A 115,343-nucleotide genomic window follows, 5' to 3' on the forward strand; every position below is an offset into this window, starting at 1 on the left:
CCACGCCGAAAGAAGTGCGCTTTATCATGATTGACCCGAAAATGCTGGAACTGTCGGTTTACGAAGGCATTCCGCACCTGTTGACCGACGTGGTCACCGACATGAAAGACGCCGCCAATGCGCTGCGCTGGTGCGTGGGCGAAATGGAACGCCGCTATAAGCTGATGTCAGCTCTGGGCGTGCGTAACCTGGCCGGCTACAACGAACGCGTCGATCAGGCCGAAGCGATGGGGCGTCCGATCCCGGATCCGTTCTGGAAACCGACCGACAGCATGGACATCACGCCGCCGGTGCTGGAGAAAGAGCCGTACATCGTGGTGATGGTCGACGAATTCGCCGATCTGATCATGACGGTCGGCAAGAAGGTCGAAGAGCTGATCGCCCGTCTGGCGCAAAAAGCGCGTGCGGCGGGCATCCACCTGGTGCTGGCGACCCAGCGTCCGTCGGTGGATGTGATCACCGGCCTGATCAAGGCCAACATCCCGACGCGTATCGCCTTTACCGTGTCGAGCAAGATCGACTCCCGCACCATCCTCGATCAGGGGGGCGCCGAGTCCTTGCTGGGCATGGGTGATATGCTTTATCTGGCGCCGAACTCCTCGATCCCGGTGCGCGTACATGGTGCATTCGTGCGCGATCAGGAAGTGCACGCGGTGGTCAAGGATTGGAAAGCGCGCGAGCGGCCCCAATATAAAGAGGGCATTCTCAGCGGCGGTGAAGACGGCGAGGGCGGTGCCGGCGGCGGTATGGACGGTGACGAAGAGCTGGATCCGCTGTTTGATCAGGCGGTGGATTTCGTGGTGGATAAACGCCGCGCCTCCATCTCCGGCGTACAGCGCCAGTTCCGCATCGGCTATAACCGCGCCGCGCGCATCATCGAACAGATGGAAGCGCAGGGCATCGTCAGCGAGCAGGGGCACAACGGCAACCGCGAGGTGCTGGCGCCGCCGCGGCACGATTGATGGTCGTTTAGCCATTGCAACTCAATAAGAAAGGGCCGCTTAAGCGGCCCTTGTGCAAAGAAGCGTAAACCCGTTTCTTCTCGGAACATTGGCCTACCGGCCGTTCACCGGCTTCGGGTAAAGTAACGGGGTAAAGGGTTGATTTGACCCGCACGGCGCCGCCTTGCGGTTAACGCATTTCATAAGGTATCTGGAATAATGAAAAAACTGTTAGTTGCCTGCTGTCTGCTTTCGGGATTCGCTTCTACCTCCGTGCTGGCCGACGCCGCACAGGATCTGCAAAGTCGCCTGGCGAAGGTGAACAGTTTCCACGCCAGCTTCTCGCAAACCGTGACCAGCGCCGACGGCGCCGCGGTGCAACAGGGTGAAGGCGAGCTATGGGTGAAGCGGCCGAACCTGTTCAACTGGCACATGACGTCACCCGATGAGAGCGTGCTGGTCTCCGATGGCCAAACCCTGTGGTTCTATAACCCGTTCGTTGAGCAGGTGACGGCGACCTGGCTGAAGAACGCCACCGGCAATACGCCGTTTATGCTGATCACCCGCAACAATGCCAGCGACTGGAAGCAGTACAATGTGAAGCAAAAGGGCGATGATTTCGAGCTGACGCCGAAATCCGCCAGCGGCAACCTGAAGCAGTTCGCCATCAGCGTGACCAACAGCGGCACCATCCGCAGCTTCGCCGCGGTGGAGCAGGACGGCCAGCGCAGCGCTTATACGCTGAAAAGCCAGCAGAACGTCACCGCCGATCCGGCCAAATTCAAATTTACCCCGCCGAAGGGGGTGACGCTGGACGACCAGCGCCAGTGAGGTGCAAGTGAGTAATAATCTGTCGCTCGATTTTTCCCAGAACGAGTTCCAGCCGTTGGCCGCGCGTATGCGGCCGACCACGCTGGCGCAGTATATCGGCCAGCAGCACCTGCTGGCCGCCGGCAAGCCGCTGCCGCGCGCCATCGAGGCCGGGCAGCTGCACTCGATGATTTTATGGGGGCCGCCGGGCACAGGGAAGACGACGCTGGCAGAGCTGATCGGCCGTTACGGTCAGGCGGACGTCGAACGGATCTCCGCCGTGACCTCCGGGATCAAGGAGATCCGCGAGGCGATCGAGCGGGCGCGGCAAAACCGCGACGCCGGCCGTCGCACTATTCTGTTCGTCGATGAAGTGCACCGCTTCAACAAAAGTCAGCAGGACGCCTTCCTGCCGCACATTGAAGACGGCACTATCACCTTTATCGGCGCCACTACCGAAAACCCTTCGTTCGAACTGAACTCGGCGCTGCTGTCGCGCGCCCGCGTCTATTTGTTGAAGGCGCTGACCGCCGAAGACATCGGCCAGGTGCTGGATCAGGCGATGAACGACAAGGCGCGCGGTTTTGGCGGCCAGAACGTCGAGCTGCCGGCGGAAACGCGCCGCCTGCTGTCGGAGCTGGTGGGGGGCGATGCGCGCCGGGCGCTGAACAGCCTGGAAATGATGGCGGACATGGCGGAACTCGACCCCAAAGGCGTACGGGTGCTGACGCCGGAGCTGCTGAAGGAGGTGTCGGGCGAGCGCAGCGCGCGCTTCGACAACAAGGGCGACCGTTATTACGACCTGATTTCCGCGCTGCATAAATCGGTGCGTGGTTCGGCGCCGGACGCCGCGCTGTACTGGTATGCGCGCATCATTACCGCCGGCGGCGATCCGCTCTATGTGGCGCGCCGTCTGTTGGCGATTGCCTCTGAAGACGTGGGCAACGCCGATCCGCGCGGCATGCAGGTGGCGATCGCCGCCTGGGATTGTTTCACCCGCGTGGGGCCGGCGGAGGGCGAGCGCGCCATTGCGCAGGCGATTGTTTACCTGGCCTGCGCGCCGAAAAGCAACGCGGTTTACACCGCGTTCAAGGCCGCCATGCGCGACGCCAAAGAGCAGGCCGATTATGACGTGCCGGAGCATTTGCGCAACGCGCCGACCAAGCTGATGAAGGAAATGGGGCTGGGGGCGGAATACCGTTACGCTCACGACGAACCCAACGCCTACGCCGCCGGCGAGAACTACTTCCCGCCCGAAATGGCCAACACGCGCTACTATCAACCGACCTCGCGCGGGCTGGAAGGGAAAATCGGCGAAAAGTTGGCATGGCTGGCTGAGCAGGATCAAAATAGCCCGACAAAACGCTACCGCTAGCGTGGCCGTTGCGGTAAGGTTAGCGGGTATCACTCTTCTTTTATGCGGCTATAAATCAGCCGCATAGAACAACAACACTTCTTTCAATAACAACAAGCACAGGATTAGCATGCTCGATCCCAATCTGCTGCGTAATGAGCTAGACGCAGTCGCCGTCAAACTGGCTCGCCGAGGCTTTAAACTCGATCTGGATCTGCTGCGTTCGCAGGAAGAACGCCGCAAAGTTCTGCAGGTAGAAACTGAAACGCTGCAAGCGGAACGCAACTCCCGATCGAAATCCATCGGCGCGGCCAAAGCGCGTGGGGAAGACATCGAGCCGCTGCGTCGCGAAGTGAACGAGCTGGGTGACAAGCTGGATGCCGCCAAGGCGGAACTGGATGCGCTGCAGAGCGAGATCCGCGATTATGCCCTGACGCTGCCTAACCTGCCGGACGACGCCGTGCCGGACGGTAAAGACGACAGCGAAAACCTGGAAGTCACCCGCTGGGGTGAACCGCGCCAATACGACTTCGCGGTGCGCGATCATGTCGATCTGGGCGAAATGGCCGGCGGGCTGGATTTTGCCGCCGCGGTTAAGCTGACCGGTTCGCGCTTCGTGGTGATGAAAGGGCAAATCGCCCGCATGCACCGCGCGCTGTCCCAGTTCATGCTGGATCTGCACACCGAACAGCACGGCTACCTGGAGGCCTACGTGCCTTACCTGGTCAACCACGCCACGCTGTACGGCACCGGCCAACTGCCGAAGTTCGGCGAAGACCTGTTCCATACCCGCCCGCTGGAAGAAGAAGCCGACAGCAGCAACTACGCGCTGATCCCAACGGCGGAAGTGCCGCTGACCAACCTGGTGCGCGACGAGATCGTGGAAGAGGAAACTCTGCCGCTGAAGATGACTGCACACACGCCATGCTTCCGTGCGGAAGCCGGTTCTTACGGCCGTGACACCCGCGGTTTGATCCGTATGCACCAGTTCGACAAGGTCGAAATGGTGCAGATAGTCCGTCCGGAAGATTCGATGGATGCCCTGGAAGAGCTGACCGGACATGCGGAGAAAGTGCTGCAGCTGCTGAACCTGCCTTACCGCAAGGTGCTGCTGTGCACCGGCGACATGGGCTTCGGCGCCTGCAAGACCTACGATCTGGAAGTGTGGCTGCCGGCGCAGAACACCTACCGCGAGATCTCGTCCTGCTCCAACATGTGGGACTTCCAGGCGCGCCGCATGCAGGCTCGCTGCCGCAGCAAGGCCGACAAGAAGCCGCGTCTGGTCCACACGCTGAACGGCTCCGGCCTGGCGGTCGGCCGTACACTGGTAGCGGTGCTGGAAAACTACCAGCAGGCCGACGGTCGCATTCAGGTGCCTGAAGTGCTGCGTCCTTATATGGGCGGCCTGGAATACATCGGTTAAACGGCAAAGCATTTGAAAAAAGCGCCTGCGGGCGCTTTTTTTTATGTTGGAAATTCAGTCTGTCGCCAGCGCGTAGGCCTGTTTAATGTAGTCCGCCAGGTGCTTGCTTTTCACTTCGGCGGGCGTGTGGAGCTTGATGTGCCGCCGATATTGGCCGTTGCCTTCAAGTTGCTGATAGCGATCTTCCAGTCGGTGCCCTTGGCCGAATTCCACCGTGACGTGATTGCGGTAGGCGAAAACGCCGCAGAAAAATTGAGTATGCGAGAACATGATGCCGCCGTATTTGACCGATTCGGTGATGCCACTGCCGCTCGCCGTGGCGACCCGACGCACCTGTTGTACGATCTCCAGCAGCTCACCGTGCGTGCTGCCGATGTCTGCCAGCAAGGTCTCGACCGCCGCATTATTTGCCTGAATCATCTCGCTTCTCCGTCGTTAAATCCGCTCTGCGCTGAGCATAGCGCTTTTTCAGCCGCTTAGCCGGAAACAAATCGTGCGCTGGAATGATAAGAGGCGATTGACTTTTTTATCGCCAGTGGCATGATGCGCGCACTCTCATTGCGCGTTCGGTCACAATTTCACTATGTCCGCTTACTCCCGCCCGGTGCTCTTATTGCTCTGCGGCCTCTTGCTGCTCACGGTATCCATTGCCGTTTTGAATACGTTAGTGCCGCTTTGGTTAACCCATGCTCAGCTGTCGACCTGGCAAGTGGGTATGGTCAGCTCCTCTTATTTCAGCGGCAACCTGTTGGGCACGTTGGTAGCGGGCAAACTGATCCAGCGCGTTGGCTTCACCCGCAGCTATCATCTCTCTTGTTTGCTGTTCGCCGCCGCGACCGCCGGCATGGTGCTGTCGATCGATTTCTGGAGCTGGCTGGGCTGGCGCTTCTTCGCCGGCGTCGGGTGTGCCTGGATCTGGGTGATCGTGGAGAGCGCGCTTTTGCGCAGCGGCAATTTGAGCAACCGTGGCCAGCTGCTGGCGGCCTATATGATTGTCTATTACCTCGGTACGGTGACCGGCCAGTTACTGTTGAGCATGACCTCGACCGAATTGCTGCACGTGGTGCCGTGGGTGACCGCGATCGTGATCAGCGCCATGCTGCCGATGCTGTTTGCGCGGGTCAACCGCCATGAAGACGAGCCGCAGCAGGCGGCGGTATGGACAATGTTGAGACGCCGCAGCGCGCGCCTGGGCATCAACGGCTGCATCATCTCCGGCATCGTGCTCGGCTCGCTGTATGGCCTGATGCCGCTGTATCTCTCTCATCAGGGCATGAGCGACGCTAACGTCGGCTACTGGATGGCGCTGTTGGTCAGCTCCGGCATCGTCGGCCAATGGCCTGTCGGGCGCCTGGCCGATCGTTACGGGCGCCTGCTGGTGCTGCGCATTCAGGTGTTTGTGGTGATCCTCGCCAGCGTGGCGATGCTCGGCAACTACGCCATGGCGCCTTCACTGTTCATCCTCGGCTGCGCCGGCTTTACCCTGTATCCGGTGGCGATGTCCTGGGCCTGTGAGAAGGCAATGCCGCACGAACTGGTGGCGATGAACCAGGCGCTGCTGATGAGTTATACCATCGGCAGCTTGCTGGGCCCATCGATGACGGCGCTGCTGATGCAGAACTATTCCGACCGCGTGCTGTTCGTGATGATAGCCGCCGTGGCGTTGGTTTACCTGCTGATGCTGCTGAAAAAGCAGAAGCCGGATCGCCATCACACGCCGTTCGCCGCCGCCTGAGCATAAAAAAAAACCGGCCATGAGCCGGTTTTTTCTTTGGCGCTGCGTCAGTCAGTAAATCACTTTGTGGCCGTAGCTTTCCAGGATGCCTTTGACGCGATCCATGGTCTCGGCCTTCGGCGGATGTACGCCGTCCAGTTTGTACTCTTCCCCCATCGCTATCCATTTGTGCTTGCCCAGCTCGTGGTAAGGCAGCAGCTCGATTTTCTCGATGTTGGTCATGTCTTTGGTGAACTCGCCCAGCAGGTGCGCCGATTTATCGTCGTCTGACCAGCCCGGCACCACCACGTAACGGATCCAGGTGCGCTGGTTGCGTTTCGCCAGATAGCGGGCGAATTCCAGCGTGCGGTGGTTGGAGACGCCGACCAGATTCTGGTGGATCTCGTCGTTCATCTGTTTCAGATCCAGCATCACCAGATCGGTGGTGTCCAGCAATTCGTCGATCACCGGATCGTAGCGGCGCACGAAGCCATTGGTGTCCAGGCAGGTGTTGATGCCTTCGGCATGACAGGCGCGGAACCAGTCGCGCACGAATTCAGCCTGCAGGATCGCCTCGCCGCCGGACGCGGTCACGCCACCGCCGGAAGCGTTCATGAAGTGGCGGTAGGCCACCGCGTCTTTCATCAGCTCTTCGACGGTCACTTCTTTGCCGCCGTGGGTGTCCCAGGTGTCACGGTTATGGCAATAGAGGCAGCGCATCAGGCAGCCCTGGAAGAAGACGATAAAGCGGATCCCGGGCCCATCGACGGTGCCGCAGGATTCGAAGGAGTGGATGCGACCAGTTACTGACATTGCGGGGTTTTCTCCAATATGGACTGTCAAACGCAGTCTAAAAATAGGCGCGTGGCCGCCGGCCAGGTATCTGCGATGCAGCGGCGGGGATCCGCCACCGGGGGTAATGATGCCTGTCGGCCGGTCAGTTGCCGGATAACTGTTTTGCCGGCTATCCATTTCAGTATAGATGTCCGGCAAAACAGACTCGTACAGAGTCAGGGGAGAGCGGTGGGAGAAAAGGGCCGGCAGAACCGGCCCTGACGTTGGCACAGGGCGGTTTCCCGCCCGGTCGGCGTTATTACATCGTTTGAGTGAAGGTACGAGTAATGACGTCCTGCTGTTGCTCTTTGGTCAGCGAGTTGAAGCGCACGGCGTAACCGGAGACGCGGATGGTCAGCTGAGGGTATTTCTCAGGATTTTCCATCGCGTCCAGCAGCATTTCGCGGTTCATTACGTTGACGTTCAGATGCTGGCCGCCCTCGATGGAGGCTTCATGGTGGAAGTAACCATCCATCAGGCCCGCCAGGTTGGCTTTACGCACGTCGTCGTCTTTACCCAGCGCGTTAGGCACGATGGAGAAGGTGTAGGAGATCCCGTCTTTCGCGTAGGCAAACGGCAGTTTGGCTACCGAGGTCAGGGAGGCGACTGCACCTTTCTGGTCACGGCCGTGCATCGGGTTGGCACCTGGGCCGAACGGTGCGCCTGCGCGGCGGCCATCCGGGGTGTTACCGGTTTTCTTACCGTACACCACGTTGGAGGTGATGGTCAGTACGGACTGAGTCGGTACCGCGTTGCGGTAGGTGCGCAGTTTCTGAATTTTCTTCATGAAACGTTCCACCAGGTCGCAGGCGATGTCATCGACGCGGGCGTCGTTGTTACCGAACTGTGGATACTCGCCTTCCACTTTAAAGTCGATAGCCAGGCCGTCTTCGTCGCGAATGGTGGTGACTTTCGCGTACTTGATGGCGGACAGGGAGTCGGCCGCAACGGACAGACCGGCGATGCCGCAAGCCATGGTGCGATAAACGTCACGGTCATGCAGCGCCATCAGCGCAGCTTCGTAGCTGTACTTGTCGTGCATGTAGTGAATGATGTTCAGCGCGGTCACGTACTGCTTGGCCAGCCAATCCATAAAGTGGTCCATGCGGGCCATGACTTTGTCATAGTCCAGCACTTCGTCCATCATCGGCGCTTCTTTCGGGCCGACCTGCATTTTCAGTTTCTCGTCAACGCCGCCGTTGATGGCGTACAGCATGGTTTTCGCCAGGTTGGCGCGGGCGCCGAAGAACTGCATTTGCTTACCGACGATCATCGGGCTGACGCAACAGGCGATGGCGTAGTCATCGTTGTTGAAGTCAGGACGCATCAGGTCGTCGTTTTCGTACTGTACGGAAGAGGTGTCGATGGACACTTTCGCCGCGAATTTCTTGAAGTTCAGCGGCAGCTTCTCAGACCACAGGATGGTCATGTTCGGCTCCGGAGACGGCCCCATGGTGTACAGGGTGTTCAGGAAGCGGAAGCTGTTTTTGGTGACCAGGGTACGGCCGTCGACGCCCATACCGGCCAGGGATTCAGTCGCCCAGATTGGGTCGCCGGAGAACAGTTCATCGTACTCAGGGGTACGCAGGAAGCGCACCATACGCAGTTTCATCACCAGGTGGTCAATCAGTTCCTGCGCTTGCTCTTCGGTCAGTTTGCCCGCCTTGATGTCGCGTTCGATGAACACGTCGAGGAAGGTGGACACGCGGCCGAAGGACATGGCGGCGCCGTTCTGGGATTTCACCGCGGCCAGGTAGCCGAAGTAGGTCCACTGCACCGCTTCTTGGGCGCTGGTGGCCGGGCCGGAGATGTCGTAACCGTATTTGGCGGCCATCTCTTTGATCTGAGCCAGAGCGCGATGCTGTTCAGCGATCTCTTCGCGCAGCTGGATGGTCATTTCCAGGTCTTCGCCGTTTTCCAGTTTTTCCTGCAGCGATTTGAACTGGTTCAGCTTGTCGGCCATCAGGAAGTCGATGCCGTACAGCGCCACGCGGCGGTAGTCGCCGATGATGCGGCCACGGCCGTAAGCGTCTGGCAGACCGGTCAGCACGCCGGATTTACGGCAGTTCAGGATGTCTTTGGTGTAAACGTCGAATACGCCCTGGTTGTGGGTTTTACGGTATTCGGTGAACACTTTTTTCAGCTGCGGATCCAGTTCGCGGCCGTACACTTTGCACGAACCTTCGACCATTTTGATGCCGCCGAACGGGATCAGCGCGCGTTTCAGAGGGGCGTCGGTCTGCAGACCCACGATGGTTTCCAGCTCTTTGGCGATGTAACCCGCGTCGTGAGAAACGATGGTTGAAGCAACGTTGGTGTCGAAATCAACCGGCGCATGAGTGCGGTTTTCCAGTTTGATCCCTTCCATAACCTTGTCCCACAAGGTGGTGGTGGCTTGAGTTGCGCCAGCCAGGAAGGATTCGTCACCTTCATAAGGCGTGTAGTTTTTCTGGATGAAGTCACGAACGTTGACTTCATTCTGCCAGTCACCCTTGCTGAAACCTTCCCAAGCGTTGGCTAATTTCTCGTTAAGTTCGGTCATTGTACACCTACCTTTGATTGTGGATTTCTAACTCTGCGCGCGGTAACTCACAGCTTAGTGCTGTTCGCGGCCCCCGCGCAGATAAATTACCCAGTAAGTCAACCCAACCAGCAGACCGCCGCCGATGATGTTACCAATGGTGACCGGAATCAGGTTGTCGATGATGAAGTTGCTTACTGTCAGATGAGCGAATTGCTCAGGTACCGCCCCTACGGCTTGCCAGAACTCCGGCGTGGCGAAGTGTTTGACCACGATGCCCATAGGGATCATAAACATGTTGGCGATGCTGTGTTCGAAGCCGCTGGCGACAAACATACCGACCGGCAGCACCATGGCGAGCATCTTGTCGGTCAGGGTACGGCCGGAGTAGCTCATCCAGACCGCCAGGCAGACCATCAGGTTAGCCAGAATGCCGAGGCAGACGGCTTCGATAAAGGTGTGATGCAGCTTGTGGTCCGCGGTTTGCAGAACATTCAGGCCCCACTGGCCGTTGGCGACCATATACTCGCCGGAGAACCAGATCAGCGCCACGAAGAACAGCGCGCCGACCAGGTTGCCGAGATAAACGTTCAGCCAGTTGGCGCCCAGTTGGCCCCAGCTGATGCGGCCGCTGGCCTTGGCGATGACGATAAGCACGGTAGAGGTGAACAGGTCGGCGCCCGACACCACCACCAGCATTAACCCGAGAGAGAAACAGATGCCGCCGACCAGTTTCGCCAGCCCGAAAGGCACGCCGGCGGTGCCGGTGGTCGCCGTAATGTAGAAAACGAAGGCGATGGAAATGAAGACACCGGCGGTGATCGCCAAATAAAACGTTTTCAGCGGATGTTTGGTGGCTTTATACACGCCGGCATCTTCAGCGATTTTCGCCGTTGCCGCAGGTAAAATCAGATCGAATGGGCTGTCAGTTTTCAAACTAACTCTCGCTCTTAAGGGTTAAAACAACGCAATGAGATACTAGCAAAGCAGTATAGGGGAAAATTTGATTTGGATCATAAGGCGGGGAAGTAGAGCACCAAAATGGCATGTTTTTAGTGTGGTTTTTATGTCTAATTAATTGAATTTAAACAAAAAACAATTTTTTAATGTTTGCAATTTTTTTTGAATTCACCCGGTGTGCCGAGGGTGTCAAAGTTAAATTTTTAGGCGTTTTGTCGCCGTTCGTCGCTGAAAGTTTAATTATCGGTTAATTATTATTTCACCGTCCGGCAACAATCGCCGGTTTATTTATTCTTATGCTCGTTTAACCGCCTATTTTCCTGCGGGAAAATAAAACAGAATGCGTTGAAATAAACCGCAAAATGAAAACGCCGCAGCGGAGTGCGGCGTTTGACCGGGAGGGTACCCCAAAAGTGGCGGTACCCCCAATGGCGATTAGGCCTTGGCCCAGTGACGGCGCTTGGCCGCCTGCAGCTTCTCGTAGGCCGCCAGCAGCGCCTGATGGGCCGGCAACGCCTTCAGATCGGCATCGACGGCGAACAGCCCGTTGAAGCGCTCTTCACCGCTGATGGCGGCCGAGGCCGCGTCCACCGCTTCCTGGCCGTACATTTTCACGAACGCGGTATAGTATTGCGCCGCTTCGCGCTCAGGCTCCTGCGCCAGCAGCAACAGCGTTTGCAGGCAACGGTAGTAGTTGCTGCGCGCCGGGCTCAGCACCGAGGCGTTGAAGTCCTGCGTCCATTCGGTCCAAATCAGCGCCTGATCCAGATCGCCGCCCGCCAGCGCCAGCATCGACTTCAGCTCGCCCACGCGCAGGGTATACCAGGCGTTGTCTTTGCCGCTGGCAATGCCCAGCAGTTCGCGTACGCGGGTGAAATCGTCCAGCCCTTCGTCGTCCAACTGCTCGATCAGCGCCAGGTATTCTTCCGGCTCCCACTCGCTGCCCGGCAACGCCAGCAGCGTATCGCGCAGGTGCGCGCCCATGCTGTTGTTGGCCAGCAGCAGGTCTTCCGCCGGGTAGATATCGGACATGCCCGGCACGATGATGCGGCAAGCGTAGACGCCCAGGTGTTCGTAGTCGGCGATGTACACTTCCGCGTCTTCTTTGTCGAAGATGCTCATCAGGGTGGCGAACTCTTCCTGCGTGCTGCCGCTGAAGTTCCAGTCAACGAACGGATAGTCCGCGTCCTGCTTGAACAGATCCCAAGAGATCAGACCGCTGGAGTCGATGAAGTGCGTTTCCAGGTTGGTGTGTTCCGCCACTTCTTCGTCATCGAAGGTCGGCGCGGTGAACACGTCGAGATCTTTCAGGCTGCGGCCCTGCAGCAGTTCGGTCACCGTGCGCTCCAGCGCCACGCCGAAGTCCGGGTGCGCGCCGAACGAGGCGAAGCAGGTGCCGTTGGTCGGGTTGAACAGCACCACGCAGATCACCGGGTAGTTGCCGCCCAGCGAGGCGTCGTAGGAGAGGATTGGGAAACCTTCCTCCTCCAGCTTGGCGATGGCTTCCACCACGCCCGGGTAGCGGTTCAGCACCTCGTCCGGGATCGCCGGCAGGCTGATGGATTCGGCGATAATGCGGTTTTTCACATAGCGCTCGAACACTTCCGACAGGCCCTGCACGCGCGCTTCGTTGGCGGTGTTGCCGGCGGACATGCCGTTGGAAACATACAGGTTGCCGATGATGTTCATCGGAATGTATACCGTTTGCTGATCGGACTGACGGGTGAACGGCAGCGCGCAGATGCCGCGATCGGCATTGCCGGACTGCAGATCGACAAGATCGCTGGCGCTCAGCTCTTGTTGCGGATCGTAGAAGGCGTGCAGACGCTCGTCGAGGATGCCGGCCGGCAGCGCATCGTCCGCTGGGATCGGGAACCATTTCTCATTCGGGTAGTGTACGAAGTCGCCTTCGGCGATCTGCTTGCCCAGATAGAAATCGGCGAAGAAGTAGTTGGTGGACAGGCGCTCGAAATATTCACCCAGCGCAGAGGCCAACGCGGCTTTTTTGCTGGCGCCTTTGCCGTTGGTGAAGCACAGCGGACAATCGCGATCGCGAATGTGCACCGACCATACGTGCGGCACCGGGTTCAGCCAGGAGGCTTCTTCGATGTTGAAACCGAGATCGCTCAGTTTCTGCTGGAAACGGGCGATGGAATCTTCCAGGGCGGCGTCTTTACCGGGGATAAAAGTTTGCGTCATTGTCTTCACTTTTTGCGCGTACTAAAAACGCGCAATGATACGGGGTTTTACGCTGGAGCTCCACGTATTCCTAAAGCGGCGGCAAAGTCACAGTTTTTTTAAGGATAAAGGCCATAATTCAGCGAGTTATCTGTCACGGAGAAATCTAATGAAATCAGTGAAACTCAGCGTGTTAACCCTTTTGTTGACCGGCGTCAGCGCCTCGGCGCTGGCGCTGCCCAACATCACCCTGCTGGCGACCGGCGGCACCATCGCCGGCGGCGGCGATTCGGCGACGAAATCCAACTATACCGCGGGCAAACTGGGCGTCGAGGCGCTGGTCGATGCGGTGCCGGCGCTGAAGAACATCGCCAACGTGCAGGGGGAGCAGGTGGTTAACATCGGCTCGCAGGACATGAACGATCAGGTCTGGCTGACGTTGGCGAAGAAAATTGACGCCGACTGCGGCAAAACCGACGGCTTCGTCATCACCCACGGCACCGATACTCTGGAAGAGACGGCCTATTTCCTCGATCTGACGGTGAAGTGCGACAAGCCGGTAGTGCTGGTCGGGGCGATGCGGCCGGCGACGGCGATGAGCGCCGACGGCCCGTTCAATCTGTATAACGCGGTGGTGACGGCGGCGGATCCGCAATCGGCCAACCGCGGGGTGCTGGTGGCGATGAACGACAGCGTGCTGGACGCACGGGATGTCACCAAAACCAGCACCACCGCCGTGCAAACCTTCCAGTCGCCGAACTTCGGCCCGCTCGGGTATATCCACAACGGCAAGATCGATTATCAGCGTTCGCCACAGCGCAAGCACACCCGGGAGACGCCGTTCGACGTCAGCAAGCTGAACGAACTGCCGAAGGTCGGCATCATTTACAACTACGCCAACGCCTCCGATGCGCCGGTCAAGGCGTTGATCGCCGAAGGGTACCAGGGCATCGTCAGCGCCGGGGTCGGCAACGGCAACCTGTATAAAACCGTGTTCGACACCCTGGCGACGGCGGCGCACAGCGGCGTGGCGGTAGTGCGTTCTTCGCGCGTGCCGACCGGCGCCACCACGGAGGATGCGGAAGTGGACGACGCCAAGTACGGCTTCGTGGCCGCCGGCACGCTGAATCCGCAAAAGGCCCGCATTCTGCTGCAGCTGGCGTTGACGCAAACCAAAGATGCGAAGCAGATCCAGCAAATGTTCAATCAGTACTGATCGTTTTCTCTCCTGCGGGGGCCGTCCGGGCTCCCGCAGCCATCTCGGCTGAATACAGCATAAAACACCGCGTTAACCCGCTGAATTTCCCCATGTCGCAGGGTTTTATCGTCCAAAAAAACGCGCCGACCGCAGAGCCTGTCATCACCCGGTGCGCCTGTTTGCCGCCGGCGGGCGAATAAGCGTTGCAGCCATGGGGCGTGAGTGATAAAACCGAAGGGTTGGTTAACGCGAGCGTTAACTTCGGGCGTCTTTTCGACAGGTCGCTTTTCTGCGGCGAACAGTGAATGTGGTGAGGGGAAATGACTCAGGTTTATAATTTTAGCTCTGGCCCGGCGATGCTGCCGGTGGAAGTGTTGCGTCGTGCGGAACAGGAACTGTGCAACTGGCACGGCCTGGGAACGTCAGTGATGGAGATCAGTCACCGCAGCAAAGAATTCATCGCCGTTGCCGAGCAGGCGGAACAGGATCTGCGCGATCTGCTGAAAGTCCCCTCCAACTATAAAGTGCTGTTTTGCCACGGCGGCGCCCGCGCGCAATTCGCCGCGCTGCCGCTGAACCTGCTGGGCGACAAGGCCACCGCCGACTACATCGACGGCGGCTATTGGGCGCATAGCGCCATCAAGGAAGCGGAAAAGTATTGCACCCCGAACGTCATCGACGTGAAAACCCGCATCGACGGCCTGAGCGGCATCAAGCCGATGAAAGAGTGGCAGCTGAGCAACGACGCGGCTTACGTGCATTATTGCCCAAATGAAACCATCGACGGCGTAGCCATCGATGAAACGCCGGACTTCGGCGACAAAGTGGTGATCGGCGATTACTCCTCGACCATTCTGTCCCGCCCGCTCGACGTCAGCCGCTTCGGCGTGATTTACGCCGGCGCGCAGAAAAATATCGGCCCGGCCGGCCTGACGCTGGTGATCGTGCGCGACGATCTGCTGGGCAAGGCGCGCAAAGAAGTGCCGTCTATCCTCGATTACACTGTGCTGGCCGAGAACGATTCGATGTTCAACACCCCGCCGACCTTCGCCTGGTACCTGTCCGGGCTGGTATTCAAATGGCTGAAAGAGCAGGGCGGCCTGATGGAGATGCAAAAACGCAATCAGGCCAAGGCCGAGCTGCTGTACGCGACCATCGATAAATCCGACTTCTACCGCAGCCAGGTGGCGATCGCCAACCGCTCGTGGATGAACGTGCCGTTCCAGCTGGCCGATGCGGCGCTGGATAAGGTGTTCCTCAGCGAAGCCGAGGCCATCGGCCTGCAGGCGCTGAAAGGCCACCGGGTAGTTGGCGGTATGCGCGCTTCTATTTACAATGCGATGCCGCTGGCCGGCGTACAGGCGCTGACCGACTTTATGACCGATTTCGAGCGTCGTCACGGTTGATCCCGTCAGCTCGCCGGGCGCGGGCTGACCAAGCTGTTGTCCTTTTGCATTAAAGCGGCTCCGGCATTATTCCGGAGCCGTTTCGTTTATCAGAATTGGAGAGTTTTGTTCACATGGTGGATTCCCTGACTTTACAACCGGTCGCCCTGGTCAATGGCACCGTCAACTTACCCGGCTCGAAGAGCGTTTCTAACCGCGCTCTGCTGCTGGCGGCGCTGGCGGAGGGAACGACCCGGCTGACCAACCTGCTGGACAGCGACGATGTGCGTCATATGCTGAATGCGCTGCAGGCGTTGGGCGTGAACTACCAGCTTTCCGCCGACCGCACCGTGTGTGAAGTGACCGGCGTGGCCGGGCCGCTGGTGGCCGACCAGCCGCTGGAACTGTTCCTCGGCAATGCCGGCACCGCGATGCGACCACTGGCGGCGGCGCTGTGCCTTGGTGAAGGTGATGTGGTGCTGACCGGGGAACCCCGTATGAAAGAACGTCCGATCGGCCATCTGGTGGACGCGTTGCGCCAGGGCGGGGCGCAGATTGATTACCTCGAGCAGACCGATTACCCGCCGATTCGCCTGCGTGGCGGCTTCCAGGGCGGCGACGTCACCGTTGACGGCAGCGTCTCCAGCCAGTTCCTGACCGCGTTGCTGATGACCGCGCCGCTGGCGCCGCAGGATACGCAAATCCACATCAAAGGCGAGCTGGTTTCCAAGCCGTACATCGACATCACGCTGCACCTGATGCGCACCTTCGGCGTATCGGCGAGCCACGACAATTACCGGGTGTTCCATATTCAGGGGCGCCAGACGTATATCGCGCCGGGCGACTATCTGGTTGAAGGCGACGCTTCTTCCGCGTCCTACTTCCTGGCGGCGGCGGCGATCAAAGGTGGCACCGTGCGCGTGACCGGCATCGGCCGCAAAAGCGTGCAGGGCGACACCAAGTTTGCCGATGTGCTGGAGAAGATGGGGGCGCGCATCACCTGGGGCGACGATTTTATCGAGTGCAGCCGCGGTGAACTGCGCGGCATCGATATGGACATGAACCACATTCCGGATGCGGCGATGACCATCGCCACCGCGGCGCTGTTCGCCGAGGGGCCGACCACCATCCGCAATATCTACAACTGGCGGGTAAAGGAAACTGACCGTCTGGCGGCGATGGCCACCGAGCTGCGTAAAGTGGGGGCGGAAGTGGACGAAGGCGAAGACTACATTCACGTCGTGCCGCCGGCCAAGCTGCAGTTCGCCGAGATCGGCACCTACAACGATCACCGCATGGCGATGTGCTTCTCGTTGGTGGCGCTGTCGGATACCCCGGTCACGATCCTCGATCCGAAGTGCACCGCGAAAACCTTCCCGGACTATTTCGAACAGCTGGCGCGCATCAGCCAGCCGGCGTAACCGTCAGATCATTTCTTTTAAGGCCCCTTTGCGGGCCTTTATCGTTTTTAACCCCCGGCGACCGGCGTTTCTTCTATACTTTTTCGCGGTTGTGCGCTTATTTTCAACAACCGGACAGTTCCAGGGTAACAGATCGCCGTAGGGCAGCGTATAATACGCCACCGTATTTGCCCCTGATTGGGCAGGTGACAGAGCGCCCGGGCTTCGAGTCGAAGCGCGCCGTGTCTCTGTGAGGTTTTCTACCTGAAGGAGAGAGAAATGACGGCTACAGCCCCGGTGATAACCGTTGATGGACCAAGTGGCGCAGGCAAAGGCACGCTGTGTAAAGCGTTGGCCGAGTCCCTTGGTTGGCGTTTGCTGGATTCCGGCGCGATCTATCGCGTGCTGGCGCTGGCGGCGTTGCATCATCAGGTGGATATCACTTCTGAGGAAGCGCTGGTTCCGCTGGCCGCACATCTCGATGTTCGCTTCGTTGCCCAGGACGGCAAGCTGCAAGTGATTTTGGAAGGTGAGGACGTCAGCAATGAGATCCGCACCGAAACCGTCGGCAACACCGCGTCGCAAGCGGCGGCGTTTCCGCGCGTGCGCGAGGCGCTGCTGCGCCGCCAGCGCGCGTTTCGCGAGGCCCCCGGCCTGATTGCCGATGGCCGCGACATGGGCACGGTGGTGTTCCCGGACGCGCCGGTCAAGATTTTCCTCGACGCCAGCTCGGAGGAGCGCGCGCACCGCCGCATGCTGCAGTTGCAGGAAAAGGGCTTTAATGTTAACTTTGAACGTCTTTTAGCCGAGATAAAGGAACGGGACGACCGTGACCGTAATCGGCCTATCGCGCCTCTGGTGCCCGCTTCTGACGCCCTCGTGCTGGATTCTACCAGCATGTCGATTGAAGAAGTGATCCGGCAGGCGTTGACGTATGCACAGAAAGTGTTGGCGTTGCCGCAGCAATAAGCGCGGCGGCGCTATTGGCTTTTTGTCATATTTGTCATAGCGGTATCGCAATATATCGGGTAAAATTTTACCCCTGTAACCTTAAACCCTGTCGGCATGGAGCCAATGGCGGGGTATGTGAAACAACCCCATTCGGCGGGACGCTAAATGGACGTTAAACTAAAGAACCCTGAAGATTAACAACATGACTGAATCTTTCGCTCAACTCTTTGAAGAATCCTTAAAAGAAATCGAAACCCGCCCGGGTTCCATCGTTCGTGGCGTCGTTGTTGCTATCGACAAAGATATCGTACTGGTTGACGCCGGTCTGAAATCTGAGTCTGCCATCCCGGCTGAGCAATTCAAAAACGCCCAGGGCGAGCTGGAAATCCAGGTTGGTGACGAAGTTGACGTTGCTCTGGATGCTGTTGAAGACGGCTTCGGTGAAACCCTGCTGTCCCGTGAGAAAGCTAAGCGTCACGAAGCTTGGATCACGCTGGAAAAAGCCTACGAAGAAGCTGAGACTGTAACCGGTGTTATCAACGGCAAAGTGAAGGGTGGCTTCACCGTCGAGCTGAACGGCATCCGCGCGTTCCTGCCAGGTTCCCTGGTTGACGTGCGTCCGGTACGTGACACTCTGCACCTGGAAGGCAAAGAGCTTGAGTTCAAAGTCATCAAGCTGGATCAGAAGCGCAACAACGTTGTCGTTTCTCGCCGTGCGGTTATCGAATCCGAGAACAGCGCTGAGCGCGATCAACTGCTGGAAAACCTGCAGGAAGGCATGGAAGTTAAAGGTATCGTTAAGAACCTCACTGACTACGGTGCATTCGTTGATCTGGGCGGCGTAGACGGCCTGCTGCACATCACTGACATGGCTTGGAAGCGCGTTAAGCATCCAAGCGAAATCGTCAACGTTGGCGATGAAATCACTGTTAAAGTGCTGAAGTTCGACCGCGAGCGTACTCGTGTATCCCTGGGCCTGAAACAGCTGGGCGAAGATCCATGGGTTGCTATCGCGAAACGTTACCCAGAAGGCACCAAGCTGACTGGCCGTGTAACCAACCTGACTGATTACGGCTGCTTCGTGGAAATCGAAGAAGGCGTTGAAGGTCTGGTACACGTTTCTGAAATGGATTGGACCAACAAAAACATCCATCCGTCCAAAGTTGTTAACGTGGGCGACGTAGTGGAAGTGATGGTTCTGGACATCGATGAAGAACGTCGTCGTATCTCCCTGGGCCTGAAGCAGTGCAAATCCAACCCATGGCAGCAGTTCGCAGAGACCCACAACAAGGGCGACCGCGTTGAAGGTAAAATCAAGTCTATCACTGACTTCGGTATCTTCATCGGCCTGGACGGCGGCATCGACGGCCTGGTTCACCTGTCTGACATCTCCTGGAACGTTGCAGGCGAAGAAGCAGTACGTGAATACAAGAAAGGCGACGAAATCGCTGCGGTTGTTCTGCAAGTTGACGCAGAGCGCGAGCGTATCTCCCTGGGCGTGAAGCAACTGGCTGAAGACCCGTTCAATAACTACCTGTCTATGAACAAGAAAGGTGCTATTGTTACTGGTAAAGTCACTGCAGTTGACGCCAAAGGTGCTACAGTTGAATTGGCAGGCGGCGTAGAAGGTTACCTGCGTGCATCTGAAGCCTCTCGCGACCGCATTGAAGATGCAACTCTGGTTCTGAACGTAGGTGACGAAGTTGAAGCTAAATTCACCGGCGTTGACCGTAAGAACCGCGTTGTAAGCCTGTCCGTACGTGCTAAGGACGAAGCTGACGAGAAAGACGCCATCGCAACTGTTAACAACAAACAGGAAGAAGGCAACTTCTCTAACGCAATGGCTGAAGCTTTCAAAGCGGCTAAAGGCGAGTAATGACGGGGGGCGGTCTCTGACCGCCCCGATACGGTAGTTTAGCTGCAAAGCTTGGAGGTACTATGACCAAGTCTGAACTTATTGAAAGACTTGCTGGCCAGCAATCTCATATTCCGGCGAAGGCCGTTGAGGATGCAGTGAAAGAGATGCTTGAGCACATGGCCGCTACGCTGGCCGAGGGCGAACGCATTGAGATCCGCGGATTCGGCAGTTTTTCTCTTCACTACCGTGCCCCGCGTGTAGGTCGCAACCCGAAAACCGGTGACAAAGTTGAGCTGGACGGCAAGTACGTTCCTCACTTCAAACCAGGCAAAGAGTTGCGTGACCGCGCCAATATCTATGGCTAGTCGCTGACTGCTCATAGCGTTGTTGCTTGAAAAGAATATAAAACGGTGCCTGTAAGGCGCCGTTTTTTTTGCCTGCAATTCGCCGCGATATGCTAGCGAGTTGCGTACTGCGCCGCATTTACGATGTGGCTCCTGCATAGATCTCTCTTATCCTGCCATGTTCAGCGCATCTTCGTTAAAGCCCGCTGGCGGCGACGTGTCGCCTGAATGATCCTGCTTGCTTGCCGTGACGCGTCTTTGCTCATGGCGGAGCCGATGGGAGAAAAGCGATCAAAATTTCGCTGGATCTGGCGATATTCGCCGTTATCTGCGGCATCCTGCCGCTATTGGTTTTACCGCAGTTGCCTGAGCAATGGCAGCTGTGGCCGCTTTTGCTTGTTGTCTGTTTACTGCTGCGTACGCGCAGGCCATTCTGCCGTTATTTGGCCTGCCTGGGGTTGGGGTTCGCGTGGGCGGTTTTCAATGCCGGAAGCCTGATAGGGCAAATGGAGCGTTTGAGCCGCGGGCCGGAAGTGACGGCGGTGGTGCAGGTAAGCAGCATCGCGTTGAATCCGGCCGCCAGCAAGCAGACGCTAATGCGTATCGAGCGGATCGATGGCCATTGGCTGGCGCCTGCATTGATGTTTACCACACTATGGGCCCCGGAACAGCAGCGGCTGTGCGCCGGGCAGCGTTGGCAATTGAAACTGCGCTTGCGGCCGGTGCACGGCAAGCCCAATGAAGGGGGCTTCGACAGCCAACGTTGGGCGATCGCACAGCGCCAGCCGTTGACGGGCCTGGTCAGGCAGGCCCGTTTGCTGGATGGCGATTGTAGCCTGCGTCAGCGCATAATCAGCCATGCGGAAACCAACATCGGTGAGCTGCGTTACAAGGCGGTATTGTTGGCGCTGGCGTTTGGGGAGCGAACCGCGCTGGAACAGCCTTTACGCACGCTGATGCTGAAAACCGGCATTGCGCATTTAATGGCCATTTCAGGGCTTCATGTGGCGATGGTCGCCATTTTGTTCTGGGCTGCGCTGCGGGCGCTGCAGTTTTTTCTGCCCTCCCATCTGATTGGCTATCGTTTTCCCCTGGTCGCGGGCTGGGTGGCGACGCTGATCTATGTCTGGTTGGTGGGCGCCCAGCCGCCGGCGGTGCGTACCGTGTTGGCCATGACATTGTGGATGTTGCTGCGCCTGCGTGGCGTTCATTGTTCTTCCTGGCAGGTGTGGCTATGGTGTATCGGGCTGATTTTGCTGTGCGATCCGCTGGCGGTATTGTCAGACAGTTTCTGGCTATCGGTGCTGGCGGTAGGTTGCCTGATTTTTTGGTTTGAATGGGCACCGCTCGGTGAGCGATTCCGGTCGGCCTGGTATTGGGCGCCGGTGCGCTGGCTGCATATTCAGCTCGGCATGACGCTGCTGCTGGTGCCGATGCAGGCCGCGCTGTTTCTGGGCCTGACGCTGACCTCGCTACCCGCCAATCTGTGGGCGGTACCTATTGTCTCATTGGTGGCGGTGCCGCTGATTTTGCTGGCGGTGATATTTGGCTTCTTTCCCTCGTTAAGCTACGGGCTATGGTGGCTGGCGGACTTCACGCTGTACTGGGTGTTTGTGCCGCTGCATTACCTCCAACGCGGTTGGGTGGATCTGGGGGCTGCCTCGCTGCTGGCCAGCGCGGCGGGGTGGCTCATCGTCGTCTGTTGGCGCTTTCATTGGTGGCGGCGTTATGCACCGGGGCTGGCGACGATAGCGATATGCTGTGTGCTGTGGCGGGAAAAAGAGCCGGGATACCGCTGGCGAGTCGATATGCTCGATGTCGGGCACGGCTTGGCGGTGGTCATTGAGCGAAACGGCAAGGGAATACTGTACGATACCGGCGATCGTTGGCCGGGCGGCAGCGCCGCCGAACGGCATATTTTGCCAATGTTGAACTGGCGGGGGATTGAATTGGAACAGATTATTATCAGCCATGATCATCTCGATCATACCGGTGGCCTGCCGACGGTGCGACGGGCGTTTCCAGGGGCTACGATACGTAGCCCGATGCGCGGGGAGGGGCACTTGCCCTGCGTCGCCGGTGAGCGCTGGCGCTGGCAGGGGTTGCAATTCGAAGTGCTGTGGCCGCCGAAAACGAGTAAAAAGCCGGGCAATGACGACTCTTGCGTGATCCGTATCGACGACGGGAAACACAGCCTGCTGCTGACCGGCGACGCGGAAAAAAAGGCGGAGGCGCAGCTGCTCCGATTGCGGCGCGATCGCTTGGCGGCGACGGTGTTGCAGGTGGGGCATCATGGCAGCCGAACCTCTTCCACGCCGCCGTTTCTGCGCGCGGTTAATCCTCAGGCGGCATTGGCGTCAGCATCTCGTTACAACAAATGGCGTTTGCCGGCGCGTAAAGTGGTCGCCAGATACCGGGCAAATGGCATTATATGGCGCGATACGACGCGCTCCGGCCAGTTATCGGTACTTTTTTTCGACAACGATTGGCAAATTAAGGGCTTTCGCGAACAATTAATGCCCCGTTGGTACCATCAGCGGTTTGGCGTAGAGGGTGATAATGAGTAAAATAGGCCGCTATTTCTTCCGATGCTGGTATTTGCATGATGAATGATAAAGATCTCTCGACCTGGCAGACATTCCGTCGACTCTGGCCGATGATCACTCCTTTTAAGACCGGGCTGATTGTAGCCGCCATTGCGTTGATTATGAACGCAGCGGGGGACACGCTGATGCTGTCTCTGCTTAAACCGCTATTGGACGATGGGTTTGGAAAAACCGACAGCAGCGTGCTGGTGTGGATGCCGTTGGCCGTCATCGCGCTGATGTTGATGCGCGGCGTAACCAGCTTTGTTTCAAGCTACTGCATTTCCTGGGTTTCCGGCATGGTGGTGATGCAGATGCGCCGCCGCCTGTTTGGCCACATGATGAGAATGCCGGTGGCCTTCTTCGATCAACAGTCCACCGGGACCCTGTTGTCGCGCATTACCTATGATTCCGAACAGGTGGCTTCCTCCTCTTCCAGCGCGCTGGTGACCGTGGTGCGCGAAGGGGCTTCGATCATTGGCCTGTTCATCATGATGTTCTATTACAGCTGGCAGTTGTCGGTGATCCTGATCGTGCTGGCGCCGATCGTCTCCATTGCCATTCGCCTGGTGTCCAAGCGTTTCCGCAACATCAGCAAGAACATGCAGAACACGATGGGGCAGGTGACCACCAGCGCCGAACAGATGCTGAAAGGCCATAAAGAAGTGCTGATCTTCGGCGGCCAGCAGGTGGAAACCGAGCGCTTTAATTCGGTCAGCAACCGCATGCGTCAGCAAGGCATGAAGCTGGTTTCCGCGTCTTCGATTTCCGATCCGATCATTCAGCTGATCGCTTCGCTGGCGCTGGCGTTCGTGCTGTTTGCCGCCAGCTTCCCAAGCGTGATGGAAACCCTGACCGCCGGTACCATTACCGTGGTGTTCTCGTCGATGATTGCGCTGATGCGTCCGCTGAAGTCGCTGACCAACGTCAATGCCCAGTTCCAACGCGGGATGGCGGCGTGCCAGACGCTGTTCTCCATTTTGGATATGGAACAGGAAAAAGATACCGGCACCCGCGAAGTGAAGCGCGCGAAAGGCGATATCGAATTCCGCAATGTCACCTTCTACTACCCGTCCAAGGAAACGCCGGCGCTGCGTGATATCAACCTGAACATCGCCGAAGGCAAGACCGTAGCGCTGGTGGGCCGTTCCGGTTCGGGGAAATCGACCATCGCCAACCTGTTGACGCGTTTCTATGATATCCAGGAAGGCGAAATTCTGATGGATGGCCACGATCTGCGCGAATACACCCTGGCCTCACTGCGTAATCAGGTGGCCCTGGTTTCGCAAAACGTGCACCTGTTCAACGACACCATCGCCAACAATATTGCCTATGCGCGTGAGAGCGAATACAGCCGCGAGCAGATCGAAAAAGCGGCCGAAATGGCGTACGCGATGGACTTCATCAACAAGATGGAAAACGGCCTGGATACGGTGATCGGTGAAAACGGCGTCATGCTGTCCGGCGGCCAACGCCAGCGCATCGCCATCGCGCGCGCGCTGCTGCGTGACTGCCCGATCCTGATCCTGGATGAGGCGACCTCTGCGCTGGATACCGAGTCCGAGCGGGCCATTCAGGCCGCGCTGGACGAACTGCAGAAAGACCGAACTTCACTGGTGATCGCGCACCGTCTGTCGACCATTGAAAAGGCGGACGAGATCCTGGTGGTGGAAGACGGCCGCATCGTCGAACGCGGTGAGCACGCCGAGTTGCTTGAGCGGCAGGGCGCCTATGCGCAGCTGCACCGCATGCAGTTTGGTCAATAATGATTGAGCGCATCTGGTCCGGCGGTTCGCTGCTTTATCTGGCGCTATTGCCGCTCTCGTGGCTGTATGGCCTGTTCAGTTGGCTGATCCGCCTCAGTTACCGCTGCGGCCTGCGTAAAAGTTGGCGTTCGCCGGTGCCGGTCGTGGTGGTGGGTAATCTCACCGCCGGCGGCAACGGCAAAACGCCGATGGTGATCTGGCTGGTGGAGCACCTGCAGCAACGGGGCTACCGTGTTGGGGTGGTGTCGCGCGGCTACGGCGGCAAGTCGGCGGTCTATCCTCTGGTGCTGGGTCAGAATACGTCGACCCGCGAGGCGGGTGATGAGCCGGTGCTGATTTATCAGCGTACCGGGGCACCCGTGGCGATCGCACCCAAGCGCGCCGAGGCGGTGCAGGCTCTGCTGCAACAACAGCCGCTGGATGTGATCATCACCGACGACGGCTTGCAGCACTACGCTTTACAGCGTGACTTCGAGCTGGTGGTCATCGACGGTGTGCGTCGGTTCGGTAACGGCTGGTGGTTGCCGGCCGGGCCGATGCGCGAGCGCGCTGCGCGGCTTGGCAGCGTCGATGCGCGTGTCGCCAATGGCGGCGTGGCGCAGGCCGGGGAAATTGCCATGCGTCTGCAGGCGCGTGATGCGGTGAACCTGCTGAGCGGTGAACGTCGCCCGGTGGCCGAGCTGCCGCGCGTGGTGGCGATGGCGGGTATCGGCCATCCGCCGCGTTTCTTCGCGACGTTGGAAAAGTTGAACGTCGAAGTCGTGCAGGAAGTGGCGTTTGCCGATCATCAGGAATATCAGCAGGCGCAGCTGGCGGCGTTGGTTAATGCAGATCAAACGCTGTTGATGACGGAGAAGGACGCGGTGAAGTGTCGCGCCTTTGCCCAGCCCAATTGGTGGTATCTACCGGTTGATGCGGTGCTACCGTCCGCTCAGGCTGAGCAACTGCTGCAGGATATCGAGTCCCTGCTGTCTAAGTAATCTCAGGATGCCAGCGTGACAAGCCCCAAGGCTTGCGCGCAGGCTTCCAGCGAGCGCTGCTGGGTTTGCTGATACAGCGCCAGCTCGTCGATCACCTCACTGCCCAACGCTTGTTCAAACGCTGCCCGGCTTGACGCCGCATTGTACTGTGTATGGCGGCTGTCCCCCAGATTCGATTGGAAAATCCCCGCCGCGCTGACCGGCAGAAAATCTTCATATACCAGTGGCTGGAAGCGAACGTGTTCTTTCTCGATCAGTTGCTCCAGGGTGCTGTGCTTATCCAGTGATTCTTTGGCCGCCAGGCCGCATTCGGTCGGGAAATAGCGGAACCAGGCCAGCTGTTGCTCGCGCAGCGTGGCGTAATCATCCGGAAACGCCCGGAAGTTTTCTTCCAGCAGCTGATAATAGCGTTCGGCATTTTTCTCGCTCGGCGGCGCCTGCAGCGCATCGTTGGTGGCCTTCAGCAGGCGGTCGTAGAGTTCTCTTCCTTTAGTCGTCAGCGCCACACCGCGCTGTTCAATCTCGCCGAAGCGCGCGGTATGATGACCGGCGACGACGCGGCCGTCATGCTCGACGAAATCGACGCGTTCTTCCAACGCCTTGAAGCTGGTCTGGCGCAGCAGGATCGCGCGACGGCGACGCGGCGGGCCCTCGATGACCGCCTTGGGCGTAATGCCGCGGGCGGGCATCGCCTGCTGAACGCGATCGATATCCAGCGTGCGCGGTGTCAGATGATTGATATGCGGCCCTTTAAACGCCACCACGTCGGCGATCAGGCGATGCTGATCGTGCAACTGCCGGTATTCTTCGGCGCTGACCGTCGCCTGGTTGTGCCAGCGGAAGGTTTCCAGCGCTTGTTCGACAAATTCTTGCGCCTGCACCTCATTCAGCCCGCCTTGCGCTTCCTGCAGCGCGATCAGTTCCAACGCGCGATCGGTAAAGATGCGGCGGCGCGCCAGCAAGCGCTCAGCCAGCTCACGCAGCGCGGGATCTTCTATCAGCTCCAGGCGCAGCAGGGAGGTAAACACGCGGAACGGACTGATTTGCAGGGCGTCTTCGTGTACGGCGCGAAAGGCGGTCGAGTGCACGGGAACGCCCGCCACCGACAGATCATAGTAACCGACCGGCGCCATGCCCATCACCCGGAACAGACGGCGCAGGGTGGCCAGTTCGTCCGCCGTGCCGACCCGGATCGCGCCGTGGCGCTCCATCGCAAGGCGTTCGATCTCGCCGGTGATTTGCAGTTGATGAGCCAGTGCGGCATCTTCGCGCAGAACCTGTCGGTTGGTTTCCGCCACCAGTTCCAGCAGATCGCCGTACAGCGGTACCTCCTTTTGGTACATGTCCGACATCGCGTGAGAGAATCTGGCGCGGATTTCATTAGGTGAAACGAACTGCTGGGCGGTCATGCGCATAGCTCCTTGATTCAGCATAATCTGAAAAATAGTGTTTTTAGCGGCAAAAGTGCTGGCGAAAAAGCCGTATGCCTTGTTTTCCCCTCAAGTTTAGCCATCTGATTTGGGATTTGTTATAGACGTGGCAAGCATATTAGAGTTTTATGCGTTAGCTCTCATTTGCAGCGCACGGACGGACAAATGATGCCCCGGTGAGGAGGGGAATGCGATGGTTCGGCCGCGGCGAGCGTTAAATTAAGTCATGCATATTCAGAGGGATAAAAATAAATTCGGCGTATTTATGAATTTAATGCAATAAACCCCTTGTGCATTCACCATTTTTATGAGTAAATGCAAGTCGGCCTGTAATCCAGACCTATTTATGTTCGAGTTTAGAGTTAAGCAGTTCCTCCAAAAACGTTATCATCCGATTCCGCTTCAAAGACGAACCTTCTAAGTACCTCCCATAAGTAATGTTTCTGAAATGGCCGCAATTGCCTCTTATGGCAGATTTTGTAAATATATTTAAAGGTAAAAGTAATGTCTAAGAAGACGGGTCAAGTTAAGTGGTTCAACGAAAGCAAAGGTTTTGGTTTCATTGAGCAGCACGATGGCGGCAAAGATGTATTCGTACACTTCTCCGCAATCATGACCGACGGTTTCAAGACCCTGGCTGAAGGCCAGCGCGTCGAGTACACCATCCAGGACAGCCCGCGCGGGCCGGCTGCCGCCAACGTAGTTGCTCTGTAAGAAGACAGGGAACGCGTATAAAGAGATCTTAATACAACCATGGTGACGCTCAGCGCTGAGTCATGCGGAAGATATTAAGTTCAACAAGCCCGCCTTAGTGCGGGTTTTTTAATTTTTTGCTCACGAGAGGTTTGTTACGAAAAACTTTAGGATGGGCTGGTAGCGTCCAGACAATATAAAAAATGACGTTGTCAAGGATGCTCAAGTAAAAGGATATAAGTTATGTTTAAAAATACTGTGTTAAAAATGGGCCGTGTGAAATGGTTTAATCAGGCCGAAGGCTATGGTTTTATTTCACCGGTAGATGGCAGCGACGAAATCTATGTCAATCGCAACGCTATCGCCAACACCAAAAATAAGTCGTTGAACGAAGGTCAGAACGTTGAGTTCTCGATCTATCGCAGCTCGCATGGGCTGTCCGCGGCAGACGTTATCGCGTTCTGATCGCATCCTCCTTCCTCGCCAGTGCCGGTGTCGCCACCCGTAAGCACTGGCGAAGATAAATCCCGCGATATCCACTATTATCAGGCCATTGCCTACTCGCCACGGATATCAGGATGACCACCCCGACCCTTTCCCTTACCGCCGCTCGCGCGCTGCACCTTGCCGCCCAGGGGCTGCTTTCTCCGCTTAAACGCCAGGCTCGGCCCGATGATGTCGTGAGTGCGATCCAGCGCATGGGGCTGTTACAAATCGATACCATTAGCGTCGTTGCTCGCAGCCCGTATCTGGTGCTGTTCAGCCGTTTGGGAGCCTATCAGCCGGAGTGGCTTGAACAGGCGCTCGCCGGCCGCAAGCTGTTCGAGTATTGGGCGCACGAGGCCTGTTTCCTGCCGATCGAAGATTTTGGTCTGCTGCGCCACCGCATGCTGGCGCCGCATGATATGGGCTGGAAATACTCCGCCGACTGGGTGCAGCAGCACCAGGCCGCGATGGACAGCTTGCTGCGGCACATCGAACAACAGGGGCCGGTGCGCTCCGCGGATTTCAGCGCCGAGAAGAAGGGCAACAGCGGGTGGTGGGACTGGAAACCAGAGAAACGGCATCTGGAGATCCTGTTTACCGCCGGCAAGCTGATGGTGGCCGAACGTCGCAACTTCCACCGGGTTTACGATCTGACCGAAAGGCTGCTGCCGGCCTGGGACGATGCGCGGCATGCGCTGCCCGTGGAGCAGGCGCGCCGGCAGATGCTGTGCCGCACCTGCCGCTATCTGGGCATTTTCCGCGCCGAGTGGTTGGCGGACTACTATCGGCTGAAGCGCGTGGCGCCAAAAGCCTTGCTGGCAGCGCTGCAGGAACAGGGCGAGATTACGCCGGTGTGGGTCGAGGGGCTGGAAGGGCCGTTTTATGTGCATGAATCACTGGCGGAACTGCTGCCGCTGGCGGAGCAGGGCAAACTCAAATCGACGGTCACCAGCCTGTTGTCGCCTTTTGATCCGGTGGTGTGGGATCGTCGTCGGGCGCTGGAGCTGTTCAACTTTGACTATCGGCTGGAGTGTTACACGCCGAAAGAAAAACGCCGCTACGGTTACTTCACGTTGCCAGTGCTGCATCGAGGCGACCTGGTGGGGCGGATTGATGCCAAGGCTCACCGACGCCAGGGCATCTTCGAGATCATCAGTTTCCATGCGGAGCCGCAGGTGCGCTTCGGCAAACAGCGAACGCAGGATATCCGGCAAGCCATCGCGCGCACGGCTCATTGGCACGGCGCGCAACGCGTTGCGCTGGGCGACATTCCGGCGGCGTTGGCCGCTGAATGGGGAGCCGGCTGGGAAGTGGGATAACGAGCGACGCCGTCGGTGGGGTAAAACGAAGTTAAGCGCCGCTCGTTACAAAGGGGGCTCAGTGGCTGAAGTTAGCGAACAGAGCGATGATTTTATGCAGACGTTTGATCACGTATTACGGTCTTTTTTGTGATTTTAATCACAAAATTCTACGCCGTGTGGCGCCGCAGTTCAAGCCATTGCGCGGGCGCCATGAGGAAATATCGGCGGCTTGGCGCCGCCGATGATTAACCTGAGGCCGGGCGTTATGCTATCCTCACAGCCTTCCCAGATGACCTATCCCCTTGCGGAGGATGCATGGACCACCGTTTACTCGAAATCGTTGCCTGCCCGGTATGCAACGGCAAACTCTATTTCAATAAAGAAAACCAGGAGCTGGTGTGCAAAGCGGACGGGTTGGCTTACCCGCTGCGCGACGGCATTCCGGTGCTGTTGGAAAATGAAGCGCGTGCGCTGTCGCTGGACGAGAAGCACGCATGAGTTTTATCGCTATTATTCCCGCCCGCTACGCCTCAACCCGTTTGCCGGGCAAACCGCTGGCCGATATTCACGGCAAGCCGATGGTGGTGCACGTGATGGAACGCGCCCGTGAGTCCGGCGCCAGCCGCGTCATCGTGGCGACCGATCACCCTGAAGTTGCCAAAGCGGTAGAAGCCGCCGGCGGCGAAGTGTGCATGACCAGCCCGGATCACCATTCCGGCACTGAGCGTTTGGCGGAAGTGATCGCGCACTACGGCTTTGCCGACGACCAGATCATCGTTAACGTGCAGGGCGATGAGCCGCTGATCCCACCCGTTATCGTGCGGCAGGTGGCGGAAAACCTGGCGGGCAGCCAGGCCGGCATGGCGACGTTGGCGGTGCCGATCGACAGCGCCGAAGAGGCATTCAACCCCAATGCGGTGAAGGTCGTGATGGACGCGCAGGGTTACGCGCTCTACTTCTCGCGCGCCACCATTCCCTGGGATCGCGAGCGTTTCGCCGCGTCGAAGGAGAGCATCGGCGACAGCCTGCTGCGCCACATCGGCATCTATGCGTACCGCGCCGGTTTCGTGCGTCGCTACGTCAGCTGGGCGCCGAGCCAGCTGGAGCAGATCGAGCTGTTGGAACAGCTGCGCGTGCTGTGGTACGGTGAAAAAATCCACGTGGCGGTCGCGAAAGCGGTCCCGAGCGTGGGGGTCGATACGCCGGAAGATCTCCAGCGCGTGCGCGACAGCATTCAACCCTGAGCCTGATTTCGTCGGCGCGGCGCGCAACGCGCCGACGATGCAATACCTCCCATTATTGATCCCCGTTTTGTTGATCTGCGTTGAAGAATTTTTCCGCTCACCGTTCGATGATGTTACGCATACCCCCCTTATTAGCCTGAGGTGAATGCCTTATGGAGCAGTTACGCGCCGAACTGAGCATCGTGCTGGGTGAGTCCGTCAGCCGGCTGGAGCGGGTGAGCGAACAGCCTTATGCGCACATGTATTCACTGTACGATCGCCAGGGCAACGCCATCCCGCTGATGGCGAAAAGCTTTATCTGCCAGGGCATCGCCCAGCAGGAGGCGTACAAGCTGTCGATGCTGGCGCGCGACGGGGATATCCGCCTGCCCACGGTGTACGGCGTGGTATGCACCCACCAGGCGCCGTATACGGAAATCCTGCTGATCGAGCGTCTGCGCGGCGTGTCGGCCGAAGCGCCAACGCGTTCGCCGGATCGCTGGAACATGTTAATGGAGCAGATCGTTGACGGGATGTTGGCCTGGCACCGCATCGACAGCCATGGCAGCGTCGGCACCGTTGACAGTACGCAGGAGAATGACTGGTTTTGCTGGTATCAACAGCGGGTCGAAGTGCTGTGGGCGACGGTGGTCAATCTCACTACCCCGCAGCTGACCATGGCAGATCGGCGTTTGCTGTACCGCACGCGCGAAGCGCTGACCCATTTCTTCGTCGGTTTCGACGATCCCTGTGTCCTGGTGCACGGTAACCTGTCGCTGCGCAGCATGTTGAAAGATCCCAAAAGCGATCAGCTGTTGGCGATGCTTAATCCCGGTGTGGTGCTGTGGGCGCCGCGCGAATACGATCTTTTCCGCCTCTGCGAAGCGGGCATGCCCAGCCAACTGTTGTTCAGCTATCTGCAGCGGGCGCCGGTCGCCGACGCTTTCCTGGCGCGGCGCTGGCTGTACGTGGTGTGGGAAGCGGTAGGGCGTTTGATCCATACCGGCAAGCTGGAGCGGCAGCCGTTCGACTATGCGTCGCAACAGCTGCTGCCCTGGCTGGCCGGTTGAACGGGGCCTTACTCGGCGCCGGCGCTATCCACGCCTTTCAGCCGTTGCCACAGGCTGCCCAGCGTTTCATACCAGGCGCGCTCGGTATGGCCGAGGAACATGGACGACGGCGTGGCGCGATCCCAGATATTCAGCGGCGAGTCGATCGCCAATTGGTTGGCCGGGGCCGGGATCGGGTGCAGGCCCTTAGCCTCGAAGAAACGCATGGCGCGCGGCAGATGGTTGGCGGAAGTCACCAGAAGGAAGGGGTGTTCGCCGACCAACTTGGCTACCTGAGCGGCTTCTTCCTCGGTATCGCGCGGTTCCCCCAGGATCACTATGTCGCTGCGCGGCACGCCCAGGCTTTCCGCTACCAGCGCTGCCGTGGCGGCGTTGCTCTGCATGCGTCCGCCGGGCGCGCCGGTAAACACCATCCTGGCGCCAGGGTGCGCCAGATAGAGCCGCACGCCCTCCGTCACGCGCGGCAGACTGTTGCCGAGCAGGTTCGAGCTGGGTGCCCAGTCGGGATTGTAGGTATAGCCTCCGCCCAACACCACGATGTAGCTGACCGCATCGTTGCCGCGATATGTCTGGTATTCGGCTTCGATCGGCCGCAGCAGGCGGTCGGCCACCGGTTGCAGGCTGAAAAGCAGTAAAAACAGCCAGCTCAGCGTGAAAATCGTCTTACCGCTTTTTTGCCAGCGGGTGAACCACAGCAGCAGCAGCGCCAGCCCCATCAGCAGCATCAACAGCGGCAGCGGCATCAGCAGAGCGCCAAAGAACTTTTTCAGGTTGAACAGCATCGAAAATCAGATCCTTTTGAGTGAAAAAACGGCATCCAGGCATAAACAGGCCGCAAGAAGATACATTCTAAGCCAGTCTGTGCCAAAATAGCAGGTTTGAATGGGCGTGCGCTTTGCCGCCGACAAGACTGAGATCAGCGGAGCCGTTGTCCATGCAGGATCGTAATTTTGACGATATTGCTGAAAAATTTGCGCGTAATATTTACGGCACCACGAAAGGAAAAATCCGCCAGGCGGTGGTTTGGCAGGATCTGACCGGGCTGCTGGCCCAGTTGCCGCAGCGGCCGCTGCGCATCCTTGATGCCGGGGGCGGTGAAGGCCATATGGCTTGCCAACTGGCAGAATTAGGACATCAGGTGTTGTTGTGCGATCTTTCTGGTGAGATGATCCAGCGCGCCGCGCAGCTGGCGGAGCAGAAAGGTGTGAGCCAGAACATGCAATTCGTACAAAGTTCTGCGCAGGATATCGCTCAACATTTGGAACAGCCGGTTGATCTGATATTGTTTCATGCAGTGCTTGAATGGATCGCTGAACCCGTGGCGGCGCTGCAGGCGTTGTGCGATTGTCTGACGCCGGGCGGCGCGCTGTCGCTGATGTTCTTCAACGCCAACGGTCTCTTGATGCGTAACGTGGTGTTGGGTAACTTCCAATTGGTGGATCCCGAGGTCAGACGGCGCCGCAAGCGTTCGCTGTCGCCGCAATATCCGCACGATCCGCTATTGGTCTACGGCTGGCTGGAACAGCTGGGCATGCGCATCAGCGGCAAAACCGGCGTGCGGGTGTTCCACGACTATCTGCAGAGCAGACAGCTGCAAACCCAAAAATTTGAAGAGTTACTGGCGCTTGAACAGCACTATTGCCGGCAGGAGCCGTACGTGAGTTTGGGGCGCTATATTCACGTCATGGCGCATAAACCAAACCTGAAGGACGAACTATGAGTGAATTTTCCCAGACAGTACCCGAACTGGTCGCCTGGGCACGGAAAAATGATTTCTCTATTTCGCTCCCTACGGAGCGTCTCGCATTTCTGCTCGCTATCGCCACCCTGAATGGCGAACGGCTGGACGGCGAGATGAGCGAAGGTGAGCTGGTTGATGCATTTCGCCATGTCAGCAAGGGTTTTGAACAGACGCATGAAACGGTGGCGATGCGCGCCAACAATGCGATCAACGACATGGTGCGCCAGCGCCTGTTGAACCGCTTTACCAGCGAACTGGCGGACGGTAACGCGATTTACCGCCTGACGCCGCTGGGTATCGGCATTACCGATTACTATATTCGCCAACGCGAATTCTCCACGCTGCGTCTGTCGATGCAGCTGTCGATCGTGGCGCAGGAACTGAAGCGCGCCGCCGATGCCGCCGACGAGGGCGGCGACGATTTCCATTGGCACCGCAACGTGTTCGCGCCGTTGAAATATTCGGTGGCGGAAATCTTCGACAGCATCGACATGACGCAACGCGTGATGGACGAGCAGCAGCAGAGCGTGAAAAACGACATCGCGGCGCTGCTGAGCAAAGACTGGCGGGCGGCGATCTCCAGCTGCGAAATGCTGCTGTCGGAAACCTCAGGCACCCTGCGCGAACTGCAGGATACGCTGGATGCGGCGGGCGACAAGCTGCAGGCCAATCTGCTGCGCATCCAGGACGCAACCCTCGGCAACGTGGAGCTCGGCTTCGTCGACAAGCTGGTGTTCGATCTGCAGAGCAAGCTGGATCGCATCATCAGCTGGGGCCAGCAGGCGATCGACCTGTGGATCGGCTACGATCGCCACGTACACAAATTTATCCGTACCGCTATCGATATGGATAAAAACCGCGTGTTCGCCCAACGCTTGCGCCAGTCGGTGCAAACCTATTTCGACCACCCGTGGGCGCTGACCCATGCCAATGCCGATCGTTTGCTGGACATGCGCGACGAAGAACTGGCGTTGCGCAGCGAGGAAGTGACCGGGGAACTGCCGCCGGATCTGGAGTTCGAAGAGTTCAGCGAGATTCGCGAACAGCTGGCGGCGATGATCGAAGAGGCGTTGAAGGTGTACCAGGAACAGCAGATGCCGCTCAACCTTGCAGCGGTGATGCGCGATTACCTGGCGCAATATCCGCGTGCGCGTCATTTCGACGTGGCACGTTTAGTGGTCGACCAGGCAGTGCGCCTCGGTGTGGCTGAAGCAGATTTCTCAGGGTTGCCGGCGGAATGGCAGGCAATCAATGATTACGGAGCCAAGGTCCAGGCCCATGTCATCGACAAATATTGAACAAGTAATGCCAGTCAAGCTGGCCAAAGCGTTGTCCAACTCGCTGTTCCCGGCGCTGGACAGCCAACTGCGCGCGGGTCGTCACATCGGTATCGATGAGCTGGACAACCACGCCTTTTTAATGGATTTCCAGGATGAGCTGGAAGAGTTTTACAACCGTTACAGCGTCGAGCTGATTCGGGCGCCGGAAGGTTTCTTCTATTTGCGCCCGCGCTCCACCACGCTGATCCCGCGTTCGGTGCTGTCCGAGCTGGATATGATGGTCGGCAAGATCTTGTGTTACCTGTATCTCAGCCCCGAGCGCCTGGCGCACGAAGGCATTTTCAGCCATCAGGAGCTGTACGATGAACTGCTGAGCCTGGCGGATGAGAACAAGCTGCTCAAGTTCGTCAACCAGCGCTCTACCGGTTCGGATCTCGATCGGCAGAAGCTGCACGAGAAGGTGCGCACCTCGCTCAACCGCCTGCGCCGCCTCGGCATGGTCTATTTCATGGGCAATGACAGCAGCAAGTTCCGCATTACCGAGGCGGTGTTCCGCTTCGGCGCCGACGTGCGCAGCGGCGACGATCCGCGTGAAGCGCAGCTGCGCATGATTCGCGACGGCGAGGCGATGCCGGTTGAAACCAGCCTGTCGCTTAACGATGAGAATGACGCTGAGGATCAGCAGGTTGATAACGCTCCTGACGGTGCAGAGGATGAACAGGAATGATTGAACGCGGTAAATTTCGCTCGCTGACGCTGGTTAACTGGAACGGCTTCTTTGCCCGCACCTTTGATCTCGATGAGCTGGTGACCACGCTGTCCGGCGGGAACGGGGCGGGGAAATCCACCACCATGGCGGCCTTCGTCACCGCACTGATCCCCGATCTGACGCTGCTGCACTTCCGTAACACCACCGAAGCGGGTGCCACCAGCGGTTCGCGCGACAAGGGCCTGCACGGCAAGCTGCGCGCCGGCGTATGTTACTCCACCCTCGACGTCGTCAACTCGCGCCACCAGCGCGTGGTGGTTGGCGTGCGTCTGCAGCAGGTGGCGGGACGCGATCGCAAGGTCGATATCAAACCTTTCACCATCCAGGGCCTGCCGACCGCGGTACAGCCGACTGAATTGCTGACCCAGACCGTGGGTGAGCGCCAGGCGCGCGTGCTGTCGCTGCAAGAGTTGAAAGAGCGCGTGGAAGAGATGGAAGGCGTGCAGTTCAAGCAGTTCAACTCGATCACCGATTACCACTCGCTGATGTTCGATCTGGGCGTGATCCCGAAACGCCTGCGTTCGTCCGCCGATCGCAGCAAATTCTATCGTCTGATTGAAGCGTCGCTGTACGGCGGCATCTCCAGCGCCATCACCCGCTCGCTGCGCGACTACCTGTTGCCGGAAAACAGCGGCGTGCGCAAGGCGTTCCAGGACATGGAAGCGGCGCTGCGCGAAAACCGCATGACGCTGGAAGCGATCCGCGTTACCCAGTCGGATCGCGACCTGTTCAAGCATTTGATCTCCGAGGCCACCTCCTATGTGGCGGCGGACTATATGCGCCACGCCAACGAACGCCGCATCCACCTGGACGGGGCGCTGGCGCTGCGCAGCGATCTGTTGGGCAGCCGCAAGCAGCTGGCCGCCGAACAGTATCGCCATGTGGAAATGGCGCGTGAGCTGAGCGAGCAGAGCGGCGCCGAATCCGATCTGGAAACCGATTACCAGGCCGCCAGCGACCACCTGAACCTGGTGCAGACGGCGATGCGTCAGCAGGAGAAGATCGAACGCTATGAAGCCGATCTGGAAGAGCTGACCTACCGCCTGGAAGAGCAGAACGAAGTGGTGGCCGAGGCGAGCGAGCAGCAGGCCGAGAACGAAGCGCGCGCCGAAGCGGCCGAGCTGGAAGTGGACGAGCTGAAGAGCCAGCTGGCCGACTACCAGCAGGCGCTTGACGTGCAGCAGACCCGCGCCATTCAGTACCAACAGGCGCTGCAGGCGTTGGAGCGCGCGCGCGCGCTGTGCCAACTGCCGGACCTGACCGCCGACAACGCCGAACAGTGGCTGGACACCTTCCAGGCTCGCGAGCAGGAGGCGACCGAAGCGCTGCTGATGCTGGAGCAGAAGCTGAGCGTGGCCGACGCCGCGCACGGCCAGTTCGAGCAGGCCTATCAGCTGGTGGGTAAAATCGCCGGCCAGGTCAGCCGCAGCGAAGCCTGGCAGTGCGCGCGCGAATTGCTGCGCGACTGGCCTTCGCAGCAACACCTCGCCGAGCGCGTTCAGCCGCTGCGACTGCGCCTGAGCGAACTGGAACAGCGCCTGCGCTCGCAGCAGGACGCCGAGCGGCTGCTGCAAGAATTTTGCAAACGCCATGGTCAGGAGTACCAGCCGGACGATCTCGACATGCTGCAGCAGGAGCTGGAAGAGCGCCTGGAAGCGCTGTCGCAGAACGTCAGCGAAGCCGGTGAACGCCGCATGGAGATGCGCCAGGAGCTGGAGCAGATCCAGCAGCGCATCCGTGAACTGACGGCGCGTGCGCCGGTGTGGCTGGCGGCGCAGGACGCCCTGAGCCAGCTCAGCGATCAGAGCGGAGAGCCGCTGGAAAACAGCCAGCAGGTGACCGAATACATGCAGCAGCTGCTAGAGCGCGAGCGTGAAACCACCGTCGAGCGCGACGAGGTGGCGGCCCGCAAGCGCGAAGTGGAAGCGCAGATCGAACGTCTCAGCCAGCCGGGCGGCGCGGAAGATCAACGTCTGGTCACCTTGGCCGAACGTTTCGGCGGCGTGTTGCTGTCGGAAATTTACGATGATGTCACCATCGACGACGCGCCTTACTTCTCGGCGCTGTACGGCCCTTCGCGCCATGCCATCGTGGTGCCGGATCTGTCGCTGGTGCGCGAGATGCTGGAAGGGCTGGAAGATTGCCCGGAAGATCTTTACCTGATCGAAGGGGATCCGCAGTCGTTCGATGACAGCGTATTCGCCGTCGAAGAGCAGGACAAAGCGGTGGTGGTGAAGATCGCCGATCGCCAGTGGCGTTATTCCCGCTACCCGGAAGTGCCGTTGTTCGGCCGCGCGGCGCGCGAAAACCGTCTGGAAGTGCTGCATGCCGAGCGTGAAACGCTGGCGGAGCGCTATGCCACGCTGTCGTTCGACGTGCAGAAAACCCAGCGTTCGCATCAGGCCTTCAGCCGTTTTATCGGCACCCATCTGGCGGTGGCGTTCGACGCTGACCCGGAAGCGGAGATCCGCAATCTGAACGCCCGTCGCGGCGAGATCGAACGTGCGCTGAACAATCACGAAGCGCAGAATCAGCAGCAGCGCCAGCAGTACGATCAGGCCAAAGAGGGCATTTCCGCGCTCAACCGCCTGATGCCGCTGGTGTCGTTGCTGAACGATGAAACGCTGCAGGATCGCGTCGACGAGATCCGTGAAGAGCTGGAAGAAGCGCAGGACGCCGCGCGCCACATTCAACAGCACGGGGTGTCGCTGACCAAGCTGGAGCCGCTGCTGTCGGTGCTGCAGAGCGATCCGCAGCAGCATGAACAGCTGCAGCAGGACTACGCGCAGGCGCAAAGCGTGCAGCGTCAGGCCAAACAGCAGGCGTTCGCGTTGACAGAGGTGGTGCAGCGTCGCGCGCACTTCAGCTATACCGACTCCGCCGGCATGCAGAATGCCAACAACGATCTCAACGACAAGCTGCGCCAGCGTCTGGAACAGGCGGAAGCCGAACGCGCCCGCGCCCGTGAGCAGCTGCGTCAATATCAAACCCAGTTCACCCAATACAGCCAGGTGCTGGCCTCGCTGAAAAGCTCGTATGACGCCAAGCGCGACATGCTGAAAGAGCTGAGCCAGGAGCTGGTGGATATCGGCGTGCAGGCCGACGCCAACGCGGAAGCGCGCGCGCGTCAGCGCCGCGACGAGCTGCATGCGGCGCTGAGCAACAACCGCGCTCGCCGTAATCAGTTGGAGAAACAGCTGACCTTCTGCGAAGCCGAAATGGATGGCCTGCAGAAGAAACTGCGCAAGCTGGAACGCGACTACCATCAGCTGCGCGAGCAGGTGGTGACCGCCAAGGCGGGCTGGTGCGCGGTGATGCGTCTGGTGAAAGACAACGGCGTGGAACGCCGCCTGCACCGCCGCGAGCTGGCGTATATGGATGGCGACGAGCTGCGCTCGATGTCGGATAAGGCGCTCGGCGCGCTGCGTCTGGCGGTGGCGGACAACGAACACCTGCGCGACGTGCTGCGTCTGTCGGAAGATCCGAAGCGGCCGGAGCGTAAGATTCAGTTCTATATCGCGGTGTACCAACACCTGCGTGAGCGTATCCGCCAGGACATCATCCGTACCGACGATCCGGTCGAGGCCATCGAGCAGATGGAGATTGAGCTGGGCCGTCTGACCGAAGAACTGACCGCGCGCGAGCAGAAGCTGGCGATCAGTTCGAAAAGCGTGGCCAACATCATTCGCAAAACCATTCAGCGCGAGCAGAACCGCATTCGCATGCTGAACCAGGGGTTGCAGGCCGTTGCTTTCGGCCAGGTGAAAAGCGTCCGTCTGAACGTCAACGTGCGCGAAGCGCACGCCACCCTGCTGGACGTGCTCTCCGAGCAGCAGGAACAGCATCAGGATCTGTTCAACAGCAACCGCCTGACCTTCTCTGAAGCGTTGGCCAAGCTGTATCAGCGTCTGAATCCGCAGATCGATATGGGGCAGCGCACGCCGCAGACCATCGGTGAGGAGTTGCTGGACTACCGCAACTACCTGGAGATGGAAGTGGAAGTGTACCGTGGCTCCGACGGCTGGCTGCGTGCGGAAAGCGGCGCCTTGTCTACCGGTGAAGCCATCGGTACCGGGATGTCAATTCTGGTGATGGTGGTGCAGAGCTGGGAAGAAGAATCCCGCCGCCTGCGCGGTAAAGACATCTCGCCATGTCGCTTGCTGTTCCTCGATGAAGCGGCGCGTCTGGATGCCAAATCGATCGCCACGCTGTTCGAGTTATGTGACCGTCTGGAGATGCAGCTGATTATCGCGGCGCCGGAAAACATCAGTCCTGAGAAGGGCACCACCTATAAACTGGTGCGTAAGGTGTTCCAGAACCACGAGCATGTGCACGTGGTGGGGCTGCGCGGTTTCGCCAGCGAGCCGCCGGCGCTGGGTACTGCGCCGGTCGAAACGCCGTAACGCAGAAAAACGCCCTAAAAATCTGAAAATAGCCGCCGCAGGGTGGCTATTTTTTTGTGCGCGTGGATGATAGTCCTGCTTTTTTATCCGTTGAAAAGCGGTTAGTTTAATCAGATAAACAGTAATTCGACGTCCGCAGGGCGAAACGGCCTTTCTGTTTGTATACTGAAGCTATATGCAGTTTTTTGACGTTTTTTTGTGAGCATACAGGGGGCAAGGGATGTTGCTTAAAAAGGGAAACTCTCTACGACGTTTGGCGCTGAGTGGCGCTATCGCCTGTAGTCTTGTGTCGTCGTTTTCCGCATTGGCCACCGTAACGGCGTTACCGGTGGCATCAGCAGGCATGTCCGTTGCGCAGAGCCGTTCTGAACTGCTGGCCGCGTTGCCGCGCGGCATGGATCTGCACTACCTTTCCACGCTGGCGCCGCTGTATGCGGCGAATCATATGCAGCCGATGTGGCAGGATCGCGAGGCCGTTCAGCAGTTTCAACAGCAGCTGGCCGAGCTGGCGATGTCCGGCGTGCAGCCGCAGTTCACCCAATGGGTGAAGATGTTGACCAATCCGGCGCTCAATGACGTAGGCCGCGATGTGGTGCTGTCCGATGCGATGCTGGGCTATTTGCAGTTCGTGTCCGCTATCGGCGCCAACGGCACCAGTTGGCTGTACAGCAATATTCCCTACAAGCTTGGCTTGCCGCCCACTGCGGTGATCAACCAATGGCAGCTGGCGGTGCGTCAGGCGCGCACGCTGAGCTATGTGAATTCGCTCGCGCCGCAGCACCCGCAATACGCCAAGATGCATCAGGCGCTGCGCGATATGTTGGCGGATAACCGCCCCTGGCCACAGGTGGGCAGCGGCCCGAGCCTGCGCCCAGGACAAATGAGCAACGATATTCCTGCGCTGCGTGAAATCCTGACGCGCACCGGCATGCTGGCCGCTTCGGCGCCGGAGGCCGAGCCGGAGCCGGCGGTCGTCTCGGCGAAGAGCAATGAGCCTGATGACGGCGGGCTGACGGTAGACGAAGAGAAGGGGCGTGTGACGGTCAGTCCGTCGGCGGCGCCGGTGACGGAGTTGACCGCTGAACAGACGCCGCCGCAGGTCGGCAGCGTGGTGAGCGACAACCTCTATACCAACGAGCTGGTGGAGGGCGTCAAACGTTTCCAGAAATGGCAGGGGCTGACGGCGGACGGCGTGATCGGCGTGCGCACTCGCGAGTGGCTCAACGTGTCACCGAAAACCCGCGCCGCGCTGCTGGCGTTGAATATCCAACGTCTGCGAATTTTACCGGGGCATGTCGGCACCGGCATTATGGTGAATATTCCCAACTACTCGCTGACCTACTACCAGAACGGCAACGAAGTGCTGTCCTCCCGCGTTATCGTCGGGCGGCCGAGCCGCAAGACACCGCTGATGAGCAGCGCGTTGAACAACGTGGTGGTCAACCCGCCTTGGAACGTACCGACTACGCTGGTGCGTGAGGATATCGTGCCGAAGGCGATGCGCGACGGTAACTATTTCCAGAAACACGGCTATACCGTGCTGTCGGGCTGGAGCAACGATGCGGAGGTGATCAACCCGGCGATGATCGACTGGAGCATGGTCTCTGCGCGCAACTTCCCGTATCGCGTGCGCCAGGCGCCGGGTGCCACCAACTCGCTGGGGCGTTTCAAGTTCAATATGCCGAGTTCGGACGCGATCTACCTGCACGATACCCCGAACCACAGCCTGTTCCAGAAAGACATTCGCGCGCTCAGCTCCGGCTGCGTGCGGGTGAACAAGGCTTCCGATTTGGCGAATATGCTGCTGCAGGATGCCGGCTGGAACAATAGCCGCGTTTCCTCCACGCTGAAAGAAGGGAATACCACTTATGTGAATATTCGCCAGCGTATTCCCGTAAAACTGTATTATCTGACCGCCTGGGTTTCGGATGACGGCCAACCGCAATTCCGTACAGATATTTACAATTATGATAATACGGTGAGATCGGGCGCACAAATTTTGGCTCAGGCCAAAAAATTAATGCAGTAAATGCAGTAATTATAAATAAATAACGGTCAGAATGTTTGGCTATACCGCAGGCCCTCTTACCTGGGGGCCTGTAAACCTAGGCGTATCGCGGGTTGACTCAGCATACGCAGGCGGTTATGGTTCGGACAGTGCGCTGCTTTGTGCATTTATTTTGACATTCTTGCCGGGTTTAACAGAGTCATGGACAAAATTGATCATCATCGCCGTAAATGGCTGGCGCTAGGCGGCGCAGCTATGGGCATAGCGCTGCTTCCAGGGCAGGCGTTTGCCAGTCTTTCCACCGCTCGACCGCGTATTTTAGTGTTGAATAACCTGAATACCGGTGAATCTATTAAAGCCGAGTTCTTTGACGGCAAAGGCTACAATAAAGAAGAGTTGGTTCGGCTAAATCATCTGTTCCGCGATTATCGCGCCAACAAGGTTAAATCTATCGATCCCAGTTTGTTTGATCACCTCTATCGCCTGCAGGGGCTGCTGGGTACCAGCAAGCCGGTGCAGCTGATCTCCGGTTACCGTTCCGTAGATACCAACAACGAATTGCGCGCGCACAGCCGTGGTGTGGCCAAGCACAGCTACCATACCAAGGGCCAGGCGATGGATTTCCATATTGAAGGTATCCAGTTGAGTAATATCCGTAAAGCGGCGTTAAAAATGCGCGCTGGTGGTGTAGGATATTACCCACGTAGCAACTTCGTGCACATCGATACCGGCCCGGTTCGAAGCTGGTAATCGCGGTGCCCTCAGTGAATAACGCCGCTCCTTGCGGAGGCGGCGTTATTGTCGTTGGAGCCTTATGAAATACCATCTTATTCCCGTTACCGCTTTTAGCCAGAATTGCAGCCTGATCTGGTGTGAAAACACGCAGCAGGCGGCGTTGGTCGATCCCGGCGGCGAAGCGGAAAAAATCAAAGCGGAAGTGGCGAAGCAGGGTGTGACAATCACGCAGATTTTGCTGACGCACGGCCATTTGGATCACGTCGGCGCGGCGGCGGAGCTGGCGGAACATTATCAGGTGCCGATTTACGGCCCGGATAAAGAGGACGCTTTTTGGCTGGATGGTTTGCCGGCGCAGAGCCGGATGTTCGGGCTGGAAGAGTGTGCGCCGCTGACCCCGACCCGTTGGTTGTCGGAAGGCGATGAGATGCAGGTGGGCGAGATGAAGCTCAAGGTGTTGCATTGTCCTGGGCACACACCGGGCCACATCGTCTTTATCAATGAGCAGGCGCGTTTGGCGCTGGTGGGTGATGTGCTGTTTAACGGCGGCGTGGGGCGCAGCGACTTCCCGCGCGGTGACCATCAGGCGCTGATCGCTTCTATTCGCACCAAGCTGTTGCCGTTAGGCGACGACATGCGCTTTATTCCCGGCCACGGTCCAATGTCGACCTTCGGTCACGAGCGCCAGACCAACCCGTTCCTGCGCGAAGAGCCAGCGGTGTGGTAACGATCATTTCCCGGCAGAAATAATTAAGGGGCGCATAGCGCGCCCCTTCAAACTGGTGGCTTTCGCCGACGCGCTTAGAGCACGGCGACGATGGCTTCACACAGCGGCGCCATATTGTCCGGCGTCATGCCCGCCACGTTCACCCGGCCCGAGTTCACAGCGTAAACGCCAAACTCTTCACGCAGACGCAGCACCTGCTCTTTGGTCAGGCCGCTGAACGAGAACATGCCATTCTGCTGGATGATGAAGCTGAAGTCCTGCTGAGCGCCTTTCTCCTGCAGGGTGTTCACAAACAGCTGACGCATGCGGTGAATGCGTTGGCGCATATCGGTCAGCTCTTGTTCCCACATCGCGCGCAGCGCATCGTTGCCCAGAATGGTGGCGACAACGGCGGCGCCGTGTGACGGCGGGTTGGAGTAGTTGGCGCGAATGGCCGCTTTCACCTGGCTGAAGGCGCGATCGGCGGTTTCGGCATCGGCGGCTACAATAGTGCAAGCGCCGACGCGCTCATTGTACAGACCGAAGTTTTTCGAATAGGAACTGGCGACGATCAGTTCTTTATGTTTGGCGGCGAAAATACGCAGGCCCTGCGCATCTTCTTCCAGGCCGTTGGCGAAGCCCTGATAAGCGAAGTCGAACAGCGGCAACCACCCGTTGGCGACGGAAAGTTCAGCCAGCTGCGCCCACTGTTCCGGCGTTGGATCGATACCGGTCGGGTTATGGCAGCAACCGTGGAACAGCACGACATCGCCGGCCTGCGCCTGTTTCAGGCTGTTCAGCAGGCCGTCAAAATCCAACGCGTGGTTGGCGGCGTCATAGTAGGCGTATTCCAGCACTTCCAGGCCCACGGCGCTAAAGACGTTCTTGTGGTTCGGCCAGCTTGGGTTGCTGATCCAGATGCGCTTGGCGCTGGTCTGGTTGGCGATAAAGTCTGCCGCCACGCGCAGGCCGCCGGTGCCGCCTGGCGTCTGTGCGGTGCGCGCGCGGCGATCGGCGACGATCGGGCTCTCTTTACCGAACAGCAGCTCTTGCGTGCAGCTGGCGAACGCCGGGATGCCCTCAATGCCGAGATAGTTTTTGGTGGTCTCATTTTCCAACAGATACTGTTCAGCTTTCTTTACGCTGGTCAGCACCGGGGTTTTACCGGTTTCGTCTTTATAAACGCCAATGCCTAAATTGATTTTATTCGGGCGGGCGTCGGCGCGGAAAATGTCGGTCAGGCCCAGGATCGGGTCGGCGGGTGCGGCGGTGATTTTTTCAAACATGTCAGGTGCTTCCAAATCTCGGAGTTAAGCAGACAGAAGCATCAGGGTAGCGCCAGTTATCGGCTTTGCCAACCGTTTGCGATAAAAACACCGCGATCTTATGAACGTGAAGGATTCGACAGAAAAAATGATGGGGAAGGGGGAATCGGCAGGATAAAAAGTTACCGGCTGATACAAACAAAAACAGGGCCGAAGCCCTGTTTTTTAACTTAGCCGACGGTGAACCGCCGATAAGCGAGACAACTTAGAACTGGTATACCAGACCAACGCCTACGATATCGTCAGTTGCGATGCCGTTAGCTTTGGTGAAGTCGTTGTCATCCAGCAGGTTGATTTTGTAATCAACGTAGGTGGACATGTTTTTGTTGAAGTAGTAAGTGGTACCAACAGAAACATATTTAACCAGGTCAGCGTCGCCGCCGTTGAAGCGAGCGCCGTTCGCGGTGCGGCCAGCCAGATCCTTGCCTTTAGACTGCAGGTAAGACACTTCTGGGCGCAGACCGAAGTCGAACTGGTACTGAGCGGTCACTTCGAAGTTCTGAGTTTTGTTAGCGATAGTCAAGTCAGACTCGCCGTATGGGGTCATGTTGCGAGTTTCTGCATACATCGCCGCCAGGTAGACGTTGTTGGCGTCGTATTTCGCGCCCACGGTCCATGCGTCAGCTTTGTCGCCTTTAGCGGTAGCGTTAAGCTTCTGATCGTCGGTACGGTTGGAGGACGCATAGGCAGCGCCGAAGCTTACGCCTTCGCCGATGTCATAAGTAGAGGAGAGGCCCCAGCCGTCGCCGTTCTGTTTTTTCAGAGCACGGCTGTCGTTCTGGTTTTTACCCTGGTACTGAACGGCGAAGTTCAGACCGTCAACCAGACCGAAGAAGTTGTTGTTACGATAGGTCGCAACGCCGTTGGTACGGCCGGTCATGAAGTTGTCGGAGTAGGTGTAAGTATCGCCACCGAACTCTGGCAGCATATCGGTCCAGCCTTCCACGTCGTACAGTACGCCGTAGTTACGGCCGTAGTCGAAGGAGCCGTAGTCAGCGAATTTCAGACCGGCGAAGCCCAGACGGGTTTTGGTGCCTTCGGTGCCCTGAGATTCGGCGTGGTTGGACTGAACGTTGTATTCCCACTGGCCGTAACCGGTCAGTTGGTCAGTAATCTGGGTTTCACCTTTGAAGCCGAAACGAACATAGGTCTGATCGCCGTCATTACCTTTGTCTTTGGAGAAGTAGTGCAGACCGTCAACTTTGCCGTACAGATCCAGCTTGTTGCCGTCTTTGTTGTAGATTTCAGCTGCGTTTGCTGCACCAGCAGCCAACAGAGCCGGGATTACCACTGCAAGAATGTTGCGCTTCATCATTATTACCCTCATTGGTGTTATTCGGACACCTTTGCCACTGCCGCCAATAATTCTTTGGGAACTATTGTTGATAGATTGGTGTCGTCCTGTGTCTGAACGCAGTGTTCCATTCACAGGCGGGTTAATCTAGGACGAAAATGATACCAATGTCCCAATCAGGTTGCAAAAGGAAAGTATGTGTAACTAAATGTAATTTTTCGGGAACTTTGTGACGTGCGTCAATATTAAAAAATGCGAAAGGCCAGCGATGCTGGCCTTTGTTTTGTAACGAAATCGTTTAAAAAACGTGTGATCGTATAAATTAGAAGCTTGCGTTACGCGGCGTGCGCGGGAATGGAATCACATCGCGCACGTTTTGCACGCCGGTGACATAGGCGATTAAACGTTCAAAGCCCAGGCCGAAACCGGAATGCGGCACGGTGCCGTAGCGGCGCAGATCGCGATACCACCAGTAGTCTTCTTTATTCAGCCCCATCTCTTCCAGACGCTGATCGAGCACGTCGAGGCGTTCTTCACGCTGCGAGCCACCGATGATTTCGCCGATGCCCGGCGCCAGCACGTCCATGGCCGCGACGGTCTTGCCGTCTTCGTTCATGCGCATGTAGAACGCTTTGATGTCTTTCGGGTAGTTTTTCACCACCACCGGCGCCTGGAAGTGTTTCTCCGCCAGGTAACGTTCATGCTCGGAAGAGAGATCGATGCCCCAGGAAACCGGGTTTTCGAAGGTTTGGCCCGAGGCCAGCAGGATCTCAATGGCGTCGGTGTAGTCCACCTGGGCGAAATCGGAAGACACGAAGCGCTCCAGACGAGCGATAGCGTCTTTATCCACGCGTTCGGCGAAGAATTTCAGATCGTCGGCACGTTCATCCAGCACCGCCTGGAACACATACTTCAGCATGCTTTCGGCGAGGCCGGCGACGTCGTCCAGCGTAGCGAAGGCCACTTCCGGTTCGATCATCCAGAACTCCGCCAGGTGGCGGCTGGTGTTGGAGTTTTCGGCGCGGAAGGTTGGGCCGAAGGTGTAAACCTTCGACAGCGCGCAAGCGTAGGTTTCGCCGTTCAGCTGGCCGGAAACGGTGAGGAAGGCTTCCTTACCGAAGAAGTCTTCGCTGAAATCGACGGTGCCTTTGTCGGTGCGCGGCAGGTTTTCCAGATCCAGCGTGGACACGCGGAACATCTCGCCGGCGCCTTCGGTATCGGAGGCGGTGATCAGCGGAGTAGAGACCCAGAAATACCCATTTTCATGGAAGAAGCGGTGGATCGCCTGCGCCAGAGTATGACGTACGCGCGCCACGGCGCCGATCAGGTTGGTGCGCGGGCGCAGGTGAGCCACTTCGCGCAGGTATTCGATGCTGTGGCGCTTGGCCGCCATCGGGTAAGTGTCCGGATCGTCGACCCAGCCGACCACTTTGATTGCGGTAGCCTGCAGTTCGAAGCTCTGGCCTTCGCCCGGTGAAGCGACGACTTTGCCGGTGACTTCAACCGAACAACCGGTGGTCAGATGTAGCACTTCATCCTGATAATTCGGCAGAGAATTATTAACGACGGCCTGTAACGGATCAAAGCAGGAACCGTCATAGACGGCCAGGAAGGAGATACCAGCTTTTGAATCTCTCCGGGTACGTACCCAGCCGCGTACGGTGACTTCACTGTCAACCGCAGCACGACCTTGCAGTACGTCGACTACAGGCACTACGCTCATAGATTTCTCTCTTTAATAATTTGGTTTAGAAATAGCTTACAACCCAAGAATATGGGGGTAATGGCTATGTTACTTGCCGCGGTGCAGAGCACAAGCAGAAATCATCGGATTGGCGCAACATTTATCGCGGCTGACTGAAAAGAGGGCGTTCGGGATAAAAACAAAAAAGCCGGCGCGTAAACCGGGCCGGCTTTCTTTCTCTCTATATAGAGAAGGTTCAGCTGGCTTTCTTCACCAGCGGCAGATCGAAGGCCTTGCGCAAGGCCCGCACGAATGCCTGGTCCTGGCAGATGGTCTTGCCGGGGCTGTCGGAGAGCTTAGCCACCGGTTTGCCTTTGCATTCGACCAGCTTGATCACGATATTCAACGGTTTAACGCCCGGAATATCACAGGTCAGGCGCGTGCCGATACCGAAGCTGAGATTGATGCGCTGATAGAAGTGGCGATAGAGCGCCAGCGCTTTTTCCAGATCCAGGTTGTCCGAGAACACCAGCGTTTTGCTCATCGGGTCGATGCCCAGTTTCTGATAGTGGGCAATGGCTTTCTCACCCCACTCGACGGGATCGCCCGAATCGTGGCGCAGCCCCTGATAACGCTCGGCGAACTGCGGGCCGAAGTCGCGCAGGAAAGCATCCATGGTAATGCAGTCGGTGAGCGCGATGCCAAGCTGATCCGGGTATTCATCCAGCCAGGCCTGCAATGCGGCGCGCTGGCTGTTGGCCAGCACCGGGCTTATCTGCTGATGCGCCTGGAACCATTCATGCGCCTGCGTGCCGACCGGCGCCAGGCCGAGCTGATGCGCCAGATCGTAATTGCTGGTGCCCGACAGGTACGGGAATTCGGCCTGCAAGGTGCTGACGATGGCCTGTTGTACGCCCTGGGAGAAACGGCGACGGGTGCCGAAGTCCATCAGCTTGAAGCGTGAAAGATCCAAATCGCCCGCTAGCGTCTTGAACTGCGCCAACTTGGTTTGCAGGTGGGCTACCGCCTGTTCCGGCGTCGCCAGCGGAGAACGCCGGCGGTGCACCACTTCGCTGATCACCGCCAGCAGCGGCACTTCCCACATGATCACTTCACGCCACGGCCCGGCGATGCGGATTTGCAGCTTGCCGTCGCGGTTGTCGATGGTCACCTGCTGCGGATCGTATCGGAACGTGCGCAGCCAGCTCAGGTAATCTTGACGGAAGAAGGGCAGGCCCGAAAGGTAAGCGAATTCGGCGTCGGTCAGCGCCAGCTGGCTCATCAGGGCGACCTGCGCGCGGATCTCGTCGGCATATTCGCCCAGCAGTTCGTCGCCGCGGCAGCGGAATTCCGCCGCCACGCTGATCGCGGGATAGCGATGGAACACTGCTTGCTGCATATGAAGCTTGTAAGCATCGGTATCAAGCAGTGATGTCAAAATCGGGGAAGCGTATTGAGTCATAGCGCGTTACAGCATCCTCGTCAGGCGCGTGTCCAAATCCGGATAATCATAAAAGTGGGGGTGGAGTATACCCGGATTATCCTGTTATTGAAGCTGCATCACACCATAAATCACCGAAGCGGGTCGAGGATTAAACGTGCCTTTATGGCAGGCTGGCGACGGCGGCGGGGGAAAAAAGCCAGATATGCCTGTAAGGTGAATGACTTAGCCTAATTAGTCATAAAAATTATAATGTTAATTATTTTAAACAACAAATCAGATAAACCCGGCCTGGGTGTGCACGCTGACCCGATCCTTGCCGTTCTTTTTGCAAAAATAGAGCGCTTCGTCCGCCTGTTTTATCGCCGCCTGCAGCGCAGTGAACGCGTTGACCGGCGCAATGCCGCAGCTGGTGGTGAAACGCACTTGCCGCCCGTCGGCCAGATTCAGCGTCAGGCGATGGGTGCGGGCGCGCAATTGCTCCATGATGTCCCGCGCGTTGTCCAACGAACAGTTGCCCAGCAGCACCGCGAACTCTTCGCCACCGTAGCGGCAGAAGATGTCGCTGGCGCGAAACGCGCGTTGCAACAGATGGCCGAATGCCACCAGCGCCCGGTCACCGACATCGTGGCCGTAGCTGTCGTTGAGCTGTTTGAAGTTGTCGATATCGATCAGGCAAAAGGCCTGCGGGTAGCTACCGTCGCCCAATAGCTGGCATTCGAGGAAGAATTTACGGCGGTTATAAATGTTGGTGAGCGGATCGAGGAAGGAAGAGGCCTCAAGCTCTTTAATCAGCAGCTGTTTCTCGCTTTCCAGCGAGACCTTGTCCAACTGATATTGTCTGAGCTGTTGAATGGCGTCGCTGATGGCGATCAGTTCCCGGCTGTAGAAGGCGTCGTTGCGATCGATATTCATCTCGCCGCGCGACAGCCGCACGATATTGTTGTGGGTTTTGGTCAACCAGCGGTTGATGTTGGTGCAGAACACCAGCGCCGGCAAAATGAACAGCAGCACCCCCAGACCGGCGAGCGCGATCATGCCGTAAATGGTGGTCTGGCTGTCATAAATCTTGTGACGCGAAGCGACGGTTTCCAGCTCGAAGCTGCGTTGATACAGCGTCTGCGAAAGCCCGCTCAACTCGTCGACATAGCGCGAGATCAGCGCGGCGGGATAGGGCTTTTGGGTATTGATGGCGGTGTATAGCCCATCGGTAATCTGCTTGAGGCGTTCGGTAGACACCTGGGTGAGCAACTGATTGACGATGCTGGTGGTTTGCACGTCGTCGTAGTTGAGCTTCATGAAGATCAACCGGGTGCTCAGCGCGTTCAGGACGCCGGTCAACTGAATGGACTTCAGATAGGCGTCTTTGCGATCGAGCGGGCTGACGTTGACGTCGATAATCTGATCGCTTAACTCCGTCAGCGACATATTCAGCCGGTTGTTGAGGCGAATGGCCTCGAGAAACATAAAGGAGTCGGTATCCACCATTCGGGTATCGTAGGTGTAGCGGTAATAGCTCTTGCTGGTTTGCGAGATGTAATAGGCGCTGTTGATATTGAACAGGTTGGCGTTGGCGTTGTTGACCTGCGAAAGCTGCAGGTTGTCGTTATCCAGCAACTGTTCCATCAGGCCGATCATCGACAGCGCGGCGATTTTTTGCCGCACACCCAGCTCCCTGGCGACCGTGTCGTTCAGATGCTCGCGGATCCGGGCGATTTTCTCGCGCGCCACCCGATCGGCGGCCAGACACTGCGCGCGAGTGATTTGCGGATCGATCAGGCTCAAGCGTTTGAGACGGTGAGCCTGCAGCGAAGCCTGAAAGGCCTCGGAGATTTCTTTGGCGCGATCGATCTTATACAGGTTGAGCTGGTTATCGCGGTACTCGGTATGGGCTTCGAGCAGTTCCTCGACGATGAACAGCGAGAAGGAGGTCATCAGGCACAGGGTGAAAAAATAGATAGCGTATTTGATTTTCATAGTGCGAGTCATCCCTGAGCCTGATTCGGCAATTATACCATCATGCCGCCTGTGCCGCCTCAACAATGCCGGAGCGCCGCGAAGGCGGTTTTTTAGCATTAAATGCTGATTTTTATTTGGCCATTGGTCACCCGCGCTGCCATCTGGTGGGTGAACTATGATTTGCCTCTGATTTCTTTATCGCGCTTGCCCGGCGGATCTGGGCTTTTCAGCCAGCTGTGATACAGTTTATTCACAATCAGGTTCGCCGAGCGCCGCAAGGGAAATCTCCAGCGACGGCGCGGAGGAGAAGAGCGGCCTGGCACCTATAACTCACTGAGACGTTTAAGGGTTTTTATGACACAACAGCCACAGGCAAAATATCGCCACGATTATCGCGCGCCCGATTACACCACGACCGACATCGATTTGGACTTCAGTCTGGACGCGGAAACCACGCGCGTGACCGCCGTCAGTAAAATCAAACGTCAGGGCGCGGCCGGCGCACCGCTGGTGCTGGATGGCGAGGATCTGACGCTGGTGAGCATTCAGGTCGACGGTCAACCGTGGAGCGCCTATCGTCAGCAGGATAACCAGCTGATCGTCGAAGCGTTGCCGGCACAATTCACTCTGACCATCGTCAACGATATTCACCCGGCGAAAAACACCGCGCTGGAAGGGCTGTATCTGTCCGGCGATGCGCTGTGCACGCAATGCGAAGCCGAAGGCTTCCATCATATTACCTATTACCAGGATCGCCCGGACGTGCTGGCGCGCTTTACCACCCGCATCGTGGCCGACAAGGCGCGCTATCCGTTCCTGCTGTCGAACGGCAACCGTATTGGCCAGGGTGAATTGGCCGATGGTCGCCACTGGGTGCAATGGCAGGATCCGTTCCCGAAACCTTGCTACCTGTTCGCGTTGGTGGCGGGGGACTTCGACGTGCTGCGCGACAGCTTCACCACCCGTTCCGGCCGTAAGGTCGCGCTGGAGCTGTTTGTCGATCGCGGCAACCTGGATCGCGCCGACTGGGCGATGACCTCGTTGAAAAACTCGATGAAGTGGGACGAGACCCGCTTCGGTCTGGAATACGATCTCGACATTTATATGATCGTGGCGGTCGATTTCTTCAATATGGGCGCGATGGAGAACAAAGGGTTAAATATCTTTAACTCCAAATACGTGTTGGCGAAGGCGGAAACCGCCACCGACAAAGATTACCTGAACATCGAAGCAGTGATTGGCCACGAATACTTCCACAACTGGACCGGCAACCGCGTCACCTGCCGCGACTGGTTCCAGCTCAGCCTGAAAGAGGGGCTGACGGTGTTCCGCGATCAAGAGTTCAGTTCCGATCTGGGCTCGCGTTCGGTCAACCGCATCGATAACGTGCGCGTGATGCGCGGCGCGCAGTTCGCCGAAGACGCCAGCCCGATGGCGCATGCCATTCGTCCGGATAAAGTCATCGAGATGAACAACTTTTACACCCTGACGGTGTATGAGAAAGGTTCTGAAGTGATCCGCATGATGCACACCCTGCTGGGGGAAGAGAACTTCCAGAAAGGGATGCAGCTCTATTTCGAACGCCACGACGGCAGCGCCGCCACCTGCGATGACTTCGTACAGGCGATGGAGGACGCGTCCAACGTGGATCTGTCGCGCTTCCGCCGTTGGTATAGCCAGTCCGGCACGCCGCTGTTGACGGTGCGCGACGAGTACGATGCGGAAACTCAGCAATATCGCCTGCATGTCAGCCAGAAAACCGCGCCGACCGCCGATCAGCCTGAGAAGTTGCCGCTGCATATCCCGCTGGATATCGAGCTGTATGACAGCGAAGGCAACGTCATCGCGCTGCAGAAGGGCGGCCTGCCGGTCAACAACGTGCTGAACGTCACCGAGGCGGAGCAGACCTTCGTGTTCGACGGCGTGGCGCACAAGCCGGTGCCGTCGCTGCTGCGTGAATTCTCTGCGCCGGTGAAACTGGATTATCCGTACAGCGATCAGCAACTGACCTTCCTGATGCAGCACGCGCGCAATGAGTTTGCGCGTTGGGATGCGGCGCAGAGCCTGCTTGCGACCTACATCAAACTGAACGTGGCGCGGCACCAGCAGAAGCAGCCGTTGTCGCTGCCGCTGCACGTGGCCGACGCGTTCCGTGCGGTGTTGCTGAACGAGACGCTGGATCCGGCGCTGGCGGCGCAGATCCTGACGCTGCCGTCGGAGAACGAAATCGCTGAACTGTTCGCCACCATCGATCCGGAAGCGATCGCCGCGGTGCACGAAGCGATCGTTCGCTGCCTGGCGCGGGAGTTGGCCGATGAGTGGCTGGCGGTGTATCACGCCAACAAGACCGACGGCTACCGCGTGGAGCACGCCGACATCGCCAAGCGCGCCTTGCGCAATGTGTGCCTGGGTTATCTGGCGTTCGGCGAAGATGCGGCGCTGGCGGACCAACTGGTGAGCGAACAGTATCGCCAGGCGGATAACATGACCGACTCGCTGGCGGCGCTGTCCGCTGCGGTTGCGGCCCAGTTGCCGTGTCGCGATGCGCTGTTGGCGGCGTTCGACGAGCGCTGGCATCAGGATGGCCTGGTGATGGACAAATGGTTCGTGCTGCAGGGGAGCAGCCCGTCGGCGGATGTGTTGAGCAAGGTGCGTGCGCTGCTGCAACACCGCTCGTTCAGCCTGAGCAACCCGAACCGCACCCGCTCGCTGATCGGCGGCTTCGCTTCCGGCAACCCGGCGGCGTTCCATGCGGCGGATGGCAGCGGTTATCAATTCCTGGTGGAGATCCTCAGCGATCTCAACCAGCGCAACCCGCAGATCGCCGCGCGCCTGATCGAACCGCTGATTCGCCTGAAGCGTTACGACGCCGGTCGCCAGGCGCTGATGCGCAAAGCGTTGGAACAGCTGAAAGGGTTGGAAAACCTGTCCGGCGATCTGTACGAGAAGATCAGCAAGGCGCTCGACGCCTAATCTTTTCACCGTGAATACCCAAAGGGACGGCCTGCGCCGTCCTTTTTTCGTTCAATTCGCCGCCTGGCGTGGGCTGGCCGCGGTGACCGGCGGCGATAACACCCGCTCCAGCACTTCAGCTTCCAGTTCCGCCAGCCTGGCTGAACCCTTACGGCGTGGCCGCGGCAGATCGATGCTCAGATCCAGTCCGATGTGGCCCTCTTCAATCAGGATCACCCGATCCGCCAGCGCGATGGCTTCGCTGACGTCGTGCGTCACCAGCAGTACGGTAAAACCGTGCTGTTGCCACAGCGATTCTATCAGCCCTTGCATCTCGATGCGCGTCAGGGCATCCAGCGCCCCGAGCGGTTCGTCCAGCAGCAGCAGGCGGGGGCGGTGGATCAACGCGCGTGCCAGGGCGACCCGCTGCTTTTGTCCGCCGGACAGCGCCGCCGGCCAGTCGCGGGCGCGATCCGCCAAACCGACCGCGGCCAGCGCCTGCAGCGCCGCGTCGCGCCAGTGGCCGCGCAGCCCCAGACCCACGTTGTCGATCACCGTTTTCCACGGCAACAGGCACGCATCCTGAAACATCAGCCGGGTATCCTCTTTGGCGGCGGCAAGCGGCGCATTGCCGCTGAGCAGCGCGCCGCTGCTGGCCTGTTCCAGGCCGGCCAACAGACGCAGCAGGGTGCTCTTGCCGCAGCCGCTGCGGCCGACCACCGCCACGAACTGCCCGGCAGAGATGCGTAGCTGAATGTTATCCAGCACGGTGCGGTTGCCGTAACGTTTGCCGATGGACTCCAGCGTCACCGGCGTGCCTTGCGCAAGGCGAGCGGGAAGGGTCATAGCGCTTCTCCCTGTTTCAGTTGATAGGCCGGATGCCAGCGCAGCCAGACGCGTTCCAGCAGTTGTGCGCCCACGTCCGCCAGCTTGCCGAGCAGGGCGTACAGCACGATCGCCACCACCACCACGTCGGTTTGCAGAAATTCACGCGCGTTCATCGCCAGATAACCGATGCCGGAGTTGGCCGAGATGGTTTCGGCGACGATCAGCGTCAACCACATGAACCCGAGGGCGAAACGCACGCCGACCATAATCGACGGCAACGCGCCCGGCAGCACCACCTGCGTGAACAGGCGAAAACCGCTCAGACCGTAGCTGCGCGCCATCTCCAGCAGGCCGCGATCGATGTTTTTGATGCCGTGATAGGTATTGAGATAAATCGGGAACAACGTGCCGAGCGCCACCAGAAAGATCTTGGCGGATTCATCGATGCCGAACCACAGGATCACCAGTGGGATTAGCGCCAGGTGCGGCACGTTGCGGATCATTTGCACCGAACTGTCCAACAGACGTTCACCCCAGCGCGACAGCCCGGTAATAAAGCCGAGAATCAGTCCGATGCTGCCGCCGATGGCGAAGCCTAACAACGCGCGCTGGCTGCTGATGCTCAGGTGCTGCCACAGTTCGCCGCTTTGGCTCAGGCGCCAGAAGGCGGCCAGCACCGCACTCGGCGCCGGCAAAATGCGGTTGGACAGCCAGCCGGTTTCGACGGCGACTTGCCAGATGATCACCAGCGCCAGCGGCAGCGCCCAAGGGGCCAGCCGGTACAGGATGCGTTGCGCGTTCTTTGCCATCGGGGCGCTCCTCAGCTCTGCGACACTTTTTGCGGAACATAGATGTTGGCCACCACTTCGCCCTGCGGGCGCACCGGTTGAAGGCGCGCGGGCGTTTCCTCCTGCGCCAGATCGAGGTGCGGAAACAGCAGTTCGCCGACGCGGTAGGCCTCTTCCAGATGCGGATAGCCGGAGAGAATAAAGGTGTCGATGCCCAGATCGGCGTATTCCTGCATGCGCGCCGCGACCGTCGGGCCATCGCCCACCAGCGCGGTGCCGGCGCCGCCGCGCACCAGGCCGATGCCGGCCCACAGGTTCGGGCTGATCTCCAGATTATCCTTCTTGCCGCCGTGCAGCGCCGCCATGCGCCGTTGGCCGACGGAGTCGAAGCGGGCAAAGGCCTGCTGCGCGTTGGCGATGGTTTCCTCATCGAGGTGAGCGATCAGCCGATCGGCGGCGCGCCAGGCCTCTTCGGTAGTTTCCCGCACGATGACGTGCAGACGGATGCCGAAGCGTACCTGCCGGCCCTTCGCCGCCGCTTTGGCGCGCACCTCTTCGATCTTCTCTTTGACCTGCGCCGGCGGCTCTCCCCAGGTGAGGTACATTTCTACCTGCTCGGCGGCCAGATCCTGCGCGGCGGCGGAGGATCCGCCGAAATAGAGCGGCGGGCGCGGTTGCTGCACCGGCGGGAACAGCAGTTTGGCGCCTTTCACCTGAATATGCTTGCCGTGGAAATCGACGGTTTCACCTTCCAGCACCCGGCGCCAGATATGAGTGAACTCGGTCGAGGCTTCGTAACGCTCTTCATGACTGAGATGCAACCCCTCTGCCGCCAGCTCTTCCGGATCGCCGCCGGTGACCAGATTGAACAGGGCGCGGCCGTTGGACAGGCGATCCAGCGTCGCCGCCTGACGCGCCGCCAGCGTAGGGGAGATGATACCCGGCCGCAGCGCGACCAAAAATTTCAGCCGCTGGGTGACCGGGATCAGCGAGGCGGCCACCAGCCAGGAGTCTTCGCAAGAGCGACCGGTGGGGATCAGCACGCCGCCGAATCCCAGCCGGTCCGCCGCTTGGGCGATTTGTTGCAAGTAACCGTGATCGACGCTGCGAGCGCCCTGTGCGCTGCCAAGATAGTGGCCGTCGCCGTGGGTGGGTAAAAACCAGAAAACGTTCAGGCTCATCGTCAATGCTCTCCCGTATTTATTGCGCGCTTGGGCGCCAGATGCGTTGCGAGATGTCGACCTTCACCGGCACCAGCCGGTTGGCGTAAAACAGGTCGGCGGTTTGCTGCTGCGCGGCGATCGTATGCGCATCGAGCGGTGTGATGGCGGTCGGGGGACGGTGATCCAGATAGCTGGCGATCACCGGTTCCGGCAGCCCCATGGCGTTGGCCAGCAAGGTCACGCTTTGCGCCCGGTCGCTGCGGGTGAGCGCATCGGCCTGGGTCAGCACCGTCAGGACCTGGCTGATAAAGGCGCCATTGGCTTCGACATAAGGGCGCGCCGCCAGATAGAAGGAACCGGTCTGGTTCAGATCGGTGCCGTCGCCGAGCACCCGCACGCCGCCCTGCAGCAGCGCGGCGGAATAATAAGGATCCCAGATAGCCCAGGCATCGACGTTGCCTTGCTGGAATGCGGCGCGCGCATCGGCGGGGGTCAGGTAGGCGGGTTGGATATCCGTAAATTTCAGGCCGGCCTTTTGCAGCGATCGCAGCAGCAGGTTGTGTGAGCTGGATCCTTTCTGAAATGCGACCTTATGGCCTTTCAGATCGGCGACGGTTTTGATCGGGCTGTTTTCCGGCACCAGGATCACTTCCGCCTTCGGTTTGGGAGGCTCAACGCCGACATACAGCAGGTCCGCCCCGGCGGCCTGCGCGAAGATCGGCGGAATATCACCGGTGCTGCCCAGATCGATGCTGCCGACGTTCAAGGCTTCCAGCATCTGCGGGCCGGCGGGAAATTCAATCCAACTGATGCGGGTGGCGGGGAAGCGCTCCTCCAGCAGCCGGTGGCTTTTCGCCAGCACCAGACTCACCGATCCTTTCTGGTAACCGATGCGAAATTGCGCCGGATCCTGCGCGACGGCGGCGTTGGCCCAGACCAGCGACAGCAGGCCGGTGAAGGCCGCTGCGTTCAGCCAACGTCGCAAAGCGTTGCGTTGTTTCATTCAGGCTCTCCTTTTCCAGGCATTTCAGGCGGTTTGACGCGCCGTCAGCGGCGAGGCGACGCGCAGCGCGGGCGGTTTGCGGCGCCCAAGCGCCAGATAGAAACTGGCGAGCGCTTCTTCCAACCGGGCGGCCACGGCGTCGGTGAGCGTGGCGCTTTCGCCGGTCAGCTGGATCTGACTGTCGTCGGCGAACACGCCGTGCAGCACCTCTTGCGCTTTGAGCGCCGCCAGCACCGGTTTCAGCGCATAGTCCACCGCCAGCATGTGACCGACAGAACCGCCGGTCGCCAGCGGCAGCACCACTTTATGGTCCAGCGCGCGTTCCGGCAGCAGGTCCAGCAGGGTTTTCAGCGCGCCGGAGAACGACGCTTTATAAACCGGTGTGGAAATCAGCAGGCCGTCGGCCTGCGCCAGCTGGTCGGCAAACGCCTTGATCGCCGGACTGTTGAAGTTGGCGTACAGCAGATCTTCGGCATCGAAGTCGTGCAGGGTATAGGCCGTCACCTCCACCCCTTGTTGCCGCAGCCAGTTCTGACTCAGCGAGAGCAGCGCGGCGGAACGTGATGGGATGCGTGGGCTACCGGCCAGTGATATAACGCGCATTGCCACTCCTTATAACTAAAAGTTAGGTTTAATTAGAAAATTAATGGGAAGTGTTTTAAACCTACCAGCAACCGGGCGCGTTTTTTAAATCTCATTTTTTGATTTGGATATGCGTAAAAGCGGATTGGCGCCGATTTGGCGATGAAGAGGGAAAACGATTGCGTAAAAACGGCTTTTTTTGCCTTTAATCAATTCCAATTAGGCGGGGGATACCGGATAATACGCCCCCGGTTTGCAACCGGGAAATCAGGAGAGTCCATGTACTACCCCCTCATCAGGAAAGCGTTGTTCCAGCTCGATCCGGAGCGCGCGCACGAAGTGACCTTTCGTCAGCTCAGCCGTATTACCGGCACCCCATTAGCGTTTCTTGTCCGTCAGTCCGTGCCGACCAAACCGGTCAGCTGCATGGGGCTGTCGTTTAAAAACCCGCTGGGATTGGCCGCCGGTCTGGATAAAAACGGCGAATGCATCGATGCGTTCGGCGCGATGGGCTTCGGCCATGTGGAAGTCGGCACCGTGACGCCGCGTCCGCAACCGGGCAACGACAAGCCGCGCTTGTTCCGCGTGGTTGAGGCGGAAGGCCTGATTAACCGCATGGGGTTCAATAACCATGGTGTGGACAATCTGGTTGAAAACGTTAAGAAATCCCATTTCGGCGGCATTCTTGGGATCAATATCGGCAAGAAGAAAGACACGCCGGTCGAACAGGGTAAAGACGATTATTTGATCTGCATGGATAAAGTTTATCCGTATGCCGGTTATATCGCGATTAACATCTCTTCACCGAATACGCCGGGGTTACGATCCTTACAGTATGGTGAAGCGCTGGATGATCTTTTGGCTGCGATTAAAAATAAGCAGCAGGAATTACATGCGCGCCATCACAAATATGTGCCGGTAGCGGTAAAGATCGCGCCGGATCTTTCTGAAGAAGAATTGATCCAAATTGCCGATAGCCTGGTGCGGCATAATATCGATGGCGTGATCGCCACCAATACCACGTTGGATCGAAAATTGATCCAAGGGCTGAATTACTGCGAACAAGCGGGCGGGTTAAGTGGGCGTCCGTTGCAATCACGCAGCACCGAAGTGATCCGTCGCCTCTCCACCGAACTGCAAGGACGTCTGCCGATTATCGGCGTAGGCGGCATCGATTCGCTGACGGCGGCGCGCGAAAAAATGGAGGCCGGCGCGAGCCTGCTGCAAATTTATTCCGGATTTATCTATCACGGCCCGCGTTTGATTAAAGATATCGTTACCCATATCTAATATTTTTCCTCTCATTTTATTCCGGGGGTTTATTTCTGCCCCCGGCTCGTCTATATTTTGTTCGTTAGCTTAAATATCGTTCGCGGAATTATCCGATGTTTAAGCTATTTCATCGGTGATAAAATCGCCTTTTAGGGTGAGTGCGGCGTTGGCATGGGCAGCGAGAAGGATACGAAATGAAGATAAAACCTGACGATAATTGGCGTTGGTATTTTGATGCCGAACACGATCGGCTAATGCTGGATTTAGCTAATGGTATGATCTTTCGTTCACGTTTCCCGGCCAAAATGTTAACGCCGGACGCCTTCGATGAATGCGCTTTTTGCGTGGATGACGCCGCCCTTTATTTCACCTATGAAGAACAGTGCAAGCAGGTCAAGCTGAGCCATGAACAGCGCGCCGAGCTGGTGTTGAATGCGCTGGTCGCCTACCGCTTCCTGAAACCGCTGATGCCGAAGAGCTGGCATTTCTCGCAGCAGCACTACCCGTTGCAGCCGAAAAACGGCGAGCTGGCGGCGGTGAAAGTGATGGAAAGCGGCGCGGAAGCGCGCCTGCTGGTGGTGGAGGCCGGGGATAATGCCAGCCTGTGCCTGCTGGCGCAAAATCAGCTGACGGTCGCCGGCCGCACCATGGTCTTGGGCGACGCCATCAAGGTGATGCACGATCGGCTGAAACCTTGCGCGCAGGATGAAAGCGCCGCCCCGGCTTACGACAGGGCGGTATAAGGCGGATTACGCCAACGTCAAATCAGTTTTCGGGATGCAGCTGCAGCACAGGATGGTGCCGTTGTCGCCCAGCGCGCTTTTCTTCAGGGGCGCGACTTCACCGCTCAGCAATGTAATGCGGCAGCTGCCGCAAATCCCGGCGCGGCACGAGTAAGGCACGCGAATGCCTTGCTGTTCCAGTTGTTCGAGCAGGATCTGCTGGTTATTGCCGGTAAATACCTTTCCTTCATATTCGATCGTGACGCTGTGCGCGCTGTCCTGCGGCGCCTGCACGCTCTCCACCACTTTACCTGCGCCATAAGGGCGCGGCGGCTTGGTTGACAAGACTTCCACCGTATCGCCCACGCGAATGATGCCGCTGTTGCGCGCGATCATATTCTGGCCGAAATCGATGTCGCCGTTGTCGGCGGAGCGGAATTTTTGCAGCGTGCTGAGCGGTTCGCCGCTCGGGTGCTTGCGGCCACGCTCGGTGCTGACGGTGGTGAGCACGCAGCGGCTGCAGGGTTTCACCAGATCGAACATCACGTCGCCGACGCGGATCACCTGCCAGCCGTCTTCAGCCCAGGCGGTAGCGCCGCTCACCACCAGATTGGGGCGGAACTGTTCCAGCTTGATGCTGCCGGGGCAACGCTGCTGCAGGTCGTTGAACGAGGCTTGGTTAATCAGCAGATAAGGGTAGCCGTCGGCAAACGTCAGCGGGATTTCAGGGTGTTTCTTGACCCGGCGGGTCAGCTCCGGCCCCAGCCAGCGCAGCTGCACGTCGCGCTGGAAATAGCCGCTCAGCCAGCGGTTGATCTCATCCGGCGCGATCAGCGCGGTGAAATGGTTGCCCCACACCTCGGTCGGCTGCGGCGTGGCCGCGAAGTCGCTGAAGCGAATGGCGGCGCTTTCACCGTCCGGCGCGGTCAGAAACAGCCCGTCCGGCAACAGCGCCGGCGTGAACAACACCATCTGCGGATATTGGCGCGCGGTAATAAAGGTGCCGTCCGGTTCGGTGATCATAAAGTTGCGGTCAAAGGCCAGACCGCTGCTGCCGACCTGGGCGTAGGAAAGCTGCAAGCCGCGCAGTGATTTAACCGGATGGACGTAGAGTCTGGAAAGCGTGATCACCCTTATCTCCGTGCGATGATTAAATAGAAGGGAGCAACTTTATGACAAGCGGTGCGGATTAGCTATAATGCGCAACAATTTTCTTTTTGGTGATAAGTACGATATGAACTCTCTGTTTGCCAGCACGGCGCGTGGATTGGAAGAACTGTTAAAAAGCGAGCTGGAAACGCTTGGCGCTCACGACTGCAAAGTGGTGCAGGGCGGGGTACATTTTCAGGGTGACGATCGTCTTCTGTACCAAAGCCTGCTGTGGAGCCGCCTGGCTTCGCGCATTTTGTTGCCGCTGAACGAATTCCGCGTGCACAGCGACCTGGATCTGTACCTCGGCGTGCAGGCGATTGACTGGCCCAGCATTTTTGGCGTGGATAAAACCTTCGCCGTGCATTTCAGCGGCGTGAACGAAGAGATCCGCAACAGCCAGTATGGCGCGCTGAAGGTGAAAGACGCCATCGTTGACAGCTTCACCCGTAAGCTCGACCAACGCCCGACGGTTGCCAAACAGCAGCCGGACATTCGCGTTAACGTCTTCCTGCAACGCGATATGGCCAGCGTGGCGCTCGATCTGAGCGGCGAAGGCCTGCACCAGCGCGGCTACCGCGATCTCACCGGCCAGGCGCCGTTGAAGGAAAACCTGGCGGCCGCCATCGTGTTGCGTTCCGGCTGGCAGCCGGGCACGCCGATGCTCGATCCGATGTGCGGCTCCGGCACGCTGTTGATCGAAGCGGCGATGATCGCCGCCGATCGCGCGCCGGGCCTGCACCGTCAACACTGGGGCTTCAGCGCCTGGAATGGTCACAACGCCGAACTGTGGCGTGAAGTCACCACCGAAGCGCAGGTGCGCGCGCGTCGCGGCCTGCAGGAAACTACCTCTCGCTTCTTCGGTTCCGATATCGATCGTCGGGTGATTGAGATGGCGCGCGGCAACGCCCGCCGCGCCGGCGTCGCCGAGCTGATCACCTTCAACGTCGGCGACGTCGCGCGCTTGACCAACCCGCTGCCGGAAGGCCCGCACGGCACGGTGATCAGCAACCCGCCGTACGGCGAGCGTCTGGAAAGCGAACCGGCGCTGATCGCGCTGCACAACATGCTGGGCCGCGTGATGAAAAGCGCCTTTGGCGGTTGGCAGCTTTCGCTGTTCAGCGCCTCGCCGGAGCTGTTGAGCTGCCTGCAGCTGCGCGCCGAGCGCCAGTTCAAGGCGAAGAACGGCCCGCTGGAGTGCGTGCAGAAAAACTATCAGCTGGCGGCAAGCCCGGCCGGCAATGCTACCGGCGGCGTGCAGGTGGCGGAAGATTTTGCCAACCGTCTGCGCAAGAATTTGAAGAAGCTCGACAAGTGGGCGAAGCAACAAGGCATCGAATGCTACCGCCTGTACGATGCCGATCTGCCAGAATACAACGTCGCGGTGGATCGTTACGGCAGCAAGGTGGTGGTGCAGGAGTATGCGCCGCCGAAAACCGTCGATGCGCAGAAGGCGCGTCAGCGCCTGTTCGATGTGATCAACGCGACGCTGGCGGTGCTGGAATTGCCGTCGAATCAGCTGATCCTGAAAACCCGCGAGCGGCAGAAGGGCAAAAACCAGTACGAGAAACTGGCGCAGAAGGGCGAGTTCTTGCTGGTGGAAGAGTATAACGCCAAGCTGTGGGTCAACCTGACCGACTATCTCGATACCGGCCTGTTCCTCGATCACCGCATCGCGCGCCGTATGCTGGGCGAGATGAGCGGCGGCAAGGACTTCCTCAATCTGTTCGCCTATACCGGCACCGCCAGCGTGCATGCCGGGCTGGGCGGCGCGCGCAGCACCACCACGGTGGACATGTCGCGCACCTACCTGGAATGGGCGGAGAAGAACCTGCGCGCCAACGGCCTGACCGGCCGCCAGCATCGGCTGATCCAGGCCGACTGCCTGTCGTGGCTGAGCAATGCCAATGAACAGTTCGACGTGATCTTCATCGATCCGCCGACGTTCTCCAACTCCAAGCGGATGGAGAACACCTTTGACGTGCAGCGCGATCACCTGGCGCTGATGAAAGATTTGAAACGGTTGCTGCGCCGCAACGGGACCATCATGTTCTCGAACAACAAGCGCGGTTTCCAAATGGATATGGCAGGGCTGAGTGCGCTGGGCCTGGAGGCGAAAGAGATCACCGCCAAGACGCTGTCGCAGGATTTTGCCCGTAACCGTCAGATCCACAACTGCTGGCTGGTGACTCACGCCGGCGAAGGAAAATAATTACTATGTCGTTAATCAGCATGTCCGGCGCCTGGCTCTCTTTCAGCGATGCGCCATTGTTAGACAACACCGAAATTCATATCGAAGACAACGAGCGCGTGTGTCTGGTCGGGCGCAACGGCGCCGGCAAATCCACGCTGCTGAAGATCCTAGGCAAAGAGATCCCGCTGGACGACGGCCGGGTGATCTACGAACAGGATCTGATCGTGGCGCGTCTGCAACAGGATCCGCCGCGCAATATCGGCGGCAGCGTATTCGACTTTGTGGCGGAAGGCGTCGCGGAGCAGGCGGAACACCTGAAGGCCTATCACGCGATCTCTCACCTGGTGGAAAGCGATCCGAGCGAGAAAAACCTGGCGCGCATGGCGCAAATCATGGAGATCCTCGATCACCAGGGGCTGTGGCAGCTCGACAGCCGCATCAGCGAAGTGCTGCTGCAGCTGGGGCTGAACGGCGACGCCGAGCTTTCCTCGCTGTCCGGCGGCTGGCTGCGCAAAGCGGCGCTGGGCCGCGCGCTGGTGAGCTCGCCGCGCGTGTTGTTGCTCGACGAACCGACCAACCACCTGGATATCGAAACCATCGACTGGCTGGAAGGCTTCCTGAAAGAGTTCGACGGCAGCATCGTCTTCATCTCGCACGACCGTTCGTTTATCCGCAACATGGCGACGCGCATCGTCGATCTGGATCGCGGCAAGCTGGTTTCCTGGCCGGGTAACTACGATCTGTACCTGCAGAGCAAAGAAGAAGCGCTGCGGGTGGAAGAGCTGCAAAACGCCGAGTTCGACCGCAAGCTGGCGCAGGAAGAGGTCTGGATCCGTCAGGGCATCAAGGCGCGCCGCACCCGCAACGAGGGCCGCGTGCGCGCGCTGAAGGCGCTGCGCGTCGAGCGTTCAGAGCGCCGTGAAGTGATGGGCACCGCCAAGATGCAGGTGGAAGAGGCGACCCGCTCCGGCAAAATCGTATTCGAGCTGGAAGACGTCAATTATCAGGTTGGCGAAAAGGTGCTGGTACGCGGTTTCTCCGCCCAGGTGCAGCGCGGCGACAAGATTGCGTTGGTGGGGCCGAACGGCTGCGGCAAAACCACGCTGCTGAAACTGATGCTCGGTCAGCTGAAAGCCGACAGCGGCCGCGTGCACTGCGGCACCAAGCTGGAAGTGGCCTATTTCGACCAGCACCGCGCCGATCTCGATCCAGAGCGCACGGTGATGGACAACCTGGCGGAAGGCAAGCAGGAAGTGATGGTCAACGGCCGTCCTCGCCACGTGCTGGGCTACCTGCAGGACTTCCTGTTCCACCCGAAACGCGCGATGACGCCGGTGAAGGCGCTGTCGGGCGGTGAGCGTAACCGCTTGCTGTTGGCTAAGCTGTTTCTGAAACCGAGCAATCTGCTGATCCTCGATGAACCAACCAACGATCTCGACGTCGAAACGCTGGAGCTGCTGGAAGAGCTGATCGACGGCTATCAGGGCACTGTGTTGCTGGTCAGTCACGATCGTCAGTTCGTTGACAACTCGGTGACCGAGTGCTGGATCTTCGAAGGCAATGGCGTGATCAACGCCTTCGTCGGCGGTTACTACGATGCGCATCACCAGCGCGCGACAGCGAAACCGATTCGTCAGGCGGCGCCGAGCGCGAGCAAACCGGCGGCGGAGAAAAAGGCCGAACAGCCGAAGAAAGCGACGGCCAAGCTGAGTTACAACCTGCTGCGCGAACTGGAACAGCTGCCGCAGCGGCTCGAACAGCTGGAAGCGGAAATCGAAGCGCTGCAGGCGCAGATGAGCGATGCCGACTTCTTCACGCGGCCGCACAGCGAAACGCAAGAAGTGCTGACGGCGTTGGCTAACGCCGAGCAGGCGCTCGAGCAGGCCTTCGCCCGCTGGGAAGAGCTGGAAGCGATGAAAAACGGCTGACCGTTGCGATACCGCCCGCGCGCTGCTGCGGGCGGTATCGACGTGCCGGTGAGCAACGTTATTTAGGAGGAATATGGTGTGTTCCCACAACAATCATCAGCAGCATAGTCATTCCGCACCCTCGGCGGCGCAGCAGGATAACCTGATGCTGTGCCCGCAGTGCGACATGCTGGTGGCGCTGCCGTCGCTGGCCTATGGCAGCAAAGCGGTATGCCCGCGCTGCAAAACCACGCTCAGCGCCCGCTGGGACGAGCCGCGCAAGCGGCCGATCGGTTACGCGCTCAGCGCCTTGTTCATGCTGGTGCTGGCCAACATTTTCCCGTTTATCAACATGCGCGTCGCCGGCCTCGGCAACGAAATCCGGCTGATCCAAATCCCGGAAGTCATGGTGGCGGAAGACTACGCCAGCATGGCCACCTTGTTTATGGTGTTCGTGCAGCTGATCCCGGCGTTTTGCATGGTGGCGATCATCCTGCTGTGCGCCAGGGTGCGCTTGCCGCTGGGTCTCAAAGAGTGGATGGCCCGGGTGCTGTTCCAGTTCAAGACCTGGTGCATGGTGGAAATTTTCCTCGCCGGGGTGCTGGTCAGCTTCGTCAAGCTGATGGCCTACGGCGACATCGGCATCGGCAGCAGCTTCGTGCCTTACTGCCTGTTCTGTCTGCTGCAGGTGCGCGCTTTCCAGTGCGTGGATCGGCGCTGGCTGTGGCAGGATATCGAACCGGCGCCGCGGCTTAATCGCCCGCTGACGGTGGGGCGCACCGGCATGCGCCAGGGCGTGCGCTCCTGCGCGTGCTGCACGGCGATCCTGCCGGCCGATCAGGTGCGCTGCCCGCGCTGCCACACCAAGGGCTACGTGCGTCGCCGCCACAGCCTGCAGTGGACGCTGGCGCTGCTGGTGACCTCTGTCATGCTGTATATTCCGGCCAACCTGATGCCCATCATGGTGACCGAGGCGCTGGGTAACAAGATGAATTCCACCATCATGGCGGGGGTGATCCTGCTGTGGGGGGACGGCTCTTATCCGGTAGCGATGGTGATTTTCATCGCCAGTATCATGGTGCCGTCGCTGAAAATGTTGGCGATCGGTTGGCTGTGCTGGGATGCGAACGGCAGGAAGAAACCGCGCGCCGACAGCGAGCGTATGCATTTGATTTATGAAGTGGTCGAATTCGTTGGTCGTTGGTCAATGATCGACGTGTTTGTGATCGCCGTGTTGTCGGCGTTGGTGCGAATGGGGCAGTTGATGAGCATTTATCCCGCGACGGGCGCCGTTCTGTTCGCGCTGGTGGTGATCCTCACCATGTTCGCCGCCATGACATTTGATCCCCGGCTGACCTGGGATCGCGCAAGTGAAACAATAAACAAGGAGCCGCAAGGTGACGGAAAATAATCATAGCGTCGCGGACGTCGAGAAGATCAAACGCTGGTCGCCGGTGTGGATCATTCCCATCGTGACCGCGCTGATCGGCGCCTGGATCCTGTTTTACCACTTCAGCCATCAGGGGCCGGTGGTGACGCTGGTGACCACGACGGCGGAAGGGCTGGAAGCGGGTAAAACCAAAATCAAAAGCCGCAGCGTTGACGTCGGCGTGGTGGAAACCGTCACGTTGAGCGATGACCTGAGCAAGGTGATGGTGCAGGCGCGTCTCAATTCCGGCATGGAGAAATTGCTGCGCCAGGATTCCGCCTTCTGGGTGGTGAAGCCGCAGATCGGCCGTGAAGGCGTCTCCGGGCTGGGCACGCTGCTCTCCGGCGCCTATATCGAACTGCAGCCGGGCAACAAAGGCAAAGACGGCAAAGACAACTATCAGCTTCTCGATGCGCCGCCGCTGGCTTCCCCGGACGCCAAAGGGTTGCGCATCGTGCTGGACAGCGAGAAGTCAGGCCAGCTCAACGCCGGCGATCCGGTGCTGTTCCGCGGCTATCGCGTCGGGTCGGTGGAAACCAGCTACTTCGATCCTAAAGAGCGCGCCATGCGCTATCAGCTGTTCATCACTGCGCCTTACGATCAGTTGGTCACCACCAACGTGCGCTTCTGGAAAGACAGCGGCGTGGCGTTTGACATGTCGGCACAGGGCATGCGGGTGGAGATGGGCTCGTTGACCACGCTGTTCAGCGGCGGCGTCAGCTTCGATGTGCCGGACGGCTGGGATCGCGGCGAACAGGCGAAAGAAAAGGCGGAGTACCGGTTGTTCGACAACCAGCGTAGCACGCAGGATTCGCTGTATACCGTGCATAAAGACTACCTGCTGTTCTTCTCCGATTCGGTACGCGGCCTGCAGCCGGGCGCGCCGGTCGAGTTCCGCGGCATCCGTCTGGGGACGGTGGCGCAGGTGCCGTTCTATAAAGACGGCATGGCGCAGCGTCTGGATAACGACTACCGCATTCCGGTGCTGATCCGCATCGAGCCGGATCGCTTCCAGAAACAGCTGGGCGGCAACTTCGATATTGAAGGGCACTTGAAAGATGCGGAATCCCGCGGCATGCGCGCCTCGATGAAGTCCGCCAACCTGCTGACCGGTTCGCTGTACATCGATCTCGACTTCTATCCGCAGGAAAAACCGTGGAAAGGGCCGCGCGAGCTGTTCGGTTATCCGCTGATGCCGACCACCAGCGGCGGTCTGGCGCAGATCCAGCAGAAGCTGATGCAGACGTTGGATAAGATTAATTCGATGCCGATCAATCCGATGATCAGCGAAGCGACCAAGACGCTGGCGGAAAGCCAGAAAACCATGAAGTCGACGCAGCAGACCATGAAGTCGTTGAACGACATCATCGCCAGCAAAGAGATGCAGGCGCTGCCGCAGGACATGCAGAAAACGCTGCTGGAGCTGAACCGCAGCATGAAAGGGTTCCAGCCTGGTTCACCGGCTTACAACAAGATGGTGGGCGACATGCAGCGCCTCGATCAGGTCTTGCGTGAGCTGCAACCGGTGTTACGCACCCTAAATGAGAAGAGCAACGCGCTGGTGTTTGAAGCCGCCGGCAGCAATGACCCTCAGCCGAAGAAGGCCACGAAATGATGAAATGGATCCCGGTAGCCCTGGCGCTGTTGCTCAGCGCCTGCAGCAGTTCGCCACAGAAGACTTACTATCAGTTGCCGGCGCTGGGCGCGCCGGCCGTGGCCGGCAGCAGCGCCGCCTCCACGCGCCAGCTGTGGTTGGAACACGTGAGCGTGGCGGATTATCTGGCGCAGAGCGGCGTGGTGTATCAGACCAACGACGTGCAGTATGTGATAGCCCAGAACAACCTGTGGGCCAGCCCGCTCGATCAGCAGCTGCAGCAAACGCTGGTCACCAACCTCAGCAGCGCGCTGCCGGGGTGGGTGGTCTCTTCGCAGCCGATGAGCAGCGAGCAGGATGTGCTGAACGTGACCATCAGCGGCTTCCACGGCCGCTTTGACGGGAAAGCGATCATTCGCGGCGAGTGGGTGCTGAACCGCCAGGGGCGTTTGATCAAAAGGCCTTTCAACCTGGAGCTGAAACAGGGTGAAGACGGCTATGATGCCCTGGTGCGCACGCTGGCGCAGGGGTGGCAGCAGGAAGCCCAGGCTATCGCAGCACAGATGGGCGGCATTTAGTCATAATTTGGTCTAAAATCGTCTAATCCCTGTCGGCGTGAAAAGTCGTTTTTTCTCGCTGGCAGGCATTTCTATTTTATTTCAATTGGTTAACTCCTTCCTCTGCAGATCAGCCACTTAGCATTTTCCTCGGGCGTAGCTCACAAATATGACATTGGCGTGAATTTTGCGCATTGATCTTCTCTTCTTTTAGCGCTATTGATTACTCGTGGCTGCGCAAAAAGCAGCCATTGTTTTCTTTCCACCAGACCAAAATGAGGGAAACGAGGCATGAAGAGACAGAAACGCGATCGTCTGGAAAGGGCGCATTCGAGAGGGTATCAGGCAGGTATTTTAGGGCGTTCCAGGGAACATTGTCCCTACCAATCATCAGTGGACGCCCGGTCTCAATGGCTGGGAGGTTGGCGAGAAGCCATGGAAGACAGGGCTGTGACCGCTTAAGCGGCTCCCTGTCAAATAAAAGGAATAACCTCCGCCCCTTGGCGGAGGTTTTTGTTTCAGGCGCTTATTCATCCCGCCAGCGTTTCAACAAAATACTCGCATTCACGCCGCCAAAGCCGAAGCCGTTTGATAAGGCGTAGGTCATGTCCATCGATTCAGCCTGTTTCGCGACCAGATGCAAACCTGCCGCCGCCGGATCGGGGTTATCCAGATTTAGCGTGGCAGGGGCTATCTGATCGCGCAGAGCCAAGGCGGTAAAGATGGTTTCCAGCCCGCCGGCGGCGCCCAGCAGGTGCCCCGTCGCTGATTTTGTTGAGGTCACGGCGACAGTCCCGGCCGTGCCAAACAGGTGTTTGATGGCGTTGATTTCGCCCAAATCGCCTACGGGTGTCGAGGTTGCGTGCGCGTTTAAATGTTGAACTTCCTCGGGGGCGACGTTCGCCTGCTTCAACGCAATTTTCATCGCCCGATAGGCGCCATTGCCGTCTTCAGCGCCGGATGTCATGTGGTAGGCGTCGGCGCTGGTGCCATAGCCGACGATTTCCGCAAGCGGTGTGGCGCCGCGCGCCAGCGCGTGTTCCAGCGTTTCAATCACCAGCATGCCGGCGCCTTCTCCCATGACAAATCCGTCCCGGGCGCTATCGAAGGGCCGAGAGGCCTGTTGCGCCAATTCGGCCGGAGCGGTGGACATGGCGCGCGCGGCGGCGAACCCGCCCAGGCTGACGGTATCTATAGCGGCTTCGGTACCGCCGCACACGGCGATATCGGCTTCATCATTGCGGATCATACGCACTGCGTCGCCAATGGCTTGCACGCCGGCGGCACAGGCGGTGACCGGCGCGCCAATCGGCCCTTTGAAGTGGTGTTTGATTGACACGTGGCCGGCCGCCAGATTGACCAGGAATGAGGGGATGGTGAACGGCGACAGCCGCTTGGCGCCGCGGCTGTCGGTTGTGCGCACCGCCTGGGCAATCGCCGGGAAACCGCCAATACCCGAGGCAATGACGGTGGCTGTGCGCTCTTGTTTTTCGTCCGTATCGGCTATCCAGCCGGCCTGACGAATGGCTTCGTCCGCCGCCGCCATGGCGAACAGGATAAAACGATCCATTTTCTTTTGGTCCTTGGGGGCGACAGAAGCGTCGGGATTGAAGCCCGCTTCAGCATCTTGTGCCAGCGCCGGGACCTGTCCTCCGACCTTGACCGGTAAATCTGCAACGATCTCGTCAGGCAACGCGCGAATGCCGGTTTCTCCTTTTAACAAACGTTGCCAGATGGCTTCAACACCGCACCCTAGCGGTGAAACGGCACCCATGCCGGTAATGACGATACGACGATTGCTCATGATGGCTCCTTGGTAAATTCGGGTAAGTCGGCGAGGCGCCGCTGCCGCATCAGTTCGGCGCGTTGATGTATGCCGTCGCTTGCCGCCGGCCCTGGCGCCAGCGTAATGAACTGCGGCGGCACCGGCTGTTGGGTATCACGATTGACCAACTGGACTTGGATCGGCCGATCGTTGCGTCCGTCGACCAACAGGGCGCTGACGTCCCCGTCGGTCAGATGATTGTTGCCCCATTGTGAGAGCGCCGCCAACACCGGGAGAAAATCGTTGCCGCGCTCAGTAAGCAGGTAGTGATAGCGCACCGGCCGCGTTTGATAACGTTCTTTATACAGAATGCCGTGGGCCACCAAATCCTTCAGGCGACGCGCCAGTAGCGTGGGTGACATCCCCAGACTTTGTTGGAATTCGTCGAACCGGGACAGCCCCTGAAAAGCATCGCGAAGGATCAGGATGCTCCACCATTCCCCCACGCGATCCAATGCACGCGCTACGGGGCAAGGCGCGTCGCTAAAGCGGGTTTTTTGCATACCTTTCTCACTAAGTACAATAATTGTAGTTACTATGCTAGTCATGTTAGAGGATCTTGAGGGGCAAGAGAATAACCGGATGCAAAAAAACCGCTATCGCACTGATGCGGGTATTGAGGGAGGCCGCCTTTCAGGCTGCCTGTTGCTTTGGCCGCTTCGGGTAAGCATAGGGCAGAGAGCGGTAGGGGAAGGCATTTCGGTGTCGGGCGATGAAATAAGGAGCACCCAGCGTCAATGCCAGCGTGATGCGATATTTCATATCGCCCGATAGCGCATCTTCGCTATCGGCCCTAACCCTCTTTGATGAGAACTGAATAATAAGATGATGCTAACGGCGGTTAAAAAGAGGGGCGGGAGTCTTTGAAAGGCCGGGAAAGGATAAGAGAAAGAAATGCCATCACGTCGAACATGACGGCATGCGAAGAACGTTAGAGAGAAGGCAGTGGCCGCCTTCTCGTCAGCGTGATTAGAACGCGGTGGTATCTTTGAACAGGCCCACTTTCAGATCGGTGGCGGTATAGATCACTTCACCGTCAACCAGCACTTCGCCATCGGCGACGCCCATGATCAGCTTGCGGGTGATGACGCGTTTGAAGTTAATACGATAGGTTACCTTTTTCGCGGTCGGCAGCACCTGGCCGGTGAACTTGACTTCACCGACGCCCAGCGCGCGGCCTTTGCCTTCGCCACCGAGCCAACCGAGGTAGAAACCGACCAGCTGCCACATCGCATCCAGGCCCAGGCAGCCCGGCATGACCGGATCGCCGATAAAGTGGCAACCGAAGAACCATAGGTCCGGATTAATATCCAGCTCCGCTTCCACATAACCTTTGTTGTGAGTCCCGCCGTCTTCGGTCATTTTGACCACGCGGTCCATCATCAACATGTTACCCGCCGGCAACGGCGGGCCACCGGCGCCGAACAGCTCGCCGCGGCCGGATGCTTCGAGGTCTTCTTTCGTATAGGAATCGCGTTTATCTACCATGTTCTCAGTAAGCCTTATTTTAATGAAGGACGCAGGTTAGCTAACACGTGTACGCTGAACAAGTCCGATCAGCCGTGGTTGAACCAGTTGAGCCAGCGTAGCGGCCATGGACGGCGGCGTTCCTGCAGGCTCACCTGCGCAATCCGTTCCTGAATGGCCGCCAACAAATTCGGCTGTTGTTCGTCAGAGTAGAGGCAACCGGTGAGCAAAGGCAAGGCTTCCGCCGCGCTCTCTACCGCCCACAGGTGGAATTGCCCCTCGCGCACTGCGTCAACGACATCCTGACGCAGGCACAGGTGGCGCACGTTGGTCACGGGCAGTATGACGCCCTGTTTGCCCGTCAGGCCGCGGCGTAAACAAACCTCGAAGAAACCTTCGACCTTTTCGTTAACGCCCCCTATCGGCTGTACGTTGCCGAATTGGTCAACGGAGCCGGTGACGGCGATCTGTTGTGTGATCGGCTGCTGTGACAGGGCGCTGATCAGGGCACACAGTTCAGCCAGCGAGGCGCTGTCGCCGTCCACTTCACCGTAAGATTGTTCAAAGACGATCGAGGCGGAGAAGGGCAGCTGCTGATCCAGGTCCAGTTCGGCGATCACGAACGCTTGCATGATCATCATACCTTTAGCGTGCAGGTTGCCGCCCAGCTCGGCCTTGCGTTCGACGTCGGTAAATTCGCCGTCGCCGAGATGCACAACGCAACTGATGCGCGACGGTTCGCCGAAGCTGCGTGGGTGGCCGGGATAATCCAGGACTGACAGGCCGTTGATTTGCCCAACCACTTCACCCTCGGTCTCGATCAGGATCTGACCCAGTTCGATCTCATCCTGCATACGCTCGGCGAGATAGCTTTCACGCCATTCGCGGGCATTCAATGCCGCTTCAAACGCTTTGGCCGTAATGCGGTCTTCTTCGGCGTACAGTGCAGCTTCGGACAACTGCTGCCCAAGCCAAACCGGAGAGAGTGGCAGGATGCCCTGATCGCCACTATAACGCACCGCCTGAACGATCAGCGGCAGCCAGGCATCGGCCGCCAACATCGGTAACTGCCGCTCGGCGATCACACCGTTGACGTAGCCGCACCACTGCGCCATATCATCAACTTCAGTCAGTTGCAGATCGTCTTCATATTCGCCATAGACCGCTTGTTCACTCAGTTCTGGCTCGATATCGTGGAAATCGGCCAGGCCGTGGCGGTCGCCGACCACAATCAGCCGCAGGTCCAGCGGCATCGGCGGAATGGCGACCGGCAGCGGGCGGGTTTCGTCAGGCGAAACCCAATGGAACTGACGCTGGCCGATCATTTGCTTCAACCGCAGCCATAGCAACGGCTGGGCCAACAGCGCCCGGGCTGACAGGATCAGAATACCGCCGTTGGCCTGGTGCACCAGGCCGGGCTGCAGAGTGATGTCGCCATTGTGGATCCGCACGCAACCAAACAGCTGCTCCGGTTCAATCCACTCTTGGAACACGCAAGCACCGCCGGCAGCGAAAGGTTCATCGCCATGGCTGGCAGGCTCTACGTTGACCTTGCCATCCTGAATGACATAGTGGCTGCCGCGACATGCCGTGTTTTGCGGCAGCAGCGGTTTGACGGCATTAGCGATCAGTTCCAGGTATTCTCGCGTTTCTTGCGCTTTCAACAGCATGAATCGCGGTGGCGATTGGGGGTGACAAAATAGCGTCAGGGCATTTTCCAGCCGAGGCTGAATGGCGGAAAAGGGCACGGGTGCCAACTGAGCGGCGGTATCAAATATCGCCTGATAAGGCGTTACGTCCGGCAATAAAGATTGCCATTCAAGTCGGTTATTGGTCAAAGTGTTAGATGCAATCGTTAAAAAGGGAAAGGGCGATTATACAAGAATAACGGCAGCTTGATACATGTGGAGTGCCAGTTGGCATCAGGGAGTTTGACATCGCGCGATGACTGTGCAAAAAACAGTCTAAAAGACGGCTTAATTGCCGGGGAAATTCGGCGTAAAGCTGTTATGCTTATTTGAAGTTACGCGGTCACTGAAGAGCTCAAGATGAAATATCAGCAACTGGAAAATCTGGAGAGCGGTTGGAAATGGAAGTACCTGGTGAAGAAGCACCGGGAAGGGGAACTCATTACCCGCTACATTGAAAACAGCGCTGCTCAGGAAGCGGTTAACGAGCTGCTGAAGCTGGAAAATGAGCCGGTAAAGGTACTTGCATGGATTGCCGCTCATATGAATCCGGATCTGGATAACCGGATGAAACAAACGATCCGCGCCCGCCGCAAACGTCATTTTAACGCAGAACACCAGCATACGCGTAAAAAATCTATCGATCTGGAGTTTTTGGTTTGGCAACGTTTGGCTGCTCTGGCGCGTCGTCGCGGCGTGACGCTGTCGGAAACCGTCGTGCAGCTTATCGAAGATGCTGAGCGCAAAGAGAAGTATGCGAATCAGATGTCGTCGTTGAAAGAAGACCTGAAGGCGATTCTCGGCAAAGAACCTAAGTAAACGGAGCAGCGCGCCTTCGTAGCACCAGGTCTTGAATGCTCTGACAAAAACAGGACGAAAAAAAACCCCGCATTGCGGGGTTTTTTATTAGGCGAGTAAACTTAGCCCTGAGGCTGAGTTACAACGTCTTTGATACCTTTAACTTCGATCTCTACGCGACGATCTGGTGCCAGGCAAGCGATCTGAGCTTTGGTAGCGCGGCCAGATTTGTAGCCACAGGTGTTGCCTGTAACTGGCTCTGCTTCACCCATACCACGTGCAGAGATTTTGTCTGACGGGATGCCTTTGGAGACCAGGTAGTCAACAACGCTCTGTGCGCGTTTTTCAGACAGTTTCTGGTTGTACTGGTCAGAACCAACGGCGTCGGTGTAACCCAGAACCACTACGGAACCGTCTTTAGGATCCATGGAGCTCAGCTGGGTGTACAGCTGATCCAGAGCCTGCTGGCCTTCTGCTTTCAGAGTAGACTTGTTGAAGTTGAACAGCACGTCAGACTTCAGAGTGAAACGCTTGGTTTCAACAACTGGAGCCGGAGCTGGAGCTGGAGCAACTGGAGCAACTACGTCATCCTGACCGAAGCGGTAAGAAACGCCCAGGCTCAGCATGGTGTTGTCTGGACGCGCGCCAACGGTACCTGCGTCACCGATGTTGCTTACGAACTGGTAGTCCAGGCGAGTAGCCCAGTTTTTGGTCAGTGCGTATTCAACACCAACAGCAGCCAGCGGAGAAACGCCGGTGTCGTGGTCGCTCAGACGCTGACCAGTACGGCCGTAGTTCGCTTTGGAGTCTGCGCGCCATACCATACCACCCAGACGAGTGTAGATGTCCAGATCGTCAGCAATTGGGTAGCTCAGTTTAGCGGCCAGTTGAACGCCCTGCGCTTTGAAAGCACCGTTGTTCACGCTGCCTTTGTAAGGCATGCGGCCCAGCCAGTCATAGCCCAGTTCGAAGCCCAGATATTGGTTTGCCTGGTAGCCCAGGAACGCGCCTGCACCCAGCTGATCTTTATGGGTTGGGCCATTGCCGATACCGTTCTGGTAACCGTTACCGTAGAAACCAGTGTCGTGGTACTGGGACCAGCCCAGTTTAGCACCGGTGTACCAGGTGTTATCTTTTGGAGCGGCTTGCGCTACGGTAGCGAAACCTGCCAGTGCCACTGCTAATGCGATAGCTGTCTTTTTCATTTTGCGCCTCGTTATCATCCAAATAGGCAATGAGCTTTAAAGCTGTTTAAGCCCTTGGTTAAATTCCTTCGCCAAGGTTTAAGCCCTCGTTTGTTACTCGCCAGTTTTTCTGACGTTATAGAGCAACCTTGGCGATGTAAAGTCTACAACGTGGCGCGAAAGTTACAAGTGTGATGTGATAAGGCTCTAAAAAAAAACGCAGAATCGTACATATTTGCTAACATTCTCCGCTCAAAAAAGCGGCGATCAACAGGGCGTTTTTCCTTGCCGAACCGCGGCCGGACTAGCTTTTTGCCTTATCCCGCAAAGGTTCCCTTTACGGGGTGCGAAAATGATGGGAAAAATCCTAAATTTACTTAATGATACAAAGAAGAGTGAATTTTTAGGGTAGAACACTGTCCGTGAGTCGGGCTAATGTCACGTTGTGGACGCATGATAAACCCGTATGCGTTACCCAATTCTGCCGCTCGTCTTAATTTTAGACGATCCTCCTCTGTTAGCTCGGGCAACCAGCCGAGAACCACGCTGTAATTCCCCGTTTGCAGCGCTTTTTCCATTGCCTCAACCGTATTCACCGGGCTGATCTGGCTCAATTGCACCACTTTATCCACCGGCAGGCCGGATTGCTGCAGCCACTGTTTGCTTAATTTTTGCTGCGGCGTGAGCCACAGAAGCCAGCGAGACTGCTTGCCCAGTTGCTGCAGCAGGGGCAACAGCAATTGAGCCACTGCGGGCTGGCGCTCGTTGTAAACAAGTTCACTGATCAAGCCATTCTCTTTGCCGACATCCGTGTTCTTCGCAACATTGCGCGTTGTATAAGAGCCATGGCCGAAATGAGGTTGGTAGAGTGATTGAGTACGCATAAAGTTCCCGCCCGTCGTGTTACTGTATGTTTATACAGTATCCCTGATTTAGGATAAGATCAACCCAAATTTTCGTAGCGGCTCGCATAATTGCGATCATTTTTTGTACCGATGGTTTTTGTGATTGGCAGGCGGGCGGATAGTGCGTATTTTTCTAATTAGTTGTTCACGTTACTTTTTTCATTGATGAGAGAAATAATACGGCCAGAACCTAAAGGCCAGAACCTAAAAAGGAGGAACGCTATGAAAAGGATGTCGACGAGAAGAATCGCGCAGGCTAAAAATTGCTTTGCGGCATTGGGGGCCATCACGACTCGGTCGCAGTTCGGCGGTTACGGTCTGCTGGCTGAGGGCGTCATGTTTGCGGTGATAGCGGAGGGGGAGCTGTATTTGCGGGCTACGGCAAGCATGGAACCCGCCTTTCGCGCCCGCGGAATGGTCAATATGGTCTATTCCAAACGCGGTGTGCCCATTACCTTGCGCTATTACTGGGTTGACGAGTCGCTGTGGCGGGAACGCAACGAGCTGGTGGGGCTGGCCTGGCAGGCTGTCAGGGAGGCGCGCCGGGAGCAGCGGCTTAAGGCTGGCGATCATGGCCGACTGAAGGCATTGCCGAATATTGACGTCAATATGGAACGTCTGCTGTGGCGAGCGGGCATTCGCAACGCTTATGACCTACGGCTGCATGGCGCCAAACGCAGCTATCTCCGTTTATTGAAACAGCAGACTAATTTGGGGCTACGAGTGCTGCTGTCGCTGGGCGGGGCGATAGCCGGTTATCATCAGGCGGCGTTGCCGGCCGAATTACGCAGCGAGTTAGTGCGTTGGTTCGATCATACGATGGCGATGCGCCGCCATGGGCATGAGCCGGTTATTCAGGGCCCACTGATCGGGCCCTGAATAGTTAGGCTGCCTTATTGATTTGGGCATGCAGCGCGGTGAGCTCCGGCAGCAGTTCGAGCACCAATCCCACCTGCTGCAAGACCAATTGTTCTTTGCTTTCAGGTTCCGGAACGGCTTTGCTGATGCGCTCCGCCAGCTGTTCCAACGCCTGCGCAATGCGCTGGCTGTTCCGTTCTTCCTGATGCAGGGCGCCGTCCACGTAACACACGGCGTCATTGAGCAGATCGAGCGTGGCCGGGGTGTTAAGCCGCTCGCGGTGCGCCCCCAATGCGGAGATATAGCTCAGGAGCGTGTGGTTCAGACAGAGCAAGCGGAAGGCGGCTTCCTGCAGCGCTTTGTCGGCCTTGGGATCGGCTGACATGTTGGAGATGACCGAAGCCAGTTCCGCATCGCTGTTATGGGCATCTCGTCGTGCAATGCGGTAAGCGAGGCCGTTATCCTTACCTTGATGATATTGCACCAAAATGGCGTCCAGATAGCGGCAGTTGGCATTCAGCGTTTTATCCACCACCGCCGGCAGTTGGCGGAACTTCCAGTCCGGCCAGATGAAGCTGACCGCCGCCCAGGCGATGGCGCAACCCAATAAGGTATCGTAAACGCGCGGGGCGGCCACTTCGAAACCTTCACCCAACAGGTTAAAGCACAGCAACACAAGCAGCGTGATGAACATCGTTGCATGGGCATACTGTACGGTGCGAAAAGCGAAGAACAAGACACCGGTGATGACGATCAACACCAGTTGCCCTTCTACGGAAGGCACGAAATAGAGGATTGGCAGGCCGATCAGGATACCTGCCAGAGTGCCGATGATGCGCAGTGCCAGGCGCCGGCGGGTGGCGTTGTAGTTCGGTTGGCAGACGAACAGGCTGGTCAGCAGGATCCAGTAACCGTGCTGCATACCGGTGAACTGGATAAAGGCGTAACCGACGCACAGCACCGCCGACATGCGGATCGCATGGCGGAACAGGGCCGACTGCGGCGTTAAATGGCGGCTGATGCGCAGCCGGATGTCGCTCCAACCGGTTAAGCGATCGTCGGCCAGGCTGTTCTCTTCCGCTTGTCCGCTCGCCAGCGTTTGCTCGGACTCGATATTGGCCAACTGCGCATCTATCGCATGCAGGTTTTTCAGCAGATGCGCCAGCGCCTTGGTCTGTTCGCTATTGCCCTGGGTTTCGGCGATGCGTGCCAAGGCCTCCTGAATGCGGCTGAAGGCTGGCTCAAAACGCGGGTTGTGCTGGTATTTTTGCCGCAGCAGGATCGATTGTGCCAGCTGGCGGCAGGCGCGCGCCTGCATGCTCAGCAAACGCTGGAAGCGGAATAAAATATCGCTGTGACGGAATTGCCGGCTGAGCGCGTGGTACTGAACGTGGGAAGAGCTGGCGCGTTCGTGGATATCCTGCGCGACAAAATAGTAGTGCAAGGTGCGGCGGGTGCCGCGCTGGCCGCGATCGCCTTTCAGGCGTGTCAATAACGAGGCTTTGGTCTGGTTGAGTAACGCGACCAACGCGCTGTTGGCCATTGCGACGTCCATCCATGGCAGATCGGCGTCGCGTTCGGCGTCGGGATCGAACAGGTTGGCTTTGGCGTCCAGATAATTGGCCAGTTGATCGTAACAGCGCGCCAGGTTTTCTTGCAGCGGTCGGATCGGGAACAGCAGGTGGCCCGCCAGCGTCAGCAGGTTGTACCACAATGCACCGATCACCAGCAGCAGCGGTTGCTGATACCAGGCATCGTACATGGAAGTGCCGAGCATGGTGTAAACCGCGATCAGCAGCGCACCGAAGGCGATGGTGGCGTAACGTTGCCCCAAGGCGCCCAGCAGGATAAAACCGCAGGTCGAGGTGGTTAAGCCAAGCGCGAACAACCAAGGGTAGGGAAACAGCAGCTCAATCGAGGCGGAAGCAATAAAGAAGCATACCAACGTGATCAGCAGATTGCGTAATCTGCCGGCCAGGCGGTCGTCCAAATCAGTCAGGGCGGCTGCCACCACGCCCAGCGTTAACGGGATAGTCAGCTTGGGAATGCCGAGCCACCAGGGAACGGCGGTGGTGCCGATCAGCGCAATGAGGATGCGCAAGTGATACAGCAGGTTGCTGTTGTAAGTATAACGACGAACTGCGGGTGCAAAAGAGAGCACGAAAAACTCCTCAAACGGAGAAAAAATTAACGCTGTTGATAGTGGCGGCGAGCATTCTCAATACGGGCTTGCTGAGCCATTTCTACCGAGACGACGCGGCGTCCCACCGGCCACAGCGCGATGGCGGCTATTTTGAAATTGGCGATGCCGACCGGAATGCCGATGATTGAAACGCATTGCACGATACCGGCGGCGATGTGTGACAGACACAGCCACCAGCCGAACAGCACCAGCCAGATAATGTTGAGCAGTGAGCCGCCGGCGGAGAGCAGCGCATTGCTTTTTTCCGGATACAGTTCATCGACGTGTATCGCTTCGTTGCCGAACGGCACCAGCGACAGCTTGGTGATTTCCCAACAGGAGCGGGTAAGCGGCAGTGTGATGACAAGCAGCACGCTGAACACCGTAGCAATAAGCCAGCCTAGCGTGGTGAAGAAACCGCCCAACACAAAATTAAGAATATTCAGTACAGTACGCATAGACGTCATTCTGCTCTAATGATAGCCAAACCGCGATGCGGGCGTATTCACGATAAAAACGCAAAATCTATTCTACCCTTTTTTTAGCGCTAGAGTGCCACTGCTTATCGCAGGTAAACTGGCAGATATCCGTTATTTAATCTCAACATAGTCATGGCGCGACGATATGGAACTTAAAGCGACATCGCTGGGGAAACACCTGGCTCAGCACCCTTATAACCGCGTGCGGTTGCTGCACGCCGGCGTTGAGGTGAGCGGGGAAAAACATGAATACCTGATCCCCTTCAATCAACTGATTCAGGTCAGGTGCAAGCGTGGCATCGTCTGGGGCGAGCTGGAATTTGAATTACCGGACGAAAAAGTAGTGCGGTTGCACGGCACCGAATGGCAGGAAACGCAGCGTTTTTATCACTTTCTGCAGCAGGCGTGGCAGCAGTGGAGCGCCGAGATGAGCGACGTCAGCGCCGGCGTGTTGCAACAGCAGGTGGCGCAGATTAAGCGCATTGAACAACAAGATAAATGGTTCAAAAAGTCTGAGCTGGGCAAGCTGCAGCAGCAAATTCGCGAGGCTTTCTCCGCGCTGCCGATGCCGGTGGCGCGCCTGGAGGAATTCGATAACTGCCGGGCTGATTACCATCTGTGTTTGCAATGGTTGCAGCAGGGGGAGCGCAGCATCGAGCAACGCAACCGGCAGTGGACCGAGCGCATGCTGGATCAACACCATGATTTCTTCCAGACCGTCGAGAGTTCGCCGCTCAACGACGCCCAGAGCCGGGCGGTGGTCAATGGCGAGGATTCCGTGCTGGTGTTGGCCGGCGCCGGCAGCGGCAAAACGTCGGTGCTGGTGGCGCGCGCTGGCTGGCTGCTGCGTCGTCAGGAGGCTGAGCCGGGTCAAATCTTGCTGTTGGCGTTCGGCCGTCAGGCCGCCGGCGAGATGAACGACCGCATCAAAGAACGTTTGGGTGATGTCGGTATTCAGGCCAAGACCTTCCATGCCTTGGCGCTGCAAATCATTCAACAAGGCAGCCGCAAAGCGCCGGCCATCAGCCGGTTGGAAACCGATGCCAAAGCGCGCAAAGAGCTGCTGATCACCCATTGGCGCCAACAGTGCGCGGAGAAGAAAGCGCAGGCCAAGGGGTGGCGTCAATGGTTGACCGAAGAGCTGGAATGGGAAGTGCCGGAAGGCGACTTCTGGCAGGATAAGCGCCTGGCGGATCGCCTGGCAAGCCGGTTGGAACGCTGGTTGGGGCTGATGCGCATGCATGGCGGCAGCCAGGCGGAAATGATCGAGCAGGCGGATGAAGAAATCCGCGATCTGTTTTCAAAACGCATCAGGCTGATGGCGCCGCTGCTGAAAGCCTGGAAAAGCGCCTTGAAAGAGGAAGGGGCGGTGGACTTCTCCGGCCTTATCCATCAGGCGGTCAACATTCTCGACAAGGGGCGCTTCGTCAGCCCGTGGAAACATATTCTGGTCGACGAGTTTCAGGATATCTCACCGCAGCGTGCGCTCTTGCTGGCGGCATTGCGCCGACAGAACAAGCAGACCTGCCTGTTTGCTGTAGGGGATGACTGGCAGGCGATTTATCGCTTCAGCGGCGCAGAACTGACGTTAACCACGGCCTTCGCCACGAACTTCGGCGAAGGCGCGCAGTGCGCGCTGGATACCACCTATCGTTTCAATGAACGCATCGGCGAGGTGGCCAACCGGTTCGTGCAGCAGAACCCGCACCAGCTGAAAAAACCGCTCAATAGTCTGAGCAAGGGCAATAAAAAGTCGGTGACGATCCTGCCGCACGAGCAGTTGGAGCCGCTACTGGACAAGCTGAGCGGCTACGCCAAGCCGGATGAGCGCATCCTGGTGCTGGCGCGTTACCACCATCTGAAACCGGAAGCGCTGGCGAAAGCGGCCACCCGCTGGCCAAAGCTGGATCTGGAGTTTATGACCATCCACGCCAGCAAGGGGCAGCAGGCGGAATACGTCATCATCGCCGGTTTGCATGAGGGGCGTGACGGCTTCCCCGCCGTGGCGCGCGAGTCGGTGTTGGAAGAGGTGTTACTGCCGCAGCCGGAGGACTTTCCGGATGCCGAAGAGCGCCGTCTGCTGTATGTCGCGTTGACTCGCGCCAAACATCAGGTATGGCTGTTGCAGGATCGTGAACGTCCTTCGGTGTTCGTCGACCACCTGCGTGAGCTTGGCGTTCCGGTGCAGAAAAAACCGTAAGCAGCAGGCCTGGCGGCAGCCAGGCCGAAAGGACTATTTCAGGCGGTCTTGCAGGTAACGCTGATAGTCGGGGATGGCGATCGCCACCTCGCTTTTGAACAGCGGAGAGTCAATCAGAAAATCAGCGGTCGAACGGTTGGTCGCCACAGGAATATTCCAGACGGTCGCCAGCCGCAGCAGCGCCTTCACGTCCGGATCGTGCGGAACCGCGTTCAGCGGATCCCAGAAGAAGATCAGCATGTCTATCTTGCCTTCCGCAATCAGTGCGCCGACTTGCTGATCGCCACCCATTGGGCCGCTCAGCATGCTGGTGACGGGAATGCCGCTGGCACGCTGGATCAGGTTGCCGGTGGTGCCGGTGGCGTACAACTGGTGCTGCGCCAGAATGGTCTTGTGGCTTTCAACCCATTCCAGCAGGGCCTGTTTGCGGTGATCGTGCGCCACCAGCGCAATGTGTTTGCGCTCGGCGATAGTGCGGGTGGTCAATTCCATCTCAGTGTCCTTCGCTAATCGGTGATGTGCGACAGATTACTGAAACTGTTTTTCACTGCCTAGCGTTTGCAGTTGAAAATGCGAAGAAAAGGCGCCTTCGCGGCTAAGGCGCCGGGAGGGATCAGCGAACCGGTTGTTTGTTGGCCCAGTGCAGGAAGCGCTTCTGGGTTTCCTTGTCCGCCTGTTGGAACCAGTATTGCAGCATCTGTTCCGACACGTTTTCACCTTTCAGCGTCACCGTCGGGGCATTCACCGGTGCGCCGGCCGGCAGGGCGGCTGTCGTGTTGCCTGCGTTTGGCTGGACGAAAAGCGGGACGGAAGCCGTGCGGTTTTGGCGGTTGTAATCCGTCATCACCTTTTCCAAATCGGCATTGAAGGTGACGCTGTCGGGATGCAGCACATCATGCTGGAACGGCAGGGCATTACCCTCTTTATCCACCACCCGATAGTTCAGCGTTTTATCAAAGCGTTGCGCGTCACGATCGTTCTCGATGCGCGGCAGTTCGATCGCCACCTGACTGATCTTTTGCGTATTGAAGGTGGCAACCAGCGGCAGGGACGCATAGGCCTGCGTATGCTGGCCGGAACGTACGGTTTTGGTCACTTTAAACAGCAGCTGGTGCTGTCCGCCATCCAGTTCAAGGCTGTCGGCGCCTTTTAACAACGAACCTGTCATTTTCTTGCCGTCGACCACCAGCAGATCGATGTCCGGGGAGAGTTTCAGGGTCGTAGCCGCGGCAGGCATGCTGATGCTGAGCAACGCCGCAACCACCAGACCAAATTTCATCATTATCTCCTTATAAAGTGACGTAGCTCTAAGTGTTGAACATGGCATAGGTTGTGTCAAAATTTTTCAATCTGGTATTTTATTTACATTTTTACATATTTATTTGTAATTAGACACGTCTGTGCGTGGCTGAACCGCGACAGCCTCAGACCATAAGATTACGCTGAAGTTTCCTGCGCGTAGCGTTTAGCTGCGCGAATGCCGATCGGTTACACTCGAAACGGAAGAGTGACGCAGTGATAAACGGGAGTTGAAGATGCAAGATCAAGAGATTGTTGAGTTATTGCAGCAGGTGAAAACCATCGCGCTGGTGGGCGCCAGCGATAACCCGTCGCGGCCCAGCTATGGGGTGATGGCTTATCTGTTGTCGCAGGGATATCAGGTGATCCCAGTGAGCCCAAAACTGGCGGGGCAGACGCTGTTGGGGCAGCCGGTTTATGCCACGCTGGCCGCCATCCCGCAGCCGGTCGATATGGTCGACGTTTTTCGCAATTCGGAGGCAGCCTACGGCGTGGCGCAAGAGGCGATAGCGATCGGCGCCAAGGCGCTGTGGTTGCAGATCGGCGTGATTAATGATCAGGCGGCAGTGCTGGCGCAACAGGCCGGGCTGCAGGTGGTGATGGATCGCTGCCCGAAAATCGAAATCCCGCGTTTGGGGCTGGAGCGCTAAATAAAAAGAGCCCGGCGCGATGCCGGGCTCTTTCAGGGTTTCTCAGGTCTTGGCGCGGTCAATTGCGCAAGCGTGGCGCCTGTAACTGGTGACGGATGGATTCCGCCAGTTCATCCAGCGATGGTTGCTCGGGATGCGCTTCCTGGGGCTCGCCATCCAGCTGCGCTTCCGCCAGATAGGTATGCACCGGTTGGCCTTCCTCGTCTTCCATCACCACGTGGTACCAAGGAGCGGAACGCAGTTCATCGTTCGCCGCTATCTCGTCAGCTTTGGGTTGTTCCAAAGAGTATTCAGGGTCGATATCGATAACGACGCCCAAATACCCCAGCAGTTTATGCCTAACCTGTTGTCCGATACCGAATTTGCTGGCAATCATGATGACCTCCTGAGAAACAATGCCTTGCTCATATATGGGGGCAAGGCAGCGCATTTCAAGTTACATCACCCGACAAGCGAAGCCTTTCAGATACAGCCCCTCAGGGTACGTGGCGATCACCGGGTGATCGGCAGCCTGGCGGAACTGTTCTATAAATTGTACATCACGTCCGGCATCTACAGCGGCGTCGGCCAAAATTTTCTGGAACAGATCGGTCGGCATCAGCCCGGAGCAAGAGAAGCTGAGCAGAATGCCGCCCGGGTTCAGCAGCTGCAGCGCCAGCATATTAATGTCTTTGTAGCCACGGCAGGCGCTGGCCAGCTGGTTTTTGTTCTCGACGAACTTCGGCGGATCCATGATGATCAGATCGAATTTCTCGCCCTGGGCGCGGTAGTTGCGCAGCAGTTGGAACACGTCATCGCGAACGAACTCTGCCTTGTTCAGCTCCAACTTGTTGAGCTCGACGTTCTGTCTGGCGATATCCAGCGCCGCCTGCGAGGTATCCACACTGATCACCTGCGCGCAGCCGCCCATCAGAGCGGAAACGGCGAAGGCGCCGGTGTAGGAGAAGCAGTTCAGCACCCGGCGGCCGGCGGAGTAGTTACGCGCCGCCAGGCGGCTGTCGCGCTGATCGAGATAGAAACCGGTCTTGTGCCCTTGCTGAATGTCCACCAGCAGTTTCATGCCGTGTTCGGTGATCGGCAGCAGCTCCGGCGGCAGATCGCCCAGCACCGGGCCCTGCGCCAGCGGCAGGCCTTCTTTTTTACGCACCGCCACGTCGGAACGGTCGTAAATCGAACATTCCGGGTAACAATGCTGCAGAGCGGAAAGCAGCGCCGGGCGCTGATATTCGGCGCCGGCGGACAGCAGCTGCAGCACCAGGAAATTCTGGAAGCGATCGATAGTGATGCCCGGCAGGCCGTCGGACTCGCCGGCGATCAGGCGGTATCCGTCCAGGCCGTCGCGCTGCGCGACCCAATCACGCCAGCTTTGCGCTTGCTGCAGGCGGCGAATGAAGAAATCGATGTTAACCTCTTCATCCTGCTGGAAAGTCCAGACGCGTGCGCGGATCTGCGACTCGGGCGAATAGGCGCCGCGAGCCAGCCATTTTCCCTGGCTGTCGAGAATATCGATGGTTTCACCGGAGAGCGCTTTGCCCTCGACGCGTTGAACGGCGCCGGAGAACACCCAAGGGTGACGACGGAGTAAGGACTTTTCACGTCCTTTGGCGAGAAACAGGCGTACGGTCATAATTAATAATGCTGCCAGCTAGGATAGAAAGAGTGACACGGCGGTGCAAAGGCACGGCAATGCCATAACGAAAACTGAATTAAGGGGGCGATTATGACACAAGTTTGCATTGCTGCGTATGTGTATGGCGTGGTGCAGGGGGTAGGGTTTCGCTATTCCACTCAGCGGCAGGCTGAGGCGCTGGGGGTGACGGGCTATGCGCGCAACCTTGATGACGGCAGCGTTCAGGTGGTGGCCTGCGGCACACAGGAGCAGGTGGACTCGCTGGTCGCATGGCTGAAGCAGGGCGGCCCGCGCAGCGCGCGCGTCGAACGCGTGCTGGTGGAGCCGCAGGGCGTGACCGACTACGACGGGTTCGGCATTCGCTATTAAGTGCTCGCCTGCAGCGGCGCTGCGGGCGGAGCGGTCAGATGCATTTTACCGGTTTGGGCAATCCGGCGATCTTGGTGGCCTGTTTGGCCGGCCCTTTCGGGAACAGGCGGTACAGATAGCGGCTGTTGCCTTTTTCTTCACCGTATTTCTGCGCCATGGCTTTGACCAGCATGCGAATAGCCGGTGAGGTATTGAATTCCTGATAGAAGTCGCGCACAAAGCGCACCACTTCCCAGTGTGCTTCGGTGAGCACGATCTCTTCCTGCGCGGCCAGCAGCGGCGCCAGGCCTTCATGCCAGTCGGCGCTGTTTTTCAGATAGCCCTGCGCGTCAGTGTCGATAACCCGACCTTCAAACTCCAACATACTGCCTCGATAACGGATAATTCGGAACGGCCGCCAGTTTAGCAAATTTTTTCAGCCGCAAAAAATAAAGCCCCGCCGGAGCGGGGCCTGGAAGGCGGGGTAACACGCGATCAGTTGCTGCGGGCGAAGCCCAGAATGCTCAACAGGCTGATGAACATGTTGTACAGCGATACGTACAGGCTGACGGTGGCGCGAATGTAGTTGGTCTCGCCGCCGTGAATGATGTTGCTGGTTTCCCACAGGATCGCGCCGGCGGAGAACAGAATGAACAGCGCGCTGATCGCCAGGTGCAGAGCAGGGATCTGCAGGAACAGGTTGGCGATCACCGCCACCAGCAGCACCACAAAACCGGCCATCATCATGCCGGACAGGAACGACATGTCTTTACGGGTGGTCAGCACGTAGGCCGAGCAGCAGAAGAACACCGCGGCGGTGCCGCCCAGCGCCAGCATGATCAGATCGCCCGCGCCGGCGTTCAGGAACGAGCTGAGGATCGGGCCAAGGGCATACCCCATGAAACCGGTCAACGCGAACGCCGCCAGAATGCCTGCCGGGCTGTTGGCCAGTTTATGCGTCAGGAACATCAGCCCGTAGAAGCCAACCAGCATCAGCAGCAAGCCCGGCGCAGGCAGGCCCAGCAGGGTACTGGCGGTTGCGGTCAGCGCCGAGAAAGCCAGCGTCAGGGATAACAGGAAATAGGTGTTGCGCAGGACTTTATGCGTGCTGAGCAGGGAGTCGCGCGAGGAAGACGAGACGACAATGCGGTCCATAATGATCTCTCTTATCAGGCCATCACAAAATAATCCCGATGATAGGCAGCGCAAGCGCTTGATTAAAGTTTGTTTACCAATCTTTACCCTTAGTTATCATTGTTGCAACAGCGGGGGGAGCGGCCGCGCGTTTGTTCGCCGGCTTGCATCATTCCGTCGATTTTTCGCGCGGTTGAACGCGCCTGGGCTTTACAAGCGAATAAGCTCTGTTTATAGTGCGCGTCGTTGCGGAGGGGTGGCCGAGTGGCTGAAGGCAACGGTCTTGAAAACCGTCGACGGGAAACCGTTCCAGAGTTCGAATCTCTGCTCCTCCGCCATACATTCTGACCCCGCGCTCTTAGAGCGCGGGGTTTTTTGCTTTTGCGTGCTGAGAACTTGACGGTCGCCCGCAGGAAACGCGAACGGCTATTGATAAGGGCTACGCATCGGTGAGATTATGCGGTCATCAAGGCAGGCTGCTCGGATGCCTGCTGCTGTCAGGCGTGACCGGCACGATAATTAACGCCGCCTTATCGATTTTGCTTAATACTCTTAGGAGACAGAGATGAACTGGTATCAAGTCGCCCTATGGACCATGATTTTTCTCAAGTCCGGCGCTTTCCTGGTGTTCGTATGGTGGTGGATGTTCAAACGTGCGACCAAACCCTATGAGCGTCCGAAAGACGTTGTGGTCGACGAGACGCCGTATGACGATAGCCTTACGATGGAAGAGGTGATGAAGAATCACGGCATCGTACGGACTGAAAAGCCGCTCTGATCGTCGAATATCTGTGTTGCTATCAACCCGAGCCTGTGGCGCTCGGGTTTTTTATTCCCGCCGTTACTCGCGAAGCATCCCTTTTCCCCTATCTTGTTTGACCCCTGTAGCGATTTATTTAAATGAATTATCTTTCAGTATATTTTTTAATATACTTTAAAGGTGGGTTTTATATTGATAGGGAAAGATATATTTTTCTCTGAAAAATTCATCCTTATCGACTGAGCAAAGAAAAATTCGCACGCTGTTTCTTGTGTGTCTGAATATTCATGTGCAGAGAGTATCGCATTTCCGGGCTACTCCTATAGCGGTAGGTCGGATAATTTTTAAGGTAGGGGAAAAGTAAACCTTACGTGGAGGGATGAGGAGGTTTAAGGAATCTAAGATTTTTCTTTGTGTGTTTTTTCTTTTTATATCAATGGCTTTTTGTTTTTTATGCCACAAGCGCTTTTATGAGGAAATGGCGGCCATCATTTAACCCGCGCAGTAAGCAGCCTGCCGTACTCACTCTTTTAAGGCACACATCCTTCCGGTCATTGCTCGATTCATTTTTTTTATTGTTATGAAAATTATTTGATTCGATGTTGCAATTTTTTTGTCTTTGGAATTAATATGTCCTGCATCTGGCGGTGAATGAGATTTTTCCCATTGCCGGATACCTTTTAGAATACACTTGGATATATATAAATATATACCGTCGCATATAAACTTTTAGATGGCAGGATGCTGTCAATACTCTGCTATTGCCTAAGCTTCGTTAGCCTCTAAACGGTTTAATGGTGTAGGTCATTTTATATATGCTCTCTCAGCGAAGAAAGTAATGGGGTTTATTATGATTAAGCAAGGCATCTCTTTGGCGGTATTGGCTGCCGCGTTAACATCTGTGGGCGCAACGGCGGCAGATAATTCCGCCGGTGGCGTTATTTCGTTTAGCGGTGCCGTTACGGATACCACTTGTACCATCAATGGCGGGAAAAGCGCCGATTTTACCGTTGCGCTCAGCCCGATTTCCGTGACTGATGCGGGCACCGTGGTCGGCCCCATCACCAAAAACAAGAAATCTTTCTCGCTGACGTTCTCCGGCTGCACGCCGGCGGCGGGAACGGCCGGTACGCCGCTGAAGATCTACTTCTCTTCGGCGAATAATATCTCTACCGACGGGAAATATCTGCTGAACAGCTCCGTGAATGAAAGCGACGCCGCCGTAGCGAAAAACGTCGGTTTTTCTCTGGCTGAGCCGGGTTCATCCACGCCGATTCCGTTGAACGTGCCTTATGTCACCAAGATCAAAGGCGATAAAACGGCGCCGGATGCCGAAACGCTGACGCTGGACGCCTATTACTACAAGACCAATGCGTTGGAAGCAAAAGTGGGGGAATTGAGTTCCAACGTGACTTACACCATTTCTTACCTGTAATTGCAATTAAGCCAGGCCTGCGCCCAAGGCAAAGGCCTGGCTTCTGGGGTGACTATGAAACAGTGCTTAATCTTTGCTGGATTGTTTCTCAGCAGCTTTTGCGCCGATGCCAATATTGTAATTAATGGAACGCGCGTTATTTATCCGGAAAAAAACAAGGATGTTATCGTTCAGTTAGTCAACAATGGTGACGATCCGGCACTGGTGCAGGCATGGATTGATGACGGTGATATAAACTCGACGCCTGAAACGGCAAACGTGCCGTTCTTGTTATCCCCGCCGGTTGTGAAAGTTGCCGGAAATAATGGCCAGCAATTACGCATACAAAAAATGAACGCGGCGCTTCCCGGCGATCGTGAGTCGGTATTTTATTTGAATGTGCTGGATATCCCGCCTACGCCGGAGAATTTGCAGGGCGTCAATACGCTGCAATTAGCCATCAAATCACGCATCAAGCTATTTTATCGCCCGGCAGGGTTAACCGGCAGTGTCAATAACATCACCGACTTCATTGAACTCCAGGCGGCGGGGAAGGGATTTAAGGTTATCAACAAAGGCCCTTACTATTTTACGTTGGCCAATGTTGATCAGAAAGGCAAAAAGAATCTGTTGGTCGATTCAGTGATGGTCGGGCCATATTCCAGCCTCTTTGCCCCGACCAAAGTTGGCGTGAGCCGGAATATTCCCTACACCCTGCTCTATATCGACGACCTGGGGGCTTATAAATCTAAAGCCATTACAGCCCGCTAACGTGAAGAACGGCCATGAAGCTTAAACTAAAATTGCTTTCGATACTGACCGCATCTGTATTCATACCGTTAAATAAAGCATCGGCGATGAAATTCGACACTTCTCTATTGGCCGGCGCGTCCAGCGAATCCGATCTGTCGCGTTTTTACCTCAATAATGACATGCCGGCAGGCACGCAAACGGTCGACGTGTATGTCAACCAGAGTTGGAAAGGGCGGTTCTCGTTGCAGTTCGGCGAACATAAAGGCGATATTCGCATCGCCCATCGTGACGCCGCCCTGTTGGGCATCGATATGAGTCGTTTGTCCATCGGGGTGGATAAGGGGCCGATCCCTGTCCAAACGTTGGTGCAAGGAGGAAGGGCGGACTTCGATGTGGGGACGTTGAGCCTTAAGCTGACGGTGCCCCAGTCGCGAGTGATTCGCGCAGAGGCCGGCTATGTTGACGCCAAATTTTGGGATCGCGGCGTGCCTGCGTTGCTGCTGGCCTATAACGCCACCTATTACCACGTGCAGTCGTTGCAGGGCGACAAGGCGTCAAACGACGATTTCTATACCGGTTTGGAATCGGGGGTCAATCTGGCGGGTTGGCAATTCAGAGACAGCAGCAATTTCCGCAGCAGTTCGCGGCAAGGCAGCGATTGGCAAAATAATACTCGCTATGTGCAGCGTGGCTTCGCCGCCATCAAATCGAACCTGACGATGGGCGATTTCTATTCGCCGGGTGATTTGTTCGACTCGATTCGGGTGCGGGGCGGCGCTTTAGCCTCGGATATCAACATGCGGCCCAATTCGCAGCAGGGCTTTTCGCCGATAGTACGGGGCGTGGCGCAGAGCAATGCCCTGGTGAAAGTATTGCAAAACGGCAATCTCATCTATCAGGAGAACGTGCCGCCGGGCGCCTTTACGCTGGACAATATATTGCCGACCGGTTCTGCGGGGGATCTGTTGGTCGTGGTCAGGGAAGCCGACGGGCGGGAACAATCCTTTACCGTGCCGTTTTCCGCCGTTCCCAACATGTTGAAGCAGGGCGTCAGCAAATATGGCCTGGTGGCCGGTAAGGTCAATCAGGCGGATACCGACTATGCGCCCGCTTTCGTGCAGGGCACGCTGCAGTACGGCTTCAATAATCTGGTCACCGGTTATGCCGGTACGATCCTCAGCGAGGACTATCGCGCCTGGCTGCTGGGCAGTGGCTGGAATCTGCCGTTCGGCGCGGTATCCGTCGATGTGACTCAGGCCTCGACGCATTTGCAGGATCGCAACGAGAATGGGCAAAGTTTTCGGATCGCCTACAGCAAGTTTTTGGACGCTACCGCAACCAACTTCACGCTGGCGGCTTACCGTTATTCGACCAAAGGTTATTACAGTTTCAACGATGCCATCTACACCCATCAAGGCTACCGCGAGCGTGACAAGCGCTTTCACGATTATTGGAACGATCGGGATGACGATGAGCTTGCCCCGCTGGATTTGAATACCTGGGACGCCGTTCGCGCCGCTCGTCCGCGCAATACCTTCAATTTGAACCTGAATCAGAGGCTCGCAGACGGGTGGGGCACGCTCTATTTCTCCGGCACCCAGCGCGACTATTGGTCGGATACGAATAAAAGCCGGGAATACCAGCTAGGGTATTCAAACGCCTTCGCGCGGGTCAGTTACAACATTTCCGCGAGTCGCGTGAGAAATTCCGATCGCAAAGAAGAGACGCGGTTTTATCTCTCTCTGAGCGTGCCGTTGTCGATGTTCGACAACAATGCCTATCTCAGCACCAGCTTATCCGCCACCGATTCGCACTATCAGCAAAGCTCGCTGAGCCTGAGCGGCAATGCGCTGGAGTCAAACCGTCTGAGTTATGCGCTTGCCGGCAGCAATCAAAGCGGCGGCAACAGCATGGCGAGCGTGAATGCCGCCTATCGCGCCAACGCGACGACCGTCGGCGGCTCCTACAGTGAATCATCAGACTATCGACAGTTGGGCATGAGCGCCCGCGGCAGCCTGGTGGCGATCCCTTGGCATTTGCTGGCGTCCAACGAAATGGGCAACACCATGATGGTGGTGGACGCGCCCAAGGCCAAAGGGCTGATGGTGAACGGCGACGAGAGCATCGTCACTAACGACGAAGGGCTGGCTTTGGTGCCTTACGCCACGCCTTACCGGCAAAACTCCGTGACATTGTCGGATACCGGCAACAGTTCCGGCGCCGAGATCGTCGGCAATATCGCCAACAGCGTGCCCTATGCCGGCGCCGTCAACTATTTGAGATTCGAAACCGATCGGCGTCGGCCTTATACGCTGCGCGCCTTTAAGCGCGGCAATAAGCCCCTGCCATTTGGTGCGGAGGTGGCGGATCAAAGCGGGCATGCCATTGGCTTCGTCGGGCAGGCCAGCGTCCTGTATCTGCGGGTGGAGCAGCAGCCAACGTCGCTGGAGGTCAGGCTGAATGACGGTGTCTGCAAGATTGAACGCCCGAAAATCTCGATGGACAGCGCAGCCAACACATGTCGATAAAAGGATAATTACACCATGCTCAGGATACTCGCACTGACCCTGTCCTTGTTGTTCAGCGGTTACAGTTACGCTTCATGCTACGGCAACGGCATCCAATATGCGCCGCCTATCTACGTCGATTTGTCGGATAAGCTCAGCGATAAAACACCGGTCTGGGAAGGCAGTTTTTATACGCAATACAGCGGTTCATTCAGTTGTTCAACCTCGAGCAGCGAATTCGGCTATACGCGCATCCTGTCAACCGACAGCACAAAGGCGACCATTCTGGGATTCAACAACGGTAAATATTGGATACGCGCGGAAATAACCAACGACATCGCCAACAAAAAACTTAGCGGTTGGGGATCGCACTCCGCTTCGGAATTGAATCAGCCGATGAATATTCGTTTCAGTCTGGTCAGCAAGACGGGCACATCGATACCCGGCGACACGGTTAGCCTTAAGGACGTGATGTTCGTGACCGATCTGAGCGGGATGTCCTTGCTGGAGATCATTTTGTGGCCCGCCAAGCAGTTGGTGAAGATCTTGACCTGGCTGCTCAACGGTTTCAATTGGCCTTACGATCAGCGCGATATGTACGGACAGCCGATGACCATCAAGTATGCGCCCAAGATGACGACCTGCACTTTCGACAATGCCGGCCTGGCGGTGAAGTTGCCGACGCTGGGGATATCGCAGATTACTCAGGGGGCGCAAAATGGCCTGACGCCCTTTACGCTGAATTTCAGCTGCCAGAATCGGCAAAGTGGCGGCACGGCCGATCGGGATATCAATATGTTTTTATCCAGCAATAATCTGTTGTCTTCGGATAATACGGTTTTGATTGATAAAAGCGCTGAGGCGGCAAAAGGCATTGGCATCCGGCTGGTCAAGACGGCTTCGCCGAATAATCCCGTCACGCTGTCGCTTTCCAGCGTGACGCCAGGCGCGGCGACTTCATTATTTCATGTGGGAACCGGCAATGCCTTGGATGCGCAATTTTCCATCGGCATGGCGGCCTATTATTATCCTTACAGTCCCACCGCAATGAGCAGCGGGGGAATTAACACATCGGCTACGCTTAACATTATATATAAATAATTCTTTTGTTATTTTTAATAATAAAAAACAGGTTGCCACATATAAGAAAAATCTTAACATGGTAATTGGTGGCGAATATTATTTGCTTGAATAATATTGGTGTTTAATCCGGATCTCTATGTTGAGGATGAATTGTATGACGGAACAAATCCAGATCGGTGTCAAAGTGGAAAAATCGCTAAAAGATGAGGTTGACGTCATTCTTCGCGGTTTGGATATTAAGCCGACGACGGCGATAAATGGGCTTTATCAATATATCTCGCAGCATGGAGAGCTCCCTTTTGTCATATCAACCAGCGTGAAAACACCGAAGGATATCGCCGGCGGGTTGTTCAAGAACCTGTTTTCCTTACAAAGCACGCTCAGCGTTTTCCTGGATAAAGTGCAAATGAAGCGGTGTGTCAGCAGGGAGGAAGTATTGATTGTGCTCGATATATTGCGCGACTTTATCGTTGGTTTTCGCCAAAGCGCGCAATATCTCGGCGCTTCGCCTTTCGGTCGGCGCGTAGTTTGGAAGGATGCCGTATGCGCCGTCGAGAGTATTCATGAAATTCTAGATAATAACGTGAAATACAGTGAAGATGGCATTATGAATTTGGATGAAAAATATCTCTCATCGCTGTCCGCATTGCTGATCTCATTATGTTCTTCACTTAAGTAAGTCGGACCAATAAAGTTAATTGACATGACTGCCATGGGGGCGTTGTTAAAAACGCGCCCATGACAAATAGCAATGGGGTGATCCTGTGCGAGTGGCTATATTTTCTGATGATTACTATTTATTCTATGGCATATCGCAGATCTTAATGTCGTTGGAGGGCGTTGAAGTTATGGGTCTGCATTCATCTGCACGCCGTGGATTACATGCCATGTATTGTCATGCAGAAGTGGTCATCGTCTCTTTCTCGTCTATCTGTCGGGTTATGAATTTCTTATCGCATATTGTCGACAGGCCTGACAATACGATCGTCTTAACCGGCGTGGAAACGCCGCGACTGGCGAATTTTAACTGTCTGAAAAAAAACATCGGTCTTACGACGTTCGTTGAGGCAATAAAAATGTTCACCGCGAGCTGCAAAGGGCAGAGCCTGTCGCCGCGCGAGCTTTCGGTGTTGGCCATGCTGCTGGCGGGAAAACCGAATACCGGCGTCGCTAAGGCGTTGGGCATTTCCGAGAAAACCGTCAGCCAGCATAAAATGAACGCCATGCGTAAATTGGAAATCGAACGTTTTCACCAATTTATTGTTGCGGCAGATGAGCGAGTGTAAGCGTGATGCCGTTGGCGGAGTGAGCGCCGTCTGATGCCCGAGTAAAAATAAACCCGCCGAAGCGGGTTTTTCCGTCAGTTTTTGCAGCCCATCAACTCCGGCAGAACGCCGGGCTTGTTCTTCAGCGAAGCCTGTACGTCGTCAGGCAGACCAGCCCAGATGATCAGGCCGGTGCGTTTCTCGATCTCGCCCACCGTCACGCGGAATTGGCAAAAATCGGCGCCCTTCGGCGTGTTTTGATCGAACAGGAAAGCGGCATAGTGGTTCACCGCCGGGCTGTTGTTGATGAAAATCACCTTCCAGTAGGCGCTGGGGATGGTGTGCACTTTCTGGGTGCCCGGCAGTTTGCCCATATCGCGTTCATACAGCGGCCCGGTCACGGTATAGACCGAAGAGATGTCCGCGCGCTCGATAAGCTTGCGCTCCTGATCTTCCAGCCGCGCCCAGGCGCCCTGGTTCAGGTCGGACTTTTGCGGCGTGATGTTGGACAGGTAGTTCAGCGATTCCCAGTCGGAAACGCCGGCCAACGAGGCCAGCGGCGCCTGATGGCCGCGATCGACCTTCAGCGCCGCGTTGGCGCCGGTGTAATCGGCAGGGGCCAGGGTATCTGCCGGATTGAGCGCCGGGTCGGTTTTCCAGTTGCGCGTCTTGCCGCTGGCCGGCGTGTCTTTGGTGATGTGATAGGCCACCCAGTTGGCGAATTTGGTGGTGCTGTTATTGTTCAACGTATAAGCATGACGCACGATCGACACATTGCTGCTGCCGCCGGTCGGGCAGCCAACCGCGCAGTTGTCGATAGATTCGAGCGTCTCGGCCGACGCCTGTGCGGCGAACAGCAGGGCGGCCAGGGCCAACATCTTGTTGTTAAAGCGCATATTCATATCCTCAATAAGTTAAAAAAATACTGTATATATTTACAGTAAATTAAACTTATCGCAGTGAAACGAATACAACAATGCAACACATTCATGTTGTGAATGTGTCAGTCATGGTACAGCGATACCGCACGTTAAAGTCGGCAGAAATAAAAACGGCGTCCAACAGACGCCGTTTCAAAAGGGGGTTATTCCAGCAGGTCGTTGACCGTGCGGCGAACGTAGTGCGTCATCTGCGCCAGATCGTCCGGTGATACCGGCCCGCCGCCGGCGCGCACCACCTGCTGTTCAATCTGGGCGATCTCTTGCTCGACTTTGTTGGCGATTTGCACTTTGACTATCTTGTCCACCGAAGACAGCAGCACCTTCAAGACCACTTTCAGCGCGATGTTCTCGCAGAACGAGTCGTAGTGATGAACCGGCGGCGGCGGGGCCGGAGCCGGCTCGGGCGCGCGCGGAGCCAGAGCTTTGAAGCTGTCTACATTTTCAATAATAAGATCCATGTCTCTTATTAGTTCATCAAAATCTTTAGACACTGACTTATTCCCTTCGCTGTGCGCAAAAAACAGAACGCCCGTCCTCGGGCTGAAAGCCGATGAGCGACGGGCAGAACGAATTCGGGCCTGGCCTTCAGACGCTGAATGGCCGGGGGAGGGGCATTCTAACCTTGCGGCGGGTCGGCAACAAGATGGGGCCGTGCGAATGCGCGGCCCTTTGAATCACGGGTGCAGGGGGGCGATTAACTTTTCAGCTTGGCGGTGATTTTCGCCACGTGCTCGCCCTGATAGCGGGCAATGGTCAGCTCTTCGTTGCTCGGCTGTCGCAAACCGTCGGCGCCGGCGATAGTGGTCGCACCATAGGGGGTGCCCCCGCGCACCTGCGAAACGTCAAACAGCTCCGGCGTCGCATAGCCGATCGGCACGATGATGAAGCCGTGGTGCGCCAGCGTGGTCCAGGTCGAACTGATGGTTTGCTCCTGGCCGCCGCCGGTGCCGGTGGAGGAGAAGACGCTGCCCACCTTGCCGTACAGCGCGCCGGAAGCCCACAGGCCGCCGGTCTGATCGAGGAAGGTGCGCATCTGTCCGGCCATGTTGCCGAAGCGGGTCGGCGTACCGAAGATAATGCCATCATAGTCCGCCAGCTCTTGCGGGGTGGCGACCGGCGCCTGCTGGTGTTGCTTGCCCCCGGCCTTGGCGAAGGCTTCCGGCGTCATGGTTTCCGGCACGCGTTTGACCGTCACGTCCACGTTATCGACCCGATTCGCCCCTTCGGCCACCGCCTGCGCCAGGCGTTCGATGTGGCCGTACATTGAGTAATAAAGCACCAACAGTTTCGTCATGTTTCGTACTCCCGCTCAGATGATTAACAAAAACCCCTGATAAGCATAGAAGCGAATGACGAACTTGGCGTCGTGGCGTCACCTGATGCCGGCGATCGCCAACAGGGCGCCAAAGACAATCAGCAGCCCGCCAAAGGTGCGATCGATGCCGCGGCGCAAACGCAAAAAGCGCGCATTGACGCCCGGCGCGGAAAACAGCAGCGCGACGGCGGCGAACCAGAATACATGGACGGCGGCGATAAAGAGGCCATAGCCGATCTGTACGCCGAGCGCGGTGTGGGGAGAGACCACCTGCATGAACAGACTGACGATGAAGATGGTGGTTTTCGGATTTAACGCGTTGGTGAGAAAGCCGGTTTTCAGGGCGGCGAGATCGCTGATGGCGGCCGGCGTCGTGGTGGGCGCGGCGTCGTGATGGGTTGCGTTGCGCAGCAGCGTAAAGCCGAGGTAGATCAGGTAGGCGGCGCCGATGCCTTTGAGCAGGTTAAACAACCAGGGCGACTGTTGGATCAACACGCCGACGCCAATCAGCGTATAGCTGACATGGATCAGTACGCCGGCGCCAATGCCGCAGGCGGTGAAGATGCCGGCGCGGCGGGAGAGCAGCAGGCTGTTGCGCGATACCATGGCGAAATCCGGTCCGGGGCTGATTACAGCGAGTAAAGTAATGGTGACGACAGCGATGAGTTCAGTCATAGTTATCCTTGCGATGTTTATCAATAGAGTGACTGATTTATAAGAGTAATTTTTCTCGGTGACAAACGATGAATAGTGACGATATCGGTGAGAAAAACTCACGCAATAGAGCCAGGCCATTGCCGTTGGGCGGGCTGCGCTGCTTCGAGGCCGCCGCGCGGCTGGAAAGTTTCACGCAGGCGGCGCAGGGGCTGAATTTGACGCATGGCGCCATCAGCCGGGCGGTGAGGGCGCTGGAAGAGGAATTGGGCGTGGCGTTGTTTGAGCGCCGCCATAGGCGAGTACTGCTCACGGCGGCGGGCCGCAAGCTGTTTCAGGCGACACAGCAGGCCTTCGGCATTTTGGACCATACCGCGCTGGAGCTGCGCCAGCAGGCGCTCAATGCGCCGCTGATCTTGTCCTGTGAACCGACCTTATTGATGCGTTGGCTGATCCCGCGTTTGCCGGCTTTTCAGCGGGCGCACCCGGACATCAACTTACAGCTGGTGGCGGGCGGCGGTCCGTTTTCGTTCCATGACGGCATCACGGCGGCGATCCGGCGCAATGACTTCGATTGGGGAAAGCAGGCGCATAGCCTGGCGCTGTTCAATGAAAAGGTCGGGCCGGTGTGCCAACCCGAGGCGCTGACGAGGCTGACGGCCTCTGTGGACGGACGGCGGCTTTTGCTGCCGGGCGCCAAACTGCTGCATGCCGCGACCCGGCCGGATGCCTGGCGGCACTGGGCGCATCAGCAGGGGGTGACATTGGCGGGGCATCCGGAACAGCGCTTTGACCATTTCTATTTCAGCCTGCAGGCCGCGGTAGCCGGCCTTGGTATCGCAATCGGCCCATGGCTGCAGGTGCGAGACGATCTGGCCGCCGGCTTGTTGAGCGCGCCGTTCGGTTTTACGCCCGACGGCAGCGGCTATTACCTGCTGTCGCCGCAGCCTATCGTGCCGGGCAGCGCGTTGGCCCGGCTGGCCGAGTGGCTAACGCTCACGGCAGGCGCCTGAGTTTTTGCGCCAGCCGCTGTTCCTGCCAGCGGCTGAAGACGTTGCGCAGCAGCAGGGTACGTACCGCCCGCATGATCAGCGCGAGGCTCATGCCGCCGATCGCCCATAGCGCCCAGAGATAGTGCGGGTGGGTAAAGACGTTGACAGCGAGCAATATCGCGCCGATGACGGCGAAACGCACCGCCATGCTCAGCAGCTTGCCCTCTGCCGCAACCTGGCGACGAAGGCGCTGCGCCTCAGGCGTCTCCTCCTGCGGTGTCTGCGGCGGCGCGTTGAGATCGCTGACCTGCACGCCCAGCGCGGCGGCGATCGCGGTCAAGGTTTCCAGGCTGGCCTGTTCGCCGTTTTCAATCCGCTGTACGGTGCGGGTACTGAGACCGGCGATGGCCGCCAACTGCTCCTGCGACCAGCCTTTTTCCAGGCGTAATGGTCTGATGCGGTACTTTTGCATGGTGCACTCCCGAGTTCGCTGTCACTGTCATCCAGTGTAGGTGGCGCGGGGTAGCGGCGCCACGACAGCGGCACGACAGCGACACGACATCCGCCGCCGGCGCGGGCCGGCGGGCAGTCAGAAGGCGACGTTGCGGATAAAGCGCAGCGGGAGATCGCCGTGGTTGGCGTAAGCGTAGCGCTGATCGCTGTTGAAGGTTTGCGTGGCGCCGGCGCTGAGCGTCAGCGTGCCTTGTTCCAGTTCCAGCGTCAGGGTGCCGGCAATCACGTAGATCATTTCGCTCCAGCCTTCGGCGTCCGGCGCCGAGTCGTAGCGCTCGCCTGGCATCAGCGTCCATTCCCACAGCTCGGCCCGTTGGCGCGCCGGCACGCTGGCGGCAAACAGCGCCTGGCTGCCCGGCTGTGCGCCTTGCCAGGCCAACTCGCCTACCAGATGGCTGCCGCGAGCCTCTGGTGCCTGAATCAGATCGGTGAACGAAATCGCCAGGGCGGCGGCGATCTTGTCGAGCACCGCCAGACTGACGTTGCGATCGCCGGCCTCGATGCCCGCCAGCATGCGGCGGCTGACGCCGGAAAGTTCGGCCAGCGCCATCTGGCTCAGGCCCGCCTGTTGGCGATAGCCGCGCAGATTGCTGCTCAGGTACTGCAGCACTTTGGGGGGATCGGTTTTCGCGTTATGCGCCGTATTGCTCATCGCCGGACTTTATCTCATACTGGCAGGATCTGTGCATTATATTGCACTCAGCAGGAAGGGCAAGCCGGTGTCAGCAGCAAAAAAATCCTTTATTTCCGCCGTGGTTCCGCAAATCAGGTTGCCGGAAGCGGTGTTGATTTTCATCACCATGATCTGGGGCGGCACCTTTTTGGCCGTGCATCACGCGATGCAAGTCAGCGGGCCGTTCTTTTTCGTCGGTCTGCGTTTCGCCACCGCCACGCTGGCGTTGACGCTGTTTTCGCTGCGCGTGCTGCGCGGCCTGACCCTGTATGAACTGAAGGCGGGCGTACTTATCGGGCTGGCGATCATGTTCGGCTACAGCATGCAAACCGTCGGTCTGCAGACGATTACCAGCAGCCAATCGGCGTTCATCACCGCCATGTACGTGCCGATCGTGCCGCTATTGCAATGGCTGGTGCTGGGGCGGTTCCCCGGCATCATGTCGTGGATCGGTATTCTGCTGGCCTTTACCGGCCTGATGCTGCTGGCGGCGCCGAGCAGCACGGACATGTCGCTGAGCCTCGGCGAAATTCTGACGCTGGCCGGCACGCTGGGCATGGCGGCAGAGATCATTCTGATCGGCGCCTTCGCCGGCAAGGTGAATATCCGCCGGGTGACCATTGTGCAGCTGGCGACCGCCTCGCTGGCCTCATTTTTGATGATGGCGCCGACCGGCGAATCGCCGCCGCCGTATTCGGATTACCTGCTGTACAGCGCCATTGGGCTGGGGCTGGCCAGCGCGTTGATTCAGCTGACCATGAACTGGGCGCAGCGCAGCGTTTCACCCACGCGCGCTACGGTGATCTACGCCGGCGAACCGGTCTGGGCGGGCATCGTCGGGCGGCTCGCCGGTGAGCGTTTGCCGGGCGTCGCGTTGTTGGGGGGCGCGTTGATTGTGATCGGGGTGGTGGTCAGCGAGCTGCGCGTACGGCGCAAGGGGAAAGCGGCGGTGGCGACGGAAGCGGATTAGCGCAGAGGCAAAAAAGAGCAAAGGGGCGGAGATATCCGCCCCTTTTTGCATCACGCGGTTTTCTTCTTGCGCAGGAACACGTAAGACAGGCCGAGCAGGATGAACCACAGCGGGGTGACGATCAGCGCCTGGCGGGTGTCTTCGCGCAGCGACAACAGCACCAACACGAACACGAAGAACGCCATGCACACCCAGCACATCAGTTTGCCGGCCGGCATTTTGTAGATCGATTTCTGGTGCAGCGCCGGGCGCCGTTTGCGGTAGACCAGATACGAACACAGGATGATGGTCCAGACGAACATGAACAGAATCGCCGACACGGTGGTCACCAGGGTGAAGACCGTCATCACGTTCGGGATCAGGTAAATCAGCACCACGCCGCCCAGCAGGCAGATGCAGGAGAAGGTGAGGCCGTTGGCCGGCACCGCGCGCTTGGACAGGTTGGCGAACGATTTCGGCGCGTCGCCTTCCTGCGCCAGCCCGAACAGCATGCGGCTGGTGGAGAACACCCCACTGTTGGCGGAGGAGGCGGCGGAGGTCAGCACCACGAAGTTGATCACGCTGGCCGCGGCCGGCAGGCCAATCAGCACGAACAATTCAACGAACGGGCTCTTGTCCGGCACTACGGAGCTCCACGGCGTCACCGACATGATGACGATCAGGGCGAACACGTAGAACATGATGATGCGGATCGGAATCGAGTTGATGGCGCGTGGCAGTGACTTCTCCGGATCCTTGGTTTCCGCCGCGGTGGTGCCCACCAGTTCAATGCCGACGAAGGCGAATACCGCGATCTGGAAGCCGGCGAAGAAACCGCTGATGCCTTTCGGGAACATGCCGCCGTCATTCCACAGATGGGTGAACGAGGCTACGGTACCGGTCGGCGACTGGAACTGCATGGCGATCATCACCAACCCGGCGACGATCAGCCCGACGATGGCGACGATTTTGATCATCGCAAACCAAAACTCCATTTCGCCGAACATCTTCACCGTCGCCAGATTAAGGCCGAGCAGCAACAGCACGCACAGCAGCGAAGCGATCCACTGCGACAGTTCAGGGAACCAGAACTGGGCGTAGGCGGTGATCGCCACGACGTCGGCGATGCCGGTGACCACCCAGCAGAACCAGTAGGTCCAGCCGGTGAAGAAGCCGGCCCACGGGCCGAGCAGATCCGCGGCGAAATCGCTGAACGATTTGTATTCCAGGTTGGACAGCAGCAGCTCGCCCATGGCGCGCATCACGAAGAACAGCATAAAGCCGATGATCATGTACACGAAGATGATCGAAGGGCCTGCCAGGCTGATGGTTTTACCGGAACCCATAAACAGACCGGTGCCGATGGCGCCGCCGATGGCGATCAGTTGAATATGTCGGTTAGTGAGGTTTCGCCGTAGATGATCTTCTGAAGCGGGCGTCGCGTCAGTCGCTATTTTAGAGTGATCTACCATCTGATGATGTCCTGTTTTACCTGTCATTAGTGAAGTCGTGAGCTCTGAAGTGGCTCTTTTTTATACATTTATCCGGTTGGTCCGGCTTTAGTAAGGTAGTGCAATAACGCCACCTTTGTGCAACATGTTTACAACATTTATACGCGGGATAAAAGTCGATCAATCTTTACACGAGAGGAGGCAAATCGGACGTTCAGGGAGCGGAAGATTACTCTTCAAACGGTGGGATTAACAGACCTTATGCGGCTTATCTCGTTGATTAAACAAAGGGTTGTAAAATTCGCATGAGAAAAAGTAATGGGTGTAAGCGTTCGACAGCGAGGCTGACAAGAAGGGCGATTTATCTCGTTGGGCCGTTAGCTCAGGCGGATGAGCCGTTGACGCCTAATCAACGAGACAGAGGTTCGCCCCCTGTACGGCCCGCCAACCAAATCAGCGTGTTACGCTCAGACATTTCTTTGATTGTGCCCTCATGGCGCCGTTTTAAGCGCGTATTCTGCAAAAAAATTCGCATTTTTCGACTGATGTTCAGAAAGGTGATCTGGCGCAAACTGCGATGTTGCACCGTACTTTATACGGCAAGGGAGGCTGTGCGCTGGCGCAACGTCGGCGCAGGGATGGGGCATTTGCCCAAGAATCTTTCAGGTCAAGAAACGGGGAACACATGCGCGGCCGACATCAAGAGCAGTGCCCAAACGGCGGCTGAGAGTGCGGCAGTGGCATAGACGTGCCTCGCCGGCAGTTGCAGCATGCCGGCCATCAGCGGCACGGTGTAACGCATCACCGCCAGAAAACGCGAGGCGAACAGCAGCGGCAGCCCGCGCTTTTGCAAGGAACGTTGCGCTTTGCGCAGTGGGGCGTGAAAGCGTGCCGGCAGCCGGCGGCCAAGATCGCGACGGCAGAGCAGTGCGCCGCAGTGGAAAGACAGGATTGAGCCCAACGCCGCGCCAAGGGCGATGGCCGCCCAAACCGCGCCGATCGGCAGCGCATGTTTGCCCGCAAGGATGCCCATCAGCAGCGTCACCGAGGCAGGCGGCAGGACGGAGGACACCACGATCACGGATTTTCCCAGCGCGAACAGGAAAATCAGCAGCAGCAACATCTCCGGTTCCGGGCTGTATTTGGCGATAATGTGCGTCAATTCATCCATTTAACACCTGTGGGCGAGAGGGCTGACTGTCAGTGTCCCATCCGCAGGTTCAATAATGGCTAAATAACGCGTCGCTATCCGGTTATCTCTGCGTCTTGCTTACGTGCCTCAGCATGCCGATGTCTGAGCGCCCCTAACAGCACGGCGCACAGCAGCGAAAAGGCGGCCAGCACCAGCGGCCCGGCATGCGGGCTGTGAAAACGCTGTTCCGCCTCAGTGCGGATCAGCGGGGCTAAAAAGCTGAATGCGGCGCCGAGCGTGGTGCAAAAACCGATGCCGGCCGCCAGCGCCGGACCGGTGAGCAGCTGAGCGGGAAACGTCCAGAAAATGGGTTGTACCGCCAGAAAACTGACTGCGCAACAGCTCAGGGCGACGATAGCGAGCAACGGGCCGGCATAGGAAGAGACGACCAACCCCAGCGCTGCCGCGACCATGCAGCCAACGGCGATCGGCAATCTTCTGGCGGTTTTTCTGTCGGCATAGCGCGGCAGGAAATAGACGCCAAGCGCGGAGCATGCCCAGGGAATGGCGGCCACCAACGAGGCCTTGAAGCCGAGATGGGTGCCCATCAGCGAGGCGATCTGCGACGGCAGAAAAAACATCAGGCCGTATACGCCGATTTGCAGGGTGCCGTAGATCAACGCCAGATGCCAAACTTTGCCGCTTCTCATCGCCGCTTTAACGCTGTTGGTTTCGGTACGCTGCTGTTCAGCGGCCAGCTGTGTGACCAGCGCATTACGTTCTTCCTCGGTCAGAAAGCGGGCCTGCCCTGGGCTATCGTCGAGATAGAAAAAGGCGAAGACGCCGAGGACGACGGCCGGCAACCCTTCCAGCACGAACATCCAGAACCAGCCTGGCTTACCCAGCACGCCGTGCATCTCCAGCAAGGCCCCCGACAGCGGTGAGCCGAGCGTCAGGGCCGCCGGTACGCCAAGCACGAAAATGCCAATGACCGAGGCGCGTACCTTATTGGGAAAATAGATCGACGCCAGCAGCAGGATGCCGGGGTAAAAGCCGGCTTCGGCGATCCCCAGCAGAAAGCGCAGGACAATAAATTGCTGCTCGTTGGCCACCAGCCCGGTACAGGCCGACAATGCCCCCCACAGCGCGGTGGTGGCGCTGAGCCAGCGTTTGGCGCCCCAGCGATTCATCAACAGGTTGGCCGGAATGCCGAACAGCGCATAGGCGGCAAAGAATATCCCCGCGCCCAGCGCAAAGGCGGATTGCGACAGCGCGATATCGATGGCCATCGCGTCTTTGGCAAAGCCGACGTTGACCCTGTCGATAAACGCAATGAAGTACATGGCGAACATCAATGGCACCAGTCTGCGCCAGGTTTTGCGGATGGCGGCGTTGAGCGCTGGAGCGGCATAGGTGGCGTGATTCACTGGCGGTAACCTCTCTTCTGAGAATGATAAACGTCGGTCATAAGGATCGTCCTGGCGCCGTGGCCCATCATGCGGCGATGACATGGCTTTTCTGCGTGAGCCTTAAAGGTCTAAAGGACTAATGGTCAGGCCTTTAGGGGCGGAAAAAACGCCGCGTATTGCGTCGGCATATCGGTACAGATATCACCATGGTGAATGGTGTGTTGCCTTTTTGTTAATTGAAAGTTCACACAGGGCCAGGAGGCGTTCAAGCGCTTTGATCGAGATCTGTGTGCGCTATCACCGAATTGGGAACCCGATGACAGACACTGGAGAGTGGCGCTTTCATCTCGCGAGGGAGGGCGATAAGGTGAAGCACGGCACAACAGAACGCAGGAGCGCAACATGCTGAAGGTCATTGCTGAAGATTTCATTCACCCGGAACACATTGACACCGTTATGCCGTGGTATCGCGAGCTGGTAGAGAAAACCCGGCAGGAGCCGCTGTGCATCAGTTATGAACTGTGCATTGACCAGCAGGATCCCGGGCACTTTATTTTTATCGAAAGCTGGCCGGATCGCGCGGCTCTCGAAGTGCATTGCCAGACCGAGCATTTCACCCGGCTGGTGCCGCAGATCAATCAGTATCAGCGCAAGCCTTGCACCTTCCTGTTTATGCAGGCGTTCCCTGAAACAGGCGATAAATAGGCGAAAAAATCCCCGCAGGGGGCGGGGTCAATGGCTTCTCAACACTATCTTGTTGTGATTAAAAAATAGGCTGATAATGATTTTCATTCTCTAGGAATGCTCTTAAATTAATCAATCTGGTGAATGATTCGCCGTCTGCTTTTCGCTGGCGGTTTTAATGGCACGCAGCATGCGGCGTCTTATCAACCCACTGACCAGGCGAATCGCATACCAGTAGGGAGTAAACCGCCGCCGGCTGGCGCTGTCGGGGCAGAAGATGCGCGTTTCCGTTACCAGGCGGCAGCGCCCGCCCTCCAGCGGGCTCGCGGCATACCCCAGCGCCAGTTTGGCGACGCCGGGCTGAGCGAAGGCCTGAAAGTCCGCCCCGTCAGCGACCTTCACCAAACCGTATTCGGCCTGCCAAAACCGGCCGATCAGGCCATAGACCAACGCGGTTTCATCCTGCTCAAGCAGGCAAAAGTTATGCAGGCCAAACGGCGGAGGACGAGGCTTATCGCGTGGCATCAGCCGCGCGGGCAATTCGCGCAGCGCTATCATGCTGCGGAAAAAACGATCGCGCTTGGGATCGTAAGCGGCCACGGCGTCCAGCACCCGCGATTGCGGCGCGGTGATGACGATCGTATGCCGCTCAGAGAACTGGTATTGCCCAAGATATTTATTCAACAGCGTCATGTTGTTCATGCTCCCGCCATTCACTTTGCAGCAGGGCGAAACCGAATTCGTCGCCCCATGCGCCTTTGAAAAACACGTTTTGCCGCCAACAGGCCTCACGGCGAAAGCCCAGCTTACTGAACAACGCGGCGGCGCGAAGATTACGCGCGTCCACCACGGCGGTAATGCGGTGTTTCGCCAGCGGCCCGAACAGCAGGGCGATGACGGCGCTTAGCGCCTCGCGCGCCTGTCCTTGCCGCTGATGAACCGGATCGAAGGTCACGCCCAGTTCAGCCTGACGCCCTTCATCGAAAAAATGCACCGCGACATCGCCCAGCAACGCGCCGTCCTCGCGGCGCTCGACCGCCAGTTGAAACCAGCTGTCGTCACGGTTGAATTCGAGCCGCCGTTGCTGTGCGAAAAAGGCCTGTGCCTCGGCGGCGCTGTAGTCGCTCCAGCTCTGGTAGCGCGCCACGTCAGGATGGTTGCGGTAGGCGGTAAAGTGGGGCAGATCGTCGGCGGTGAACGGGCGCAAGATCAGTCTGGGGGTCAGCAGAGGCAAGTGGCGCATTATTTTTCCTTATCAGCGCATGAGGGCTACCGGCAGTGTAGCCCAGCGCCGAGAGGCGGGCTGCGTAAAATGAGCTGTGGCGGGGAGGCGTAGCGGGAAATGCCGGCTCAGGCAAGCCGGCAAGCAATAAAGGGGTTAACGACGAGCGGCCGCCTGACGCAGGCGTTCGACCGGCGCCTGCTGAAAATCGAACGATGGCGCCTCGCGCTGCGTCAGCCCCTGGCGCACGATGGCCTTCACGGCCAGGCTGGCGGCGAGATCCTTCCCGGCGATCTGCTCGGCGATGCGCAGCGCTTCTTCCCGGGCCGAGCCCTCGCTGATGCGGGAAATGGCGCCGTGTGACAGGGCCTCCCGCGCACCGACGGTTCTGCCGGTCAGCAGCCAGTCGAGGGCGACATAGGGAGAAACTCGCGCCGGCAAGCGCGCGCATCCGCCTTGCGCGGCGACCAAGCCGAGCCCGGTTTCGGGAAAGCTGAAGCGCGCGTTCTGGCCGGCGACGATCAGATCGCAAGCCAGGGCGAGCTCAAAGCCGCCCCCGTAAGCGATGCCGTCAACGGCGGCGATGATCACCTTGGCGATCTGCGCATGGATCAGTCCCCCGAATCCCTCCGGCGTGACGATGGGCAGTTCGCCCTGTCGGAACGCGGTGACATCCATGCCGGCGGAAAATACCGCCGGCTGACCGGCCAGGACGATCGCGCGTATCGTATCGTCATTATCCGCCTGCCGCAGGTAACTGCGGATCAATTCGGCCATCTGCAGGTTGATGGCGTTCTTTTTCTCCGGCCGATTGAGGGTGATGACCGCAACCTGCGCGCCATAACGTTCGTAAAGCACCGGCGGTGATTCACTCATCGCTGGCCTCCCCGCGGAAAAAGATCAGCGTCAGCAGCAGGGCGATGGCGCCGAGCGGCAGCGAGAACAGCGGCAAATAGTGGGCCGGCAACGCGTAGAGCGTCAGGCCGCCCAGCATGCCGCCCGCCGCGATGCCGGCGTACAGCACCGAGCTGTTGAGCGACACGGTCAGCGCCCCAAAACGCTTCGACAGAGACAACAGGTGATGTTGGATTGGCACCAGATACATCCAGCCGGTAATGCCCCAGATAAGAAAGATGGCCAATACCCACCACGGCGAGGTGACGTAAAAGGCCAGCAGGAACAGGGACAGCGTCTGGATCGCCACCGAAAACAGCAGCACGAATTTGCTGCCTAGGGCGTCGGTCAGCGCGCCGGAGGCAAAATTGCCGATCACCGCGCCAATGCCGAACACCAGCAGCGCCAAAGGCAGAATGGCTTCCGGGCCGAACTGGGTGTCTTTCAACAGCACGCTGACGTAGCTGTAAACAATGTGCTCCGAGCACACGGCGAAAAAGGTGATCAGCAGCGTGGTCAGCACCGCCTTTTGCCGCAGCGGGGCGAGCCGTTCTTTCAACGAATGTTTGCCCGGCGCCGCAATGGCGCGCAGCGCCAGCGACAGGCCGAGCAGCGCCACCGCCCCCAGCAGGGCGATGAACAGAAAGATGTCGCGCCAGCCGATCAGTTTGGCCAGAAAGGTGCCGAACGGAATACCGAGCGCGATGGCCAGCGTCATGCCGCCATAGACGATGGAAATAGCCAGGCCGCGGCGTTTTTCCGCCACCAGCCCCACCGCGGCGGCGGCGGCCTGCGGGGTGTAACAGGCCGCGCCCAATGCCGCCAGCACTCGGCCGAACGATATCTGCAGGTAGCTGGTAGCCCAGGCGCAGGCCAGGTTGCCGGCGATGAACAGCACCAGCGCCAATTGCAGGATGTGCTTGCGGTTGACGTTGCCCAGCAGCCAGGCGGTCAGAGGCGCAAACAGCATGTAGGCCAGCGCGAATACCGATATCAACTGCCCCGCTTGCGCGGGGCTGACGGCAAATGTCGCGGAAATGTCGCTGAGCACGCCGGCGACGATAAAGGCGTCGGTGCCGATGGCGAAGGTGCCGGTCGCCATCAGACACAGCGTGACCAGATGGCCGTTATAATCCGCTAACTTCATCCCGCCCTCCGCAGATCGTTTACCGCCCAGACCCGGCTCAACGCCGCCAGGAAGGTCTCCACGTCGGCATGGGAATGCGCCGAGGTCGGCGTCACCCGCAGCCGCTCGCTGCCTGCAGGCACCGTCGGGGCATTGACCGGTTGCACGTAAATATCGTGCTCATCGAGCAGCACTTTACTGATGTGTTTGTTGCGATGGGGATCGCCGACCCGCAGCGGCAGGATATGGCTGTCTGCCGACACCAGCGGGATGCCGGCGGCGCGCAGACCGGTCTTCAGGTGCTCGACGATCGCCAGCAGGTGCTTGCGTTGGGTGTCGTGCTCGAGGTTGTATTTAAAGCTGGCCAACGCGGCGGCCACCACCGGCGCCGGCGAGGAGGTGCTGAAGACGAATGCCGGCGCCCAGCTGCGCACGGCTTCCACCACCGAACGGGGCGCGGCGATATAGCCACCCGCCGCACCGTAAGACTTGCCGAACCCGCCCTGGATAATGGTGATTTTATCCAACAGGCCCAGCTGTTCGGCATAGCCCAGCCCCCGTTCGCCATACACGCCGGCCGAATGAATTTCGTCGAGATAGGTCAGCGCCTGATACTGTTCCGCCAGCGCCACAATCTGCGCCAGAGGAGCAAAGTCACCGTCCATGGAATACAGCGACTCAAAGGCGATCAGCTTTGGCCGCGCCGGATCGGCGGCCTGCAGCAGCTCGGCGAGGTGCGCCACGTCGTTATGGCGGAAGATTTTTTTCTCCGCCTTGCTGTAGCGAATCCCGTAAATCATCGAGGCGTGATTCAGTTCGTCAGAGAACACGATCAGATCGGGAATGGCGTCGCACAGGGTGGACAAGGTGGCGTCGTTGGCGCCGAAGCCGGTGGTGAACAGCAGCGCCGACTCTTTGCCGTAGGCGCTGGCCAGCAGCGTTTCCAGTTCAGTGTGATAGACCGAGGTGCCGGAAATGCTGCGGGCGCCGCAGGTGCCTAACCCGACTCGGTTAACCGCGTCGGTGGTGGCCAGCAGCACTTTGGGGTGGTGGCTCATGGCCAGATAGTCGTTTGAGCACCAGACGTTGAGACGGCGCTCGCCTTGCTGCCCGTGGCTGGTGGCCCAGGGTTTGTCCTGCACGCCGCGTTCAAGGTTGAGGAACTCGCGAAAACGCCCCTGCTTTTTGGTTTCCGCCAACTTTTCTTCAAGAATGTTCAGTACGCTCATAGCATGTTCCTTGTGTTAAACGGCTTTAAGGTTTAATGACAGGCCCTGACCGACGCCGACGCACATTGTGACCAATGCGTTGCCGGCCTGCCGATCGCGTAATTCCAGCGCCGCCGACAGCACCAGGCGCGTACCGGACATTCCCAGCGGATGGCCGAGCGCGATGGCGCCGCCGTTTGGGTTGACGCGCGCGTCGCCGGCGTCGATGCGCCAGTGTTTCAGCGCCGCCAGAACCTGCGCGGCGAAGGCTTCGTTAATCTCGATGATGTCAAAATCATTCAGCGTGAAACCGCCGCGCTGCAGTAAGCGCTCGGTGGAAGCGATCGGCCCCAGCCCCATCAGCGCCGGCGCGACGCCGGCGGCCGCGCTGTCGCCGATCTCCGCCAGCGGTTGCCAGCCCTGGCGTTTCACGTAGCGTCCGGAGGCCAGCAGCAGCGCGGCGGCGCCGTCATTGATGCCGGAAGCGTTGCCGGCGGTGACCGAACCACCGGCGGCGAAGGCCGGTTTCAGCGCCTGCAACTGCTGCAGCGTGCTGAGCCGGGGGAATTCGTCCTGTGCGAATATGCGGGTGGTTTTACGATCCGCCGGCACATCCACGGGCGTGATTTCCCGCGCCAATCGACCACTGTCGATCGCCCGGCGGGCTTTTTGCTGCGAGCCCAACGCGAACAGATCCTGTTCCTCTCGCGAGATACTCTGCTGTTGGGCCACGTTTTCCGCCGTGATGCCCAGCGGATCGCTGCCGTAGCGTTCCGCCAGGCGCGGGTTGACAAAGCGCCATCCCAGCGTGGTGTCGTACAGTTTTACTCCCTTGTCGAACGGCGTTTCGCCCTTGCTCAGCACATAGGGCGCGCGGCTCATGCTTTCCACGCCGCCGGCCAGAATCAGTTCGCTGAGGCCGCTGCGGATTTTCGCCGCGGCGTAGATCACCGCATCCAACCCGGAGGCGCAAAGGCGGTTGAGGGTGATGGCCGGCACCGACTGATCCAACCCGGAAAGCAGCGTCGCCATGCGGGCGACGTTGCGGTTGTCTTCGCCGGACTGGTTGGCGCAGCCCAGCACCACTTCATCCAGATCCTGCTGCGCCGCCGGATGGCGTTGAAACAGGCTGCGAATAATCGTCGCCGCCATATCATCGGGGCGGGTATGCGCCAGGCTGCCGCCATAGGCGCCGATCGCCGTGCGCGTGCCGTCGATCAGATAAACACCGTCATCTTTAATGCTCATCATGGATCCTTAAGGCGTGGTGGTCAGCGCCGGTTGGGCGGCGTGCAGAAGGGTGTAATGCGGCGCATAGCGCGCCGCGTGCAGCAATTGCGCCAGGTTGCTCAGCGTCGTCCTGACATTTTCCTCCCCGAGGCGAGTGAGCCAGCCGAAAATACCGTCGGCGTAGTTCACGCCGGCGACGGCGGCGACATCAATGTCTTCCCGGCTGCAGACGCCGCTTTCCACCATGATCACCGACTCGTTGATCAGGCTGCTGAGCACGCGGGCGACGATCAAGGCCGGGGAATCCTTGATAAATTCCACCTGCGGGATCGCGGTGTGCAGCAGGCGTAAAAACAGCGCCTTATTGGCCGCAGAGGCATGGCGGCTATGTGCCGCCACCAGGTACGCCGTATCGCCGTAGTTCAGGGCGACATCGACGACAAAGGCGTCCGCCGCGGTCTGTTCGGCAAGCTGGTTTGCCGTGCGGCCATCGGTAACGCTGACGGTGAAAGCGTCATTGACCTGAATGGCGGCGCCCAGGTCCGGTAATGTCGGCCGTTGTTCCACGCGCAGCCGCGGCCATTGCAGGGCGGCCCGCTGCTGTAGCAGGGTAAAGAGAGGATGTTCACCGTAAATGCGTAGCGTCTCGACCTCCGCATCGACGGCGGCCGCAAGCGGCGGGGGAGATTCTTCGGCGGAAAAATAGGAGCGGCCGTTCTTTTTGCCCAACAGACCGGCATCGACCAGCGAGCGCTGCAGATGGCCCGGGGTATAGCGCGGATCGTACTGCATGTCCTGCCAAATTTGCCGGCTGACCTGATAGTTGATGTCCTGACCGATAAAATCGGTCAGCTCGAGCGGCCCCATGCGAAAGTGTCCGCCGGCTTTGAGGGCGCGGTCGATCTGCGGCGCACGCGCCACGTGTTCTTCCAACAGGCGGAACCCTTCCAGATAGTAGGGGCGGGCCATACGGTTGACGATAAATCCCGGCGTGGCCTGACAGACGACATCGCGTTTCCCTAACGCCGCCACCAGTTGACGGCAACGTTCGGTGGTGACCTGTGCGGTAAAATAGGCCGGAATGATTTCAATCAGCTTCATCAGCGGCGCGGGGTTGAAAAAGTGCAAACCGATAAAGCGTTCGCTGTGCGTCACCGCCGTCGCCAGCTTATTAAGCGACAGTGAGGAGGTATTGGTGGCGATCAGCGTGTCGGGCTTGACCGTCGCGGCGATGGCCGCCAGCACCTCGAGTTTGGCTTGCTCATGCTCTGCGATGGTTTCGATCACCAGATCGCTGTCGGCGATGGCCCCAAATTCCGCGGAGAACGTCAGATTAGCCAGCACCACGTCTTTGTCCTGCAGCGCGAGCTTGCCCTGTTCCACCTTTTTGTTCAGGTCTTGCACGATAGCGTCGCGAGCTTGATTGAGGGTATTGCCGTTGCGATTATAAAGCACCGTACGAATGCTTTTTTGCGCAAAAAGATAAGCGATGCCTCTGCCCATCGTTCCCGCGCCGATAATCGCAGCCGATTGAATTGCCGCATTACTTTCTGCCATAGAAAATCCCCGTCACTGTATGCCATGCGAAATTCGCAAATGCTTATTATCTCTTTGGATTTACGGCGGCACCGGGTGCCTGTGAGGAAAGTAATTGGCGGTGTCTTGGCTGTCTAACGGTAGAAATGACAGGTTTACCTGCAGACGGGGTTATGCTATTCGCGTAGTTTTGCGGCTCAGCCCAATAAAAAGGCTTATTCTGAGGGAAATAAACCGGGGAATAGCTTTTTTCGTTATAGCGTTCGTATTTTTTATTATATGAAACGGCTATTGGCGCCGGGCAGCGATATCCTATAGTGAGTCTGACCTATCGATAAATCGACATCGCTATTTGGAGAACCTGCGTTATGGATACCCGCACTCAACGGCTCATGGCGGAGGTGATTGGCAGTTTGACCGATCGCGAACGTTTTCTGACCCAACTGGGGCGCTGCGTCGAGGCGCTGGGTTTTGATTATTTCTCCTACATCGTTTTTTCCTGTTATCCGGCGAGCCGGCCAAAAATGCGGGTTGAAGGAACGTTTCCGGCGCGCTATCTCGAGGATTATCGGCGGCAGCGGGCGTATTTGCAGGATCCTGTCATCGAGCGAGCCCACCATTCCACGCTGCAATTCCAGTGGGACGAAAGTTTTTATCACGAGCGGCCGGCGCTTTGGCAGCGCATGTCGCAGTTTGGTCTGCACACCGGGTGGTCGCAATCGGTCAAGGATTGCTATGGCCGCCTGGGGATCCTGACTTTTGCCGGCAAGACGCTGCCGCAGCAAACGCCGCAGGCCGGCGCGGTGAATGAACTCTTTTTCCTTTGGCTGGCGCAAACCGCCCACAAAACGCTGCGTGAAGCGTTGATATCGGTGAACGACGAAGCGATAAAAGATGTACTGACGCTGCGCGAGAAAGATATCTTGCGCTGGTGCAGCGAAGGCAAAACGGCGGAAGAGATCGCGCTGCTGATGGGGGTGAGTGAACGTACGATCAATTTCCATATCGGTAACTCGATTAAAAAACTTTCGGTCGCCAATAAGACCGCAGCCACCGCCAAAGCCGTTTATTTACAGCTGATTTAATTGCGAGAAATAAATAATTAATCGCCTATCAGTTAGCGGCGCGATGTTTATATTTTGTTAAATTAAGCATTGTCCTTATCAGTATTTACCTCCGATCACAAAAGCGTGATAAAGCGGTTCACCGCGCCCGTGCGCGGCAGTACTCTGTAGGCACCCGGTTTACATAGAAAGGATGTGATATGTACAAGACTATTTTAGTGCCGATAGATATTGAAGAGGATCTGTTGACCGAGCATGCGCTGAAGCATGTGGAATATTTGGCGAAGATGTCCGGCGCTAAAGTGCATTTTTTCCATGCGCTGCCGGATGCCTCGGCTTTTGTTACTGCCTATTCGTTCGGTCTCAAGGAGTTTGAGAATCAGGCGGAAGTGAAGGCGGTGGAGAAGCTGAAGAAAATCATGTCGGAAATCGATCTGCCGTTAGATCGCCTCAATTACACCGTCAGCTTTGGCTCTGCGCGCGATCAGGCGCTGGAACTGGCGGAAGAGATCGACGCCGATCTGATCATCATCGGTTCGCGTCGCCCGAGCGTGAAAACTTATCTTTTGGGCTCCAACGCCGCCGCCATCGTTCGCCATGCCAATATATCGGTGATGGTGGTTCGATAATCCTCCTTTAAGCCCGCCGTTTTCATGCGCGTTCTGCGGTCGCCGGTCGGCCGCAGAACGCAGGCTGCTTTATTGCCATCTCAGCCTGAGCTGCTACGATTTTAGCTGACGTTTTTTATGCCGATCGGGCCAGCGGCCTTGCGCATATTCTTTATTTCAGCCAGAAGAGGGGCAGCCATGCCATTAGAAGTCGATGGGATCATCAGAGGCGATCGAGGCAGTGAACCGAGCCATTGGCAACATACGCCAACCAAACCGCTTATCACGCTGACCTGGCATCACACCATCCCCTGGAACTGTTTACGCAATGTCTGGAATGGTCTGGTGGCTGGCGAGCACTGGAACGCGCTCGACGAGTTTATGAATCTGATCGGTGTGCCTAACCGCGCCGAGGTGCTCAAA

The 115,343-nt window shown here is 58.0% G+C and carries 102 protein-coding genes and 2 tRNA genes (2 of these 104 only partly in view); 56 read left to right on the top strand and 48 right to left on the bottom strand.

Features of this window, described 5'->3' with window-relative positions; translation table 11 throughout:
• The 4 genes from ACJ8J1_RS14650 to serS all read left to right on the top strand — a co-directional run.
• Window positions 1–962, top strand: the end of a protein-coding gene (locus ACJ8J1_RS14650; protein ID WP_033642553.1) for a DNA translocase FtsK 4TM domain-containing protein. The gene continues 2,695 nt to the left of window position 1, outside the view; 962 of the gene's 3,657 nt are visible here — the last part of the coding sequence; its start codon lies beyond the left edge, outside the window; it ends in the stop codon at window positions 960–962.
• Between the two features lie 198 nt (window positions 963–1,160).
• Window positions 1,161–1,772 (top strand): outer membrane lipoprotein chaperone LolA, encoded by a 612-nt coding sequence (gene lolA / locus ACJ8J1_RS14655; protein WP_033642555.1) that lies wholly within the window; start codon window positions 1,161–1,163, stop codon window positions 1,770–1,772.
• Between the two features lie 67 nt (window positions 1,773–1,839).
• Window positions 1,840–3,126 carry a replication-associated recombination protein A gene (locus ACJ8J1_RS14660; protein ID WP_050594446.1) on the top strand — a complete coding sequence of 429 codons (1,287 nt, stop codon included), beginning with the start codon at window positions 1,840–1,842 and terminating at the stop codon, window positions 3,124–3,126.
• 109 nt (window positions 3,127–3,235) lie between these two features.
• On the top strand, window positions 3,236–4,528 hold the full coding sequence (gene serS / locus ACJ8J1_RS14665) for a serine--tRNA ligase (protein WP_033642556.1): 1,293 nt from the start codon (window positions 3,236–3,238) through the stop codon (window positions 4,526–4,528).
• A 54-nt stretch (window positions 4,529–4,582) separates the two neighbouring features.
• Here the strand turns inward: serS and ACJ8J1_RS14670 are convergent, their stop codons facing one another.
• Window positions 4,583–4,948 carry a DUF1801 domain-containing protein gene (locus ACJ8J1_RS14670; protein ID WP_033642557.1) on the bottom strand — a complete coding sequence of 122 codons (366 nt, stop codon included), beginning with the start codon at window positions 4,946–4,948 and terminating at the stop codon, window positions 4,583–4,585.
• A gap of 163 nt (window positions 4,949–5,111) precedes the next feature.
• Here ACJ8J1_RS14670 and ACJ8J1_RS14675 point away from each other — a divergent pair, with 163 nt between their 5' ends.
• Window positions 5,112–6,263: an MFS transporter gene (locus tag ACJ8J1_RS14675; RefSeq protein WP_033642558.1), complete on the top strand. Its 1,152-nt coding sequence runs from the start codon at window positions 5,112–5,114 to the stop codon at window positions 6,261–6,263.
• A gap of 51 nt (window positions 6,264–6,314) precedes the next feature.
• On the opposite strand, the gene pflA is transcribed toward ACJ8J1_RS14675, so the two are convergent.
• The 4 genes from pflA to ycaO form a co-directional block, all read right to left on the bottom strand.
• Window positions 6,315–7,055: a pyruvate formate lyase 1-activating protein gene (gene pflA, locus ACJ8J1_RS14680; RefSeq protein ID WP_031299859.1), complete on the bottom strand. Its 741-nt coding sequence runs from the start codon at window positions 7,053–7,055 to the stop codon at window positions 6,315–6,317.
• 280 nt (window positions 7,056–7,335) lie between these two features.
• Entirely contained in the window at window positions 7,336–9,618 is a 2,283-nt protein-coding gene (gene pflB, locus ACJ8J1_RS14685; protein ID WP_004928286.1) for a formate C-acetyltransferase, read from the bottom strand.
• Between the two features lie 54 nt (window positions 9,619–9,672).
• Window positions 9,673–10,533 carry a formate transporter FocA gene (focA, locus tag ACJ8J1_RS14690; protein ID WP_019454548.1) on the bottom strand — a complete coding sequence of 287 codons (861 nt, stop codon included), beginning with the start codon at window positions 10,531–10,533 and terminating at the stop codon, window positions 9,673–9,675.
• A gap of 459 nt (window positions 10,534–10,992) precedes the next feature.
• The gene (ycaO, locus tag ACJ8J1_RS14695; protein ID WP_033642559.1) at window positions 10,993–12,756 is read right to left on the bottom strand and encodes a 30S ribosomal protein S12 methylthiotransferase accessory factor YcaO; all 1,764 of its coding nucleotides are present in this window, start codon (window positions 12,754–12,756) and stop codon (window positions 10,993–10,995) included.
• 148 nt (window positions 12,757–12,904) lie between these two features.
• Between ycaO and ansB the strand changes: the two genes are divergently transcribed.
• From ansB to lpxK, 9 genes are all read left to right on the top strand, one after another.
• Window positions 12,905–13,951, top strand: coding sequence for an L-asparaginase 2 (ansB, locus tag ACJ8J1_RS14700; protein WP_033642560.1), 1,047 nt, complete (start codon window positions 12,905–12,907; stop codon window positions 13,949–13,951).
• Between the two features lie 302 nt (window positions 13,952–14,253).
• The gene (gene serC / locus ACJ8J1_RS14705; RefSeq protein WP_033642561.1) at window positions 14,254–15,339 is read left to right on the top strand and encodes a 3-phosphoserine/phosphohydroxythreonine transaminase; all 1,086 of its coding nucleotides are present in this window, start codon (window positions 14,254–14,256) and stop codon (window positions 15,337–15,339) included.
• 113 nt (window positions 15,340–15,452) lie between these two features.
• Window positions 15,453–16,739: a 3-phosphoshikimate 1-carboxyvinyltransferase gene (gene aroA / locus ACJ8J1_RS14710; protein WP_033642562.1), complete on the top strand. Its 1,287-nt coding sequence runs from the start codon at window positions 15,453–15,455 to the stop codon at window positions 16,737–16,739.
• Between the two features lie 258 nt (window positions 16,740–16,997).
• Window positions 16,998–17,687 (top strand): (d)CMP kinase, encoded by a 690-nt coding sequence (gene cmk, locus ACJ8J1_RS14715; RefSeq protein ID WP_004928270.1) that lies wholly within the window; start codon window positions 16,998–17,000, stop codon window positions 17,685–17,687.
• 184 nt (window positions 17,688–17,871) lie between these two features.
• On the top strand, window positions 17,872–19,545 hold the full coding sequence (gene rpsA, locus ACJ8J1_RS14720) for a 30S ribosomal protein S1 (RefSeq protein ID WP_004928267.1): 1,674 nt from the start codon (window positions 17,872–17,874) through the stop codon (window positions 19,543–19,545).
• Window positions 19,546–19,607: 62 nt separating this feature from the next.
• The gene (gene ihfB / locus ACJ8J1_RS14725; RefSeq protein WP_004928264.1) at window positions 19,608–19,892 is read left to right on the top strand and encodes an integration host factor subunit beta; all 285 of its coding nucleotides are present in this window, start codon (window positions 19,608–19,610) and stop codon (window positions 19,890–19,892) included.
• 269 nt (window positions 19,893–20,161) lie between these two features.
• The gene (locus tag ACJ8J1_RS14730) at window positions 20,162–22,438 is read left to right on the top strand and encodes a ComEC family protein (RefSeq protein ID WP_405053041.1); all 2,277 of its coding nucleotides are present in this window, start codon (window positions 20,162–20,164) and stop codon (window positions 22,436–22,438) included.
• 35 nt (window positions 22,439–22,473) lie between these two features.
• A complete protein-coding gene (msbA, locus tag ACJ8J1_RS14735; RefSeq protein WP_033642563.1) occupies window positions 22,474–24,222 on the top strand; it encodes a lipid A ABC transporter ATP-binding protein/permease MsbA in 1,749 nt (582 codons plus the stop codon).
• A complete protein-coding gene (lpxK, locus tag ACJ8J1_RS14740) occupies window positions 24,222–25,202 on the top strand; it encodes a tetraacyldisaccharide 4'-kinase (protein WP_033642564.1) in 981 nt (326 codons plus the stop codon). The genes msbA and lpxK overlap by 1 nt, the downstream gene beginning before the upstream one ends.
• A 2-nt stretch (window positions 25,203–25,204) precedes the next feature.
• Here lpxK and hglS read toward each other — a convergent pair whose 3' ends face one another.
• Window positions 25,205–26,611, bottom strand: a complete 1,407-nt coding sequence (gene hglS, locus ACJ8J1_RS14745) for a 2-oxoadipate dioxygenase/decarboxylase HglS (RefSeq protein ID WP_033642565.1) — start codon at window positions 26,609–26,611, stop codon at window positions 25,205–25,207.
• A gap of 525 nt (window positions 26,612–27,136) precedes the next feature.
• Here hglS and cspE point away from each other — a divergent pair.
• The 6 genes from cspE to ACJ8J1_RS14775 all read left to right on the top strand — a co-directional run bounded on the left by cspE (window position 27,137) and on the right by ACJ8J1_RS14775 (window position 31,405).
• On the top strand, window positions 27,137–27,346 hold the full coding sequence (gene cspE, locus ACJ8J1_RS14750) for a transcription antiterminator/RNA stability regulator CspE (protein ID WP_004928244.1): 210 nt from the start codon (window positions 27,137–27,139) through the stop codon (window positions 27,344–27,346).
• 222 nt (window positions 27,347–27,568) lie between these two features.
• A complete protein-coding gene (locus ACJ8J1_RS14755; protein ID WP_004928241.1) occupies window positions 27,569–27,790 on the top strand; it encodes a cold-shock protein in 222 nt (73 codons plus the stop codon).
• A 113-nt stretch (window positions 27,791–27,903) separates the two neighbouring features.
• On the top strand, window positions 27,904–29,130 hold the full coding sequence (locus ACJ8J1_RS14760) for a winged helix-turn-helix domain-containing protein (RefSeq protein ID WP_033642566.1): 1,227 nt from the start codon (window positions 27,904–27,906) through the stop codon (window positions 29,128–29,130).
• A 297-nt stretch (window positions 29,131–29,427) separates the two neighbouring features.
• Window positions 29,428–29,610 carry a Trm112 family protein gene (locus ACJ8J1_RS14765; RefSeq protein WP_004928237.1) on the top strand — a complete coding sequence of 61 codons (183 nt, stop codon included), beginning with the start codon at window positions 29,428–29,430 and terminating at the stop codon, window positions 29,608–29,610.
• The gene (gene kdsB, locus ACJ8J1_RS14770) at window positions 29,607–30,356 is read left to right on the top strand and encodes a 3-deoxy-manno-octulosonate cytidylyltransferase (RefSeq protein WP_033642567.1); all 750 of its coding nucleotides are present in this window, start codon (window positions 29,607–29,609) and stop codon (window positions 30,354–30,356) included. Before ACJ8J1_RS14765 ends, kdsB begins: the two co-directional genes overlap by 4 nt.
• Window positions 30,357–30,508: 152 nt before the next feature.
• Window positions 30,509–31,405 carry a YcbJ family phosphotransferase gene (locus ACJ8J1_RS14775; RefSeq protein ID WP_033642568.1) on the top strand — a complete coding sequence of 299 codons (897 nt, stop codon included), beginning with the start codon at window positions 30,509–30,511 and terminating at the stop codon, window positions 31,403–31,405.
• 8 nt (window positions 31,406–31,413) lie between these two features.
• Here the strand turns inward: ACJ8J1_RS14775 and elyC are convergent, their stop codons facing one another.
• Complete coding sequence (gene elyC / locus ACJ8J1_RS14780) at window positions 31,414–32,187, bottom strand: envelope biogenesis factor ElyC (protein ID WP_033642569.1); 774 nt, start codon at window positions 32,185–32,187, stop codon at window positions 31,414–31,416.
• Window positions 32,188–32,339: 152 nt separating this feature from the next.
• Here elyC and cmoM point away from each other — a divergent pair, with 152 nt between their 5' ends.
• From cmoM to ACJ8J1_RS14815, 7 genes are all read left to right on the top strand, one after another.
• Window positions 32,340–33,125, top strand: a complete 786-nt coding sequence (gene cmoM / locus ACJ8J1_RS14785; RefSeq protein ID WP_033642570.1) for a tRNA uridine 5-oxyacetic acid(34) methyltransferase CmoM — start codon at window positions 32,340–32,342, stop codon at window positions 33,123–33,125.
• Window positions 33,122–34,444 carry a chromosome partition protein MukF gene (gene mukF / locus ACJ8J1_RS14790; protein ID WP_004928228.1) on the top strand — a complete coding sequence of 441 codons (1,323 nt, stop codon included), beginning with the start codon at window positions 33,122–33,124 and terminating at the stop codon, window positions 34,442–34,444. The genes cmoM and mukF overlap by 4 nt, the downstream gene beginning before the upstream one ends.
• Window positions 34,425–35,153 (top strand): chromosome partition protein MukE, encoded by a 729-nt coding sequence (gene mukE / locus ACJ8J1_RS14795; RefSeq protein WP_004928226.1) that lies wholly within the window; start codon window positions 34,425–34,427, stop codon window positions 35,151–35,153. The genes mukF and mukE overlap by 20 nt, the downstream gene beginning before the upstream one ends.
• Window positions 35,150–39,598 (top strand): chromosome partition protein MukB, encoded by a 4,449-nt coding sequence (gene mukB, locus ACJ8J1_RS14800; protein ID WP_033642571.1) that lies wholly within the window; start codon window positions 35,150–35,152, stop codon window positions 39,596–39,598. The genes mukE and mukB overlap by 4 nt, the downstream gene beginning before the upstream one ends.
• A gap of 220 nt (window positions 39,599–39,818) precedes the next feature.
• Complete coding sequence (ldtD, locus tag ACJ8J1_RS14805; protein ID WP_071991639.1) at window positions 39,819–41,627, top strand: L,D-transpeptidase; 1,809 nt, start codon at window positions 39,819–39,821, stop codon at window positions 41,625–41,627.
• 180 nt (window positions 41,628–41,807) lie between these two features.
• Window positions 41,808–42,356, top strand: a complete 549-nt coding sequence (locus tag ACJ8J1_RS14810; RefSeq protein WP_004928217.1) for a YcbK family protein — start codon at window positions 41,808–41,810, stop codon at window positions 42,354–42,356.
• Between the two features lie 64 nt (window positions 42,357–42,420).
• Window positions 42,421–43,068 (top strand): MBL fold metallo-hydrolase, encoded by a 648-nt coding sequence (locus ACJ8J1_RS14815; RefSeq protein ID WP_033642573.1) that lies wholly within the window; start codon window positions 42,421–42,423, stop codon window positions 43,066–43,068.
• Window positions 43,069–43,142: 74 nt separating this feature from the next.
• On the opposite strand, the gene ACJ8J1_RS14820 is transcribed toward ACJ8J1_RS14815, so the two are convergent.
• From ACJ8J1_RS14820 to ACJ8J1_RS14840, 5 genes are all read right to left on the bottom strand, one after another.
• Window positions 43,143–44,333 carry an amino acid aminotransferase gene (locus ACJ8J1_RS14820; RefSeq protein ID WP_033642574.1) on the bottom strand — a complete coding sequence of 397 codons (1,191 nt, stop codon included), beginning with the start codon at window positions 44,331–44,333 and terminating at the stop codon, window positions 43,143–43,145.
• Window positions 44,334–44,577: 244 nt separating this feature from the next.
• On the bottom strand, window positions 44,578–45,687 hold the full coding sequence (gene ompC / locus ACJ8J1_RS14825; protein WP_033642575.1) for a porin OmpC: 1,110 nt from the start codon (window positions 45,685–45,687) through the stop codon (window positions 44,578–44,580).
• A 301-nt stretch (window positions 45,688–45,988) separates the two neighbouring features.
• On the bottom strand, window positions 45,989–47,389 hold the full coding sequence (gene asnS, locus ACJ8J1_RS14830; protein WP_033642576.1) for an asparagine--tRNA ligase: 1,401 nt from the start codon (window positions 47,387–47,389) through the stop codon (window positions 45,989–45,991).
• A gap of 217 nt (window positions 47,390–47,606) precedes the next feature.
• The gene (gene pncB, locus ACJ8J1_RS14835; RefSeq protein ID WP_033642577.1) at window positions 47,607–48,812 is read right to left on the bottom strand and encodes a nicotinate phosphoribosyltransferase; all 1,206 of its coding nucleotides are present in this window, start codon (window positions 48,810–48,812) and stop codon (window positions 47,607–47,609) included.
• A 255-nt stretch (window positions 48,813–49,067) separates the two neighbouring features.
• Window positions 49,068–50,768, bottom strand: coding sequence for a GGDEF domain-containing protein (locus ACJ8J1_RS14840; RefSeq protein WP_033642578.1), 1,701 nt, complete (start codon window positions 50,766–50,768; stop codon window positions 49,068–49,070).
• Between the two features lie 336 nt (window positions 50,769–51,104).
• Here ACJ8J1_RS14840 and pepN point away from each other — a divergent pair, with 336 nt between their 5' ends.
• Window positions 51,105–53,723, top strand: coding sequence for an aminopeptidase N (gene pepN, locus ACJ8J1_RS14845; RefSeq protein WP_033642579.1), 2,619 nt, complete (start codon window positions 51,105–51,107; stop codon window positions 53,721–53,723).
• A gap of 51 nt (window positions 53,724–53,774) precedes the next feature.
• Here the strand turns inward: pepN and ssuB are convergent, their stop codons facing one another.
• From ssuB to ssuE, 5 genes are read right to left on the bottom strand one after another with little or no spacing between them, the layout of a single operon-like run.
• Window positions 53,775–54,548 (bottom strand): aliphatic sulfonates ABC transporter ATP-binding protein, encoded by a 774-nt coding sequence (gene ssuB / locus ACJ8J1_RS14850; protein WP_033642580.1) that lies wholly within the window; start codon window positions 54,546–54,548, stop codon window positions 53,775–53,777.
• Entirely contained in the window at window positions 54,545–55,339 is a 795-nt protein-coding gene (ssuC, locus tag ACJ8J1_RS14855) for an aliphatic sulfonate ABC transporter permease SsuC (protein ID WP_033642581.1), read from the bottom strand. Before ssuC ends, ssuB begins: the two co-directional genes overlap by 4 nt.
• Window positions 55,340–55,350: 11 nt before the next feature.
• Window positions 55,351–56,499 (bottom strand): FMNH2-dependent alkanesulfonate monooxygenase, encoded by a 1,149-nt coding sequence (gene ssuD / locus ACJ8J1_RS14860; RefSeq protein ID WP_016928301.1) that lies wholly within the window; start codon window positions 56,497–56,499, stop codon window positions 55,351–55,353.
• A 19-nt stretch (window positions 56,500–56,518) separates the two neighbouring features.
• A complete protein-coding gene (locus ACJ8J1_RS14865) occupies window positions 56,519–57,484 on the bottom strand; it encodes a sulfonate ABC transporter substrate-binding protein (protein ID WP_033642582.1) in 966 nt (321 codons plus the stop codon).
• Between the two features lie 24 nt (window positions 57,485–57,508).
• Window positions 57,509–58,087, bottom strand: a complete 579-nt coding sequence (gene ssuE, locus ACJ8J1_RS14870) for an NADPH-dependent FMN reductase (RefSeq protein WP_033642583.1) — start codon at window positions 58,085–58,087, stop codon at window positions 57,509–57,511.
• Between the two features lie 258 nt (window positions 58,088–58,345).
• Here ssuE and pyrD point away from each other — a divergent pair, with 258 nt between their 5' ends.
• Both pyrD and ACJ8J1_RS14880 read left to right on the top strand, forming a co-directional pair.
• Window positions 58,346–59,356 carry a quinone-dependent dihydroorotate dehydrogenase gene (gene pyrD, locus ACJ8J1_RS14875; protein ID WP_442520382.1) on the top strand — a complete coding sequence of 337 codons (1,011 nt, stop codon included), beginning with the start codon at window positions 58,346–58,348 and terminating at the stop codon, window positions 59,354–59,356.
• 176 nt (window positions 59,357–59,532) lie between these two features.
• Entirely contained in the window at window positions 59,533–60,081 is a 549-nt protein-coding gene (locus ACJ8J1_RS14880) for a cell division protein ZapC (RefSeq protein ID WP_004928171.1), read from the top strand.
• Between the two features lie 6 nt (window positions 60,082–60,087).
• Here ACJ8J1_RS14880 and ACJ8J1_RS14885 read toward each other — a convergent pair whose 3' ends face one another.
• The gene (locus tag ACJ8J1_RS14885) at window positions 60,088–61,191 is read right to left on the bottom strand and encodes a YcbX family protein (RefSeq protein ID WP_033642584.1); all 1,104 of its coding nucleotides are present in this window, start codon (window positions 61,189–61,191) and stop codon (window positions 60,088–60,090) included.
• A 103-nt stretch (window positions 61,192–61,294) separates the two neighbouring features.
• Here ACJ8J1_RS14885 and rlmKL point away from each other — a divergent pair, with 103 nt between their 5' ends.
• The 6 genes from rlmKL (at window position 61,295) to rmf (ending at window position 69,352) form a co-directional block, all read left to right on the top strand.
• Window positions 61,295–63,421: a bifunctional 23S rRNA (guanine(2069)-N(7))-methyltransferase RlmK/23S rRNA (guanine(2445)-N(2))-methyltransferase RlmL gene (gene rlmKL, locus ACJ8J1_RS14890; RefSeq protein WP_089192583.1), complete on the top strand. Its 2,127-nt coding sequence runs from the start codon at window positions 61,295–61,297 to the stop codon at window positions 63,419–63,421.
• A gap of 5 nt (window positions 63,422–63,426) precedes the next feature.
• Window positions 63,427–65,331: an ABC transporter ATP-binding protein gene (locus ACJ8J1_RS14895; protein WP_033642586.1), complete on the top strand. Its 1,905-nt coding sequence runs from the start codon at window positions 63,427–63,429 to the stop codon at window positions 65,329–65,331.
• A gap of 76 nt (window positions 65,332–65,407) precedes the next feature.
• Window positions 65,408–66,721, top strand: coding sequence for a membrane integrity-associated transporter subunit PqiA (pqiA, locus tag ACJ8J1_RS14900; protein ID WP_405053040.1), 1,314 nt, complete (start codon window positions 65,408–65,410; stop codon window positions 66,719–66,721).
• Entirely contained in the window at window positions 66,708–68,354 is a 1,647-nt protein-coding gene (gene pqiB / locus ACJ8J1_RS14905) for an intermembrane transport protein PqiB (RefSeq protein WP_033642587.1), read from the top strand. Before pqiA ends, pqiB begins: the two co-directional genes overlap by 14 nt.
• On the top strand, window positions 68,351–68,911 hold the full coding sequence (gene pqiC, locus ACJ8J1_RS14910) for a membrane integrity-associated transporter subunit PqiC (RefSeq protein ID WP_033642588.1): 561 nt from the start codon (window positions 68,351–68,353) through the stop codon (window positions 68,909–68,911). Before pqiB ends, pqiC begins: the two co-directional genes overlap by 4 nt.
• Before the next feature lie 270 nt (window positions 68,912–69,181).
• A complete protein-coding gene (rmf, locus tag ACJ8J1_RS14915; RefSeq protein ID WP_004928150.1) occupies window positions 69,182–69,352 on the top strand; it encodes a ribosome modulation factor in 171 nt (56 codons plus the stop codon).
• 64 nt (window positions 69,353–69,416) lie between these two features.
• Here the strand turns inward: rmf and fabF are convergent, their stop codons facing one another.
• The 4 genes from fabF to ACJ8J1_RS14935 form a co-directional block, all read right to left on the bottom strand.
• Window positions 69,417–70,694: a beta-ketoacyl-ACP synthase II gene (fabF, locus tag ACJ8J1_RS14920; protein ID WP_033642589.1), complete on the bottom strand. Its 1,278-nt coding sequence runs from the start codon at window positions 70,692–70,694 to the stop codon at window positions 69,417–69,419.
• Window positions 70,691–71,218 (bottom strand): winged helix-turn-helix transcriptional regulator, encoded by a 528-nt coding sequence (locus ACJ8J1_RS14925; RefSeq protein ID WP_033642590.1) that lies wholly within the window; start codon window positions 71,216–71,218, stop codon window positions 70,691–70,693. Before ACJ8J1_RS14925 ends, fabF begins: the two co-directional genes overlap by 4 nt.
• Before the next feature lie 466 nt (window positions 71,219–71,684).
• Window positions 71,685–72,203, bottom strand: coding sequence for a bifunctional 3-hydroxydecanoyl-ACP dehydratase/trans-2-decenoyl-ACP isomerase (fabA, locus tag ACJ8J1_RS14930; protein WP_004928144.1), 519 nt, complete (start codon window positions 72,201–72,203; stop codon window positions 71,685–71,687).
• A gap of 68 nt (window positions 72,204–72,271) precedes the next feature.
• On the bottom strand, window positions 72,272–74,020 hold the full coding sequence (locus tag ACJ8J1_RS14935; protein ID WP_071991641.1) for an AAA family ATPase: 1,749 nt from the start codon (window positions 74,018–74,020) through the stop codon (window positions 72,272–72,274).
• 210 nt (window positions 74,021–74,230) lie between these two features.
• On the opposite strand from ACJ8J1_RS14935, the gene matP reads away from it, so the two are divergent.
• The gene (matP, locus tag ACJ8J1_RS14940; protein ID WP_033642591.1) at window positions 74,231–74,689 is read left to right on the top strand and encodes a macrodomain Ter protein MatP; all 459 of its coding nucleotides are present in this window, start codon (window positions 74,231–74,233) and stop codon (window positions 74,687–74,689) included.
• Between the two features lie 101 nt (window positions 74,690–74,790).
• Here the strand turns inward: matP and ompA are convergent, their stop codons facing one another.
• The gene (gene ompA / locus ACJ8J1_RS14945; RefSeq protein WP_033644244.1) at window positions 74,791–75,873 is read right to left on the bottom strand and encodes a porin OmpA; all 1,083 of its coding nucleotides are present in this window, start codon (window positions 75,871–75,873) and stop codon (window positions 74,791–74,793) included.
• Window positions 75,874–76,229: 356 nt separating this feature from the next.
• Entirely contained in the window at window positions 76,230–76,736 is a 507-nt protein-coding gene (sulA, locus tag ACJ8J1_RS14950) for an SOS-induced cell division inhibitor SulA (RefSeq protein WP_033642592.1), read from the bottom strand.
• A 243-nt stretch (window positions 76,737–76,979) separates the two neighbouring features.
• Between sulA and ACJ8J1_RS14955 the strand changes: the two genes are divergently transcribed.
• Entirely contained in the window at window positions 76,980–77,636 is a 657-nt protein-coding gene (locus ACJ8J1_RS14955) for a TfoX/Sxy family DNA transformation protein (RefSeq protein WP_033642593.1), read from the top strand.
• A 4-nt stretch (window positions 77,637–77,640) separates the two neighbouring features.
• On the opposite strand, the gene yccS is transcribed toward ACJ8J1_RS14955, so the two are convergent.
• Together yccS and ACJ8J1_RS14965 are read right to left on the bottom strand one after the other, a co-directional pair.
• Complete coding sequence (gene yccS, locus ACJ8J1_RS14960; protein WP_033642594.1) at window positions 77,641–79,776, bottom strand: YccS family putative transporter; 2,136 nt, start codon at window positions 79,774–79,776, stop codon at window positions 77,641–77,643.
• Between the two features lie 26 nt (window positions 79,777–79,802).
• Complete coding sequence (locus ACJ8J1_RS14965) at window positions 79,803–80,255, bottom strand: YccF domain-containing protein (protein WP_025302313.1); 453 nt, start codon at window positions 80,253–80,255, stop codon at window positions 79,803–79,805.
• 166 nt (window positions 80,256–80,421) lie between these two features.
• Here ACJ8J1_RS14965 and helD point away from each other — a divergent pair, with 166 nt between their 5' ends.
• Window positions 80,422–82,476: a DNA helicase IV gene (helD, locus tag ACJ8J1_RS14970; RefSeq protein ID WP_033642595.1), complete on the top strand. Its 2,055-nt coding sequence runs from the start codon at window positions 80,422–80,424 to the stop codon at window positions 82,474–82,476.
• A 33-nt stretch (window positions 82,477–82,509) separates the two neighbouring features.
• On the opposite strand, the gene ACJ8J1_RS14975 is transcribed toward helD, so the two are convergent.
• Complete coding sequence (locus ACJ8J1_RS14975; RefSeq protein ID WP_033642596.1) at window positions 82,510–82,968, bottom strand: methylglyoxal synthase; 459 nt, start codon at window positions 82,966–82,968, stop codon at window positions 82,510–82,512.
• A gap of 121 nt (window positions 82,969–83,089) precedes the next feature.
• Window positions 83,090–83,755 (bottom strand): DUF2057 family protein, encoded by a 666-nt coding sequence (locus ACJ8J1_RS14980; protein WP_033642597.1) that lies wholly within the window; start codon window positions 83,753–83,755, stop codon window positions 83,090–83,092.
• Window positions 83,756–84,011: 256 nt separating this feature from the next.
• Here ACJ8J1_RS14980 and ACJ8J1_RS14985 point away from each other — a divergent pair, with 256 nt between their 5' ends.
• Window positions 84,012–84,425, top strand: coding sequence for a CoA-binding protein (locus tag ACJ8J1_RS14985; protein WP_033642598.1), 414 nt, complete (start codon window positions 84,012–84,014; stop codon window positions 84,423–84,425).
• Window positions 84,426–84,483: 58 nt separating this feature from the next.
• Here the strand turns inward: ACJ8J1_RS14985 and hspQ are convergent, their stop codons facing one another.
• Both hspQ and rlmI read right to left on the bottom strand, forming a co-directional pair.
• Window positions 84,484–84,801: a heat shock protein HspQ gene (gene hspQ / locus ACJ8J1_RS14990; RefSeq protein ID WP_004928104.1), complete on the bottom strand. Its 318-nt coding sequence runs from the start codon at window positions 84,799–84,801 to the stop codon at window positions 84,484–84,486.
• 60 nt (window positions 84,802–84,861) lie between these two features.
• Entirely contained in the window at window positions 84,862–86,052 is a 1,191-nt protein-coding gene (gene rlmI / locus ACJ8J1_RS14995) for a 23S rRNA (cytosine(1962)-C(5))-methyltransferase RlmI (protein ID WP_033642599.1), read from the bottom strand.
• Between the two features lie 93 nt (window positions 86,053–86,145).
• Between rlmI and yccX the strand changes: the two genes are divergently transcribed.
• Window positions 86,146–86,424: an acylphosphatase gene (yccX, locus tag ACJ8J1_RS15000; RefSeq protein ID WP_033642600.1), complete on the top strand. Its 279-nt coding sequence runs from the start codon at window positions 86,146–86,148 to the stop codon at window positions 86,422–86,424.
• A gap of 34 nt (window positions 86,425–86,458) precedes the next feature.
• Here the strand turns inward: yccX and tusE are convergent, their stop codons facing one another.
• Both tusE and yccA read right to left on the bottom strand, forming a co-directional pair.
• Window positions 86,459–86,788, bottom strand: coding sequence for a sulfurtransferase TusE (gene tusE, locus ACJ8J1_RS15005; protein WP_033642601.1), 330 nt, complete (start codon window positions 86,786–86,788; stop codon window positions 86,459–86,461).
• Window positions 86,789–86,898: 110 nt separating this feature from the next.
• Complete coding sequence (gene yccA, locus ACJ8J1_RS15010; protein ID WP_033642602.1) at window positions 86,899–87,558, bottom strand: FtsH protease modulator YccA; 660 nt, start codon at window positions 87,556–87,558, stop codon at window positions 86,899–86,901.
• A 229-nt stretch (window positions 87,559–87,787) separates the two neighbouring features.
• Between yccA and ACJ8J1_RS15015 the strand changes: the two genes are divergently transcribed.
• From ACJ8J1_RS15015 to ACJ8J1_RS15050, 8 genes are all read left to right on the top strand, one after another.
• Window positions 87,788–87,875: transfer RNA gene (locus ACJ8J1_RS15015), tRNA-Ser, on the top strand.
• A 227-nt stretch (window positions 87,876–88,102) separates the two neighbouring features.
• Complete coding sequence (locus ACJ8J1_RS15020; RefSeq protein WP_004928089.1) at window positions 88,103–88,315, top strand: hypothetical protein; 213 nt, start codon at window positions 88,103–88,105, stop codon at window positions 88,313–88,315.
• Between the two features lie 820 nt (window positions 88,316–89,135).
• On the top strand, window positions 89,136–89,732 hold the full coding sequence (locus ACJ8J1_RS15025; protein WP_369825806.1) for a fimbrial protein: 597 nt from the start codon (window positions 89,136–89,138) through the stop codon (window positions 89,730–89,732).
• A 54-nt stretch (window positions 89,733–89,786) separates the two neighbouring features.
• Window positions 89,787–90,482 carry a fimbrial biogenesis chaperone gene (locus ACJ8J1_RS15030; protein WP_033644245.1) on the top strand — a complete coding sequence of 232 codons (696 nt, stop codon included), beginning with the start codon at window positions 89,787–89,789 and terminating at the stop codon, window positions 90,480–90,482.
• Window positions 90,483–90,496: 14 nt separating this feature from the next.
• On the top strand, window positions 90,497–92,992 hold the full coding sequence (locus tag ACJ8J1_RS15035; RefSeq protein WP_033642603.1) for a fimbria/pilus outer membrane usher protein: 2,496 nt from the start codon (window positions 90,497–90,499) through the stop codon (window positions 92,990–92,992).
• A 15-nt stretch (window positions 92,993–93,007) separates the two neighbouring features.
• A complete protein-coding gene (locus tag ACJ8J1_RS15040) occupies window positions 93,008–94,072 on the top strand; it encodes a fimbrial protein (protein ID WP_004928073.1) in 1,065 nt (354 codons plus the stop codon).
• A gap of 136 nt (window positions 94,073–94,208) precedes the next feature.
• Window positions 94,209–94,733, top strand: coding sequence for a hypothetical protein (locus tag ACJ8J1_RS15045; RefSeq protein ID WP_049866670.1), 525 nt, complete (start codon window positions 94,209–94,211; stop codon window positions 94,731–94,733).
• Window positions 94,734–94,902: 169 nt separating this feature from the next.
• A complete protein-coding gene (locus tag ACJ8J1_RS15050) occupies window positions 94,903–95,340 on the top strand; it encodes a helix-turn-helix transcriptional regulator (protein WP_197665001.1) in 438 nt (145 codons plus the stop codon).
• 74 nt (window positions 95,341–95,414) lie between these two features.
• On the opposite strand, the gene ACJ8J1_RS15055 is transcribed toward ACJ8J1_RS15050, so the two are convergent.
• The 4 genes from ACJ8J1_RS15055 to ACJ8J1_RS15070 form a co-directional block, all read right to left on the bottom strand.
• Complete coding sequence (locus ACJ8J1_RS15055) at window positions 95,415–96,215, bottom strand: DNA/RNA non-specific endonuclease (protein ID WP_033642605.1); 801 nt, start codon at window positions 96,213–96,215, stop codon at window positions 95,415–95,417.
• A gap of 188 nt (window positions 96,216–96,403) precedes the next feature.
• A complete protein-coding gene (locus ACJ8J1_RS15060) occupies window positions 96,404–96,718 on the bottom strand; it encodes a hypothetical protein (protein WP_016928271.1) in 315 nt (104 codons plus the stop codon).
• Between the two features lie 236 nt (window positions 96,719–96,954).
• On the bottom strand, window positions 96,955–97,554 hold the full coding sequence (gene wrbA, locus ACJ8J1_RS15065) for an NAD(P)H:quinone oxidoreductase (protein WP_033642606.1): 600 nt from the start codon (window positions 97,552–97,554) through the stop codon (window positions 96,955–96,957).
• A 78-nt stretch (window positions 97,555–97,632) separates the two neighbouring features.
• Window positions 97,633–98,250 (bottom strand): LysE family translocator, encoded by a 618-nt coding sequence (locus ACJ8J1_RS15070; RefSeq protein WP_033642607.1) that lies wholly within the window; start codon window positions 98,248–98,250, stop codon window positions 97,633–97,635.
• 68 nt (window positions 98,251–98,318) lie between these two features.
• On the opposite strand from ACJ8J1_RS15070, the gene ACJ8J1_RS15075 reads away from it, so the two are divergent.
• Window positions 98,319–99,242, top strand: a complete 924-nt coding sequence (locus ACJ8J1_RS15075) for a LysR family transcriptional regulator (RefSeq protein ID WP_033642608.1) — start codon at window positions 98,319–98,321, stop codon at window positions 99,240–99,242.
• Here ACJ8J1_RS15075 and ACJ8J1_RS15080 read toward each other — a convergent pair.
• Complete coding sequence (locus ACJ8J1_RS15080) at window positions 99,226–99,693, bottom strand: helix-turn-helix domain-containing protein (RefSeq protein ID WP_033642610.1); 468 nt, start codon at window positions 99,691–99,693, stop codon at window positions 99,226–99,228. The genes ACJ8J1_RS15075 and ACJ8J1_RS15080 overlap by 17 nt on opposite strands.
• Before the next feature lie 117 nt (window positions 99,694–99,810).
• A complete protein-coding gene (locus ACJ8J1_RS15085; protein WP_033642611.1) occupies window positions 99,811–100,386 on the bottom strand; it encodes a helix-turn-helix domain-containing protein in 576 nt (191 codons plus the stop codon).
• 67 nt (window positions 100,387–100,453) lie between these two features.
• On the opposite strand from ACJ8J1_RS15085, the gene ACJ8J1_RS15090 reads away from it, so the two are divergent.
• Window positions 100,454–101,377 carry a DMT family transporter gene (locus ACJ8J1_RS15090; protein WP_033642612.1) on the top strand — a complete coding sequence of 308 codons (924 nt, stop codon included), beginning with the start codon at window positions 100,454–100,456 and terminating at the stop codon, window positions 101,375–101,377.
• Between the two features lie 50 nt (window positions 101,378–101,427).
• On the opposite strand, the gene cycA is transcribed toward ACJ8J1_RS15090, so the two are convergent.
• Window positions 101,428–102,828, bottom strand: coding sequence for a D-serine/D-alanine/glycine transporter (gene cycA / locus ACJ8J1_RS15095; protein WP_033642613.1), 1,401 nt, complete (start codon window positions 102,826–102,828; stop codon window positions 101,428–101,430).
• Window positions 102,829–103,178: 350 nt separating this feature from the next.
• Between cycA and ACJ8J1_RS15100 the strand changes: the two genes are divergently transcribed.
• A tRNA-Arg gene (locus tag ACJ8J1_RS15100) sits at window positions 103,179–103,254 on the top strand.
• 220 nt (window positions 103,255–103,474) lie between these two features.
• Here ACJ8J1_RS15100 and ACJ8J1_RS15105 read toward each other — a convergent pair.
• Window positions 103,475–103,978 (bottom strand): DedA family protein, encoded by a 504-nt coding sequence (locus ACJ8J1_RS15105; RefSeq protein WP_033642614.1) that lies wholly within the window; start codon window positions 103,976–103,978, stop codon window positions 103,475–103,477.
• A gap of 74 nt (window positions 103,979–104,052) precedes the next feature.
• A complete protein-coding gene (locus ACJ8J1_RS15110) occupies window positions 104,053–105,366 on the bottom strand; it encodes an MFS transporter (RefSeq protein WP_033642615.1) in 1,314 nt (437 codons plus the stop codon).
• A gap of 384 nt (window positions 105,367–105,750) precedes the next feature.
• On the opposite strand from ACJ8J1_RS15110, the gene ACJ8J1_RS15115 reads away from it, so the two are divergent.
• On the top strand, window positions 105,751–106,053 hold the full coding sequence (locus tag ACJ8J1_RS15115; RefSeq protein ID WP_033633403.1) for a putative quinol monooxygenase: 303 nt from the start codon (window positions 105,751–105,753) through the stop codon (window positions 106,051–106,053).
• A gap of 111 nt (window positions 106,054–106,164) precedes the next feature.
• Here ACJ8J1_RS15115 and ACJ8J1_RS15120 read toward each other — a convergent pair whose 3' ends face one another.
• From ACJ8J1_RS15120 to ACJ8J1_RS15150, 7 genes are all read right to left on the bottom strand, one after another.
• A complete protein-coding gene (locus ACJ8J1_RS15120; RefSeq protein ID WP_226772991.1) occupies window positions 106,165–106,734 on the bottom strand; it encodes a hypothetical protein in 570 nt (189 codons plus the stop codon).
• Entirely contained in the window at window positions 106,709–107,275 is a 567-nt protein-coding gene (locus ACJ8J1_RS15125; RefSeq protein ID WP_033642616.1) for a GNAT family N-acetyltransferase, read from the bottom strand. The genes ACJ8J1_RS15120 and ACJ8J1_RS15125 overlap by 26 nt, the downstream gene beginning before the upstream one ends.
• Window positions 107,276–107,410: 135 nt before the next feature.
• Window positions 107,411–108,130 (bottom strand): enoyl-CoA hydratase-related protein, encoded by a 720-nt coding sequence (locus ACJ8J1_RS15130; protein WP_033642617.1) that lies wholly within the window; start codon window positions 108,128–108,130, stop codon window positions 107,411–107,413.
• Window positions 108,123–109,295, bottom strand: a complete 1,173-nt coding sequence (locus ACJ8J1_RS15135) for an MFS transporter (protein WP_033642618.1) — start codon at window positions 109,293–109,295, stop codon at window positions 108,123–108,125. Before ACJ8J1_RS15135 ends, ACJ8J1_RS15130 begins: the two co-directional genes overlap by 8 nt.
• The gene (gene hemA / locus ACJ8J1_RS15140; protein ID WP_033642619.1) at window positions 109,292–110,503 is read right to left on the bottom strand and encodes a 5-aminolevulinate synthase; all 1,212 of its coding nucleotides are present in this window, start codon (window positions 110,501–110,503) and stop codon (window positions 109,292–109,294) included. Before hemA ends, ACJ8J1_RS15135 begins: the two co-directional genes overlap by 4 nt.
• 15 nt (window positions 110,504–110,518) lie before the next feature.
• A complete protein-coding gene (locus tag ACJ8J1_RS15145; protein ID WP_033642620.1) occupies window positions 110,519–111,730 on the bottom strand; it encodes an acetyl-CoA C-acyltransferase in 1,212 nt (403 codons plus the stop codon).
• A gap of 9 nt (window positions 111,731–111,739) precedes the next feature.
• Window positions 111,740–113,269 carry a 3-hydroxyacyl-CoA dehydrogenase NAD-binding domain-containing protein gene (locus ACJ8J1_RS15150; RefSeq protein ID WP_033642621.1) on the bottom strand — a complete coding sequence of 510 codons (1,530 nt, stop codon included), beginning with the start codon at window positions 113,267–113,269 and terminating at the stop codon, window positions 111,740–111,742.
• Window positions 113,270–113,616: 347 nt separating this feature from the next.
• Here ACJ8J1_RS15150 and ACJ8J1_RS15155 point away from each other — a divergent pair, with 347 nt between their 5' ends.
• The 3 genes from ACJ8J1_RS15155 to ACJ8J1_RS15165 all read left to right on the top strand — a co-directional run.
• Window positions 113,617–114,333, top strand: a complete 717-nt coding sequence (locus ACJ8J1_RS15155) for an autoinducer binding domain-containing protein (RefSeq protein ID WP_033642622.1) — start codon at window positions 113,617–113,619, stop codon at window positions 114,331–114,333.
• A gap of 179 nt (window positions 114,334–114,512) precedes the next feature.
• On the top strand, window positions 114,513–114,941 hold the full coding sequence (locus ACJ8J1_RS15160) for a universal stress protein (protein WP_033642623.1): 429 nt from the start codon (window positions 114,513–114,515) through the stop codon (window positions 114,939–114,941).
• Between the two features lie 177 nt (window positions 114,942–115,118).
• Window positions 115,119–115,343 carry the beginning of a hypothetical protein gene (locus ACJ8J1_RS15165; RefSeq protein ID WP_033642624.1) on the top strand. 456 nt of this gene lie beyond the right edge of the window, so 225 of the gene's 681 nt are visible here — the first part of the coding sequence; it begins with the start codon at window positions 115,119–115,121; the stop codon falls past the right edge of the window.

This window comes from Serratia sp. CY37869 (assembly GCF_052168895.1).
Taxonomy (GTDB): domain Bacteria; phylum Pseudomonadota; class Gammaproteobacteria; order Enterobacterales; family Enterobacteriaceae; genus Serratia; species Serratia ureilytica.

Coding starts and splice junctions, on each gene's coding strand:
- hspQ (WP_004928104.1), bottom strand. CDS start 84,801: ATGATTGCCAGCAAATTCGGTATCGGACAACAGGTTAGGCATAAACTG.
- ACJ8J1_RS14965 (WP_025302313.1), bottom strand. CDS start 80,255: ATGCGTACTGTACTGAATATTCTTAATTTTGTGTTGGGCGGTTTCTTC.
- ACJ8J1_RS14820 (WP_033642574.1), bottom strand. CDS start 44,333: ATGTTTGAAAAAATCACCGCCGCACCCGCCGACCCGATCCTGGGCCTG.
- ACJ8J1_RS14975 (WP_033642596.1), bottom strand. CDS start 82,968: ATGGAATTGACCACCCGCACTATCGCCGAGCGCAAACACATTGCGCTG.
- fabA (WP_004928144.1), bottom strand. CDS start 72,203: ATGGTAGATAAACGCGATTCCTATACGAAAGAAGACCTCGAAGCATCC.
- ACJ8J1_RS15040 (WP_004928073.1), top strand. CDS start 93,008: ATGCTCAGGATACTCGCACTGACCCTGTCCTTGTTGTTCAGCGGTTAC.
- ACJ8J1_RS15025 (WP_369825806.1), top strand. CDS start 89,136: ATGGGGTTTATTATGATTAAGCAAGGCATCTCTTTGGCGGTATTGGCT.
- cspE (WP_004928244.1), top strand. CDS start 27,137: ATGTCTAAGAAGACGGGTCAAGTTAAGTGGTTCAACGAAAGCAAAGGT.
- ACJ8J1_RS15135 (WP_033642618.1), bottom strand. CDS start 109,295: ATGAAGTTAGCGGATTATAACGGCCATCTGGTCACGCTGTGTCTGATG.
- serC (WP_033642561.1), top strand. CDS start 14,254: ATGACTCAGGTTTATAATTTTAGCTCTGGCCCGGCGATGCTGCCGGTG.
- pflB (WP_004928286.1), bottom strand. CDS start 9,618: ATGACCGAACTTAACGAGAAATTAGCCAACGCTTGGGAAGGTTTCAGC.
- rmf (WP_004928150.1), top strand. CDS start 69,182: ATGAAGAGACAGAAACGCGATCGTCTGGAAAGGGCGCATTCGAGAGGG.
- ACJ8J1_RS14675 (WP_033642558.1), top strand. CDS start 5,112: ATGTCCGCTTACTCCCGCCCGGTGCTCTTATTGCTCTGCGGCCTCTTG.
- ACJ8J1_RS15075 (WP_033642608.1), top strand. CDS start 98,319: ATGAATAGTGACGATATCGGTGAGAAAAACTCACGCAATAGAGCCAGG.
- msbA (WP_033642563.1), top strand. CDS start 22,474: ATGATGAATGATAAAGATCTCTCGACCTGGCAGACATTCCGTCGACTC.
- ldtD (WP_071991639.1), top strand. CDS start 39,819: ATGTTGCTTAAAAAGGGAAACTCTCTACGACGTTTGGCGCTGAGTGGC.
- ACJ8J1_RS15085 (WP_033642611.1), bottom strand. CDS start 100,386: ATGAGCAATACGGCGCATAACGCGAAAACCGATCCCCCCAAAGTGCTG.
- mukB (WP_033642571.1), top strand. CDS start 35,150: ATGATTGAACGCGGTAAATTTCGCTCGCTGACGCTGGTTAACTGGAAC.
- ACJ8J1_RS15045 (WP_049866670.1), top strand. CDS start 94,209: ATGACGGAACAAATCCAGATCGGTGTCAAAGTGGAAAAATCGCTAAAA.
- ansB (WP_033642560.1), top strand. CDS start 12,905: ATGAAATCAGTGAAACTCAGCGTGTTAACCCTTTTGTTGACCGGCGTC.
- ACJ8J1_RS14810 (WP_004928217.1), top strand. CDS start 41,808: ATGGACAAAATTGATCATCATCGCCGTAAATGGCTGGCGCTAGGCGGC.
- ACJ8J1_RS15080 (WP_033642610.1), bottom strand. CDS start 99,693: ATGCAAAAGTACCGCATCAGACCATTACGCCTGGAAAAAGGCTGGTCG.
- ACJ8J1_RS15145 (WP_033642620.1), bottom strand. CDS start 111,730: ATGAGCATTAAAGATGACGGTGTTTATCTGATCGACGGCACGCGCACG.
- ACJ8J1_RS14925 (WP_033642590.1), bottom strand. CDS start 71,218: ATGCAAAAAACCCGCTTTAGCGACGCGCCTTGCCCCGTAGCGCGTGCA.
- ompA (WP_033644244.1), bottom strand. CDS start 75,873: ATGAAAAAGACAGCTATCGCATTAGCAGTGGCACTGGCAGGTTTCGCT.
- aroA (WP_033642562.1), top strand. CDS start 15,453: ATGGTGGATTCCCTGACTTTACAACCGGTCGCCCTGGTCAATGGCACC.
- yccX (WP_033642600.1), top strand. CDS start 86,146: ATGACACAAGTTTGCATTGCTGCGTATGTGTATGGCGTGGTGCAGGGG.
- ACJ8J1_RS15120 (WP_226772991.1), bottom strand. CDS start 106,734: ATGAACAACATGACGCTGTTGAATAAATATCTTGGGCAATACCAGTTC.
- fabF (WP_033642589.1), bottom strand. CDS start 70,694: ATGAGCAATCGTCGTATCGTCATTACCGGCATGGGTGCCGTTTCACCG.
- cycA (WP_033642613.1), bottom strand. CDS start 102,828: ATGGTAGATCACTCTAAAATAGCGACTGACGCGACGCCCGCTTCAGAA.
- hglS (WP_033642565.1), bottom strand. CDS start 26,611: ATGACCGCCCAGCAGTTCGTTTCACCTAATGAAATCCGCGCCAGATTC.
- ompC (WP_033642575.1), bottom strand. CDS start 45,687: ATGATGAAGCGCAACATTCTTGCAGTGGTAATCCCGGCTCTGTTGGCT.
- ACJ8J1_RS14815 (WP_033642573.1), top strand. CDS start 42,421: ATGAAATACCATCTTATTCCCGTTACCGCTTTTAGCCAGAATTGCAGC.
- ACJ8J1_RS14755 (WP_004928241.1), top strand. CDS start 27,569: ATGTTTAAAAATACTGTGTTAAAAATGGGCCGTGTGAAATGGTTTAAT.
- ACJ8J1_RS14775 (WP_033642568.1), top strand. CDS start 30,509: ATGGAGCAGTTACGCGCCGAACTGAGCATCGTGCTGGGTGAGTCCGTC.
- mukE (WP_004928226.1), top strand. CDS start 34,425: ATGTCATCGACAAATATTGAACAAGTAATGCCAGTCAAGCTGGCCAAA.
- ACJ8J1_RS14985 (WP_033642598.1), top strand. CDS start 84,012: ATGCAAGATCAAGAGATTGTTGAGTTATTGCAGCAGGTGAAAACCATC.
- pflA (WP_031299859.1), bottom strand. CDS start 7,055: ATGTCAGTAACTGGTCGCATCCACTCCTTCGAATCCTGCGGCACCGTC.
- elyC (WP_033642569.1), bottom strand. CDS start 32,187: ATGCTGTTCAACCTGAAAAAGTTCTTTGGCGCTCTGCTGATGCCGCTG.
- lolA (WP_033642555.1), top strand. CDS start 1,161: ATGAAAAAACTGTTAGTTGCCTGCTGTCTGCTTTCGGGATTCGCTTCT.
- ACJ8J1_RS15160 (WP_033642623.1), top strand. CDS start 114,513: ATGTACAAGACTATTTTAGTGCCGATAGATATTGAAGAGGATCTGTTG.
- wrbA (WP_033642606.1), bottom strand. CDS start 97,554: ATGACGAAACTGTTGGTGCTTTATTACTCAATGTACGGCCACATCGAA.
- ACJ8J1_RS15060 (WP_016928271.1), bottom strand. CDS start 96,718: ATGGATCTTATTATTGAAAATGTAGACAGCTTCAAAGCTCTGGCTCCG.
- matP (WP_033642591.1), top strand. CDS start 74,231: ATGAAATATCAGCAACTGGAAAATCTGGAGAGCGGTTGGAAATGGAAG.
- lpxK (WP_033642564.1), top strand. CDS start 24,222: ATGATTGAGCGCATCTGGTCCGGCGGTTCGCTGCTTTATCTGGCGCTA.
- helD (WP_033642595.1), top strand. CDS start 80,422: ATGGAACTTAAAGCGACATCGCTGGGGAAACACCTGGCTCAGCACCCT.
- ACJ8J1_RS14895 (WP_033642586.1), top strand. CDS start 63,427: ATGTCGTTAATCAGCATGTCCGGCGCCTGGCTCTCTTTCAGCGATGCG.
- ACJ8J1_RS15070 (WP_033642607.1), bottom strand. CDS start 98,250: ATGACTGAACTCATCGCTGTCGTCACCATTACTTTACTCGCTGTAATC.
- ACJ8J1_RS15030 (WP_033644245.1), top strand. CDS start 89,787: ATGAAACAGTGCTTAATCTTTGCTGGATTGTTTCTCAGCAGCTTTTGC.
- ssuD (WP_016928301.1), bottom strand. CDS start 56,499: ATGAGCCTGAACGTTTTCTGGTTTTTACCCACCCACGGCGACGGCCAC.
- ACJ8J1_RS15115 (WP_033633403.1), top strand. CDS start 105,751: ATGCTGAAGGTCATTGCTGAAGATTTCATTCACCCGGAACACATTGAC.
- tusE (WP_033642601.1), bottom strand. CDS start 86,788: ATGTTGGAGTTTGAAGGTCGGGTTATCGACACTGACGCGCAGGGCTAT.
- pncB (WP_033642577.1), bottom strand. CDS start 48,812: ATGACTCAATACGCTTCCCCGATTTTGACATCACTGCTTGATACCGAT.
- pqiC (WP_033642588.1), top strand. CDS start 68,351: ATGATGAAATGGATCCCGGTAGCCCTGGCGCTGTTGCTCAGCGCCTGC.
- ACJ8J1_RS15150 (WP_033642621.1), bottom strand. CDS start 113,269: ATGGCAGAAAGTAATGCGGCAATTCAATCGGCTGCGATTATCGGCGCG.
- ssuC (WP_033642581.1), bottom strand. CDS start 55,339: ATGGCAAAGAACGCGCAACGCATCCTGTACCGGCTGGCCCCTTGGGCG.
- ssuB (WP_033642580.1), bottom strand. CDS start 54,548: ATGACCCTTCCCGCTCGCCTTGCGCAAGGCACGCCGGTGACGCTGGAG.
- ACJ8J1_RS14660 (WP_050594446.1), top strand. CDS start 1,840: ATGCGGCCGACCACGCTGGCGCAGTATATCGGCCAGCAGCACCTGCTG.
- ACJ8J1_RS14865 (WP_033642582.1), bottom strand. CDS start 57,484: ATGAAACAACGCAACGCTTTGCGACGTTGGCTGAACGCAGCGGCCTTC.
- ihfB (WP_004928264.1), top strand. CDS start 19,608: ATGACCAAGTCTGAACTTATTGAAAGACTTGCTGGCCAGCAATCTCAT.
- rpsA (WP_004928267.1), top strand. CDS start 17,872: ATGACTGAATCTTTCGCTCAACTCTTTGAAGAATCCTTAAAAGAAATC.
- cmoM (WP_033642570.1), top strand. CDS start 32,340: ATGCAGGATCGTAATTTTGACGATATTGCTGAAAAATTTGCGCGTAAT.
- cmk (WP_004928270.1), top strand. CDS start 16,998: ATGACGGCTACAGCCCCGGTGATAACCGTTGATGGACCAAGTGGCGCA.
- ssuE (WP_033642583.1), bottom strand. CDS start 58,087: ATGCGCGTTATATCACTGGCCGGTAGCCCACGCATCCCATCACGTTCC.
- pyrD (WP_442520382.1), top strand. CDS start 58,346: ATGTACTACCCCCTCATCAGGAAAGCGTTGTTCCAGCTCGATCCGGAG.
- rlmI (WP_033642599.1), bottom strand. CDS start 86,052: ATGACCGTACGCCTGTTTCTCGCCAAAGGACGTGAAAAGTCCTTACTC.
- sulA (WP_033642592.1), bottom strand. CDS start 76,736: ATGCGTACTCAATCACTCTACCAACCTCATTTCGGCCATGGCTCTTAT.
- ACJ8J1_RS15050 (WP_197665001.1), top strand. CDS start 94,903: ATGGGTCTGCATTCATCTGCACGCCGTGGATTACATGCCATGTATTGT.
- pepN (WP_033642579.1), top strand. CDS start 51,105: ATGACACAACAGCCACAGGCAAAATATCGCCACGATTATCGCGCGCCC.
- ACJ8J1_RS14760 (WP_033642566.1), top strand. CDS start 27,904: ATGACCACCCCGACCCTTTCCCTTACCGCCGCTCGCGCGCTGCACCTT.
- ACJ8J1_RS15125 (WP_033642616.1), bottom strand. CDS start 107,275: ATGCGCCACTTGCCTCTGCTGACCCCCAGACTGATCTTGCGCCCGTTC.
- ACJ8J1_RS15020 (WP_004928089.1), top strand. CDS start 88,103: ATGAACTGGTATCAAGTCGCCCTATGGACCATGATTTTTCTCAAGTCC.
- asnS (WP_033642576.1), bottom strand. CDS start 47,389: ATGAGCGTAGTGCCTGTAGTCGACGTACTGCAAGGTCGTGCTGCGGTT.
- yccA (WP_033642602.1), bottom strand. CDS start 87,558: ATGGACCGCATTGTCGTCTCGTCTTCCTCGCGCGACTCCCTGCTCAGC.
- hemA (WP_033642619.1), bottom strand. CDS start 110,503: ATGAGCGTACTGAACATTCTTGAAGAAAAGTTGGCGGAAACCAAAAAG.
- ACJ8J1_RS14670 (WP_033642557.1), bottom strand. CDS start 4,948: ATGATTCAGGCAAATAATGCGGCGGTCGAGACCTTGCTGGCAGACATC.
- ACJ8J1_RS14880 (WP_004928171.1), top strand. CDS start 59,533: ATGAAGATAAAACCTGACGATAATTGGCGTTGGTATTTTGATGCCGAA.
- ACJ8J1_RS14765 (WP_004928237.1), top strand. CDS start 29,428: ATGGACCACCGTTTACTCGAAATCGTTGCCTGCCCGGTATGCAACGGC.
- ACJ8J1_RS15055 (WP_033642605.1), bottom strand. CDS start 96,215: ATGCGCTTTAACAACAAGATGTTGGCCCTGGCCGCCCTGCTGTTCGCC.
- serS (WP_033642556.1), top strand. CDS start 3,236: ATGCTCGATCCCAATCTGCTGCGTAATGAGCTAGACGCAGTCGCCGTC.
- rlmKL (WP_089192583.1), top strand. CDS start 61,295: ATGAACTCTCTGTTTGCCAGCACGGCGCGTGGATTGGAAGAACTGTTA.
- ACJ8J1_RS14955 (WP_033642593.1), top strand. CDS start 76,980: ATGAAAAGGATGTCGACGAGAAGAATCGCGCAGGCTAAAAATTGCTTT.
- ACJ8J1_RS15105 (WP_033642614.1), bottom strand. CDS start 103,978: ATGGATGAATTGACGCACATTATCGCCAAATACAGCCCGGAACCGGAG.
- ACJ8J1_RS15130 (WP_033642617.1), bottom strand. CDS start 108,130: ATGAGTGAATCACCGCCGGTGCTTTACGAACGTTATGGCGCGCAGGTT.
- kdsB (WP_033642567.1), top strand. CDS start 29,607: ATGAGTTTTATCGCTATTATTCCCGCCCGCTACGCCTCAACCCGTTTG.
- ACJ8J1_RS15155 (WP_033642622.1), top strand. CDS start 113,617: ATGGATACCCGCACTCAACGGCTCATGGCGGAGGTGATTGGCAGTTTG.
- mukF (WP_004928228.1), top strand. CDS start 33,122: ATGAGTGAATTTTCCCAGACAGTACCCGAACTGGTCGCCTGGGCACGG.
- ycaO (WP_033642559.1), bottom strand. CDS start 12,756: ATGACGCAAACTTTTATCCCCGGTAAAGACGCCGCCCTGGAAGATTCC.
- ACJ8J1_RS14840 (WP_033642578.1), bottom strand. CDS start 50,768: ATGAAAATCAAATACGCTATCTATTTTTTCACCCTGTGCCTGATGACC.
- ACJ8J1_RS15035 (WP_033642603.1), top strand. CDS start 90,497: ATGAAGCTTAAACTAAAATTGCTTTCGATACTGACCGCATCTGTATTC.
- ACJ8J1_RS14980 (WP_033642597.1), bottom strand. CDS start 83,755: ATGAAATTTGGTCTGGTGGTTGCGGCGTTGCTCAGCATCAGCATGCCT.